Consider the following 114,772-nt stretch of genomic DNA (forward strand, 5'->3'; position numbering starts at 1 on the left):
CAATAAAATCAAACATTTTCGACGAATCGCTACTCGTTACGACAAGCTGGCCAAATCATTCCTAGCGTTTGTATATGTCGCGTCCATCTTTAAACTAACTCAATAATGAGTTTTCAGACACATCCTAGATATGCAGAAAATAGTAGATTGGTGGAGACGATGATATGAAACTTACTTCGAAGCTACTCACCTCCCTCGCCCTCTTCACTCTGCTGCCTACTGCTGCTCACGCCGCCTCTGGAGTGTATGTAGTATCAGCAGGGGACACGTTGAGCAAAATTGCCCGTGAGCACCAGACTACGGTCAGCCAGCTCATGCAAGTGAACCAACTGAAAAGCGATCAACTGTCGATTGGCCAGACTTTGTCCTTGCCTGAAGGCAGCCTGTCGACAGGCGGTGCAGCCGACGTCCCTCTCGATGTCGTAGCCGCCTCGATTGACTCCGCCAACAACGAGCCGGAAGAACTGACGGCTGGCGAAAAAGCGCGCGTGACGGTAGACGTGCTGAATGTGCGCAAAAAAGCGTCGACGGATGCGAGAATTTTAGGCAAGCTGAAGTTCGGTGACGTGGTTGAAGTCGTCGAGACTGGCAGCGAGTGGACCAAAATCGAGTTCGAAGATGATGAAGCCTACGTCTTCTCCGCTTACTTGAGTCCAAAGCTCACCCCTGACGTTGCGTTCGCAGGCGATGTCGATTCCGCAAGCCTGCACCGTCTCGAATCGATCTTTGAACCACTGCTCAAAACTCCGTATGTGCTCGGAGGAACCACACCGGACGGATTTGATTGCAGCGGCTTTACTTCATACGTATTTAGCCGCCTCGGGGTTACACTTCCGCGCACATCCGAGGATCAATTCCGCGGGGGCGTATCCATTCCGCTCGAGCAAGCGCAGCCGGGCGACCTGCTGTTTTACGATTCGCTCGGAAAAGGACGCGTGTCCCACGTAGCGATCTACTTGGGCAATGGCACCATCGTCCATGCAAACGGCGAAGACGTTCGCTACGGCAAGGTGGAGTACATGCACAAGCTGTATCCGTTCTACGGCGTCAAGCGCTACGCCGAATTCCAGTAGCAATCCCCCGAAAAAACGGCCCACACCTGTCACCAGGTTGTGGGCTGTTTTCCTGTGAGTTCGTATCAATGAATTTCCGTGTTGTGTCCGGCCTGGGGAGGTGTCTGGTTGGCCCCAATTTCGATTTTGCCCAAGGCCTGCTTCATCTTGTCGAGCTGAAGCTGGTAATCGCGCACAACTACGGTGAGAACGCTGACCGACTCTTTGAAATCAGGTTCGCTGCTGACTCTGTCTATGGCTCTATGTAGATGCAGCATTTTGTTCTCTGTTTCCCGTAGTAGGTCGAGTAACTGCAATCCGTTTACCACGTAATCACCTCATTTGTTTTTTCTTACTTTCTCCCGGTCGGTTCGTTGCTATGCGCAAAAAAAACGCCCGACATGACGATCGGACGTTTTTTCCTGTGGGCTTTACGCACGCGCAGCGGCCAGCTCCACAAACGTATCAATATCTTTGGCAATCAGCGCAAGCGAGTTGCGCCAGAAGTCAACCGAGCGCACGTCGACGTCCATGATCGCGGCCACATCGGCAATGCTCATTTTGCCTGTGACAGACAAAAGCTCGTCATACTGCTGGACAAACGCTTCGCCGCGCTTCACGTACTCGGCGTACAAGCCTTTTGCGAACAGCAAGCCAAAGGCGTACGGGAAGTTGTAGAAGTTGAAATCGGCACTGTAGTAATGCGGCTTGCACACCCACATGTACGGGTGCAGCACAGCATGGTCAAGCCCCTCTCCGTAGGCGTCCTTTTGCGCTTGCAGCATCAGTTCCTTCAGCTCGTTGACAGACAGGGAGCCTTCTGCGCGGCGGGCAAAGACGGCCGTTTCAAACAGGTAGCGGCTGTAAATATCGACAATGACCTGGCTTGCGCCGGAGATGTCGTTTTCCAGAATGGAAAAGGCTTCCTCTGGGGTCGCCTGGGCCAAAGCGGCCTTGGCAATGATCGTCTCACACAAAATCGACGCGGTTTCCGCGATCGGCATCGGGTAATCGCTGTTGTAGAACGCTTCCTGCACGAGACATTCGCCATGGTAGCCGTGTCCCAGCTCGTGTGCCAACGTGCTGACGTCGTTGTAGCTGCCTGTGTAGTTCGCCATGATCCGGCTCTCCCCGACCATGTGCAGGTTGTAGCAAAACGCTCCGCCGCGCTTGCCTTCGCGAGTCTCGGCGTCAATCCACTGGTTGTCAAAAGCGCGGGCGGCATAATTCGCCAGCTTTTCGCTAAAGCTACCAAAGTGCTTGACAATAAAGTCGCGCGCTTCCTGATACGTAAAGCGCATGTCGGCTTCGCCTACCGGAGCAAACAGGTCGTAGAACGGCAAGCCGTTTTCGTGTCCGAGCAGCTTTGCTTTTGCCCGGAAGTACTTCGTAAAGGCCGGCAAGCTTTCCTTCATCGCGGCAAGCATCGCGTCCAACGTCGCCTTGTCCATGCGCGAGTCGAGCAATGTTTTTTCCAGCGGCGACTCATAGCCGCGAAGCTTGGCTACGGTGATGACTTCTCCCTTGATCCCGTTCAAGCTCGCCGCAGACGATTCCTCGATCTTTTTGTAAGCGGCAAGCTCTGCCTCGTAAGCCGCCTTGCGCAGCTCGGCGTCTTTTTCATGCGCCATGTTGCGCACGACAGGCAGCGGAAGCTGTTTGGCCTCTCCGTCGATGGTGATGTCTACCAAGAGCGTCGAGGTCAGCATTTCCTGCAGCTTCGTCCAGGCGTTGGAGCCTGTGTTTTTCATTTTCGCCAAAATGATTTCTTCTTTTTCGCTGAGCATGTACTTGCTCTTCTCGGACAATTCGGTCAGCATGAAGCGATGCGTTTCCAGCAGCTCGGACTGGCAAATCAGCTCGCTCAAATTGTCCAGTTGGCCGAGCCATTTTTGGAACAGCACGCCCGGCTCTACCAGCTCGACGGACTGCTCCTGCACTTTTTCGATGAATTGCAGCGCTTTTTCGTTTTTCGCGTCCACGCTTGCCGTCAGCTCGCCAAACGCGTACAGGCGGTATTGGGTCTGCAAAATCGAAGTCATCCGGGTAATGTACGCCTCCATTTTCTGGACGGCGTCATCGGTCGTTTGCAGGCTTGAGGCTGCCCAGCTTTTTACCTCGTCCATCTCCCGGCATAGTTTTTCCCAGTCTTGCTTGCACTTTGGCGAGTCGAACGACGTGTACAAAACGTCCAAGTTCCAGCGCATATTCATGGGTCCGGCCTCCCTCTCATCTTGCCTATGTATTCTATGTAACAGACTCTATTGTAAAAAAATTTGGATAGATTAAGCAAGTTTTTATAAAAACAATGCTCTCACAAAATGGTAAGACGCGACTTGCAGGGGAAAAGTTACAGTCTTTGCGCCGTGACTGCAAGTTTTGCCAAGCCAAGAGCCGAGGCAGACAGGCTTGCTCCCGTGCTTCTTTAAGTGCCTGCACGCGAAAAAAGACTTTGCCGCGCGCTTGGGCAAAGTCCGTCTTTTCCGTCACGCCCGGACAGGCTGCGTCAAAAACGTCAGGGCAGACAAGGCAAACAGTTGCGTCGATTCGACCAACTGGTCAATGTCCACGTACTCGTCGGCATGATGGGGAATGTGGCGATCGCCCGCCCCCGTCGTCAAGATCGGAATGCCGGCCTTGTGCAAAAAGGTGCCGTCTGTCGCGCCGGGCACGCCGTTGTAGACAGGCTCTCTTTTCGTAATTTCCCGATACGCGCTGGCTACCGAAGTCACAACTTCCTCCTCCATTCCGGTCAACGTCCACGGCCGCTCCTCGATCACTTCCAGCGTCGCCCTGAACTTGTCGTCCTCGCGGGCCAGCGCTTCGAGGATTGCCTGCATTTCGCCGTGCAACTGCTCGTGGTCCTGACCCGGGACGGTTCGAATATCGAGCGTCGTCATGCACTGGTCCGGCACGACGTTGATCTGGGCATCGCCCTTGACAGGCGCCTGCACAATCGTCGGCGTGATGCTCGGCCAGCCAAGCATCGGGTGTTCGCCAAGCCGCGCCATTTCCCTCCGCTCCAGCTCCTCGAGGGCGACGATCGCCCGGGCCATCCGCGTGTTCGGATTGATTCCGGTCAGCGGCATCGCTCCGTGCGCCATTTTGCCGTACGTGCGCAAGATCGCCCGCATCGCTCCTTTTTGCGTGACGCAAAGCTGGTTTTCCTCCGGCTCGCAGATGATCGCGGCGTCAACCCCTTGCGCCCAGCCTTTGCGGATAAAGTCTTTGATCCCGATCATCATGCCTTCCTCGTCGCACGGGATGCACAGCAAAATTTTTCCGGCGAACGCCTCCTTGGAGCGCTGGATGGCCTTGACCGCGCAAATGGCGGCAGCGAGGTTTCCTTTTGTGTCGCAAGAGCCACGTCCGTAGATGCGGCCGCCGGAAATGGCTGCTCCGAACGGATCGTAGCTCCAGGCATCCCGGTCGCCTTCGGTCACGACATCGGTATGCGCTTCGAACAGCAGCGTTTTCCCCGGTCTCCCGGAGTCGTAAAAAGCGATGACGTTGGGCCTGCCGAGCACGACTTCCTCATAAAAAACTTGCAGCCCCATCTTGCGCAAATAGTCGGCCACAAACAAGGCGACCCGCTCCTCGTTCGCCCCGGCCTGCTCCGGGCGAAACACACTCGGAATCCGCACCAGCTCCTGCGTCAAACGCACAACCTCTTGCTCGTCAACAAAGGATATTACTTGACTCATCTGCCCGTCCTCCCATCCGTTCCTATGTGTGGAAAAGAAAGCTGCCGAAGCGTCAACTGTCGTAACTGCTCCACGCCGGAAGGCCGCCCGCTTCCTTTGCCGCCTTGACAGCCTGAATCACGGCCTCGGCAAGCACATCCGCCGACAGCGCCCCGACGAGATCGACCGCCGCCCCTACTTCATCGGTGGCGACGGCAAAAATCGTGTCGCCATCGTACATCGTATGAATCGGGCGAATGGTGCGGGCAAGCCCGTCGTGCGCCATTTGCGCAACCTTTTGCGCCTGGGCCTTGGTCAGCTTCGCATTGCTGGCGACGACGGCAATCGTCGTGTTCGTGCCCGGAGGAATCGGCGAAAAAGCATGCTGGAGCATCATGTCCATGCTGTCTCGAATCTCCCCCCGCTCATCGCGCGGCCCGGCGAGAATGACCCCTGTCTTCGGCTCCATGACATGACCGACCGCATTGACCGCGACCAGTGCGCCGATGACCAGTCCGCTCGGCAAAGTCAGCGACGCGCTGCCGAGGCCGCTTTTCATCGCATGGGCAAACCCGTTCAGCTTGCCGACGGAAGCGCCCGTACCCGCGCCGACATTCCCTTGGGCGACAGTCTCCGAGCTTGCTGCCAGCGCCGCCTGATAGCCCATCTGCCGATCCGGCCGCACCCGGTAATCGCCGACTGCCAAATCGAACAGGACGGCGGCCGGGACAATCGGGACGACGCCGTAGCCTACGTCCAGCCCGATGCCCTTTTCCTCCAAATACTGCATCACGCCTGAGGCCGCGTCCAGGCCGTAGGCACTGCCACCGGACAGGCAGATGGCGTGGACGACGCTGACCAGATTGAGAGGGTCCAGCAAATCCGTCTCGCGGGTGCCCGGGGCAGAACCCCGGACATCCACGCCGCACACAGACGGCTTTTCCAGCAACACGACACTGCAACCCGTCAGCGCTGCTTCATTTTGCGCATGCCCGACGCGAATGCCGGGCACATCGACAATGGTTCCTGTCATGGCTTACAAGTCTCCTGAAATTTTCGATTTTTGTCTCCCGGAGCTTCCCAGCTTTTTCCATGCCGCGACTACCGCCAACGTCACGATGACCGAGACGACCGCTTCCGGCAGGCCGTTTGTCACGGCAACCGTCGCCGCGACGCCAAACGGCATGTACCCGCGAATGACCGCCATCCCGAGAACGAGAATCGTGTTGGTCAGCGCCCCGATAAAGCCGGCTGCGCCAATCGCCAGGTACTGGTTGACGTTTCGCAGGCCGACGTAGGTCAAGTACGCCGTCACCCCGATAAACAGGCGCGGCAGGATCGCGACCAGCGGATCTTTGAACAGCGGCACAGTGGCGTTCAGGAAGGAAGATACTCCAAAAATGAGACCAATAATCATACCGACGCCCCAGCCCTCCATGATGCCGCCGATGATGGCCGGGATGTGCATGATGGTGGCGTTGCCAGCCGCCGTCGGAACGGGGATGTAGCCGAGCCGCGTGACCCCGAGCAAAATCGCGATCGCTCCGAGCACCCCTGCAATGACGATCTTGCGTACGGTCAATCCTTTTTCCATGCCTACTCCTCCTTTTTGCCAAGCGATATATGGAATCCCCAGAAGGGAGAACTCCCGCCTACTACCACGGTATTCCCAACATGATTGCGGAAATGACCACGCTTGCCAGCAGTGCGGCATAATCGCCGCCTTTCGCCTTGTACTGGGTGTAGCGCGTCCGGGCCGCACCTGGCGTATAGCATCTCGCTTCCATCGCCAAAATCAGGTCTTCGGCTCTGGACAGCGCCACGTTGAACAACGGGATGATGATCGGAAACATGTCTTTCGTCCGCTGCACGATCCGCCACCACTCGCCTGTGCCGAAGTCGGCGCCGCGGGACGCCTGTGCCTTCATCATTTTTTCCATCTCCATCGCAAACGTCGGGACGAAGCGAATGGCGATGGTGATGATGAGCGCAAACGCATGGACCGGAAACTTGACTTTTTCCAACGGACCGAGCAGCCGCTCCATCCCGTGCGTCAGTTCCGTCGTCGAGGTGGAGAGCGTCAGCACGCTGGAGAGAAAAATCACCTCGACAAAGCGCATGGCGGAGACGATGACGAGCCGGATGCTCTCGCTCGATATGGTGATGAAGCCGTACTGGAAGTAGATCGTGCCGCCGTTTGCGATCTCGCCGTAAAACAAAAGCTGCATGATCGCCAAAATAACGATGAACGGAACGGCCGGCTTGATCCCGGAGATGCCGTAGTGCAGCGGGATTTTCGATACGTGGAACAGCCACAGGCAGATCGCCAGCGCAAACAGGTTGCCCACATATGTATTGCAGATAGCGATCGCGACGATCATGATGGCAAAAGCGCCGAGCTTGAACCGCGGATCCAGCCGATGCACGACAGAAGCAGTCGGCAAATACTGTCCGATGGTAATATTGCGCGTCAATTCAAATTCCGCTGACATGTGCTCCCCTCCCTAGCGCTGGATCAGCTTCAAGATTTCATACGCAGTCTCTTCCGGCAAGTAGGCTTTCGGATCAATCGGGTAGCCGCGTTCGCGCAAGCGGTACAATATATCGACCGATTCCGGCGTGCCGATATGGTGCTCGCGCAACAGCTCCTGATTGCCGAAAATATGCCGCGGGGTCCCTTCGCAGACGGCTTGCCCGTTAGCCATGACGTACACGCGGTCAGCGAGCTGCGCGACTTCCTCCATGTTGTGCGAGACGAAGATGACGGTAAGCCCTTCTTCGCGATTCAGCCGTTTGATCCGCTCCAGCAGCTCCAGCCGGGAGCGCGGGTCCAGTCCGGCTGTCGGCTCGTCGAGCACCAGCACCTTCGGCTGCAGCGACAGGACGCCAGCGAGCGCGACCTTGCGCTTTTGCCCGCCGCTCAGGGCGTAGGTGGGACGATCCTTCATCTCCTGAAAGTCCAGGCCGACGAGGTCCATCGCCCATTTCACCCGGTTTTTCACCTCTTCCAGCGGCAGTCCCATCTTGAACGGGCCGTAGGCGACATCGTCTCCGACCAGCTTTTCGAACAACTGGTCCTCGGGGTTTTGGAACACCAGCCCTACTTGCCTGCGCAGCGCCCGGATGTCTATTTTCGGCTGGGATACGTCTATGCCGTTCACGATGACCGTCCCTGACTGCGGGCGGATCAGCCCGTTGAAATGCTGGATCAAGGTCGACTTGCCCGAACCCGTATGCCCGATAATCGCCAGGCATTCGCCCGCGTTCGCCTGCAGGCTGACTTCCTGCAACGCCGCGTGCGCGAGCGGCGTTCCTTGCATGTACACATGCGACAGCTTTTGCACATCGACAATCGGTTGCGTCATGAGCCGCTCGCCTCCGCCTGTCTGACGTACAAACGGTCGACCTCTGCCACCACTTCTGCATTGTGGATCAGGTCCGGGGAAAAAGCGGGCAGCTCGGCATGGACGAGCGCAGCTATTCGGCTTGCGTCCGGCACGTCGAGGTGAAGCTCGCGCAGCCTGTCCTGATGCGCGAACACTTCCCGCGGCGTACCTTCCAGCACGATTTTGCCGCTCTCCATCACGATGACCCGATCCGCCTCCGTCACCTCTGACATGTGGTGCGTAACGGTCACGATCGTCATTCCTTCGCGGTGCAGCTTGCGGACGACGGCGAGAATGTCCTGCCTGCCGTAGCTGTCCAGCATACTCGTCGCTTCATCGAGAACGAGGCATTGCGGCTTCATGGCGAGAATGCCGGCAATCGCGATCCGCTGCTTTTGCCCGCCCGACAGATGGTGCGGCGGCCGATGGCGAAAGGCGCTCATTCCGACTGCCTCCAGCGCAAAATCGACCCGTTCCCGCATTTCCTCCGCATTCGTCCCGATGTTTTCCAGCCCAAAGGCCACGTCGTCCTCGACGATGGTGGCGACAATCTGGTTATCCGGATGCTGAAAGACCATTCCCACGCGGCTTCGCACTTCGTGAATCCGCTCTTTTTCCTTCGTATTGATGCCGTTGACAAAGACGTTGCCTTCCTTTGGCGTCAAAATGCCGTTGAGGTGTTTGGACAACGTCGATTTGCCGGACCCATTGTGCCCGATAATGGCGACATACTCGCCGGGATACACTTCAAGGGAGACGTTTTGCAGCACCGGAATCTGCTGATCCTGGCTCACCTGATAGGCAAACGAAACGTTTTCGACACGGATGATCGGTTGTGTAGACATGTGTTCCCTCCCTTTCCACGGGTGTGCGTCTTATAGCCATATGCAAGCAACTCCCGTGCCAAGTCATTATGTTTTTAATTTTCTGTAAATTTCAGACTTCAAAGATGAATCTTCTGTTGCAATCCGCATCATTTTCGTTGCTGTTGCAACATCAGTCTACTTCGCCATATTTCTTCATTTTTCTCCACAGAGTCGTGCGATCCATCCCCAACAACTTCGCTGCCTCGCCCTTGTTTCCCTTTGTCATTTCCAAAACCTTCCTGATTACCTCTGCTTCGTCTTGCTCCTGCTGCCGGAAGGCGTTGCGCTGGGCGAGCTTTTTCGCCAAAAACAACGTGTCCTCCAGTCCGAGACGGTCGCTTTTGCACAGCAGCACCATGCGTTCGACCACATTGCGCAGCTCGCGGACATTGCCCGGCCAGTCGTATTGCGCAAGAAACCGGTACACAGACTCGTCCACTCCCTGTAGTCGCCTGTCGCCGCGCTGCGCGATTTCCTCCATGATCGCCTCCATCAACAGCGGGATGTCTTCCGTGCGCTCGCGCAACGGCGGCAGCTCCAGCGTCAGCACGTTCAGCCGGTAGTACAGGTCCGAGCGAAACAGCTTTTCCGCCATCAGTTGTTCCAGATTGCGGTTGGTCGCCGCGATAATCCGCACATCGACCGGGACGATCCGCTCGCCGCTGATCCGGCGCACCTTTTTCTCCTGGAGGACGCGCAGCAGCAACGCCTGGATCGTGATCGACATTTCCCCGATCTCGTCGAGAAACAGTGTTCCGCCGTGCGCCAGCTCGAACAGGCCGGGCTTCCCGCCTTTGCGCGCGCCTGTAAACGCCCCTTCCTCGTATCCGAACAGCTCGCTTTCCAGCAGGTTTCCGGGGAGCGCGGCGCAATTGACCGCGATAAACGGGCCTGTCGCCCGCTGGCTGCTCAAATGAATGCCCTGCGCAAACAGCTCCTTGCCCGTCCCGGTCTCGCCCTGGATCAGCACGGTGGCATCCGTTCTGGCAAAAGTTTCTGCCCATTCCTTCGCCTCGCGCATCGCTTTGGACTGGCCGACGATATCCTCCAGCCGAAACTTGGCTTCCAGCCCGCTTTCCATGCTTTGCTTGCGGATGCGCAGCTCCATCTTTTGGATGTCCGTAATTTCCTTGAACGTCGAGACGGCCCCGACGACCTCTCCTTCCACCACAATCGGCAGTCGGTTGATGATGATTTGCCGATTCAGGACGGTGGCGATGTCGCCGATTTCTTTTTTTCCGGTTGCCAAAATGCGCAGCATGTCCGAATTGGGGATGTAGCGGGTAATTTTCTCCCCGACCACGTTTGGCGGCAAGCCGAGTATTTCCGTCGCGTTCTGGTTGACCCAAATGATCGTATAGTCGTGGTCGACCGCGATAATGCCGTCATGCGAGGCGTCGAGGATCGCCTGAATGTGAATGTCGCCGATCATTTTCCTGCCTCCCCTTCCTCCGCCCGGTCCAGCATGACAGCCACTTCGGCTGGCGGCTTTCTCGCCCGGCGTCTCGTCTTGCGCTTCTTTTTGCGCAGCGCAAACAAAGCCGCAAGCATGAGTCCGAGCGTCGCGAGCTGAATCGGCTGGGACAGCTTCGCCTGGACCCAGCCGCTCATGCCGAGCAGATGGAACAGGACGGCCATGTAAAGAAGAATCGATGCGAGATTTTGCACGTTCACTCTTGTCACTCCTGTCTGGCCTTATCGGATGGGAGAAGAAAAACTCCCGTGAAGCCAGGATGAGTAGCTCCACAGGAGTGTCGGTTCGTGCTGTCTGATTCGTTTAGATCGGGAGAAGCTCTACGCTTTCCTTGCTCTCAAGCTCTGCCACCATGTCCAGCCACGCTTGCGGCTTTTGCGGCAGCACGGCGTAATAGCGTTTGAGGAAAGTGACGATCAACTCTGCCTCCAGGCTCGTCTGCTCTTCATTCGTCGGCATGAAGCCAAGGTCCAGCCCCGATACGGCCTCGCCATCGTTTTGCCAGGATGGGTGCACATAGGCGATATTCGTGCGCTTGTAGCCCAGGTGGGAGAGAACTTCGCGGCGCACGAACGGGTCCATCGGCTTGATGCCGCCAAAGCTGTGCTCCTCCACGCGGTACGGATCGTAAATTTCGGCAAACATGCCGTACAGCTCCTTGCCGTTTTCCTTTGCAAGCGCGAGCAGGTCTTTTTGCCGCTCTCTCGCCAGAAAACGGCCTACGCCAAGCCCTTCCCGCCCGATAATCGTAAAGTCGGTCATCGCGACGTTCAGGTCGGGATAGTAACGGTATTCGGTGGCTCCGACTACTTCTCCTTCATGCACCGCGACAAACACGCGAATGCCCGGGTCTTCGAGCGGCTCTTTCCACAGGTCGTAGTCCAAAACCTCTTCTGGCGGGAAAACTTCCTGCATCAAACGGTGCATTTTCGCAAACAGCGGGTTGTCAATATGTTGAATGCGTACAAATTCCATCGGGATCCATCCTCCTGAGCGTGAGAAAATCGGTGTATCGTCTGTCGCCTAGCGTGCCAGAAACGGGTTTTTCCACTCCATCAGCACGGCGTAGTTGCGGGACTCTTCGTCCTCCAAATAGTTCGGCACAATTTGCACGGGCACACGGCCACAGCGCATGAGAAACGTGATCACCGGGTCTTTGACCTCTCCGGCGACCACGCGCTCGACGTATTGCTCTGGCGTCCACTCGCCAGCGTAGCGGCCGTAACCAGGCATTCTGCCGCCGCCCAAGAGCCGCTTCAAGCCTTTTTGCACGACCAGCTCGTACATCGCCTGCATCATGAGCTGTCCGAGTCCGAGCTTGCGGTGGCTCGGCCGGATGCAAATGTCGACGACGTACAGCGTGTCTCCGTCCGGATCGTGGTTGCGAATGTAGCCGTTGTCGGTCACATCCGCCCACTGGTGCTCCGGGTGAGCCGGATCGAACGGCACGAGCAGCCCGGTCATCGAGCCTGCCAGCACGCCGTCCACCTCCACGCAAATCGCGCCCTCGGGAAACAGCGTAATGTGGTTGGTGAGCTGCTCCTGGTTCCACCACAGCTCGGATGGAAACGGCGGCGGGAAGCTTTCCGCCTGAATCTGAATCAGTTCGAAAAAGTCGGAGCGGTTGTAGTTGCGGATGACGGCCTTGCGCGGCTTGTCCCCTTCAAACACATACAGCTCTTTGCGGTACATATCCATCCTCCGTCCGTTCGCGAGATGCTAGCTCCAATCGGGATACAAGTCTGTGCGACGGTCGCGCCAGGTGGTGACCGAGCCTTTTTCCCGCACCTCGTACAAAAGCGACAGGTCGAGATCGGCGGTCACGAGCATGTCCTGGTTGATTTCGCCCTCGGCGAGCACTCCGCGAGGCGGGAACGGCACATCGTTCGGCGTCAAAATCGCGGCCTGCCCGAAGTTGGCACGCATAAAGTCGACGGTCGGCAGCGAGCCTACCGTCCCTGTCAGAACGACGTACACCTGGTTTTCGATCGTGCGCGCATGGCTCGTGTAGCGCACGCGGTGGAAAGCGTGGCGGTCGTCGGTGCAGGACGGACAGAAAATGACGTCCGCTCCGCGCGCCTTGGCGATGCGCACCCATTCGGGGAACTCGATGTCGTAGCAAATAATCAGCGCGACCTTGCCTTTGTCGGTCTCGAAAATTTGCAGCGAGTCGCCCGCGCCCATGTTCCAGCCTTTGACTTCCCATGGCGTGATGTGGATTTTCTTTTGCTGGCCCACCCGTCCGTCCGGATAGAACAAAAAGGCGGTGTTGTACAGCTTGCCGTTTTCCTCGATAATGTGCGTGCCGCCGATGAGGTGCATGTCGTACTTGGCCGCGAGGGAAGAAAACAACTGCACATACCGCTCGGTGAACGACGGCAGTGCCGTGATCGGCAAAGCATTTCCGTGTTCGTCGCCGATGGACATGAGTTGGGTAGTAAACAATTCAGGAAACAGCAAAAACTCGGCGTCGTACTCCTGGGCGTTTCGGACGTAGTGCTCAACCTGATTTGCAAAATCTTCAAAGCTATGTATCGTATGCAGATGGTACTGCACTGCTGAGACGCGCATTTTCATGGCATTCTTCCTTCCTTTTTTCCATATGCCTAAAATATATCAAAAATGATCGAGAAAGTCTCTCTTGCAATATGCCGCACAGCAAACTTGGCCAAAGGCAACAGAAGAGTCACCTGCCCCTTCGGACAGGCGACTCTTTTTCGGTCAACAAACGCGGAAATGCTCTCGCCAAAAAAACGGGGGTGCAGCAATGTACTTCGTGACCGGGCGACTGACCGCCTTCATGCAGCGAAACACCGTCCCGCTGGGAGTTGCGCGCGAGTACCGGCAGAAGCTTTTTACATGCCGCTGTTCGTGCCGCTCATGCGCAAGGCCGTCTTGTACAGCAGCTCCGTCCCGAGCGCGATGTCTTCATAGGTGGAAAATTCCTGCGGATTATGGCTGATCCCGTCCTTGCAGCGGACAAAAATCATGCCGTAGTCGCACACGTACGAAAGAGCCAGCGCATCGTGGAACGGGCCGCTCATCAGTTCGCGGGCGGAAATGCCCAGCGCACGGCTCTCCTCGTGCATGATCGCCTTGATCCAGTCCGCGCAATAGCGCGGGTCGCTGTTCGTGTCCTCCGTAATCGTGTACTGCAAGCCGCCCTCTGCCGCCGCACGGGCAATCGCCTCGCGCAGCGCTTTTTCCCGCTCGTCCCGCCGCACGAGATCAATGTCGCGCAAATCGACGGAAAAGCGCACCCGCTCAGGGATGATGTTGCGGGAATCCGGGAACACCTCTAGGTGGCCTACCGTGCCTACCGTCGGCGCCTCCGGGTCTAGCCGGGCCAGCTCGTTTACCGCGAGAATGACTTTGGCCGCTCCGACCAGCGCGTCTTTGCGCATCGGCATCGGCACCGATCCGGCATGTCCGGCAAAGCCCGTCAGCTCGACCGTCCACCACAGCGGGCCCGAGATCGCCGACACGATGCCGATCGGCTCGTTGGCATCGTCGAGAACTGGCCCTTGCTCGATGTGCAGCTCCAGATACGCGCCGATGCTGCCTGCGGGATAGACCGATTCGGCCAGGCGCTCGGGGTCGCAGCCGAACGCTGCGAGCGCCTCCCTGCGCGTCACGCCGCTTTTGTCGGTGCGCTCCAGGTCTTGCGGGTCGAGCTGCCCGAGGATTCCTTTTGAGCCGAACAAGCCTTTTTGAAAACGGCAGCCTTCCTCGTCGCAAAACGCCACTACCTCAATTGGCTGCTTGGGGACGATGCCTTGCTCGCGCAGCGTCTGGGCGACCTCCAGACCGCCCAATACGCCGATTACGCCGTCATACCTGCCGCCGTACGGCTGGGAATCAATATGCGAGCCGATCATCAGGACGGGCGCATCCGGGTTTTGGCCAGCCAGTCGCCCGATCAGGTTGCCGAAGTGGTCCAGCCGGGCAGACAGCCCCGCTTCCTCCATCCAGGAGCGCACCAGCTCCACGCCAGCGCGATCCTCCGGGGACAGGGCCAGCCGACATACGCCCGTCTCGCCGATTTTCCCGATCTGGGCCAAAGCTTCGATCCGCTTTCGCAGCCGCTCTTCGTTGATCGTAAGCACTCTCGCTTTTACGTTCATCCCTTCAAAACCTCCTCATCCTGACTTTGGTAAACGATCTTGCCGTCAATCATCGTCTGTTCGACCTTCAGTTCTTTGATGCGCTCGTGCGGGTGGGACAAAATGTTGCCGTTCAGCACCACGAGATCGGCCAGCTTGCCCGGCTCAATGCTGCCCTTGATCCCCTCCTCGAAGCTGGCGTACGCGCCGTTCCAGGTGAACATGCGGATCGCTTCCATGACGGTGACGCGCTGGTTGGTCCCGACTGGCTGGCCTGTTTTGCTCCGTCGGTTGACCGCGGCGTGAATGCCGATCAGCGGGTTGAAATCGGTCACCGGGCAGTCCGATGCCCCTGCCGCGATGATGCCAAGATCAGCCTGCCCGCGCGCGGGAAACATGTGCCCGACCCGTTCCCCGATGTTTTTGACGTACGAATCGCCGTGATCGTAAATGAACGCCGGGTTCGGGATCGGCACAACGCCCAGTCGGGCCATTCGCGCAAGTAAGTCCGGCGACGAGACGCCCGCATGCTCGATCCGGTGGCGGTGGTTCTTACGCGGATGCGCGGCCAGCGCGGTTTCAAAGCAGGTCAAGAGCATGTCGATTGCGCGATCCCCCTGGGCATGCGCGGTAATCTGAAAGCCTTTGGCATGTGCCTCTCCCAAAATCGTATTCAACTCGTCCTGTTCGTAGTAGAGAATTCCGCAATCGCCGGGACGGCTGTCAAACGGCTCGCGCATCGCCATCGTCGGCGCAATGCTCGCTCCATCGGTAAACACCTTCGCCGGGCCGATGCGAAAGCGCTCGTCGCCCGTTCCCGTGACCATTCCCGCGTCGATCATCCGCCGCACGAAGTCCTCCGACTGATTCAGGGCGCAAATGATCGCGTAAATGCGCACCTTGACGTCGCCTGCCTGCACCGCCTTTTGCATCGCCCGATAGTTGTCCGGCCCGTACCCGCCTGCGTCGTGAACGCTGGTGATGCCAGCCGCCACAAAATCTTCGGAGGCGAGGCGCAGCCCCTCTTTGTACTCCGCTTCGGAAAAAGCGGCCAGCTCAAACATTTTCATGTGGGCCGTCTCGACCAAAAAGCCTGTCAATTCGCCCTGCCCGTCGCGGTCGATCCGGCCGCCCTGCGGGTCCGGCGTCTGTTTGTCGTAGCCGGCGCGCTCCAATGCCCGGCTGTTTGCGACACTGTGGTGGGCGCACGTCCGCATGACGAAGATCGGATGCTTGCCCGACACCGCATCCAGTTCGGCACGGGTCGGATAGCGCTGCTCGATCATCAAGTTTTCGTCGAACCCGCACGCTCTCACCCATTCGCCCTCCGGCGTTGTTTCCGCCCGCTCCCTGAGCGCCGCGAGCAGTTCCTCGATCGAGCGGATGCCGCGCGCCTTGCAGTCCACGCCGAGCTTGTTCGTGCCGTAGATCGTGATGTGCAAGTGCGCGTCGATAAAGCCGGGCAAAAGGCTTTTGCCTTCCAGGTCGATGATGTTTGTCTCTGGCTCGATCAGCTTTTTGATCTGTTCGGTTGTGCCGACAGCGACAATCCGGTTGCCTTTGATCGCGACCGCTTCTGCGATCCGGTCCTGCGCATCCACGGTCACCACATGTCCATTGAGAAAAACGGTATCTGCCATGTTGCTTCCCCCATTCGTTTTTTCACGTTGCCTTGCGCGCTATTCCAGCGTAGGCGTCCCTTCTGCTTTCGCCGCCTGATGCTCACCGACAGCCATGCTTCTCGTTACCGCTGTCACGGCAAACATGACGACGATGTTGACGAGCAGCGCCACTACCCCGATGTTCAAATCTTTAATCGCGGACGGCCAATGCGGGAACATTGTCGCCAGCGTCACGTTCGCCACCGTGACATAAGCCACCGTCGCCACCCCTGCGAGAATGCCGGCGAACGCCCCGTATTTGTTCACCCAGGGCTGCTTCGGCAAGCTGAACAACAGCGCCGGGAACAACTGGGTCACCAGGCTGTAGCCCATCAACAGCAAGGTTACGAGCGTGTCGCCGCCGCCGAGCGTAAAGTAGAGAGAAACCAGAGAGATAACTGGCACGAGCAGTTTTGCCGTCTTCGCGATCTGGGCATCCGTCGTGGCAGGCGCCATCACCTTGTACACGTTTTTCGCCAAAAGCGTCGCCCCTGTCATCAGCAGCATGGAGCCGGGCACGAGCGCCGTCAGCAGCCCCGCCGCCCCGATGATGCCGACGATCCACGGGTCAAACGTTGTAAGCGACAGCCGTAGCAAAGACAAATCCCCGTCTGCCCCTTGCAAGCCGGGAACTTGCAGGATCGCGGTAAAGCCGACGAAAAACACAAACAAGAGCATCAAGGTGTAGAGCGGCAGCATGATCGTATTTTTGCGGAAAACATTTTCATTCTTGGCCGAAAAGACCGAGCCGAACGTATGCGGCCACATATAAAAGCCGAAAACCGTAATGAGTACGGTGGAAATGTACCAGGAAATGCTGAGCCCTTCTTCCGGAAAGGTCAGAAAGCCCGGATTCGCCGCCTGCACCGCTTCGAACATCGGCTGAATGCCGCCGTAGTAGTGGTACGGCAAGTAAATCCCGAGAAAGACGACGACGAAAAAGATCATGATGTCCTTGATCGCTGCCGTCCAGGCCGAGCCGTGAATGCCGGACAGCATCACGTAGATAGTGACCGCGATCACGCCGAGCCAAACAGCGGCTGCTGGCGAGATCGTCCCGTAAGAAGCTTCCGAGACGATAATGCCAAGCCCTTTAAATTGCAGCACGAGGTACGGGATGATCGCGACGACGCCAACGGCGGCCACGAGAATGCCCAGGATCGGGCTGTTGTATTTGCTCACAAAAAAATCGGATTGGGAGACGAGTCTGTGTTCTTTGGCATAGCGCCAGATCGGAGGCAGTAGCCAGTAGGAAATGACGTAGGCAAGCGAGATGTAGGACAGGACGTAGTAGGAAGGCGCTCCTTTGGAGTAGGCCCAGCCGCTTCCGCCAAGGAACGTAAAGGTCGTATAAATTTCCCCCGCCACCAACAGGAAAATAAAGATAGAGCCAAAGCCTCTGCCGCCAACCGTCCATTGCTCCATGTTCATGTCTTTTCCTTGTCGCGCGCGAATCCCGGAGTAGAACGCCAGCAGCAGAAAGGCAAAAATAATCAAGAGGGCGCTGTTCATGATGAGCTCTCCTCCTCTTTTGTCGCCGGATCGATTTTGTTCAAAATCGCCATGACGACAGAGATCAGCACCACCCACAACACAATCCAGAACAGGACAAATGGCATCCCAAGCACATACGGCTCCACCCGGTTGACAAAAGGTATCCCGCCAAGCATGCCGACAAACGGCACGACCCCAAGCCAATCTCTTGCTTTCATGCAAATCCCCCTGTTTACTCGATTTGTCCCATTGCCTGCGCGCGCTTTGGACATGTACTCTATTATTATCGAAAAATTCAATTTTCTCCTTTGTGCAAATGACCAGAAAACAGAGCAAGCTTTTGTTTGTGCTGATAAAAAATGGAACACCGGGGGGGAAAGTAGCGTGATAACAGTCCGTGAACTGATACAGGTTGGGGGCTTTGCAAAAAACGCCGTGCTGGCGGGGGAAGAGTTTCTCGACAGAGAGCTGCTCGGGGTTACTTCGTTTGACTCTCCCGACGGGCACCGCTGGCTGCGGCCCGGCGAATTTGTGCTGACGACAGGCTTCCCGTTTTTGACGCAAAAAGATTCATGCGAGGAAGGGCTGACCCGACTGATCGACGAACTGGTCGAGACGGGAACGCCGGGACTTGCGATCAAGCTCGGCCGCTACATCGAGAGCCTGCCTCCTGCCGTCCTCGCCCACGCGCAAAACAGGCAAATGCCGATCCTGTCTTTTCCGATGGAAAAAGCATGGTCAGATGTCATCGTGCCCGTCGTGCAATACATCAACGACAAACAGCGCATCGAACTCAACCGCACACACGCCATTTACGAGCGGTTTCATCGCCACCTGACCGCCGGAGATCCGGTTTCCAAGCTGGCTGAACTGCTGCACGACCTGTTGCAAGCCCCCGTCTCCATTCAAGTGCCTGGCTGCAAATGGAAGTGGGAGTCGCCGCCCGAAGCATTCCCCGCCGACTCGGAGATCGGCCAAAAGTTTGGACAAACCGCCTCCCGCCATCTGGGCATGCACCCGCTCGCCAAAAGCGCCAATGGCTATCCCATCCGGTGGCTGCTGCACGAGCAGAAGGTGCAGGGCGGTGCAGGGCGCGATTGTTGTGGGGCAAATGGACCGGGAGCTGCACGCGTGGGAAAAGGTCGCCATCGAGCAAAGCGCGGCCTTGCTGTCGCTGGAAATGGAGCGCATGCGCTCTGTCGCCGAGACGTATCAGCGCTTCCGCAACGATTTTTTGCAGCTTCTTCTCGGCGGCGAGATTCATGCGCAAGACGTGCTTACGCGAAAAGCGGATGAGGTCGGCTGGAAGCTCGCGGACCACTATACCGTCGTCGTCATGGGAGTGTCCCCGCACGAGCGCACAGGCATCGAAAACTGGACCGAAAATCACAGTTTGCTGGAAGCTCTCCGCCCTCTCCTGTCTTCTCTCGACCTGGCGATCCTCTTCGGGCTCGATCAGCACAATCGCGTCGTTTTGCTCGTGCCGACCGCAGCAGAAACCGCAGAGGCTGTAGGCAGCATGCGGCAAGTGCTCGAAGCCGTGCGCTCGTTTGCCTGGCAGCAGCCTGTGTTCGTCGGGCTGGGCCGCTTTCATTCTGGACGGGCAGGCATCGTCCAGAGCTACCGCGAGGCGCAAATCAGCTTTCGGACGGCGCTGCGCGGCAGTTCCGCATCCGCCGCGGCCAACACCGTCGTCGTCGACTTCCACGACCTCGGGCTGGAGCGCATCCTGTTTGCGGAGCAGCCCGGCACGGAAGCATCCTCTTTGGCTAGAGAATACTTGGGCCGGATCAGGGAGTACGACCGGGAGAAAAACGGCCAGCTCTTGCAGACGCTCCAAGTCTTTTTGCAGGCGGACGGCAATCATGCCGAAGCAGCCGCGCAGTTGTTCGTCCACAAAAATACGATCAAGTACCGGCTGGCGCTCATCCGCGAGCTGTCCGGGCTGAACCCGGAAAACGGCCATGACCAACTGCTGCTGCGCATCGCCATGACAGTGCAATCGATCGGGTATCCGCAAGCGGAAGCTGGTATAATGGCAAAAGAGAGACGTAGGGGGAATTTGCATGGATGAGTGGTTGAACAAGCCTGTGAAAACGAGAGAACGCCCGAAAAAACGCGGAATCGTCGAATACATCGACGACCAGTACATCGTCGTCTTTTTTACGGCTCCGCGCAAGGAACGCGTTATCTTTTCGAGCAAAGAGTCGTTTTTGAGCAAAGTGGAGTTGTTGGAGGACGAGCCGCCCGCCCCGTAACAGTCTGCTTTTTCGCACGCCAAAAACCCATGTCCGGCACAACGAATGGTGCATAGGACACGGGTTTTGCGTTTTCCTGTGAACGTAAGAAACCGTCGCTTTTACGCGTAGTGCTCTTCGCGCAGGCGCTTGATCTCTTCGCTGTCGAGGTACTCGTCGTAGGTCATCATCTTGTCGATAACGCCCTTAGGAGTGAACTCGATGATCCGGTTGGCGATGGTTTGCACGAACTGATGGTCGTGGGAGACGAACAGCAGTGTTCCTTCAAAGTCGATCAAGCCGTTGTTCAACGCTGTGATCGATTCCAGATCCAAGTGGTTCGTCGGTTCGTCCATAATCAGCACGTTGGCGCCAGCCAGCATCATTTTGGACAGCATGCAACGTACCTTTTCGCCCCCGGACAGCACGTTCGCTTTTTTCAGCGCTTCGTCGCCGGAGAACAGCATGCGGCCGAGGAATCCGCGAATAAACGTCTCGTCCTGCTCCTTGGAGTATTGACGCAGCCAATCCACGAGGCTCAAATCGGTGTCGAAGTACTCTGCGTTGTCTTTCGGGAAGTACGCGCGGGAAGTGGTGACGCCCCATTCAAAAGAGCCGCTGTCCGGCTGTACTTCGCCCATCAAAATTTGGAAGAAGGTCGTTTTGGCCAGCTCGTTTGGTCCGACAAACGCTACCTTGTCGCCTTTGTTGATGACCAGATGGAGGTTTTCAAACAGCTTTTCGCCTTCTACGGTCTTGCTCAAGCCTTCGATCGCCAGCAAGTTTTTGCCCGCCTCGCGCTCCGGCTTGAAGTTGATGAACGGATATTTGCGGCTGGACGGACGGATGTCTTCCAGCGTAATTTTCTCCAACAGCTTTTTGCGCGAGGTCGCTTGCTTCGACTTGGAAGCATTCGCGGAGAAGCGCGCGATGAACTCCTGGAGCTCCTTCATCTTTTCTTCTTTTTTCTTGTTCTGCTCACGAACCATCTTCAGCGCGAGCTGGCTGGATTCGTACCAGAAGTCGTAGTTCCCTACGTACATTTGAATTTTGCCGAAGTCGATATCCGCAATGTGCGTACACACTTTGTTCAGGAAGTGACGGTCATGGGAAACGACGATGACGGTGTTTTCATAATCGGCCAGGAAGTTTTCCAGCCAGCGAATCGACTCGATATCCAAGTGGTTTGTCGGCTCATCCAAAAGCAGGATGTGCGGGTTGCCAAACAGCGCTTGCGCGAGCAGTACCCGTACTTTTTCCGTACCGGACAGGTCTTTCATCAGCTTGTCGTGCAGGTCGGTCGGGATGCCCAGACCGATCAAAAGGCTCGCCGCATCCGCTTCCGCCATCCAGCCGTTCAGCTCTTCAAACTCGCCTTCCAGTTGAGAGGCGCGGTTGCCGTCCTCTTCGGAGAAGTCTTCTTTCATGTAGAGCGCCGTTTTTTCTTCCATAATCTCGTACAGGCGCTTGTGACCCATAATGACTGTTTTCAGTACATCGTACTCGTCAAACTCGAAGTGGTTCTGCTTCAACACAGCGATACGCTCGCCTGGTGTCACCGAAACGTGTCCGCTCGTCGGTTCGATCTCTCCGGAGAGGATCTTGAGAAACGTAGATTTCCCCGCACCGTTCGCACCGATGAGGCCGTAACAGTTACCAGGGGTAAACTTAATGGATACATCTTCAAACAGTGCGCGTTTGCCGTAGCGCAGCGTCACGTTCTGAGTGCTTATCATCGTCGCAATACCTGCCTTTTTTGAATCGTTCAAACACTTATCTTACCAGAGATAGCCTCATATTGCAAAAGAAAAGCAGATGCCGCGAAGCGCGGCCAAAACGGACTCCCCCACATGGATTGCGGCGGAAGCGGGAAAGCTACCACTGTACGTCCATCCTAACGAAGAAAGAGGTCGTGACGATGTCCAAGCACAACGGAGTCAAAAACGAGATGGGCAAAAAAGAAAATCCTTCCCAGACGCGTTCTTCGACAACAGTGGGCAAAGAAGAGACGCGCTCCAAGCAACGCGGCGAATAACCGTGCCCTTCCCAGCGAAAACCGGCCTGCCTGTTTGGGCAAGCCGGTTTCGCATTCGTTTTGTCGCGCAACTACCGCTCAAATGCTCACTTGCTGCGGGACGTACGCCCGCGTTGGCTTGATCGCTGGCGCGTTGTCCACAAAAATGGACACGTTGTGCAGCGTCACGTACACGGTTCCGCCTTCGACGACGTTCAGTTCCAAAAACCGCTGCCGGCTCATTTCCGCTTCAAACACTTCCTTCGTATCCAGCCGCTTCAATTCCAGACGGACGATCGGCCCGAGCAAGGTAATCCGCTCGGTTTGCGCTTGAACGGCTGTCGCTGCGGACGATTTTGGCGGATGCAGCGACACTTCCACGTCATGCGGACGCATGTAGCCGACGGCTGGCCCCTCGCCGACATCGTGCTCCGCCTCGAACTCCGCTTCCCCCAGCTTGATCCGCCCGTTTTGAATCCGCCCGTGGAACAGATTGACGCGGCCGAGGAAGCTGTAGACAAACGGATTGGCGGGCTTGTGGTAAATTTCTTCGGGGGAGCCTACCTGCTCCACTCTGCCTTCGTTCATGACGACGACGCGGTCTGCCAGCTCCATCGCCTCTTCCTGGTCGTGCGTCACAAACAAAATCGTCAAGCCGAGCTTTCCGTGCAAATGGCGCAGCCAGCGCCGCAGCTCCTGCCTGACTTTCGTGTCCAATGCGCCAAACGGCTCATCCAGCAGCAAAAATTTCGGCTCCACCGCAAGCGCTCTGGCCAGCGCGACACGCTGCCGCTGTCCCCCGGACAACTGCGAAGGATAGCGATGGGCAAGCCCCTCCAATTGAACCAGCCGGAGCAGGGAATGCACTTTTTCGTGAATCTCTGCTTTGCTCGGCCTTGTTTTGCGGGGACGGACGGTAAGACCGAAAGCGATGTTGTCGAAAATGTTCATGTGCCGAAACAGGGCGTAATGCTGGAACACAAAGCCCACCTGGCGCTCGCGCACGTCCCGGTCCGTATTGTCCTCGCCGTTGAACAGGATGCGCCCCTGCTGCGACTGCTCCAGTCCGGCGATCAGCCGGAGCAAGGTCGTCTTGCCGGAGCCGGACGGACCCAAGAGCGCAACCAGCTCGCCCTCGGGTATGTGCAAATTGACATTTTGCAGCGCGGTAAAGTTTTTGTATGTCTTCGTAATGTTGACAACCTCAATGCTCATCCTGCCCTCTCTCCTGACACGTCAAAGTGATGTTCCTCTTCCCCCTCGGACTGTCGCTCCGTTTTCCACTCAATCACGCTTTTCAAAACGAGCGTAACCAGTGCCAACACAGCGAGAAGCGTCGCGACCGCGAAAGCCGCAGCGAACTGGTATTCGTTGTACAAAATCTCCACGTGCAAAGGCAGCGTGTTGGTCATGCCGCGAATATGGCCGGAAACGACCGAGACAGCGCCAAATTCGCCCATCGCCCGGGCATTGCAGAGAATGACGCCGTACAAAATGCCCCACTTCACATTCGGCATCGTGACGCGCCAAAACGTTTTCCAGCCGCTCGCCCCGAGCGACACGGCCGCTTCCTCTTCGTCCTTGCCCTGCGCCTCCATCACGGGAATCAGCTCGCGGGCGACAAACGGAAACGTCACAAAAGTCGTCGCCAGCACGATGCCCGGCACGGCGAAGATGATTTTCAGGTCAAGCGCAGCCAGCCACGGCGCTGCAATTCCCTGGCTGCCGAACAGAAGAACGAAAATCAGCCCGGCGATGACAGGCGACACCGCAAACGGCAAGTCAATCAGGGTCAGCAGCACATTTTTGCCGCGAAACGAAAACTTCGCGATCGCCCACGCGGCAGCGATGCCAAACGTGACGTTCAACGGCACGCTGATCGCGGCGACCAATAGCGTCAGTTTGACCGCCGACAGCGTTTCCGGGTCCGAAATAGCGGCGAAAAACACGTCTGCCCCTTGCTTGAACGCCTCGGTGAACACGGCAATCAGCGGCAGGATGAGAAACAGGCCGAGAAACAGAAAAGCAACTGCGATCAAGCTCCAGCGCACGTAGGCTGGCTCTGTTACATGCTTCATTGGTCACACCCTCTATCGTGCCGCATCGAATTTGTTAATCCTCCATTGCAAGTAGTTAATTATCAGCAACATGACAAACGAGGCGACGAGCATGACCGTCGCGATCGCCGTCGCGCCCGCGTAGTCGAACTGCTCCAGCTTTGTCATGATGAGCAGCGGCACAATTTCTGTCTTGAGCGGCATATTGCCGGAAATAAAGACGACAGAACCGTACTCGCCGAGCGCTCGGGCAAAAGCGAGGGCAAAGCCGGTAATGATCGCCGGGAGCAAATGGGGCAAGATGACGCGGGTAAACGTGCGAAAGCGTGTCGCCCCCAGCGTCGCGGCTGCTTCCTCCATCTGCAAATCCCAGTCCTGCAAAACAGGCTGCACCGTCCGCACGACAAACGGAAGACCGATAAACGTCAACGCCACCCAAATGCCGATCGGCGTGTACGCCACTTTGATCCCCCACTCCGCCAAATACTGCCCGATCCACCCGTTTTCGGCGTAGATCGAGGTGAGTGCAATCCCGCCTACCGCTGTCGGCAAGGCAAACGGAAGATCGACAATGCCGTCAATAATACGTTTTCCGGCAAACTGGTAGCGGGTCAACACCCAAGCGACCAGCACGCCGAATACCGCATTGACACAGGCGGCAAAAAAGGAAGTGAGAATGCTGACGCGTATCGAGGCGAGCACGCGCGTATCGAGAATCGTGCCTACGAACTGCTCCCAGCTCAAGGTGGAAGCTTTTAAAAACAGGACGGACAGGGGGATCAGCACCAAGAGGCTCAAGTAAACAATGGTGTAGCCCATCGTGATCCCGAAGCCCGGCAAAAACCCCCTGCGCGAAAATAGTTTTCTCATGGAGCTAACTCCTCTGATGGCAAGATATGTTTATGGGCGATTACGGTTTGTAAAGCTGATCGAAGACGCCCTGGTCGGAGAAATGGATTTGCTGCGCCTTCGTCCAACCGCCGAACAGTTCGTCTATTGTGAACATTTCGATTTCAGGAAACGCAGGTGTATGTGCCTTGAGCACCTCTTCGGAGCGCGGACGGTAGTAGTGCTTCGCCGCGATTTCCTGGCCTTTTTTCGTGTAGAGGAATTGCAGGTACGCTTCGGCGACTTCCTTAGTCTTGTGCTTTTCCGCGTACTTGTCGACGACGGTGACAGGCGGCTCCGCCAAAATGCTGATAGACGGATTGACGATCTCGAATTTGTCTTTGCCCAGCTCGTTCACCGCGAGATACGCTTCGTTTTCCCAGGCGATCAGCACGTCGCCAATGCCGCGCTCGACAAAAGTAGTCGTCGATCCGCGCGCGCCCGAATCGAGCACCGGGACATTTTTGAACAGCGCTGCCACGAACTCCTGTGCTTTCGCCTCGTCGCCCCCGTTTTTCTTGAGCGCATAGCCCCAGGCAGCGAGGTAGTTCCATCTGGCTCCCCCGGACGTTTTCGGATTCGGCGTGATGACCGAGATGCCCGGTTTGACCAGATCGTCCCAATCCTTGATCTGCTTGGGATTACCTTTGCGCACCAGAAAAACGATGGTCGAGGTGTACGGCGAGCTGTTGTCCGGAAGCTTCTTTTGCCAGTCGGCCGGGATCAGCTCGCGCTCGGCAATGGCGTCGATGTCGTAGGCGAGCGCCAATGTGACGACATCCGCCTCCAGACCGTCGATGACGGAGCGGGACTGCTTGCCGGAACCACCGTGAGACTGCTTGATCGTGACCGATTGTCCGGTTTTTGCCTTCCACTCCTGGGCAAATTCCGCGTTAACCTCCTGGTAAAATTCTCTCGTCGGGTCGTAGGAGACATTGAGCAGCTCTACAGTCTGGGCGCTGCCCCCCGCCTCTGTCCCGCTCGTTCCCGTTCCTGTCGACGCAGCGGAGCATCCGCCCAAAGCGATAGCCAAAGCGACGATGCCGATGCGTTGCAGGCTGGAATGGATCTTGCCCTTTGTGGTGTTCATACTGGTAACCTTCACTCCCTGTTTTTTAATCTATACTATTTTACTCGGAATACTTAGTTATTTACGATTATACCCGCCTTTTTATCGCTGTCAATCATATTCCCATCCACTTTATGCCCCATGGGCGGGCGAGGTGAGCGCGGGCAGCCGTGCAGATGATCTTTATCGCATCAGTTGCGGCGACCGCTCCATTGAATTTTTCCCTTGCGCAAACGTATCGCGCCGCTTCCCAGAGCATTTTTGGTCCAAAACAAAAAAGACAGCAACCGGCGCTGTCCCCCATGAATGCGGATTCGATTTATTCATAAACTTTACTCCCCGGTTCTGTCGTCTGCTGCCGCTTGAATCTGTTGCACGACCTCTTGCGCTTCGAGCGGCGAGTGCGCCGGGAGCTCTAAAAAAGTAGCGGCCCGCTGGTCAAGCCACACGCTCTCCTCGCCTTCGCGATCTGTGGCAACGAAAGCATACCCGCCCGAGTAGCCGAAGTATTGCACGCTTCCTTCTTCGCCCACCGTTTCCTTGATTTTTTCGTAAAGCGCAAACAGTTCCGGGCCACTTTTCTCGCCGCCAGCCAGGATCGGCTCTGTATCGGTCGCGATGACGATTCCTTTGGCCTCCCCACCTTCCATGATGAACGAGAGCTTCTCATCCGTAGGAGATAGCCAATCCTGCATAGAACGGCCGTCATAGGAGCGTATTTCCTCCGCTTCCGGCAGCACAGCTCCCGGAATGGAAAAGCCGGACAAGCTTACGTTGCTTTTTCATTTGCTGAAAAATTTGCTGTCTTTGTTACGGGCATGTTCCATCTTTTTGTAGGCAGCCAGCGCTTCCTTGTCGCCTTGGTTCATGGCATTCGCCCACGTAGCCAACGAAATTCCGGCCACGATGACGACGCCGAGCAATGTCCACGAATATTTATTCATAAACAAACCCCCACGTTCATTTTTTTCAAAACCGTATAAGGAGTCGACCCATTCTTGTCTGGCTTGAAATAGTATACCTAAAATATCCAATCTACCAAAAAAGCATAAAAAAACGGACGCCCTGTTCCTCGCCAAAAGAATGGATGCTGGCGGCAAGCAACTTGTCATTGGCGAACTGCAGCAGCCCTGTGTTGGCACAACTGCTGCCTCCGCCGACGATCCCCACATCACAGCGCAAATCGTCCGAAATGGCAGGATAGCGTGGCGGGTTGGGAAAAGTATGCGACCAATACAGTTTGCCATTCACTAAATCCATGCGGCAATTCCCCTCGGCATTGGTTGGTGTAGCAGCTAACCCATAGCATAACCAACAGAAGCGTTGACATCCGTCTCGCGCATTTTTTCGCTTTCGGTTATGATGAAGGGACAAAGGAGTGAAGGAACGTGATTACCGTCTATGTAAAACGTCCGCATGAACAGGCGGAAAAGCTCGACATTGCCGATACCAGCTCCTTGAGCGACCTGGTGGACGGCGACTTTGAAGTGGTGGCCGACGATCATCTGGAAGGAATTTCCTTGATCGTGAATGAAGATGGGCGCGGCGTGTTGGGGAACAACTTCCCGATCACCTCGGACGGCTATTTGGACTGGGTCTACGGTCCGTGCGTGTTCGTCAAAGCCGACGGCCGTTCGCTCACGGAGGAGGACATCAGCCGGATCGACCGCTTCCTTGCGGCCAAAGTGTAAAAGCAGCTTGCTCGTTGCAGCGAGCGTACAGCGAAAAGACCCCTGATCTGCCCGCGATGTGCCGTTTGTTTCTGCACACGCTGCTTCCCAGGGGTCTTTTCTTTGTTGGGCAGATCGGCCTAGCCGTTGATCCCGCTGCTGCCGAAGCCTCCCGCTCCTCTTTCCGTCTCATCCAACTCGTCGACAACCTCGAAGCGGGCGACAGGCACCAGACCGATCACACCTTGCGCGATCCGGTCGCCTTTTTTAATGAAGTAGCTGTGCGCGTCGACTTCCTCAGCCACCTCCACCTGTTTTTCGCCTGCATCCAGACACACTTTGCCGAGCTTGCCAGAAGGAATGCGGATGTTGTCCATCAACACGCACACCTCTCCGCGATACCCCGCATCGACCGTCCCCGGCGCATTCGACAGGCGCAGCTTTGTCTTCGCGCCTATCCCGGAACGCGGGCGCACTTGCAGCTCGAACCCTTCCGGCAAGGCAAAAGCCAGTCCGGTCGGAATTTTGGCAGACTCCCCCGGAGCGATAATCGTATCTTCTACCGCTACCAGATCGAATCCGGCGTCCATCGCGCGCGCGTATTGCGGAATGACGGCATCCGGGTGCAGTTTTTTTAGTTTCACCTGGGCAACCAGGCGCTCATTTGTCGTATTCATCCAAGTCTCTCCTCGTCTATCGCCTCTACAGCTAATGTCCTTCCATAGTGTACAAGATGAACCTGCATCCAGCAAGTTCGCCGCTTTTTCACTACTATTTCGCACATTTTCATAGAAAGCTCACAAATTCCTTTCTTTTTCTACGCTTTTGCTGGCGAGTTGTGATATAATCACCGTTGCGTCATAAACTACAATTGAACAAGAAAGGTGGAATTGTACCTTGCAAGTACAAAAACCATACCGTATTTTGCTTTACTACAAGTACACTCCAGTGGACAACTATGAGGAGTATGCTGCTGAACACTTGCAATTTTGCAAGGAGATTGGACTGAAGGGACGGATTATCGTCGCTCCCGAGGGCATCAACGGAACCGTATCCGGCACCATCGAGCAGACAGACGCCTACATGGAGTATGTGAGAAAAGACCCGCGTTTTGCCGACATGTGGTTTAAAATAGATGAGGCGGACGGGCACGCGTTCAAAAAAATGTTCGTTCGCGCGAAAAAAGAGCTGGTGACCTGGCGCCTGGAAAAAGATGTCGACCCGAACGTCAAAACAGGAAAATACTTGAGCCCGAAAGAATTTTACGAAATGATGCAGCAAGAGGACGTCGTGATCCTCGACGGCCGCAACTACTATGAATACGACCTCGGTCACTTCCGCGGCGCGATCCGTCCGGAAGTCGATTCCTCCCGCGAGTTTCCTGAGTGGATCGCGAAAAACATGAGCCAGTTCAAGGACAAAAAAGTCCTCACCTACTGCACAGGCGGCATTCGCTGCGAAAAGCTGACCGGCGTGCTGTTGGAACAAGGCTTTAAAGATGTGTACCAGCTCCACGGCGGAATCGTCACCTACGGAAAAGATCCGGAAGTAAAAGGCCGCCTGTGGGACGGAAAATGCTACGTGTTTGACGAGCGCATCTCCGTACCGATCAACCACACCGAAGAAGACGTGGTGATCGGCCGCTGCTACTACTGCGGTACTGTCGAAGACCGCTACGTGAACTGCGCCAATCCTTTCTGCAACAAGCAGCACTTCTGCTGCCCGGAATGCGAGCAAAAATACAAGCGTTCCTGCTCCGACGAATGCCGCGAGCATCCGCGCAACCGCTTCGTCGAAGAAGAAAAAGCGAAGCTGCAAGCTGCCGGAGCGAACGCATAAGCAAACGAAAAACAAAGCAAGCTGACTGTCCCTTGTGGTAGTCAGCTTGTTTTTTTGCGCCTCTCGTCCCGGTGCGGATAAATAAGATGCTGTCGTTTCGAAATGCACCTTGATTCAGCCGATCTTTTCGGTTGTCTCCAAACGCAATCTCCTTCATAATAAACAAAGTGTTCGCAAAAATGGAAATCTCATCCTTTTGCTACATTTCGTTCTTTTTGCTTGGGAGGTGCTATGGAAAAGAAGATAAGTATCGTCATCGGTTTTTTGGTCGGACTTGTTTTCGTCAACTACGAGATCGACTATAATTTCCTGTTCGATCTGGGGATCAAGCCCGAGCCTGTGCGGCTTGCCGTGAAGCTGATCGGCTTGCTCAGCACCCTCATCTGCGGCCTGACGCTGATTTTCGACGCGTGGCGAGCGATGCGCTCAAGCTGATAAGCGGAGGAAACGCCCATGAATGACTATATTTCGACCATGCGCAAGCTCATCGGTCACGAGACGTTGTTGACAGTAAGCTGCGGCGCTATTTTGGAAGATGACCAGGGACGCATTTTGTTGCAGCAAAAATACAACCGGATATGGGGCATTCCCGGCGGCCTGTTGGAAATCGGCGAGACGTTTGCGGAGACGATCCACCGCGAAGTGCTTGAGGAAACGAACCTCATCGTCAAAGCAATGCAACTGTTTGGCATCTACTCCGGGAAAAACGGTTTTGCCCAGTACGCCAATGGGGACAAGGTGTTTAGCGTTCAGCTCATTTTTCATGTCACCGACTACACAGGCACCGGCCATCTCAATGAAGAGAGTACCGGACAGCCTGAATCCTCATCAGGCTCCGTTCATTCTGGACTGGGCAAACGGCGCAACAACGACAATTGTCAAATAAAGTCCAGGTCCCGGCTCGCCTGCCGCCGAAGCTGAACAGCCGGGAGCGCGATTCCGATCACTTCCGCCAGATCGGCAATGACGGCGTCCGCCTCGGCAGCCGCAGCAAACTGATCGCTGCGCTTCCAGACCGCTTTCATCCCGACGGCTCGGCTGGCACGCACGTCGTTTTCCGGATGATCGCCCACGTATATCGCTTGCTCCGGCGGTACGCGCAGCTTGGATAGCGCCCGTTGAAAAATCGCTGGGTCGGGCTTGCGCAATCCTTCCCATTCCGAAATCAGTACCGCCTCGAAAAAATGCGCGATGCCGAGCGCCTGCAAATTGGCGTACTGGAACTGTCCAAACCCGTTTGAGATCAGCCCGAGCTTGATGCCCTGCTGTTGCAGTTGTCCAAGCGTCTCGTGCAGATGAGGAAAAGCAATGCAATGTTGCGGAAACTGGCTGATATAGTCTTGCAGCAAAAACGAAGCGTCCAGATCGGGAATGGCGAACTCCGCGACAAGCTGCTCGTACACTTTGTCTTTCCATACATACCCGTGCTGGTCCAGCTCGATAAAACGCTCGCAAAAGACATCCTTTTGGACAAGCTGCAGCGCGCCAATTCGCTCGTACTGATCGTGTACGAATCGCAGAAGAGACGTGTCGCGGTCCAGCAAAGTGCCGTCCAAATCAAAAAGCACAGCCTGAATCGTCATGCCCAAGCACTCCTGTCTTCTTTTTGGTTTGCGGGCGCTACCCGTTACACCCGCTTCTGTTTCTCTGCCATTTTCCCGCTTCCCTGCTTTTGGTAAAATAAGAATGGTCAAATCCATCAGAAAAAGGTGAAAACTCGTGTCACCAAATTATGAAGCAAGCATTCTCGAATGGCAAGCAGCAATGGAAGAAGGAAAAACCACCTCGAGGGAGCTGACGCTTTCCTTTTTGGAGCGAATCGCGGCCTACGACAAACAGGGGCCTTATATCAACGCGATCAGTCAAATCAATCCGGACGCCCTGTTCATTGCCGAAGCACTCGACCGGGAGCGCGCCGTCTCGGGCAGTCGCGGCCCGCTGCACGGCATCCCCGTTCTCATCAAGGACAACATCGCGACCAAAGACAATATGCACACGACAGCCGGCTCGCTGGCACTGGCCGATTCCTACGCGGCGGCCGACTCCTTTGTCGCGGCGCGGCTGCGGGAAGCGGGAGCCGTCATTTTGGGCAAAACCAACCTGACCGAGTGGGCGAACTTCATGGCCGACCTGATGCCAAACGGCTACAGCTCGCGCGGCGGACAAGTCCGCAATCCGTACGGCCCCGGCACGTTTGATGTGGGCGGCTCCAGTTCAGGCTCGGGGGCAAGCATTGCAGCAGGCTTCGCCGTCGCGGCGGTCGGAACGGAAACATCCGGCTCCATCCTGCACCCTGCGGAAAAAAATTCGCTGGTCGGGATCAAACCAACGGTCGGCCTCATTAGCCGCCGCGGCATTATTCCGATTTCCCACAGCCAGGACACGGCCGGGCCGATGACCAGAAGCGTCACCGACGCAGCGATTTTGCTGGGCGCTCTCGCAGGAGTCGATCCCAAAGACCCGGCGACGGAAAAAAGCGTTGGCATCGCGCAGCGCGATTACCTCCCCTTCCTCGATGCGAACGGTCTGCAAGGCGCGCGAATTGGCGTCGTCCGCTCCCGCTTTCTGGCAAAATGCTCTGAGGAAGAAGTCGCGCTTTACGAAGCGGCTCTTTCGCAACTGCGAGAGGCTGGCGCGACGCTAATTGATCCTGTCCGCATCCCGACAGAAGACGCGGAGTGGAGCTCCCACGTTTTGATGCACGAGTTTAAAGCAGGCATCCAGGCGTATTTGAAAAACTTTGCGCCAACCTATCCGCTTCGCACCTTGAAGGACATTATCGCCTTTAATCGCGAGCACGAAGCAAGAGCGCTTCGCTACGGACAAGACATTCTGGAGCAGTCGGAAGAGACGAGCGGCACGTTGACCGAGCCGGCCTATTTGCGCCAGCGGCTGTACGATCTCGAAATGTCGCAGCGCCAAGGGATTGATGCCGCCGTCAGCGAACACGCGCTGGACGCCCTGCTCTTCCCCGGCAGCACAGGCTACGCCATTCCTGCCAAAGCGGGCTATCCGTCCATTACAGTACCTGCGGGCTACACGTCGGAAGGAAAGCCTTTCGGGATCACGCTGACCGGACTGGCCTTCACCGAGTCGGTGCTGCTTCGTCTGGCTTACGCTTACGAGCAAGCAACGTTGCTGCGCGTGCCACCCGTATTGTCGGACAAGGCCTGAGCCGCCTGCCGCACCTGATTCATCCCACCCATTGGCAAGGCCAACCGCTGATATTCCGGTTGGCCTTTTTCTGTAGCTTGCCAGCATGTCCAGATCGTGACATGATGAAGCAAGCTGGCTTTCCTCTCAACCAAACAGCCGACAAATGAATCGGAGGACTTTTGCCTTGAGCCACATTCGTTTACGTCCGACAACAGCAGACGATTTGCCCACATTTTACACCCAACAGCTTGACCCGGAAGCAAACCGCATGGCCGCCTTCACGGCCAAGAACCCGAGCGACCGCGAAGCGTTTGCAGCGCATTGGAACAAGCTGTTGGTAGATGAATCCATTCACAAAATGACCGTGCTTGCGGATGAAAAGATCGCTGGTTACATCGTGCACTTCGAGCAATTCGGCCATCCTTCCGTCGGCTACTGGCTCGGAACGGAATACTGGGGCAAGGGCATCGCGACGACGGTGCTGCAAACATTTTTGCAGCTCATCCCCGCTCGTCCCGTCTACGCCCGCGTCGCCAAGGACAATGTCGGCTCGATTCGCGTCCTGCAAAAGTGCGGTTTTCAGACCGTTGGGGAGGACAAAGGGTTTTCCGCTGCGCGCGGCAGCGAGGTTGAAGAGTTTATCATGCGGCGAGAAGCTTGAATGGGCCGGGATGCAGCAACAGGCGTGACCGTGTGCTGCGCGCCGATTTTCCCGCTACGCTGAAACTTCTAGTATCTTCCAATCGGATATCCGAGAGAACGAGTCTGCTTGCACAGGAGGGAAAAAATTATGGCTGTAGTCTCCAACGTGTTGGTAGCGGTTTTGCTGTTTGCCTGGGCGGGGGCAGAGGTGCTTTTGGAGCCTGCGATGGGCATGGCGAACTCGCCTTGTCTTTTTTCTTTCCCTCGTTGTCATCAGCGGCGTGATCTACTGGAGCGGCTATTGGTGGAAAAGCTGATCGCATCGAAGATTTCGACGCGAGCGGAGAGCGGCGTACGGACAGCTTTTCCGCTCGTGGCGCAAAAGACGTCTTCTCCTGCTCCAGCAGCCCATAAAAAAACGCATCGAACCGCTACAGGTTCATGCGTTTTTTTACATCGTCGTCGTTTCTTGTTCCGCTTTGCCCAGTCTGTCCTGGAACAACTTGCCGAGCTGGCCGATGTCTACTTCCCATTTTTCGTCCTTGTAGTAGACAGTAGCCTTCGTCTCTCCCTTTTTGCCCACGATGCGAATGCTGGCCGTCTTGACTTCGTAGCTGCCATCCGGCTGAAACGTAATGTCGGCATCCTTTAGTTCGCTGTCCAGCACAGGGGTGATCGTCTTGTCCACCACTTCCTGGGTGGCCACCACCGCTTGCCGCCCCATCTGAATGACTTCCTCCGGGCTGAACTGGAAAAACAGCACCAGCACCACGCCGATGATGGCAGCGAGCGAAATGATCCGGATCAGGCTGCGCACGACCCATTGTGCCGCCAAAATCACCACGATGATACAAACCGCGACGGGCCAGTAATCTTTTACGAGTTGAAGAACTTGCTCCATCCTCACCCCTCCTTCACCATCCCATTCTCGCCAAAAATGGGCGGTCGTTAATCAACAACCGGCGAGAAAATGGCGATTGTTTTGGAAAAGTAGAAAAAACCGCCGCATGATGTGCGGACGGACATGTTTGCCTGGCCTTCCCAAGCCTTAACATCATTCGACAATCCGGGCCAAGAGTCCTGCCCCCGGGCGTAAAAACCGCGAAGCGGCATGCGTCGCAAGCCTTGCCAGCTTTTGCTTCCCGGTGATTTTCTTCTTGATAAAAATGTCTGTCAGCTCAAGGGCGGCCATGCCTTCACCGAGCTGTGCCACGGTACTGTGCCACGGTTATTCCCGCCGCTCGGCAATCGCGATCTGCCTGTGGGCAATATCCGAACATCGTATGCGTCCTGATCCAGGCCGGAGAGCAGCCCCTCCTGCATTAGAGCGACTGCCTCTGTAGCAACTTGTACTCCATGCGGTTCAGAACACTGGGCAGAGCGGCGTGACCAGTTCGTCCGCGCTATTTCCGATCAGCTTCATCGGGTCAGTCTTGCTCCGGCTTTTGGCTTTTGCGCAGCTCATCGAGATAGCTGTACAACGTCACCTTGGAAATTTTCAATTCGGCCGCCACCTTCTCCAGTGCGCCTTTAATTAAAAACACGCCTTTTTGGTCCATGAACTGGACGATTTGCAGCTTTTCGTTTTTGTCGATTTTCTCCACGTCTTTCTCGGAGATCGTCTGGGCAATCAGCTTTTCCACGATCTCCCACACGTTTTGCACAACTTCCGCTCCTTCGCGCTCCAGCGGCTCCCCGCCCATGCGGATGAAGTCCTCGATAAACTCCCGTGTGCTGACAAGCGGCTGGATGTCGATGTTGATGCAAAAAGCGCCGATCGCTTCCCCTTCGGCATTGCGGATCAGGGCAGTCGTCGACTTGATCGTCCGCCCGTCCTCCGTCTCGGTCCGGTAATTGGCTACGACGTCATTTTGCAGCTTTTGGGACAAAAGCACCTGTGTGATGAGCTGATGGAACGACTGGCCGATAGCCCTTCCTGTTACATGGTTGTTGGCTGCGTAAATAACCGAAGATTGCGGCGAGCTTAAATCGTGAATTACAACCTCGCAGTTCTTCCCGAAAGTCTGGGCCATGGCGTCCGCAATCGGAATGTAACGCTTTAATTCCTCCCCGTATTTCCCCATGCTTCCCGCTCCTTCCGTCCATGCTGGCGTTGCGGCTTGTTAGCCCTCATTTTACTTGCATGTATATTTTTTCAAGGTTATAGCATAATTTTTTCTATGAAATTCGAAAAAAGAGATTTTCTTATCGAACTGGGTAGACAGCCGCAAAAAGATGAATCTTCCACACTTCCTGGGCTATTGGTCCTTTGCGGAAAGAAGCGCCGAGAAAAAATTATATACGAGAGCCTCTTCGTTTTTTCTTTCTAAGTTTATACTTTTTTCTACAAACTTGCAGCTAAAAAAACTCAAAAAGAAACGCCGCCGATCCCCCAGACCGACGGCGCTCTGTTGCGCGACTAGATGTTGCGTTGGTCGTACTGCATGCCTTTGGCATAATACGCTTCCTGGATGTGCGCCGGAACCATGCTGCCTCCGGTCGCCCAGACGATATGGGTCGCGTTTGCCAGTTTGTCGGCAAGCCCTTGCTGCTCGATGTAGCGCTGCCCCGCCTCGGTCGAAAGCAGGCGGACTGGCCCCGGCATGCCAGCGAGAGCAGACGGCTCCAGCCGCAACGACTCACTGTCGCGCAGCGCCCGCAGCAGCCGGTACAACTCCTCGTCAGCCACGGTGTAAACGCCGCTGAGCAGCGATTCCATCACCTTGCCGACGAAACGGGAAGGACGCCCCACGGCCAGCCCGTCCGCATCTGTCTTGTTGTCGATGCCAAAGTCTTGCACGGCTACATGGTCATGCAGACCAGTCAGCAAGCCGAGTAGCATGCAAGGGGAGTGGGTCGGCTCCGCAAAAAAGCAGTGGACGTGATCGCCGTAGACGAGCTTCAAGCCGTAGGCGACGCCGCCCGGGCCGCCGCCTACCCCGCACGGCAAGTACACAAAGAGCGGATGCTCGCTGTCGACCACAACCTGCTGTTCCTCCAGTTGCTTTTTCACTCGTTCAGCGGCCACGGCGTAGCCGAGAAACAGCCGCTTGGAGTTTTCATCGTCAATAAAATAGCACTGCGGATCGGCTTCCGCCTGTTTTCTGCCCTCTTCCACCGCTTTGCCGTAGTCGGACTGGTATTCGACCACCTGCACGCCCTTAGCGCGGAGCAGCTCCTTTTTCCACGCTTTCGCATCGGCGGACATATGTACCGTCACCTGAAAGCCGAGCTTCGCGCTCATCACACCGATGCTCAGCCCGAGATTGCCCGTCGACCCTACAGCGATGGAGTAGCGGGAAAACAACTCGCGATACGAATCAGAGGCAAACACGGCGTAGTCCCCGTCAGCAGGCAGCAGACCGTGCTTGTCGGCCAATTCCTCCGCGTGGGCGAGCACCTCGTAGATGCCGCCTCTCGCCTTGATGGAACCTGCGATTGGCAGGTGGCTATCGCACTTCAGCAGGAGCCGTCCCGGTATTTCCTGTGCGAAGCGGGCCGCCAGCTCGCTTTGCATTTTGCCGATGGAGACGAGCGGCGACTCGATCAGCCCGCCTGCCTCGGCCGTTTCCGGAAATGCGCGTTGAATGAACGGCGCGAATCGGCGCAAACGTTCCTCCGCCTCGTGTATCTCATCGGCCGTCACCGACAGAGCCGCACGGGCGATGGGGGCATAGCCCGGATTTGTCCAAAATACTTCCTTCGTCGCCATCATTTCGGACAATAACGGATACTCCCGCTTCCACTGCTCGATTGATTTTCCTGCTACTATCATACGGTTTTCCATCGCAATCGCCTCCATTATTGTTCCTGCTGCCCGTCAGGTTGCTTGTTCGCCCGGTGATGCGACTGGTGTCGTATACTAGCTCGTTCGCATCGTGGCTGTACATATTTTACCAGCTCGCCCGTATCCGTATCGCGATTAGCACATTTTGCAAACTTTTTTCACGATTGTTATAATAGCACAAATACAAAGCTTGCCAATAGCAAGCAACGGCTGGAAGCTGGCAGGTCTGTGCTGCAAAAGCAGACGAAGCCCCAGCCAAAAGGAGAGAACAAAATGGAAATCAGAAAGCTGGCTCCGCACGAGGAGGCCCCCATGCCCCTGCTATTGCTTGCAGATCCTTCGCCAAAATTGGTGGAAGACTACCTGCAAAGGGGGCAGTGCTATCTCGCCGTCCAGGACGCGGCCGTCGTCGGGGTCTACGTCCTGATCCCTACCCGCCCGGACACGATCGAGCTGGTCAATATTGCGGTGGATGAAGCTCATCAAGGAAAAGGCATCGGCAAACAACTCGTTTTGCACGCCATCGAGGTGGCAAAGGCGTCCGGATACAAAACGATCGAGGTCGGCACAGGCAATTCCAGCCTGAATCAGCTCGCCCTTTACCAGAAATGCGGGTTTCGCATGACCTGGATTGACCGCGACTTTTTTCTCAGACATTACGAAGAATCGATCTACGAAAACGGCATTCCGTTGACGGATATGGTACGACTCTCCCGAGATATTTGAAGGCTGTCCATATCGCCATATCAGAAAGGATTCCCATGTATACATACACAATCTGTTTTCTTATGCATCAAAACGAGTTTCTGCTGTTGAATCGGCGCAAACCGCCATTAATGGGCCGCTGGAATGGCGTCGGCGGCAAGCTCGCGCCAAACGAGTCGCCACTTGCCTGCGTTCTCCGCGAGGTATTCGAAGAAACAGGCATTTCGTTGACCTTCGCCCGCTACAAAGGAATCGTCTCGTGGAAGCTCGACGGGAAGGTGATCGGCGGGATGTACGCCTTCGTGGCGGAGCTGCCGCACGCTTGGGAACGTTTTGTCACGCCCCGGCGGGTAGAGGAAGGCATTCTGGACTGGGTGACGCTGGACTGGATCTTGCACCCGGACAACGAAGGAATTGCGGAAAATGTCCCGCGTTTTTTACCGTATATGTTGGAAAACGACCAGCCTGTCGAGCACGCGTTTACGTATGAAGGCGACCGGGTGATTGACTATGAACGCGTTCCGCTTGACATCGGCAATAGCCCCTGCTAAGATAAATACAAGTAAACACATCGGAATATAATAGTTTGTACCGACCAGACAAACTGGAGGTCCACATCCTTGCATTTCTTGCTTGGGATTGGGCCTCCTTATTTTTTCGATGGGAAGTTTCTGGATTTGCGATCATTTGTGAAAGGAGAAAGCGAGGTTGTTTGAACACAAAAAGATCCTCCCTGTCAAGGCAGTATCTGCCGTCACTTTGGTTATGATCCTTCTGTTATGGACGGTTAGTACAAATTTCAAGTGGATCGATCCTCTTTTCTTACCGACTCCCCAATCGGTATGGTTCGCATTGTTGGATCTTTTGCAAGAAGGATATAAAGGGTCCTCCCTACTTGAACACATTGCCAACAGCCTGAATCGGTTATTTTTGGCACTGATTCTTGCTTTGGTTACGGCTGTGCCGTTAGGGATCCTGTGCGGATACTCCAAATACTTTCGTGCCATTTTTGATCCAATCGTTGAATTTTATCGGCCTCTTCCGCCATTGGCGTATTATGCCCTGCTTGTCTTATGGTTGGGGATCGATGACAAATCGAAAGTCGCACTACTATTTCTAACCGGTTTTGCCCCATTGTTCATTACAACCGCATCGAGTGTACAGAAAGTTCCGCGCGACCGAATCAATGCCGCTCTCACATTGGGAGCATCAAAGTGGAAGGTATTTGTTTACATCATCTTTCCATCTTGTCTGCCTGACATCATTACCGGACTGCGAACAGCAATCGGCGTCACTTATGCGACATTGGTTGCCGCAGAAATGGTAGCGGCGACTTCAGGCATAGGCTGGATGGTGTTGGACGCGAGCAAATATTTGCGAAGCGATATTATTTTCGTTGGAATTATACTGATGGGGACCATCGCCATGTTCATGGACTGGATCATCAGATGGTTTCAACGCCGTCATTTTTTATGGGTTGGAACCGAAGATTAATCTTACGTTTGGAGGAACCTTACATGTCTGTTAACCCAAACATCAAATGGTTGTTGATCTCGCTATTGGCGGCAATGCTGACTCTTGCTACCGCCTGCTCGAATCAAGTGACCTCCACAGAATCACATGCTTCGCCAGAGAGATCATCATCTGCAACAGCAGACACACCAAAAGAAATCCGGATCGGTTATCAAGTTTCACCCAATGGGGAACTGCTGGCGAAAGCATTGGGGTTATTAGAAAAGAACTACCCAAGTACAAAAATAAATTGGTTGAAGTTTGATTCAGGACGAGATGTAAATACTGCGATGGCCAGCGGCAGCATAGATTTCGGCCTTGTTGGAACTCCTCCCGGCACCATAGGAATCGCCAAAGGTTTGCCGTACCAGGTGTATTATTTGCATGATGTCATCGGGGAAAGTGAAGCATTGATCGTGAAAAAAAGTTCCGGGATTCAATCGCTACACGATCTGAAAGGGAAAAAGATTGCAACAACCTTTAGTTCGACCTCTCATTTCAGTTTACTTGGAGCCTTGAAGACGGCAGGACTGGACCCGGAAAAAGACAAGATCACCATTCTTGATATGCAGCCACAGGATATCTATGCTGCTTGGAAGCGAAATGACATTGACGGTGCCTATATCTGGCAACCTACCCAAGCCAAACTTGTGAGCGATGGCGGAACGGTCATTGTCACCTCAAAAGAATTGGCCGATAAAGGAGTGGTTACCGCCGAATTCGGGATTGTTCATAAGGACTTCGCCCAAAAATATCCACATATTGTAAAAAAATATATTTCCCTCTTAGATCAAGCTGTTCATTATTATCGTGAAAAACCTGAACAATCCGCTCAATTGCTCTCAAAAGAATTGGAACTGTCTCCAGAGGAAAGCCTGCAAACCATGCAGCAAATCATTTGGCTGGATGCTTCTGAACAGAATACATACTTTGGCCAGTCCGGCCAACCAGGACAATTAGCCAAGGTGTTAAAGGATACGGGGGACTATCTGGTTACTCAGAAAGCAATCCCATCTACTCCGGATGTAACTACCTATCAACAGGCTTTGTTACGGGATCTTTACAAATAAGGAAGTGGCGCTTGTGTTACCCTTATCTTCTCCATCAATCAGACAACCGATGACCCGTGTTCCATTGATCGAAGTAAAGGATCTGTGCCTCCATTACCAAAGCAGGAGTCAGTCGTTACATGTTCTCGATCATATCAATCTTCACATTGACAACCATGATTTCGTTTGTGTGCTGGGACCATCCGGATGCGGGAAATCATCTCTTTTGAATGTGCTGGCCGGGTTTCAGATGCCTACATCGGGTGAAGTAATCATTCAAGGCAAGAAACATCTACGACCAAATGCTGACGTAGGCGTCGTCTTTCAACATCACAACCTGTTTCCATGGTTATCCATTGAAAAAAACGTAGCGTTTGGTTTACAAATGAAATCTGTTTCAAAGACGGAACGGCAGAAAATTGTTTCCTACTATTTGAACATGGTCGGATTAGAATCCTCAGCCAAATTGTGGCCGTTTCAGCTTTCGGGCGGTATGAAACAACGTGCCTCCATTGCTCGAACACTGGCTGCCGATCCAAAAGTGATCTTAATGGATGAACCTTTTGGTGCACTGGATGCCTTGACGCGTGAGAGCATGCAGAACCACCTTCTTCAGATTTGGAAGAAAACAAGAAAATGCATCTTTTTTATCACGCACGATGTAGAAGAGGCCCTGTTGCTAGGAACGCGCATTATCGTCATGCACCCCAATCCCGGAAGAATTGGAAAAGACATCGTAAATCCACTATCCCATCACAATCGGCCCGTTTACGAATTGAAACAGACAAGGGAATTTCACGATCTTCGTGATTCTATCATTTCAACGATAAAAGGTACTTGAAAGGAGCATGTCGTATGTCTCACCTGCGTATTGACCAAACTCGCCCACTCCAATTCGAAAATCGCGAAATCCACGAAGGCCCCCGCATTTTGAGACGCCTGCCTGAAGGCGTAGACGAAGTTCCATACTCGCTATTCGAAGTGAAGCCACTCACCCCGCTCATTGGTGCTGAAATTGTCGGAGTAGACTTGCGAAAGACGATTACGCCTGACCTCCTAGCTGAGTTACATCGAGCCCTTTTAGAGTGGAAGGTCATCTTCTTCCGCAATCAATTAATCACCAGTGAGCAGCAGTTGGCATTTGCCAGGCTTTGGGGTGAATTGGAAGTTCACCCCTTTTATAAAATCGAGAAGGGACAATCAAATGAAATTGTACGATTCGCCAGGGACAAAAAGAAAGCCGGCTCCGAAAACGTCTGGCATGCCGACGTGACGTTTCGAACTAACCCGGCGAAAGCTGCGGTACTGAGAATGATTGAAGCGCCCCCTGTAGGCGGCGACACACTCTGGGCGGATATGGCGGCAGCATACGACAATCTGCCCGAGGACGTAAAGGAGCGAATCCAGGGTCTTACCGCGTTGCACGACTTCACGCCTGCGTTCAGTCATCTCATGACAGTGGAAGAGTTGGCTGTCAGACAGGCGGAATTCCCGGCTGTTGAGCATCCCGTGGTTCGCACCCACCCGGAAACCGGTCGGAAGACGCTCTTCGTGAATCCATCCTTTACAACCCGAATCGTCGGGCTCGACCCAGATGAAAGCGAAAAACTGCTTCAATATCTATTCCGTCAAGCGCATGTCCCCGAGTACCAGGTGCGCTTTCGCTGGGAGCCAAACTCCATTGCCTTCTGGGATAACCGGGCGACGCAACATTACGCTGTTTCCGACTATTATCCGTACCCGCGAAAAGTTGAACGTGTTGCCATTGTCGGTGATCGTCCATATTAGATATTCATCAATCGTGAAGAGGAATGGAACCGTAACAGGTTCCATTGATGTTTGGCCATGTAAAAAATAAGGAGGGAATCGAATGAGTTGGGTACTCCTTTTGTTAGGAATTCTTTCGGAGGTAATCGGTACGACGTCCATGAAATTGTCGGAAGGCTTTACGAAGCTACTCCCCTCTATTACCATCTTTGTTTTTTATGGACTAAGTCTTACGCTCGTAACCTTGTCACTGAAGCATATTGATGTAAGTATGGCGTATGCGATATGGTCGGGAGTAGGAACCGCTATTATCGCAACCATCGGAATTCTATACTTCAAGGAATCTGTTTCCATCATGAAAATTTTGTCTATCGCTGCGATCATTGCTGGTGTGATTGGATTACACATATCGGAAGGAACACATGAAAAAAAGGCGTCTGTCTCCCAAATACAATGAAAGAAGGAGATAATCAGCATCGTCCTTTTCCCGGTCTAGCCAAATGCTTTCATCCTCCCGCCGTAGAATCACCGGCATCCGGTCGTGGATGTCTGCTACAATCTCGTTGGGCCGGGTGGTAAGATCGTGCAGGTGTGAAATTTCTGACCGTTGGGAGCGTTTGAAAAGGCAAACTGCAGCAGCCTCTGCCCCTCTCTGTCCAGGCTGGCATACCGGCGCAACTCCTCTCCGTTCATCGCGCTGTTGAAAGGAGCGGCGGGGGGTGCCGGTAACGCTCGCATTGAATGTCCCTCGCCGCTTCTACTCTGCGGCGGAACTCTTCGGATGATTCCGCCTGCGGCCGCTCCTACATCAGCGTTACCGGCAACCAGGGAACTTCCAGATGCAGGTCGATCCGGTCAAGCAGCGGGCCGGACAATTTTGACCGATACTTTTGGATCTGCTGCGGCGTGCAGATGCATTCGCGCTGGTCGCGGGAGCCGTAAATCTGCAGGGGCAAACGTGTAAATTCATCGGTTTGTTTACGAAAAAATTACCCCATTCTTTTTTAAATTTTCTGCGTAGAATTTTTTATATGCGCTGCATATGATTTTATCTTTAGCTTCAGCTAGCACTCAACAGTTTTGTTCACTTACATCAAAATCGTTGTGCACTATCATTTGCGAAGAGGCGTCGTCCTGTTTTTAGTATGACGGAACAACGAGGGCTACTCGTTCCCTTCTCCTTTGCTGTCCTTGCAATTCTAATGGCATCGTTCCATTGTCTGTCTCACTCGTCGCAAGGACACACTCTCAGTAGCAAAACAGATGTGTACACGATCCGTTCCTATATTATTTATTTACATAATTAATGTTATGTAAATAAATTTCTGTTCCCTTTCCCACTTCATACCCCCACTCACACCCCCTGCACACACGCCAAACAGCCGATGCTTTATCAGCTCGGCTGTTACTACGCTTGCGTCTTTCCTATCGACTTGCCACTTTGCGTTTCAAGAAAGGCTCCCGTCCTTCGCGCCCCTGCGTTTTTGCCAAATAGAGCGCGTACTCCAGCGGCCGCCGGATCGCCTGTCTGTACTGCTCGATCGCGCCCATCTCGCGAAAAATTTCCCGCGCGGGCTTTGGGTTCACTTCGATCAGCCAGGCGCGTCCATCCACGTCAATCCCGATATCCAGCCCAAACTCGACCATGCGGCCAAAATGTTCCTCCAGCGTCAACGCTGTCTGATAGGCCAGCTCCTCGCAGTCGCGGACAATCCGGGCAGCGTGGTCCTCGCCGAAGCGCGGGCGCAAGAAATCAAACACCGGAACCGCCTTGCCTCCCCCGTGCAGGTTCGAGGTCGCGCTGCGCTCCCCGCCCACACGGATGCCATGCCCGGTGATGCTCCACTCGCCTTGCCCGGTTTTCTGGATCAACAGCCGCATGTCCACGGCGCGCGATGGCACCAGTTGCAGATGCAGCCCCTGCTGGACGATAAACTTTTCCTGTCGCGTCCAGCGATCGGCCCAGCGCTGGACGGCGGAAATGTCCGTGATAAAGCTCTGGACCTTCGCCCGCTGCTTGTCGCGTCCCAGCAGCCGATAGCCTCCCCCGCGCTTCTCGATGGAAAAAAGATTGCGCCCGCCCGTCCCGTTCAGCGGCTTGACGTACAGAAACGAATGTTTGCCCAGCATTTGGACGAGGTTTTTTCTGTTATATAACACAGTTTCCGGCAACCAGCGATGCATGCGCGGATCGCGGTGCAGCACTTCGTGGACGCGCCACTTGTTTGCCAACCGATTGTTTGCGTATAAAAAATCGCTGGTGCGGCGAAAAGCGACGTAGTCTTTGAACGCTTGCGTCGGCGTATAGCGGTAGCGGTCGAACACGGCGTCCGGGCGAGGGAACAGGCGTCCTTGCCATTTGCCCTGCGCATCCAGGACGTATCCTCTCACCTGCTTGCCCGAGGCCAGTACATCCTTGGGCGAAAACAAAAAAACGGTGCAGCCCAGTTCTTGTCCTGCCTTGAGCAGTCGCCGGAAATAGGTTGGCTCTGCGAAGCGTTTGCCCTCCCGCCAAGTCAAGATGCCGATTGCGGGTCGTTTCATTCTTCCACCCTCTCTCGTTTCCTCCTTGGCAGTTTATTCAGCAGCGGGGCAAATGGCGCTTATCGCAGCTTCTTTTCCAAGGCGAGCAGATCGAGCGGAAGCGGCGCGCATGCTTCCACGGCTTCGCCTCCAAACGGATGCGCAAGCGTGAGAACGGCCGCGTGCAGCGCCTGTCTTTTGACCAGATCGCGCTTGCCGCCGTACAGCTCGTCGCCGAGCAGCGGATGGCCGAGATGGCTCATGTGGACGCGAATCTGGTGCGTCCGTCCCGTCTCCAGCCTGCACTCCACCTTTGTCGCGGTCTTGTAGCGCTCCTTGACCTCGTAATGGGTGATCGCGGGGTCGCCGTTTGGAGCCACTCGTCTGCGTGTCGCATGATACCTATCCTTGCCGATTGGCTCGTTGATCTTTCCGCTGCCCTTGGCCATTTGCCCCGAGACGAAGGCGATATACGTCCGCTTGATTTTGCGTTCGCGCAGCATTTCGTCCAGCAAGGCAGACGCCCAGGCGTGCTTGGCGTACAGCACCACCCCGGACGTATCCTGATCGAGCCTGTGGACGTGGCGCACCTTCGCTTGCAACCCCGTCCGGAAAAAATGCCCCGACACCAGATGGTCCAGCGTCAGATGATGGTGCGGCTCGGTTGGATGCAACAGCATGCCCGAAGGCTTGTTTACGATTAACAGATGGTCGTCTTCATACAACACTTGCAGCGACTCGCTGGCAGGCGCAAGCCCCAGCGGCTCCGGCGGACACATTCGCAGGCGAATCTCTTGCCCCTCTCTTACCGGCACATGCTGGGCGACAGGTGCGCCGTCTACGAGCACTTCTTTATGCTGAAACAAAAGATGGACCTGCTTGCGCGGCAACTTCCACACCTCGCGCAGCAGGTTCCCGATCGGGATGGCGTCGTCGTCCGCCTGCAAGCGGGCAACGAGCCATTCTCCTTCCTTTTTCATCGATCGCATGGTCAATCTCCTGCCTTATGTTCGTGCTGTCACGCCTCTGTGAGTCCGCTATTCACCTGAACGGCGCGGTCGAGAAAATGCTCGATCTCCTCGCGGCTTTTTCCGAGCTTGCTGACGAAGCGGATCAGCTCTTTGCCCTGGCTGAACGCGATGAAGCTGGGGATTCCGAACACATCGTATTTCTGCGACAGGTCTGGCAGCGTATCGCGATTGACCGCAACCATGTCCAACTGGTCTTTATACTTTTCTTCGACTTCCGGCATGAACGGATCAATCCGGTGGCAATCCGGGCACCAATCGGTGAAAAACTTCACCACAACGGGCTTGCTGGAAGCAATCGCCTGTTCAAATTCTGCTTCTGTCTTGATTTCTCTCATTTCGGGATCTTCCTTCCTACCTAGAATGATTTGGCAATAGTGTAGCACAAAAAATGCGCGTTTGTCGCACGAGGCCGACACTTCTCCTGTAAGCTACAGGGCGCCGCCCTGCTCCACCAAACATCGCACAAACGCTTCTGCCGGGCGAGACAGCGGCTTGTCCTTGCGATAGGCGACGACGAGCGTCCGATACGGCCTTGTCGCAAGCCGCACGTAAACAGGCGGCTCCAGCGTGCCCGGCGCGAGCGTAATCATTTTCGGCGCAAACGACAGCCCCATCCCCGCCGCCACGAGCGACTGGACTGTCTGGATGTTGGTGCTCTCAAACACGATGCGCGGACGGAAGCCAGCCTGCTCGCACAGCCGCAGAGAGATCGTCCTAAAGCCTTGGCCTTCCTTGAGCAAAATAAACGGTTGATCCGCAATCTCCGCCAGGTCTACCTCCTTTTTGCCCGCCAAAGGATGCTGCGGTGGAACCGCGAGAAAAATTTCTTCATTGATGGCCGGGATGATCGCAAGCGAAGGATCGCTGATCGGCATCGTCAGCAGGCTGACATCTATTTTGCCCCGCACGAGCAATTGCTCCAGATGGCTGGACGTTTCCTCCATCAGTTGCAGTTCGACTCCCGGGAACTGCTTGGTAAACGTCGGCAGTACGCGCGGCAGCACATACGCGCCTGTAATCGGCAGGCTGCCTACCAAAAGCCGTCCGCTCTCTCCGACCGCATAAGCGCGCATCTCCCGCTCCAGCCCTTCGGACATGTCCACGAGCGTTTGCGCGACCTGCACGAACCGTTGGCCCGCATCCGTCAGCTCCACATGCTGGGGCAAACGATGGAACAGGCTGACCCCGAGTATTTTTTCCAGTTTGGCAATCTGCTGGCTAAGCGACGGCTGAGCCAGATGCAAACGGTTGGCTGCCCGCGAAAAGCTGCGTTCCTCCGCAACCGCAAGCACATAACGAATCTGTCGTAACTCCATAAAAACCTCCCGATAGGCAAAAGCTATCCTTCTCATAATTATTATATCTTTGAACTATTTCCTTTGCCATGATACAACCTTGTTAAGAGTTTTCGCACGAAGGAGGAAATCATTGATGAAACCCCGCACGATATTTGAAAAGATTTGGGACAATCACGTGATTCACGAGGAAGCCGGCAAGCCGACCTTGTTGTACATCGACCTGCACCTGGTGCACGAGGTCACTTCCCCGCAGGCGTTTGAAGGACTCCGCCTGGCTGGCCGCAAAGTACGCCGTCCTGAGCTGACTTTTGCCACCATGGACCACAACGTGCCGACAGCGGATCGCTTCAATGTCAAAGACCCGATCTCCCGCCAGCAAATGGAGACGCTGACCGAAAACTGCCGCGAATTTGGCATTACGCTCGCTGACCTGAACAGCCCGGACCAAGGGATCGTCCACGTCATCGGCCCGGAGCTTGGCCTGACCCACCCCGGCAAAACGATCGTGTGCGGCGACAGCCACACTTCTACGCACGGTGCTTTCGGCGCTCTCGCCTTCGGAATCGGAACGAGCGAGGTCGAACACGTTCTCGCGACACAATGCTTGCCGCAGCTAAAGCCGAAAACGATGGAAGTCCGCGTGAACGGTGAGCTGCCCTTTGGCGTCAGCGCAAAAGACTTAATTTTGGCGATTATCGCAAAATACGGAACTGATTTTGCTACCGGCTATGTCGTGGAATATACGGGCGAAGCCATCCGCAAGCTGACGATGGAAGAGCGCATGACCGTCTGCAACATGACGATCGAGGGTGGCGCACGCGCCGGGCTGATCGCTCCGGACCAGACGACGTTCGACTACCTGAAAGGCAGACGCTACGTTCCGCAAGGCGAAGATTTCCTCGCAGCCGTAGAAGCGTGGAAGCAACTGTGCACCGATGAAGGCGCAACCTACGACACCTGTGTCGAAATCGACGCGGCTACCATCGCGCCGCAAGTGACTTGGGGAACAAGCCCTGGCATGGGCACCAACATTACCAGCACCGTTCCAGACCCCGAGTCTTTTGAAACAGCGGCACAACGCAAAGCGGCTCAAGACGCGCTCGCCTACATGGATTTGGCTCCAGGCACGCCGATGAGCGAAATCAAGATCGACCGCGTCTTCATCGGCTCCTGTACAAATGGTCGGATCGAAGACTTGCGCAAAGCAGCGGAAGTGGCAAAAGGACGCAAAGTCTCCCCTAACGTGCACGCCATGGTCGTCCCTGGTTCCCAGGCTGTCAAGCAGTTGGCAGAAGAAGAAGGCTTGCACCTCATCTTCCAGGAAGCCGGCTTTGACTGGCGCGAATCCGGCTGTTCCATGTGCCTCGCGATGAACCCGGATGTCCTGTCGGAAGGAGAGCGCTGCGCTTCTACCTCCAACCGCAACTTCGAAGGCCGCCAGGGCCGCGGCGGACGCACGCACCTGGTCAGCCCGGAAATGGCGGCAGCGGCAGCGATTGCAGGCCACTTCGTAGACGTACGTGAATGGAAAAGAGAGAGCGTAAGCAAGGAGGTATTCCAATGAACCCATTTGTCGTCCATACCGGACTGGTCGCACCATTGGACCGTGTCAACGTAGATACAGACGCCATCATCCCGAAACAGTTCCTCAAGCGCATCGAACGCAGCGGCTTTGGCCAGTTTTTGTTCTACGAATGGCGCTTTGCGGCCGATGGCACGCCGATTGACTCGTTTATTTTGAACACGCCAGCGTACAAAGATTCGACCGTGCTGCTCGCTCGCAACAACTTCGGCTGCGGCTCGTCGCGCGAGCACGCTCCCTGGGCCTTGCTGGACTACGGCTTCCGCTGTGTGATCGCTCCGTCGTTTGCGGACATTTTTTACAACAACTGCTTCAAAAACGGCATTCTGCCGATCAAGCTCAGCGAAGAACAGGTAGATGAACTGTTTCAGCGCGCGCAAAGCCGCGAAAATTACGAGCTGACCATTGACCTTGAGGAGCAGGTAGTGCGCGACAGCGAAGGTCTGTCCTACCCGTTCGAGGTCGATCCGTATCGCCGCTACTGCCTGCTGAACGGCCTCGACGATATCGGCATCACGTTGCAGTACGAAGACAAAATCGCCGCTTACGAGGCAAGCCGTCAAGCTCGTTAAGCTGGCCCACGAAAAAAAGTCCGTCTCATAGCGAAGCGAAGGCATGCAAGCTGTTCATGCCTTCGCTTTTTTGCTTGGATCCGCTGTTTTCCCCCGATGGGGCACCAAGGTCGGACGGAGGTTCGCATCCCCCCGCCTCCACCAACCGATGGGGGGAGACTGTCACATGCACGGGGCCATGCGACCCGCGCGGCCGCTTCGGCGTGCCGTCGTCACGTACGGCAACTGTCAATCGTGCAACAGCATGTACATATGCGTCTCGTCGACGTAGCGCTCCCCTGTTTTCAACGCCCGTTTTTCCAAGCCGTACGGCAAAAAGCCCATTTTTTCGTAAAAGCGCACCGCGCCGGGGTTTGTCGTGACAACGGCAAGCTGTACCTGGTCGATGTCGCCCCGCTGTCTCAAATAGGCCAGCTCTTCTTGCATCAGCGCGGCCGCAACACCTGTTCCACGATGCGCTTCGCGGACGTACATGGATACGACGGAAGCTTTGTGTCTCGCTTTCAGTCCGCGGTGCCGGAAATAGCCGATGATGCCCGCCAGCTCGCCCCCGACAAAAGCGCCGAAATAGCCGCTGTCGCCCTCAGGCCCCTGGGAAAGCCGTTCCTGCCATTCGGCCATCGGGCGCTTGATTTCCTCTTCATAGGTGGCGCCGAACGCGTCCGGGTCGGTTTGCAGCCCTTCCAACCTTACTTTGACGAACGCTTCTGTATCCTCTGGTCCCAATCGTCGAACTTCCATCTTTTGCTTCCCCTCTCCTAGCATTTCCACTCATCATAGTAAAGAGTTGCTAGGTTGTAAAGGATTGCCACAACAAAACGCCAGGAAAATATCCTGGCGCTTCGTTTGCTTACGCTAGCTCGGTCTGGGCGGGATCTGTGAGGCCAAACGTCGCCAGCGCCTGTTCACGCAGCTTGAATTTTTGAATTTTGCCGGACGCCGTCATCGGGTATTCGTCCACAAACTGAATGTAGCGCGGCGTCTTGAAGCGGGCGATTTTTCCTTCGCAGTATGCCAGCACTTCCTCCTCGGTCAATGTCTCTCCCGGCTTGACGCGGATGCAGGCCAGCACCTGCTCGCCGTATTTGGCATCCGGCACGCCGACGATCTGGACGTCTAATATTTTCGGATGAGTGTACAAAAACTCCTCGACTTCGCGCGGGTAGATGTTTTCGCCGCCGCGAATAATCATGTCCTTCAGCCTGCCTGTAATCCGGTAATACCCTTCCTCGTCTACGGTCGCCAAGTCTCCGGTATGCAGCCAGCCCTCCTCGTCGATCGCCTTTGCCGTCTGGTCCGGCATGTTGTAGTAGCCTTTCATCACCAAATACCCGCGCGTGCACAGTTCGCCCTGTACACCAGGGGGGACAATCTCTCCCGTGGCAGGGTTGATGATTTTCGCCTCGACCCCTTCGTGCAGCCGGCCGACGGTCGATACCTTGCGCTCGATGGAATCCTCCGGCCGCGTCTGGGTGATGACAGGCGAAGACTCGGTCTGTCCGTAGGCGATCGTAATGTCGCGAATGCCCATTTTGTCCACGACTTTTTTCATCACCTCGATCGGGCACAAGGACCCGGCCATAATGCCCGTGCGCAGCGAGCTGAGGTCGCGCTGTTCAAAAGTCGGATGGTTCAGCTCCGCGATGAACATCGTTGGCACCCCGTACAGCGCCGTGCAGCGCTCGGCTTCGACAATCGACAGCACCAGCCCCGGATCAAAGGCGATGACCGGAACCATCGTCGCTCCCGTCGCAACGCAGGCGAGCGTGCCCATCACGCAGCCGAAGCAGTGGAAAAACGGCACCGGGATGCAGACGCGATCGTCTACCCCGAGTCCCTGACATTCCGCGACCTTGATCGCGTTGTTGACGATGTTGACGTGGGACAGCATGACGCCTTTCGGAAAGCCTGTCGTGCCGGACGTGTACTGCATGTTGATGACGTCATCGAAAGACAGCGACTCCTGGCGCAAACGCTGTTCTTCCTCGCTGACCAGCTCGGCTCGCTCCAGCAAGTCTTTCCATAAAAACATGCCGGGCTGGCGCTCTTCGCCCAAGTAGACGACATTTCGCAAGTTCGGCAACCGCTTGGACACGAGAGCGCCGGGCTCGCACGTCGCAAGCTCCGGACAAATTTCCCGGATCATCTCCAGGTAGTTGGCGTCGCGATAGCCGTCGATCAAAAGCAATGTCGTCGACTCCGACTGGCGCAGCAAATATTCCAGCTCGTGAACGCGATAGCTCGTGTTGACCGTCACCAGCACCCCGCCCATCTTGGCCGTCGCAAATTGCGAAATGACCCACTCCGGTACATTAGTGGCCCAGATGGCGATGTTTTCGCCTTTTTGAATCCCGAGCGACATGAAGCCTCGTGCCGCCCGGTTGCACACCTCCTGAAACTGGGCGAACGAATAGCGGAGCGATCGCTCCTGATAGACCAACGCTTCCTTGTCCCGATACAGTCTGGCTGCCTCATCCAGCAAGTTGCCAATCGTAATCATTCGCAGCATACAAGCACCTCCAAAACATTCAGACTATTCCATCTTTATTAACTAGGATTCGTTCCTTCCCATCATATTCCTTCTCGATAGAAAAAAGAAAAGCGTCCCCCAATCGGAACGCTTCCCGTTTACTTCACGACAATTTTTTGCGTCGCTTCCACCTTGTACGGCAGATGGTTGCTGTAGTTCAGCTCGACGCGAATCTCATGCTCGCCCTTCGGCAACTTTTTCAGCATGAACTCCGGATGGTAGATCATTCCTTTGGACTCGCCATCGAGGTACAGATGGGCGTGGCCTTTTCCATACACCGGCGTTTGCCCAAGCTCGCCGTTTTCCTGCACGAACTCGAAGTTTTGCGTCAAAAGCGATACTTCCGCTGTCGTTCCATCCACCTGTATATCCATGTTCAACGACGGCTTGGCTGCCCCTTCCGGCTGGGTCAACGGAGCACTGGCATTGGTCGTGGCCGGAACACTCGTGTCACCTGGACGATAGGAGTCAGAGACGTGCAACGGATCTTTGACCAATAGCACGATGCCCGCCACCAGAACAACCAGAAAGACGATTCCGCCCAAAATGAGATTGCGCATACTGATAATAAAGACCTTCATGTCTCTACTCTCCCTTTCGCAAGTGCTTGTCACTTATTTGTACATGCATATGCGAGAGGAAAGAGAGGTAGAAGCAAAACTTTGCTATAGCCGTCAGCGGTAGTTGATAAATTGCACCTCGAGCGGCAAATCCGCCTTGCGAATCGCACTGATGACTTGCTGCAGATCATCCTTGCTTTTGCCTGTCACGCGAATTTGATCGTCCTGAATTTGCGTCTTCACCTTCAGGCCGGCATCCTTAATAATGCCGTTGATCTTTTTGGCGTTGTCCTTGTCGATGCCCTGCACCAGCTTCACCCGTTGGCGCACGGTGCCGCCCGCTGCCGGCTCGACTTTTCCGTAGTCCAAATTTTTGATCGGCACGTCGCGCTTGACCAGCTTGCCCAGCAAAATGTCCTTGACCTGGCTAAGCTTGAAGTCGTCGTCGGAAACAAGGACGAGCTCGTCCTTTTCCAGTTTGATGCTGCTCTTGCTCCCCTTGAAATCGAAGCGGTTCTCGATCTCCTTCAAGGCGGTTTGAATGGCGTTGTTCACTTCGGCCAAGTCTACTTTCGAAACGATGTCAAACGAGCTTTCCTTGCTCATGCGTAGTTCCTCCTTCGCTTTTGCCTGTTTGGCGTTTTTTCGCTGCTAGATCGCCCGAACCAGTCCTCCGTCCACGAGGAAAGACTGCCCCGTGACATAGCTGTTGGCTGGCGATGCCAAAAACGTCACCATGCGCGCGAACTCATCCGGCTGGCCGTACCTGCCGACCGGGATTTGTTTTTCCCAGTTTTGCCGGACTTCCTCTGCGCTGATCCCATGCCCCTGCGCACTCAGCCCGTCCAGTTGCTGCACCCGGTCTGTCGCAATTCGTCCCGGGCCGATCGTGTTGATGAGAATGCCATCCGGCCCCAGCTCAGCGGAAAGCGTTTTGGCCAGCCCCAGAACCCCTGTGCGAAACGTGTTCGACAAGATCAAGTTTTCCAGCGGCTGCTTGAACGAGGAAGACGCAAAGTTGACGATTCGCCCGAACTGCTTGGCGCGCATGTGCGGCAAAACAGCGCGGATCGCCCGGACGTAGCTCAACAGGTTCAGCTCGAAGGCCGAAATCCACTGCTCGTCCGTCAACTGGTCGAACTTGCCCGTCGCAGGTCCGCCCGAGTTGTTGACCAGTATATCTACGCTGCCGAAGTGGCGAACCGTTTCCTGCACGACTCGCTCGATGTCTCCCGGCTTGGTGACATCCACCGGAACGGCCAGAGGCGACTGCCCCGCTGCCTGCTCAATTTCGGCGCGCACGGCTTCCATCGCCTGCTCGTCTCTGCCGCAAATGGTGACATTCGCTCCCTCCTGCGCCAGGCAGAGCGCGGTCGCTTTGCCCAAGCCTTTTGACGAGGCGAGCACGAGGGCTGTCCTGCCCTGCAATTGAAGATCCATGTTCAACGCTCCTTTCGAGGTACGGTTTTGGTTTTGTATGTATCATCCTTGCTTTATATTCTACAGAACTTTCAGACGAACGAAAAGCAAAGAGAAGGGGAAAAGCACACTCCCCTTCTCTTTTTCGCCGTTACATCTCTTTGTGAGACGTGTTGCTGTTTTTGTTTTGCTTCGCGGTGCGCTTTGCTTCTCGTTTGGCCTGACGCGCTGCCTTGCGGGCGAGCCGTCTTTCTTTGGCTCCTTCAAACAACGAGTACAGCACAGGCACGAGCACCAGCGTCACCAGCGTGTGGAAGATCAAGCCGGAAATTACGGCTGTCGCGAGCGGTGCCTCCAGGTCGGAGCCTTCCGCCATCGCCAGTCCCATCGGCAGCATCCCCAGAATCGCCGTCAGCTTCGTCATGATAACCGGGCGGACGCGGTCCTTCGTGCCTTGTACAATCGCTTCGGCGGTAGCCATCCCGCGATTGCGCAGCAGGTTGATCCGGTCGATCAGCAAAATCGCGTTGGACACGACGATCCCGACCAGCATGATAATCCCGATCATCGCCATTTCGCCAAACGTTCGTTGTGTAAGCACGAAGCCCATCACCACGCCGACCAAGGCCATCGGAATCGTCAGCAAAATAATGAACGGCTGCGAGAGACGGCCAAACTGCGCGACCATGATGACGTAGATCAACGCGAGCACGCCGACGAAGACGAAAATCCCTTGCGCGAGGTTGGCGCTTTGCTCTTTCAGCTTCCCGGCGATCTCCACCTTGTACCCGGCAGGAACGACCAGGCCCGGCAGCTTCTCATTGATTTCACGGCCAACCGTCCCCAAGTCGCTTCCTTGCATCTCGGCAGATACCGTTACGATCCGCTCGCCTTTTTCATGGATCAACGTAATCGGAGACTTGCTGTAGTACCAGTCCACGAGGTCAGCCAGCGGCACCTGGGCGCCGTCCTTGGCTGTCACCATCATTTGCTTGAGCTGTTCCGGGTGCTTCAGCCAGTCGTCCGGCATTTGGGCGACGACATCCACCTCGATTCCATCCTTCGTGATCGACGTGATCTGCTGGCTGCCAATCCATACGCTCAACTGCTGGAGCAAGGAGCGGTGGTCGACGTTCAGTCTGGCGAGCGCCTCCTGCTTCGGAATGAGCGTTACTTTTTCCTTGCCTTCTTTAAAGTCGTTGCGAATGTTGGTCAAGCCCGGTACGGTGGACAGCATGCCTTCCACATCGGTAGCGATTTTGCGCATTTGCTCCATATCATCCCCGATGATGTCGAGCTGGATCGGCGCCGAAGCCCCTTGCTGCCCGAACGTCATCGAGATGGATTCAATGCCCGGGATCGAGTTGAGGCGATCGTTAATATCGGCCGTCAACAGTTCTTTGTCGCGCGTGCGCTCTGATTTGGGCACGAGCGAAATGAAAATCTCGGACCCTGTGCTGGAGGAGAAGAAGAACACGTCTTTTACTTCCGGGATGCCGCGCAGCGCTTCCTCTCCGGTCAGTGCCGCCTTCTGTGCCCGCTCCAGGGTGGAGCCGGTAGGCATCTCCAGCGTGGCAAAAATGAAGTTTTCATTCGGGTTAATGCCTTGCCCCATCTTCATGAGCGGCATGAGGAAGCCCGCGCCGACAAACATCAGGAGCGCGACGATAATCGTCTTGACCCGGTGGCGCAAGGCCAGTCGCAAGAGGCTGTTAAACAACCGATTAACCACATGCTCTTTTCCTTCGCCTTCCAGCGCGACGTGTTTGTCTTTTTGCAAAAAACGATCGGAAAAGACGGGAACGAAAAAGAAAGCGGCGATGGTCGATGCGATAATGGCGGAAGATACCGTAAAGGCAATCGTCGCCAAAATCGGTTTGAGCCAGTCTTCAAAGTCAGCAAAGACGAGCGGCAAAAAGACGATGATGATCGTGAGCTGCGAGGTGAAGACCGGCGTCAAAACCTCTCGCGTTCCTTTGATAATCGCCTGCTTGAGCTCCTCGCCTCTTTCCCGGAAGTGGTAAATGCTCTCCAGGACGACGATTGCGGCGTCGACAATCAGGCCGACAGACAAGCTAAGCGAGAGCAGACTGACCATGTCGATGTTGTAGCCGCCGATTTTCATGGCGATAAACGTCATGAGCGCGGACAGCGGCAGCGTCGTCGCGATGACGAGCGTCACCCGCCAGTTGCGCAGGAACACGAACAAGATGATGATCGCCAGCGCGCCACCGATCAAAACGTCACGGCTGAGATTGGTCACCGCATGCTCGATGTACGAAACGGCTTCGAACATGACTTTCATCTGGTATTTGCCATTCGCTTCCGCATTGATCCCGCGGACGACTTCCTCGACTTTGCGCTGGGTCGTAATCAGGTCGCTGCCATCCGCGCGCGAAACGCTCAAGTGCACGAATACGTTTCCGTTCGTCAGCGCTACCGAATCTTTCACTTTTCCGCGCAAGTCCTCGACCGTCGCGAGCTGTTCCAACGTAACCGTGCCGTTTGGCGTCACAATCGGCAACGCGTTCAGTTCCTGAACCGAGTTGAACGTGTTGTCAATCATGACGACGGTGTCAAAGCCCGTGTTTTCCAGCGTGCCGATCGCTTGCTTCCAGTTCGTCTCCTGAAGCTGCGAGATCACCTCTGACGGGGTAGTCCGATACGCACTCAGCCTGTCTGGACGCAAAGTGATGGCGATCTTGTTTTCGAAGCTGCGGTCCGATACGGCGACTTCCTTCACCCCGGACACTTCCTCGATCCGGTCCTTGATCGTCGTTTTCGCCAGGCTGAGCATCGCCTGCGGATCGGCTCCGACCAGCGCGTAGTCGATCATTTGTTCATTCCCGAAGTTCATCTGGTTCACGCTGACGCTGTCAACGGCTTTCGGGAACCCGTTGCGCAAGCGGTTCACGGCATTTTGCACGTCCTGCTTGACTTTTTCGCCTTGCCCTTCCGTGGCCGTAATCTGCACGTTGACGTAGCCGGTACCTGTCGTAGACGAATATTCTTTGATATCCGCAATCGATTTCAGTTCCTGCTCTACTTTTTTCGTAATCTTCTCTTCCATCTCTTCCGGAGGCAGCGCCCCACCTGAGATGTTGACGGAGAGCACGGGGAAGTTCGTTTTCGGAACCAGCTCAACGTTGAAGCTGAGCAGGGAGCCAAGACCGGCGATGACGAGCAAAAAGGTAAACAGATAGACGATCAGGCGCCGCTTCAGCAAAAAGAGAATCATCTTGTTCATGCGCTATTCTCCCTTCGCCTCTACTTTTTGCCCCTCGACGTAGAAAGTAATACCGCTGCGCAAAAGCTGGTCGCCTTCTTTGACACCCGAGAGAATCTCGATTTGATCGTCGACAATTTGTCCGGTTTTGACTTCCTTTTTCACGGTCAGGCCGTTTTCCACCGCCATGACGTAATGCTGGGTAGAGCTGACTCCGACGCTTTCCAGCGGTACGAGGAACCCGTTTACTTTGCGCGGCGCCTCAATCGTCGCAGCCATTCCCCCGCGCCAGAAGCCGTCTGGGTTCGGAATCGTCACTTCCACGCGGTACTTGCCCGTCTCCTTGCTCACGACAGGCGAGACGAAGGTAATCGTGCCCTCGCTCTTTTTCCCGTCGTCAGATACTGCCTGCACCTTCGCCTTTTCCTGGAACTGGCTGATGAGATCGTTGGTGACGTCGAGCGTGATCTTCACTTCCGTCAAGTCGACCAGATGGACGATTTTCTCGCCTGGAGAAGCCTGCTCGCCAGTCTGCTTGTAAACGTCTACGACCGTTCCGGCAAAAGGCGCGTGAATTTTCGCATCATCCAGACTCTTTTTCGCCCGCTCCACCTGTCCGGCTGCCGCCTTGATCGAAGCGTTCGCCATCGCGATGTCCTCGGGCTGCGCTCCGCGTTGCAGCTCGGTGAGCGACAACTGGGCGTCGCGGGCGGAAATTTCCGCTTGGGTCAGGGCGCGGCGCAAATCATTTATTTCGGTTTGCGAAATAGCGCCTCCCGCGAACAGCTTCTCGCCTGCTGCGAGGTCTTGTTTCGCCTTTTCCAGACGGCTCTGGGCACTTTGCACTTGCAGGCGCTGCTGCTCGATCGCTTCTGCTGTCGCGCCCTTCAGCGCTTTCGTTTTGCGGGCGGCCGCCTCTTCTACCTGGCTGGCAGCGGCTTCGACTTCTTTTTGGTAGTAGCGCGAATCCAGTGTCGCCAAAAGCTGTCCTTGTGCAATCTTCATCCCTTTGCTCACCTGGATGGCCGAAATCGTTCCCCCAGTGCCAAAGGGCAGTTCCGCGTCGCGCTTTGCTTCCACCATTCCCGTTACCCGCAGGAAAACAGGTTGTGCGGCCTTCTGTACTTTGATGACCTCCACGACTTTCGCTTTGGCTTCCACCTGCGCCGGAGGCTCTGGTGCCGATCCTCCGCAGCCGGCTGTAACCAGCAAGAGAGAGGCCATAATGATCGATGCCCGTTTTTTCACAATGATTCCTCCAAATGTTCACAATCATTCCCTTGCGTAATTGTGCCAGTTTTTACCTTTCCTGCAAAACAGTCAGTGGTTGGAAATTTGCCTCAGCCCCGAGACGGAGAACACAATCCCCACCAGTTCATAAGTATATACGAACAATATGCATGACCGTTACCTTTTTTTGGACTTCTCGCTAATATTTTGTAAAAAAGGAAAAGGCAGCCAAGCCTGATAGCTTGACTGCCTTTTCATGCGGTGACGCTGTTTAGTTTTCTGCGAGAAGCTGTTCCATTTCGTCCAGCAAGCCTTTGAACACGCTCAACGCTTCCGCGATCGGAGCCGGAGAAGCCATGTCCACGCCCGCCTTTTTCAAGAGATTGAGCGGATAGTCGGAGCTGCCGCCCTTGAGGAATTGCAGGTAGCGGTCCACAGCCGGCTGGCCTTCCTCCAAAATCTGTTTGGACAAGGACGTCGCGGCCGAAAACCCGGTGGCGTACTTGTAGACGTAGAAGTTGCGATAGAAGTGCGGGATGCGCGCCCACTCCAGGTCCACCTCGCTGTCCACGACCATCTCCGGTCCGTGGTAAGCGACGTTCAGCTCGCGGTAAATCGCGCTGAGCGAATCGGCTGTCAGCGGCTCTCCCTGCTCCTCCTTCTCGTGCACGATCTTTTCGAACTCGGCAAACATCGTTTGCCGGAAAACGGTGCCGCGGAATTGCTCCAGGTAGTAGTTGATTAAGTACATCCGCTGCTTTTTGTCTGTCGTGGTCTGCAGCAAGTGGTGCATCAGCAACGCTTCGTTGAGCGTCGAAGCCACTTCGGCCACGAAAATTTTGTAGTCCGCATACGTGTACGGCTGCGCCTGGTTGGAGTGGTAGCTGTGCAGCGCATGGCCCATCTCGTGCGCCAGCGTAAACATGTTGTTCACGTTATCCTGGTAGTTCATGAGCACGTACGGATGGGTCGTGTACGCGCCCCACGAATACGCCCCGCTCGTCTTTCCTTCGTTTTCGTGCACGTCGATCCAGCCGTTGGAAAAGCCTTCGGCAAGCACGCGGCCGTACTCTTCGCCGAGCGGATGCAGCGCTTCCTTGATCGTGGCTACCGCCTGGTCGTACGGGATTTTCATGTCGACCTCGGGCACGATCGGCACGTACAGGTCGTACATGTGCAGCTCCTCTACGCCGAGCAGCTTTTTGCGCAGGGCGATGTAGCGGTGCATGAGCGGCAAATGCTCGCGGATCGTCGAGATCAGATTGTCGTACACGGACAAGTCCACATTGTCCGAGAAAAGAGCCGCGTACAGCGCGGACGGATATTTGCGCGTCCGGGCGTAGAAGACGTCGCCTTTGATCGCAGAAGTCAGCGACGCCGCGATCGTATTGCGGAACTTGCCGTACGTGGCGTACAGCGCCTGGAAAGCTTCCTTGCGCACGCGTCTGTCCTTGCTCTCCATGAACTGCGTGTAGCGCCCTTTGGTCAGCTCGACCTCTTCGCCGTTTTCGTCCGTAATCATCGGGAACTTCATGTCGGCGTTGTTCAGCATGCCAAAAATTTTGGTCGGGGCAGAAGCCAGCTCGCTCATGTTCGCCAGAAGCGCCTCTTCTTCCGCGGAAAGCGTATGCGGCTTGAAGCGCGTAATCTCTTCCAGCAAAATCCGGTAATGCGCGAGTCCCTCTGTTTCCTTGATCCACTTCTCCAGCTCTTCTGTCGGGATCGCCAAAATCTCCGGCTGTATGTACGCGATTGCCCCGTACACTTGCGTGCTGAGGCTGGTGGCACGGTCAGTCAGTCCCTGATACGTGCTGTTCGCATTGTCCTCGTCGCGGCGCATGCGCGCGTACACGTACACGGTATCGAGCGTCTTCAGCAGCTCGTCCTGCAAGGTCAGCGCTGCGAGCAACTGCTTCCCGGACTGCGCCAGCGTCCCTTTCAGGGCGGCAATCTGCTCGGTCAGTTGCTTCGCCTTTTGCACATCCTTTTCCCAGTCCGCGTCGGTCGCGTAAATATCCTCCAACCGCCACTTGTATTCAGCGGGGACGTCACTTCGTTTTGGCAATGTTTTGCTTTTGTTCACCGCGATCACTCCCTCGTCATTTGCACAAGAATGGTCAAATCATTCATATGTGACTATCCTACCGTATTATGCCATCTTGTTCAAATCATTAGCACAGTTGGTACCTGCTTTTTCGCGGCAAAAGAAAAAAGCTGAGCTTCTCCTGCGGAAAAGTCAGCTTTTTCCTACGCCCACATAGCGAAATCCGGCTTCCTTGACGATTTTGGCCGGCCACGCATTGCGTCCGTCCAGCAAAACGGGCTGGGCCATCTTTTGGTAGACCTGTTCCCAATCGAGCTGCACGCACTCTTTCCACTCGGTAATTAAAAGCGCGGCATGTGCGCCTTGCACGGCTTCTTCGGCTGTCTTGGTGTACGTAACGTTCGGAAACTTCTGCCGCACGGCGTCGGCTGCGATCGGATCGTAGGCGAAAACCGCAGCTCCCTTTTCCTCCAGCGCTTGCAGGACGGCCAGGGACGGCGCCTCGCGAATGTCGTCCGTATCCGGTTTGAACGCCAATCCGAGTACCGCGATCCGCTTGCCGCGACAGTCCGGAACGAACGGTTGCAACTGCTGCAAAAACCAGACGGGCTGCGTGGCGTTGACTTTGCGCACTTGCTCCAAAATACCGAGCGAGATGCCGTTTTGCGCAGCGAGCTGCAGCAAGGCAATCGTGTCTTTCGGAAAACAGGATCCGCCATAGCCGACGCCCGCCCGCAAAAACTCCGGCCCGATCCGGCTGTCCAGCCCCATGCCGTGCGCGATCGTCACGATATCGGTTCCCAGTGCCGCGCTCAGCCGCGCCAGCTCATTCATGAAAGAAATGCGCGTCGCCAAAAAGGCGTTGGAGGCGTACTTAATCAGTTCGGCGTTCGCGCGGGTCGTGACCACGCGCGGAGCGTCCACCCCCTTGTACAGCTCCTCCATGACCTCTCTCGTTTCCGGCTCGCCCGCTCCAATGACAATCCGCGAAGGCGCCAGCGCGTCGTACAGCGCACTGCCCTCTCGCAGAAACTCCGGATTGGACGCGACCGACAGCTCCCCGCAGCCGCTGAGCAGCTCGGCAACCTTGTCGCCTGTCCCCACTGGCACCGTGCTTTTGACGACTACGACTCGCCTTTTCGGGGAGGCTTGATGCATCTGTTCGATCGCAGCTACGGCACTGTACAAATAGCGCAAATCGGCGGTCCCGTCAGCCGCTTCCGGAGTGCCGACGCAAACAAAGAAAACGTCCGCGTCTGCTGCCTCCTGCAGCTTCGTGGAAAAAGCGAGGGTGCCGTTTTCCAGCACCTGTTTCAGCGCTTCCTCCAACCCGGGCTCGTAGATGGGCGAGATTCCTTGCCTCAGTTTGACAATTTTGGCTTCGACCAGATCGATGCCGATCACCTGATGGCCGTTCATGGCCAGGGAGACAGCGGTTGTCAGCCCTACGTAGCCGGTACCGATAACGGCAACTTTCATCACTTCACCTCATCGTTTTTTCATCACACGCAAATAAAGCTCCTCCAGCTTGAGACGCTGCTGGTGAATATCGTGGTTTTTCTCCACCTTCATCCTCGCCCGCGCCGTCATTTCCGGCCATTCGTGCGCGGATGCGAGCACGTGGTTTATCATCCGTCCGAGCTTCGCCGGAGAGCGCTCCGGGACGAGATAGCCGGACTCCCCGTGCTCCACCAGTTCGGGAATGCCCGCGTGATACGTCGAAATGACGGGCCTGCCGGACGCCATCGCTTCCATCAGCACGTTCGGGATGCCTTCCTGGTCGCCGTTTTTGGCCGTTTTGCAGGCGATGACAAACAGATGGCATCGCGCCAGCTCGCGCTGCACCGCTTGATGCGGCAAAGCGCCCTTGAGGACGACTTGCTTTTCCAGCTTGTATTTTTTAATCATGCTGCGCAGCTTTTTCTTTTTCTCGCCGTCGCCGACGATAATCAGCTTGGCCTTCGGATGCTTTTTGTGCACCTGCACGAACGCCTGGATTAACGTGTCCATGCCTTTTTTCTCCGTCAGGCGGCCAACGCTGAGCAGCCGGTACTCGCCATCGTGGACCGGCTGGGGCGGCAGCATCGGAAATTTGCGCAGATCAATGCCGGAGCGGATCAGCGTGATTTTGTCGCCCGAGCAGCCCAGGCGGATCAGCCGCTTTTTCATATGATTGCTGACGACGGTAAACGCCTTGCCTTTGCGAAACAGTCGCTTCAGCGAGCGGCGATAGCCCGGATTTTCCCGCACGCGCTTGGTCGCATCGAAGCCGTGAAAAGAAGTAATCAACGGCAGGCCCGCCTTTTTGGCGTACGGAAGCAGCTCCAGGCCAGCCGGGCCAAACCGCGCATGCAAGCATTTGATCTTTTTTCGCTTCAGCCACCCGGAGAGGCCCGCCATTGCCTTGCGCACATAGACCGGCGAGTACGGAAACTGTTTGCGGTTGAACGGCCGCTGTCTGGTCAGCACGACAGGTTTGACTCTCTGGTGCCCAAGCAATTGCTCGTAGATGAAGGTTTCGCTTCGGGGCAGGAATTTTCTCCGATAGACGAGGACCCGATGCATGCAACTGGCCTCCTATTTTCGAGTTTTAGCTCCTCGGCTGAAAACGCATATCCGCCAACTGCCGACGAAGCCCCTCTTCCAAGGAAACTTGCGGACGGTAGCCCAGGCGCTGCTCAGCCAGTCGAATGTCCGCGCAGGTGCGCAGCGAGTCGCCTGCCGGACCGGGCTGAAAGCTGATTTTCGGCGAGATGTTCATCAGCGTGCCCATGATGTTCAGCACGTCGATCAACTTGACTTCACGATTTCCACCCACATTGAATATCTCGCCAGGTGCAGCGTGGCGCCCCGCCAATATGTTTGCCTCCACGGCGTCCGTAACGTAGGTAAAGTCTCGCGATTGCTGCCCATCTCCGTAAACGACGACGGGATCTCCCTTCATCATTTGCCGGAAAAAGCGGTGAAAAGCCATGTCCGGCCGCTGTCTCGGGCCGTACACGGTAAAGTAGCGCAGCATCGTGATCGGCAGTCCGTACGCTTTGACGTAGACGGAGCACACCTGCTCCATCGCTTCCTTCGTGACGCCATAAGGCGATACGGGACGCAGCGGAGCGGATTCGTCCGTTAGCGTCCCTTGCATCGTGCCGTACACAGAAGAGGAAGAAGAGACGACGATGACAGGCGGTTTTGGCCTTTGCATGCACGCCTCCAGAAGCAGTTGGGTAGCCAAAATATTGTGACTGACGTACTCCACGAATGCCTTGCCCCAACTGTTCCGCACGCCGGGCAGCGCAGCCAGGTGATAGACCACATCTACTCCGTCCAGCCAGTCTTTCCACCGCTCTGACTGCAGCATGGTTGAATGAAAAGTAAAGGCGGGATGGCTCCCGATCTCTGCGAGATTGCGGAGTTTGGCAGCAACGTCGTAGTTATCGACGAAGCCGTCGATGCCGATCACTGTCACCCCGTCATTTAGCAAGCGCTGGGTCAGATGCGACCCGATAAAACCAGCACAACCGGTGACAAGTGCTTTTGTCATCGCTTCCGCCGCCTCACTTTCTTCAACCGTTTAATGACGAGATAGCCATCCTTGTAGCCGTAGACCGCTTTGTATTTGTTGCCCCAGCGTTTGAGGTAATATTTGAACGTTTTTTTGCGTAAATGATTGCGTCTCCGCTTCATCTTGTTGTCGGTAAGCTGTCCTTTGTGCTTCGTCCGGTTGTACAGCTTGCGATTGATAAACCGGACGCGGTATTTTTCAATCAGCCGCAAAATGATGCGCCGATCCTCCATGATTCGGCCTTCGTATTTGTCGGAGGTATCCCAACCTCCGACCTCCCGAAGCGCTTCGACCCGGTAGCAGCGCGGCGCCACCATCCAGCGGTTGTACTTCAAAAACTGGTATTTGTTGCGAAAATGCTTGTGCTTGACGAGAAACGGGTTGTAGTATTTCCCGCGCCGCACTCGCCATATTTTGACGTTGCCGTAGTAGAGCGCCGTACTTTTTTTACTCTTGCGAATGTACTTTTTAATGACAGCCAGCGTCCGCTTTGGCAGCCAATCGTCCGAATCAAGCTGCAAAAGGTATGGCGTGTCGACCATAGACAAGGCCTGGTTCATCACTTTTCCGATGCCGGAGTTTTGTTCCATCCGGTAGTACATGATGTTCGGATGGTACAAATACTTCTCTACCTTTTTCCTCGTCTTGTCGGTAGAGGCATCGTCAATGATTAACAGCTTCCAGTCTTTTGTCGTCTGCTTCAAGACACTGTTGATCGCTTTGCGGATGAACTTGGCGCGATTGTACGTCGGGATGACCACAGTAAAGGTTGGGTTCATGTGTCCTCCCTCTTCACGGCTGGAATGCGAATCGATGACTTGTCGCTTAAAATGAAGACACCGCTCGAATTGGCTGACTGTCCTGTCAAATGAGACGACCTTCCGAAAACGCTGTCCGTAACGCTCCAGGCGACGTCCATGAGCGAGCTGTTTTCCAACAGGATGCTGTTCTCAATGTGCGCACAATTTTTCAGATGCACCCCGTTTTGAATCGAAACGTACGGACCGAGCCGGCAATTTTCAATGTGACAGTCTTCCCCGATCAGCACAGGTCCGAAAATCTCGCAGTTTGTGACGACGGACCTTTGGCCAATCTGGTGAGTCTGACCCAAATCTTTTGCCAGCATCCAACGGTTTGCCTCCAGCCAACGATCAATGGTTCCCACATCGGAATACTTGCCGCTCGTAAGTGCATGCGCAATATGAAAACCGCGATCAATCATGGACTGGATCGCATCCGTGATTTCATATTCACCACGGGCGGATGGCTGCAGTGTAGCAATCGACTCAAAAATGGGTGGGGTAAACAGGTATGCGCCAATGACAGCCAGATTGCTCTTCGGCTGACGAGGTTTTTCTTCCACGGAGACCAGACGCCCTTCCTGTACTTCGGCAATCCCATAATCCTGTGGTCTCTCCACTTCACTTAGCATCACAACACCGTCTGATTTTTCACTGGTAAACGCACGCATTAGCCCGTGCAGCGAATCCATCAACAAGTTGTCACCAAGTAACAAGATAAACGGTTCGTCTTGCAAGAACGGTTGCGCTAAATGGACAGCATGTGCGATTCCAAGCGGCACCTCCTGCTCGATAAAAGTAATGGTAGCCCCAAATTGACTACCATTGCCCACCAAGGGAGGAATCTGCACTTGGGAAGGGTGGATGACGATGCCGATGTCATGCACACCCACTTCACGCAGTTTGCTGATGCAGTAGTGTAATACCGGATGATTGGCCACAGGGAGGAGGGTTTTTGGTTGCGAATAGGAAAAGGGGTGCAGTCGCGTACCACGTCCAGCACACAAGATTAACCCTTTCACAAGTATCACTCCCCAGTTGTGCTCTGCGATACTTATAAGGTATGCGCCTCGTGATCTCTGGACAGGGCAGACGTCCACCGGGCACAAAAAAAGGGCAATAACCTAGCGGCTGGACAAGTGAATCATCCCGTTTTGAGCAGCGGCTGCTTTTCTTTTGGCTGCTTGCCGACCACGCTTTCAAACACATTCAAATAGCCTTGCGCCGTGGCGTACCAGGAGAATTGCTTTGCGCGAAGCAATGCCTGTTTGCCCATTTCCGTGCGCACGTGCGGCGTGCTCCAGAGCAGCTCCCAGATGGCGGGCAGTTCTTTTTCCCACTCTTTGGGCGGAATCAGGAACCCGCTGCCTTGATGGGTGACAACCTCCTTGATCCCGCCCCGCGTCGTGGAAATGACAGGCTTGCTCGATGCCATCGCCTCGAGGTTGACGCGGCAAAAGGCCTCCTTCCAGATCGAGGGCGTCGCCACGACATCGCCAATCTGGTAATACAGCGGCATCTGCGCGCTGGGGACGAAATTGACGAAGCGTACTTTGTCGCCGAGCGGTTTCGCCAGCCGTTTCAGCTCGCGCACGTACGGATTTAAGCGATTGCTGCCGTAGCCGGTTCCGCCGACGATGACGAGCCGCGCGCGAGGGTCTTGCTTGCTGACCTGGTGAAACGCCTTGATGAGAATGTGGACGCCTTTTCCCCGCATGAGCCTTCCCGCGTAAAACAAAACGCGGTCATCCGCTGCGAGGCCGATCTGTTTGCGCAGCTTTTTGATCGTGTAATGCAGCTTTGCCACCTGGTACGGCGACACGTCTACCCCGAGATGCACGGCGTGAATTTTGTGTGGAGGAATTTTGCACGCCTTGATAAAATGCTGGCGCAAAAACTCGCTGTTCGTAATAAATCCGGACGACAGCCGGACGACCCGCTTCATTTTTTCCTTGCTAATCATGGCGGGAGAGCCGTAGACGTGCGAATGCATGTTGACGAAAACCGGAATTTTGGGAAAATGCTTTTTGAGTTGCAAGACGTAAATCGGCCGATTTTCGACGAGAATGACATCCGGTTTATGCTTGCGAATATGCTTGATGATCTTGCGCAAATAAGGTGTTGGACCATCGTAGGGGAAGCGAATGAACTCCCGGTTGTCCTCCACGGACGACGTTGGGTAGGTCGCACAGCGCCGGGTGTAGATCGTCACTTTGTGCTCGGGATCGATCATCTTCGTCACTTCGTCGATGTCGTGCTCCACCGAGCTGCCTTTGACGGGTGGCACGGAAAAGGGCCCCGGGCTAATTATGGCGATGTTCATTACGCTCGCTCTCCCACTCCTTTTTCAAGGAAAGAACCACCTGATACAAATATTGCCTTTCTTTGGCCTGCTCTTCCTCGGCTTTTTTCCACCGTTTTTCCCAGGCGGCAAGCGACTCCTTCAAGGCGGCAACCTCCTGCTCCAGCTTCTCCAGTTGCTCGGTCGTCACCACGTCGGTTTCTCTCATCATGATCTCGAACTTCGGCTCCAGCACCAGCTCTCGCGCCTCTGCGGGCTGCTCGCAAGCGGTCTGTTCCGTCGCTGTCGCTTTTTCCACGGCGGCCTCCTGTCCTTTTTCACCGGGTTTCACAATCGAGATGCGCTCTACCGCTTCATCGACCACAAAATGGCCAGAAAAGACTCCTGGCGTGACCCAATGCGGCAGATCCCATTTTTTGCGTTTTTCCATAAGTCTTCCCTCCTGCAACGTGCTTCTACGTAATATGCTATGACAAACGCGGAAAATGGGTACGTGTACATAGGAGACAGACAATAGAAAAAACCGCCTTGATAGCTGGCATCAAAGCGGTTGTCGATAGTCTTTGGATTGGTTTTGTCTGCGGAAGTTCAGGCTGTACAGCCGTGCCTGCTCGACCGTGGTAATTTGCTGTTTTTGCCACTCCAGAAGGATTCTGTCGATGTAGCGAATGTGAAGCTTGCCTACGGTTGCGGCTTCACGCAACGCCGTTAAAATCAGCTCTTCCTGATAACCGTCCTGCTCTGTCCACATGTGGATGCTCTCCAATTCAAAAGGAGACAAGGGCCGACCAAAAGCCTGCTCAAACCGGGAGTAAATCGCCACCGGCTCGGAATCTACCGTGGCCGCGGCTTCGTTGAACGGCGCCAGCATCCGCGGATCGGCCTGCTGCTCGCGCCAGGTCTGGTACAGCTTTTTGTACAACGGGGTCAAATTGTACTGCTCGTGGCGCAGCCCCGTATGCGGGTCGATAAACTCGTCGATGCTGATCCAGTCTTCCTTCAGCAGCTTTTGCAGCGATTGGATCAATCTCATGCTGGACATGGACATGCGTTCTTCCAGCTCAGTCAAGGTCGGAAAACGGTTCCCCTCCTGCTGAAAAGAAAGCAGATGAATGAGCAGCATCATTTCGTCGTCTGCCAGGGACATTCGTTTGTACATCTTCAGAAGAAGGTTGGAGACGGATGTTGCACCTTCTTGCAACAGTTGCAATATATGGGAATCCATAACGCATGTTCACCTCTGGGTTGGATTAACAAAGGAAGGGCGTAAAACGCGCTGCCATACAATAGGAACACCCTGCTGCCCTCTCGCAACAGGGTGTATGGAAAAAACGAAAAACCTTACGGGTAGAGACGGTACAGCATGCGCGGGAACGGAATCGTTTCGCGCACGTGATCCAGTCCGCAAATCCAGGCAATCGTCCGCTCAAGGCCCAGACCGAAGCCGGAGTGAGGAACGGTACCGTATTTGCGCAGGTCCATGTACCAGCGATAAGCTTCCTCGGACAGCTCATGCTCGGCGAAGCGCTTCGCCAACAGCTCCGGATCGTCGATGCGCTGGCTGCCGCCGATGATCTCGCCGTAGCCTTCCGGGGCGATCATGTCCGCGCACAGCACCACTTCCGGACGCTCTGGATGAGGCTTCATGTAGAAAGCCTTGATCTCGGTCGGATAGTGCGTGATGAACACCGGCTTGTCGAAGTGGTCAGCGATCAGCGTCTCGTCCGGCGCACCGAAGTCGTCGCCCCACTTGATCTCGCTGCCTTTTTCCTGCAACAGCTTGATCGCATCATCGTACGTGATGCGCGGGAAGGAGCCCGTCACGTTTTGCAGTTTGGTTGTATCGCGCTCCAGCGTTTTCAGCTCCTGCTGGCAGTTTTTCAGGACGGATTGCACCACGTGGGACACAAAAGCTTCCTGAATGCGCAAGTTTTCCTCGTGGTCGACGAACGCCATCTCCGGCTCGATCATCCAAAATTCGATCAGGTGACGACGGGTTTTCGATTTTTCCGCACGGAAGGTCGGTCCAAACGAGTACACGCGGCCCAGTGCCATTGCCGCCGCTTCCATGTACAGTTGGCCGGACTGGGACAAATACGCATCTTCATCAAAATATTTGGTGTGGAACAGGTTCGTTGTTCCTTCTGCCGAAGTCGGTGTCAGGATTGGCGGGTCTACTTTGACAAATCCATTTTCATGGAAAAACTCGTAAACAGCGCGAATCACTTCAGAGCGAACCGCCATGACCGCACGTTGACGAGGAGTGCGCAGCCACAGATGGCGGTGATCCATCAGGAAGTCTACCCCGTGCTCCTTGAGCGAAATCGGGTATTCCTGGGCAATCTGAATGATCTCCACGCCTGTTACCGTCAGCTCGAAGCCGCTTGGAGCACGGTCATCTGCGCGAACAACACCGGTTATGTATAAAGAGCTTTCCTGGGTCAGTTGGGATGCTTTTTCCCATACGTCTTCCGCTACTTCTGCTTTTACTACTACGCCCTGGATGAAGCCGGAGCCGTCGCGAAGCTGCAGAAACTGAATCTTGCCGCTGCTGCGCTTGTTGTACAGCCAACATCCAATGCGCACTTCTTGTCCAACATGCTGCCCTACCCGGGCAATCGTCGTCAACATCGAATAATTCCCTCCATTTACCATGCCACACTACAGACTAAGTGTACCCAACAATTATACTATTGGGGAACGGCAAATTCAATGAAAGTCTCCCCGTCCGGTGATTACCATAATTTTATTATGTAAACAAACGCAAGGGAGATCGTCTGGCTTGCTCGCCAATGACCTCCCCTGCCCTCCGGTTTTGCAAGCTAGCCGTTCACGTCGTCTGTATCCTCTGTGTCGCCAGCCGCTTCGCCGTCGAGTTCGCCCCCTTCTTCTTCGCTGTGATCTTCATCGGCTTCGTCGTCGCTCTCGTCCCACTCATCCTCCAGGACGTTTTCCTCGTGTCGGTGCAGATGCAGGGCAGAAACCTCATCGTGCACAGGCTCTCCCTTTTCCCCGACTGCAATCCATTGCAGCACTCCGCTGTCTTCCTGCTCTGTCTCACGGCGAAAAACCGTCAGTACGGCCGACGTGCGCTTTGTGTACTTCAGCGAAACCGACACTCCTGCCTGATTCGTCATCGCCACCAGGCAATAGTGCGTATCGGCATACGGTAGCGGCAGGCGCACGGTGACATCTGCCGTCTGGCGCTGCGCCGGGATGCGGAACGGGACAAAGCCGAATTGCTGCAACGTCGTCCCGATGCGGCCTAGAGTCTCTACGGCTTGAAAAGCGAGCTTTTCCTGCGTGATCGACTTGTCGGCAAGGTGCTCTTCGGCAATCGCCCGCGGCGCAATTTTCGCTTTCGTGACCGCATGATCGGCCAGCTTTTCCTCGCTGACAGCGTGCTTTTGCAGATGCTGCCCCTCGATGGATTGCGCGGCGAGATGTTCGCCAGACAGCGTTCCTTTCGCGAGATGCTCGCCGTTCAGGCTGCCCTTTTCTACATGCTTGCCTGTGATCGCATGCAAATCCAGCTTGCTTCCGTCGACAGCGTGATCGGCCAGCTTGTCGCGGGTGACGCTGCCCTCCTGCAATTTTTCCTTCGAGATCGCTTTCGGCTGGATGTGCTCGTTCTGCACGGATTGATTGGCGAGATGCTGGGACGACACCGCTTTTTCCGCGATCTTCTCGCCCGTGACGGCTCCCTTGCCCAGATGCCTCGCCTTGATCGCGTCTTTCGCCAGTTTGGGGGCAGTCACAGCAGCATCGGCGAGCTTGTTGGCGGTGATGCTCAGATCGGTCACCTTGTCTGTCGAGACGGACTCCGGCGCAAGCTTCGAGGTAGTGACGACGTGCTCGTGCAAATGCTGGGTTTGAATCGCGTAATCCCGCAGATGGTTGCTGCCGATGACGCGATCGGTCAAATGCTGTTCTTCAATCGAGCGCCGCGCTATTTTTTCCGCGCAGATGGCCCCGTCTGCCAAATGCCTCGTGTTGACGCTCTCTTCGATCAACTGCTGGTCGCCCACGCTTCTGTTCGCCAATTTATCGACCGTGACGGCCCTGTCAGCGATTTTTCCTGTCGTGACCTGCTGCTCCCCGATTTTTCGCGCGGTCACCTGCCCATCCTGCAAGTGGCTCGTCTGGATGCTGCCAGCCTGAATGTGTACGCTGCCAATCGATTCTTTGGCGACTTTTTCCGACGTGACGCTCGCATGGTCGAGATGCTCAGTCAGGACGGCATACGGGCTGATTTTGTCGCTGGTGACCGCCTCCGACTGCAGATGCTGGCTGTAGATGGCGTGAAAGGCGATATGCTGGTCCGTTACGCAGCCGAGCGCGATATTGTCGCCATCCACGCTGTTCTCCGCCAGATGATGACGCAAAATAGCCCTTTCGCGAATATGCTGGGACTCGACTGCATCTTCCTCCAACTTGGTCGAGGTCACCGCCCCGTCGCGAATTTTGTCCGTCGTGACTGCGCCGTCCTCCAGCTTGACGGAGTTAATCACGTAATTGGCGAGGTTCCGTGTCTGAATGCTGCCCATCTTGATTTTATCCGAGGTGACAGACTGGTCCTGGAGCAGCTCTGTCGTAATCGCCTGCTCCTGGATATGCTTGGTCTGGATCGCTGCTTCGGCAAACTTCATCGAGTCAATCGTCTTGTCAGCGAGCTTCTCGGAAGTAATGCTGTTGTTGACCAGCTTTTGACCGCTAATCGAATGGTCCTGCACATTGTCGCTCGTGATGACATGGCGCCCCAGATGTTCGCCCAAAACGGCGCCGGGCGCAATTTTGTTCGAGGTCACGCTCTTGTCCGCAAGCTTGGTACTGTCCACGGCGTAATCTTTCAGCAGCGCGGTATCAATCGTCCCCGGTTTGATTTTGGAGGAATCGACAGCTCGATTGGCGATTTTCTCCGTGGTGACAGACTGATCCGTCAAGTCGTCGGTGTAGACAAACGATTGTACCCTGTCGTCGTTGCGCTCCTTGATAATTTTCGAAAAGGTCGTCTGATTCGAGGACGCCCCCTGCTTGGGCATTTTCTGCAGCGGCTGTTGCAGTGGACTTTTGGCTGCGTGGGCGCTTGGCTTCGCGCTGTTGACAGGTTCGCTCTCCGAAAGCTCCAGCTCCAGTTCCAGATCAGCCACCCAGTCGCGCTCCACCGTAGAAGAAGTTTGCATCAGCGGAATTTCATGCAGCGTCTGCCGAAATGTTTTTCCCAGACCTTTGCTCGTTTTTTTTCGGTTCACATTCGCCATAGAGTCTCCTTGCCTCCTGATGTCATTCCCGTATCATTGTGTAACATATTCAACCCATAGGCTTTTGGCACCGCTCCGCGAAATTTGTTTCCCCACGCGCGCTCGCCACGCATGCCAAAAAACCTGCCAAACCAACGGCAATCGTTGGCTGGCAGGTTTTTGGTAACGCATCACGCTCTGATTACGACACAGCCGCTTCCTGTCTCGTCTGGGACAAAAGGGCTCTAAACTCATCGCCTTGCAGGACTTCCGTTTCCATCAGCGTGCCCAGACCTGTCTGGAAAACAGCGTCATACTGTCTGAGCAGGCTGCGCGTATCCTCCAGCAGACGGGAGAGCAGCCGCTCCACTTCGTCGTGAATCCGGTTTTTGTCGACGTACTGCAAATGCACGATCCCGAGGTCGGACATCCCGCTCGAAACGATTTCCTGCGCCATGCCCAGCGCTTGTTCGAAGTCGTTTTTGGAGCCGGTACTGCGTCCGCCGTAGTAGATTTCTTCTGCAACCGCTCCGGCCAGACTGACCATGATCTGGTTTTCCAACGCTTCTCTGGTGTACAGATAGCGGTCTTCCATCGGATTTTGCCGGACGTAGCCGAGCGCCTTGCCGCGCGGGCTCAGCGTGACTTGCGAGACTGAGCCTGGGCGCACCACTTCGCTCACGATCGCGTGGCCCAGCTCGTGCAGCGCTACCCGCTTTTTCTCTTCCTCGGAAGCCTGGCGGTCGACTTTTTCGCCGAGCATGACCTTGTCTACGGCGTAGGCAAAATGCTTCGCCATGATCTTGTCGCTTTTGTCGCGCATAGCGTAAATCGCTGCCTCGTTCGCGACGCTTTCCAGTTGCGCACCGGAGAAGCCGAACGTCTCTTGCGCCACTTTTTCTAAAACGACATCTGGTCCAAGCGGCTTGTTCGCCGTATGAATGGTCAAAATCTGCTCGCGTGCAGGCTTGTCAGGCAAATCTACGGTAATGTGACGGTCAAAACGGCCTGGTCGAAGCAGCGCTGCATCGAGCATGTCTTTGCGGTTCGTCGCAGCCATGACCAGAATGCGCGGCTTGTCACTCGTCGCCACCCCGTCCATCTCGGTCAAAAGCTGGTTCAAGGTCTGGTCGTACTCCCGCTGCTGCTGACCATCCCGTTTTCCCCCGACGACATCAATCTCGTCGATAAAAATAATCGCGCTGTCCTGTCCATTTTTCTCCGCCATCGTCTTCGCTTCTTTAAACAGCTCGCGCACGCGCTGCGCCCCGACCCCTACGTACATCTCCACGAACTGGGAGCCGGAAGCCGCCACGAACGCCGAGTTGGTGTAGTTCGCTGCGGCTTTTGCCATCAATGTTTTCCCTGTACCGGGAGGCCCGGTCAACAGCACGCCTTTGATCGGGCGAATGCCGTACTGCTCGATCTTGTCTTTGTACACGAGAAAGTCAAGCGATTCCTTCAGCTCTTTTTTGGCCCGCTCCTGTCCGCCGATGTCGGCAAACTGCACGTCCGACTTCGGAATTTCGTGCTTGTTCTGCTTTCGTTTGCCGCCGAGCGCGACATTGCCTCCCTGTCCGCTTTGCTGGCGAACGACGAGGAAGTAAATCGCGCCCAGCACAGCGGCGAACAGCACAAAGGGCGTAATGTTCACTCCTAGAAACACGAGAAAAACCAACACCGCAGGAACGACGCCGATCAGCAGCTCTTTACCCACGTGCCGTCACCTCTTTTGCCTCGGAACGGGGAATGATCGTGTAGAAATCTTCCGTTCCTTTTTTCAAGTAAACGTAAATGTTTGCATCATCCATCAAAGCAGACGCTTCATCCAGCTTGTTCGCCTGTTTCCACTCCTCGATCAGAGAAGGGATGCGGCTGTATTGGTGCAAGTCCATCGCTTCCGTGAACACAAACTGGCCGCTTTTCCAAATGTCTGTCATCGCTTCGGACTGGTTCGCGACTACGATCGCGACCTGCTTGTTGCCTGCAATCTTTTCCGTTTTGGCAACGAGGTTGCGGTACTCCGCCGGAAACGTCTCTGGATTGGTTACTTTCAAATCTATTTGAATTTTGTCTTTGCTCACATGGAAATGGCCCAAGGTGGCGGATTGCATCTGACCGATTTCTGCGCGGATAGGCTCCTCAATCTCTATCTTCTGATACAAGAACCAGCCTCCGAACAGGAGAGCAAGTGTCGCCAGCAAGGACAATCCGATCGCACTTTTTTTCAACTGCACTGCTACTCCCCCCATATCGCGTTCTCGTTGTTCTCTCTTGTCAACAAAACCAGTATATCACATGGGTATATCAATTTTTTATACAGATGTTGGGTCGCATGCCAAACAGGCCTTTTCCTCAGCGGAAAAGACCTGTCCTCCGTTCTTTTTATGAAGCGATCATGTAGGCGACAATACGTAAGAAGCGAGCAAAGCCCCACTGAACAAATCGTAGTGCAAGTAGTGGTAGCGGCCGTTTGCGTCTTTTACCGTGACTTCCCAAAATTTCTTGTCCTTTTCAAGTCCGGGGACGATATGGGTAATCTCTGATTGCGGAAACGCCTTGCTTACTGCTTCCTCGACATTTTTGCGCGGCACAGCGAGATCCATTCGATCAAACGCTACTTTTTCCGCAGTCATCCAGGCGACGACAGGCGTACCGGCGTTGTTTTTGCCGATGACGACCGCGTAACTCTCCGTCCCGCGGTATTCGTCGATCGACTCGATTTCGGCGATCGTCGTCCGCGCCTGTACCCACTCGCGGACAGTCGCCTCGAACTGGTTGCGCTCTCCTGCTACGGAAGCAGTCAGATGATAGGCGAATCCCGCTCCTGTCACCAAAAGCGCGATGATCGCTCCCACAATGATTCTCACTAGCACGTTCCCGTTAACTCCTTTATGCGGTTGACATTACAAACGGAAGCGAAGCTGGTCCTGTTTGACGCCAGCCGCCGTCCTGATTTGCATTTCCAGCTCCAACTGGCGAAGCGTGCCTGTATCCGGCTCATACCATAGCTGGTACTCGATGCTGATCCCGCGCGCCAGCTCAGGCGTGATGTCAGCGATCGGAAAAGACGGCCCGAGCCACATCGAAAGCAGCGACGTCACCTTTTCCGGCGGCACCGCCAGGCGATAGCCGCTCCAGTCGCTGCCCGACGTATCCGCAATCGGCTGGGGCGAGACGGATGGCAGCACACTTTTCAACAGCGTCGCATGTTCATACGGCGTAAACAAAGCGTAGGGCAAGGCAGCGTGATCCTGCACCTGTCCGTCTATTCTTACGGAAACCGGCTGCTCGTGGTTACGGCTGATGGCCAGCTTGTGCCCCCCGATTTCCCCGTCGAGACTGAACGTCTCGCGTACATAGCGCCCGTTCAATGCCTGGTCGTGCATGTAAACGAGAAACGCCCGCTCTTCGTCCTGTGTCAATTGCGCAAGCAACTGCGGCACCGAATACGGCTCCTGTTTGGCTGCCGACACCTGATCGCCCCCTGTCCCGGCAGCCGAATGAATCCATTCACCTGCAGAACCGAGCGCCATCCCCAGACCAAACAGACCGAGAAAGATCGGGAAAAGCCACCACAGCTTTTTGGGCCGGATGTACATCTCCGTCCCCCCTGTCCCATTTTTGTCTCTAGCCTATGCTATACGGGAAGGTTTTAGAACGACACGGAAAAGTTGCTAATCATAGCTCGGGGCCGGGCGGTCATACTACTTATACACCCGCAAGGAGGTGAGCGCGTGAAGTCACCGCAACAAAACGCATCTCCTGACATACTTGGGTTTTTGCTACAGGAATACCGCGTCTCCTGGGCTGGATTGTCTTCTCCATTGCGTCAACTGTCGCACACACCCACACTGCATTTTCGCCATCATCCCCTGACAGAGCTGTGGCGAAAATGAGCACGGCATGTAGTACCCATATTCCCCTACCTACACCTACACTCCCTTACTCCTGTCCCACACCAGACAGGAGCCTTTTACCGTTTCAACTGCTGGAACACGCGGTTCGCTTCGTAAATCGCCCGCTCCTCGTCAATCGTGAGCAGCTTGTGGTTGCGCATCAAAAATTTGCCCGCAACAATCGTATCTTTGACGTCGCGGCCATTTGCGGCATAGACGACATGGGAAATCGGCTCATGCGCCGGGTGGAAATGGGCTTGATGGCTGTCGAGAACGATCAGGTCAGCCTGCTTGCCTACCTCGATGCTGCCGAGCGTGTCCGCCTGGAATACGCCGTCTGCGCCGTAGCGTGTCGCCATGCGCAGCGCTTCCTCGGCTGGCACCGCAACCGGGTCGTTGTTTACACCTTTGTGCAAAATCGCCGCGAGCTTCAGTTCTTCAAACAGGTTGAGGTTGTTGTTGCTCGCCGAGCTGTCTGTGCCAAGCGAGACGCTCACGCCTTTTGCCAGCATTTTTGGCACAGGCGCAACCCCGCTCGCCAGTTTCAGGTTGCTCACGACGTTATGGGAAACTTTCACTTGATAGTTTGCCAAAATGTCAATCTCTTCATCCGTCAAATGTACGGCGTGCGCAACCAGCGTAGGACGGTTGAACATGCCAAGCTTCTCCAGGTGAGCGACTGGACGCAGGCCGTAGTCTTTCTCGTTTTGCCCGACTTCCCAGGCAGTTTCGGACATATGAATGTGTAGCGGCAAGGACAGCTCGTCCGCTTTTTCGATAATTTGCGTAATGAACGCAGGCGAGCACGTGTACGGCGCATGCGGCGCCATCATGACGGTGATGCGGCCGTCTGCCTGGTTGTGCCATTCTTTGGCAAACGCAGTCGCGTCGCGCAGCTTGGTTTGTCGCTCTTCCTCGGAGCACAGGCCGATCATGCCGCGGCACAGGCGAGCGCGCATGCCGGACGCCTCGACAGCCTTGGCTACCTCATCCATGTGATCGTACATATCCACGAACGTAGTGGTCCCTGTGCGGATCATTTCGATCAGCGACAGTTGCGTGCCCCATTTGACGGAATCGGCGGTAAATTGCGCTTCCAGCGGCCACATTTTTTCTTCCAGCCACTGCTGCAGCGGCAAATCGTCGGCATAGCCGCGCAGAAGCGACATGCCCGCGTGTCCGTGCGTATTAATCAGACCTGGCAGGATGAAGTCGCCTTTTTGGTCGATGACTTCATCGTAGCCGGCGTCGGAAAGATCCTCAGGCGTCGGTCCTACATACGTGATCTTGTCGCCCTCGAAAGCGACCGCTCCGTCGTGGATCACTTCATTTTGCTCGTTTACCGTAATCACTGTTGCGTGGATGAGGATAGTTTTTTTCATGGTTACACTCCATTCTTACGTTAAGTAATAGGCCAGGCTCTGCAAATTGGATGTCACATCCGCATAGTGAATGCGCACATCTTTTTTCGCGCGAATTGTCGTAGGAGCAAAATTCAAGATTCCCTTGATACCCGCTTGAATCAACAGATCACATACGGATTGCGCTGCCGGCGCAGGGACGGTAATGATCGCCAACTTGATCTCTTTTGCTGCGATCGTGTCCGCCAGCTCGTGCAAGGGCTGGATCGGGATACCCGCCACTACTTTTCCCAGCTTGCCGGGATCGTTGTCAAAAATGGCCGCAATCCGCATGTTATCTTTTAAATAAGCGTTGTAGTTGCTGATCGCATGCCCCAAATGGCCTGCTCCTACCAGAGCGACGCGAACTTCCTCTGTCAGCTTCAAAATCTGCCGTATTTTTTCCACCAGGTAATTGACGTCGTAGCCAATCCCTTTTTTCCCGAAATCGCCGAAGGTAGCCAGGTCTTTTCGGATTTGGGCTGGATTCACATCCAAATTTTTGCCCATTTGCTGGGAGGAAACAGTGGTCACCTCGTTTTGCTGCAAATAGCTGAGGTAACGCAGATAAATCGGCAAACGGCGGACGACCGCTTCCGAAATCTTTTCGTGTTTAGCCACGTTCGGTCTTCCCCCTATTTCTTTTGCTTGAATACCCTGTAATCTTTCCCATTGGACAAAATGACGATCGAGCCGTCCCTGCCTGTTACATACGTCTCCGCCCACGATTCGCCCAACCGCTCCAGCACCTCGGACTGGCCGACCTCGCTGCGCTCCTTGCCTGTCTGGATGACCGCAATCTGGGGGTCGACCCGCGTCAGAAACGGCTGAGAGGTGCCTTGATTGCTCCCCTGGTCGCCGACCTTGAGCACTTCCGCCTTGAGCTGGTCCGGATGGCGCTCAATCAGGCGTTCCTCGGCTTTTTCGTTGATCCCGCTCGCAAACAAAAACCGCAATTGGCCGTGCTTGAGCAAAAAGACGAGCGAATTGTTTTGCGGAGACAAAAACAGCGGTTCGCTCGGCAACAAAGCCTCCAGCGTGACGTCGGTATCGAGAATGAGCTCCTGATTTTCCTCCAGCTCTTTCTGCTTCGGAACCTTGTGGAGCGGGACGAACTGGCGGATCGAGGGCGAAATCAGCTTGGGCAAAATGACCGAGTCGATGATGATTTGCTGGCTTAAAAAAGGGTATCCTCCTGCATACTCGGGCTGATCGTTCGTCAAAACGAGATAGTCGAGGCGCGTCACCTTCGCGGCAGACAGATGCGCGGACAACGTGCTCCAATCCTCCGCGCTGCCTGTATCAATCAGCATCGTTTTTCCGCCCGGCATCCGCACCAGCGTGCTTTCGCCATGAGGAAGCGCCCAATACGTAATGACAAGACCCGTAAACTCCTCCACGCGCTCGGTAGCAAACGGGTCGTCTACCTTCACGGCTTCCTGCAAATGGTTGTTGATCGAGCACGAGCACAGCAAAGCCACACACGTGACGAGCAGCAGCCAGGCCCGCTTTTTTTTCCATAACATTTATTTTATCACCTAAATCCCTGCTAGACTATTGCTTCATTTTATGAATCTGACAAGGATTGCATACTAAGGAACGGCGCAATCCGCTCACGCAGCGTCGCCCAGGAGCCGGTTTCGACCTGGAACGGCGGGAGCGATTGCAAAAACGAACGGCCGTAGCGCGATTCGACGACACGCGTATCGAACACGACCACGACGCCGCGGTCCAAATGGTGACGGATCAACCTTCCGACCCCTTGCTTGAACAAAATGACAGCCTGCGGCAGCGACAGCGACATAAACGCGTTTTTCCCCTCGGCCTTGAGCGATTCGGCGCGTCCCTGGTAGACAGGGTGATTCGGCGGCGTAAACGGCAGCCGTACGATGACCAGACTGCTCAGCCACTCGCCCTGGATGTCCACGCCTTCCCAAAAACTGCTCGTTCCAAGGAGCACGCTTCTCTCCATCGTCCGAAACAGGCGCACCAGCTTGCTGCGGTTGTTGCTGTCGATGCCGTGTCCGAACAGCGTGTACGGCTCTGCCTCCTCGGCCAGCCGCTCCTTCATGGCCTGGTACACCAGCCGCAGCATCGAGTGCGACGTGAACAGGATCAACGTTCTGCCCTTCGACGCCACGACGATATCGACACAGCCCTGGACAATCGCATCGAGATACGCCTGATCGTTTTCTTTGCCGGGCGCCGGAAAATCGGACGGGATCAAGAGCAGCCCCTGTTCTTCGTAACGGAACGGAGAAGGCAGCGACAGCGTGCGCACCCGTTCGGCCGGCAATTTGTCCAGACCGAAGCGGCTCATGACGTAAGAAAAGCTGTTTTTGACAGTCAAGGTGGCCGAAGTCATAATCAGGCTGCGCTTTTGCGAAAACAGCGGTTCCTGCAGCGAATCGGCCACGTTCAGCAAGGCCGCAGACAGATGCACCTGCTTGCGCGCCGCGCGCGACTCGACTTCCATCCAGTAGACGTATTCTTCGTCTTGCACGAGTAAAAAGAAATGCAAAAGCTCCATCATCTGCTGCCATTCCTTCACCAGCCCGAGCAGATCGGTCTGCAGGCTGCGGATAGAAAACGGCGGCTTCTCTTCCTGGGGAATGCTTTGTACCATTTGCTCCAGATGGAGAGCAAATGCCGTCATGCCATCGAGCAGCTTTTTCGTCACCTTGCGGATTTTCTCATGCTTTCCGGTGAAGGAAGCTACGCGGTAGCGCACTGTCTCTCGGCCGGCATCCGTCGTCTCTTCCGCGCGCTGCGAGGCCCATGCGAACAAAAACTGGGTCCACTGCTGGGCCTTCTCCCGCAAGGAAGCGGACAGCTTCTTGCATTCGGAGAGGTGCGCGGACAGCTCCTGTGCGACTGCAGGCTGCCAGCTTTCCAGCTCCGCTGCGAAGCGTGCGATCGCGCCGCCGTCCTCCACGGAAGCCCGGTCGAGCAAAAACAGCAGTTGGGTCGTCGTCAACTGCTTGCCCAAATGCTGGGTCGCCGCATCTTCCAAATGATGCGCCTCGTCGATAATCGCAACTTCATAGGGCGGCAAAATCCGGTTCTCTGCTTGCAGGTCGCTGATGAGCAGGGCGTGGTTGACGATGAGGACATCCGCTTCCTTTGCCCGTTCTTTCGCCTGGAAGTAGTAGCAGCGGCTAAACCACGGACAGGCGCGGTTCAGGCACGAGCTGGTGTCGCTTTTGACTTGCTGCCACAAAAGCTGTCCGCTCGGCGGCATGCTCAGCTCCTCCACGTCGCCCGTCTCGGTCTGCGTCAGCCAGGTGAGCAGTTGCCCTTTTGCCAGCCGCATTTCCTGGCTGCTGCCTTCCACCGGCTCCTCCAGCGCCTGCTCGAACTTGCGCAGACACAAATAGTTGCCCCTGCCCTTCAGCGTGGAAGCCGTAAACGAAAACGGCAGCGATTGCTGCAAGGTCGCAATCTCTTTATGGAACAACTGTTCCTGCAACTGGATCGTGTTCGTGCTGACCACCAACTGCTCCCGATTCTGGTGCGCCCAGATGATGCCTGGCAACAAGTAGGCCAACGACTTGCCCGTACCTGTCCCTGCCTCCACCAACAGGTGCACACCGTCTTGCATCGCGTCAAAAACGGCGTGCATCATCGCTTCCTGGGCTTCCCGCCGCTGAAAGCCGCTCATGCTCACCTGTATCTGTCCCTGCTCGTCCATGAGCTTTTCCAGTTGCTCGCCGAATGCTTTTGCCCGGACCAGATCGCCCTCGGGCCGCTGGAAGCTCGCTTTCAGCTTTTCCTTGCGCTTTTTTATGGCGAGCTGGCGATAAATGTCCCACAACTGCGTGTTTTCTTCTGCCGACTCAGCCCCCAGCTCGGGCAGCTCCGTGAGCTTTTCCATCTCCATTTGCCGCAAAAGGACGTGGATGTCCGAGCGAAACGACGAAACAAGCATTTGCAGCCGTTGAATGGTCACGAGCGGCAATTGCTGCAAAATATCGAGCAAGTGCAAAAAAAGTTGGGCCGTTGCCAGCGCGTCACTGTCGGCCTGGTGAGGATTGTCGTGCTCGATGGCCAGCTCTGACGCCAGCTCCCCGAGCCTGTAGCTGTTTTGCATCGGCAACAGCAGGCGGGACAGTTCCACCGTGTCGAGCACGTATCCGTCAAACGCATAATAGCCCTGACTCAGCAGGGCTTCTTGTAAAAATTGGAGATCAAAGCTTGCATTATGGGCCACAAAGACCCGTCCATCCAATAGTCGCAAGAATTGAGGAAATACCTCTTCCAACGTCGGGGCATCGGCCACCATCTCGTTAGTAATTCCCGTTAGCTGGGTAATAAAAGGGGGGATGTCCTGTCCGGGATGAATCAGAGTCGAGAAGCATTCTGTGATCTGGCCGTCGTCGATGGCCACAGCGCCGATCTGAATGATGCTGTCTCCCTGCCGCGGATGGCTCCCCGTCGTTTCAAAATCTACTACAAGTAATCGATTCAAGCGTTGTCACCTCGTAACCTGAGCGGGAGCCTGTCATCCGCACTCATTCACATTCGGCAACGATGCGAATGATTCCTGCTTCCAGGCTGCAATTACGGCTGCACAAGCTCGCTTTCTGCCGCTTGCCCGCCGAGCTTGCTCGCGCACAATTGCAAGTAAATAGGGATTTCGCGGAACTGGTCGGCATGCGGAAGCGTCCGTTGGAAATACTGCTCGGCCAGCCGCCAGTTTTCCTCGATCATCGCCAGTCTGCCTAAATGAAAATAGCCAAGGGAACGGATATACGGGTCTGAATCGTCCAGAAACTGCTTGGCCAGCCGCTTTGCTTCCCGCGTCTCTCCCACTTTTTCAAAAGCGGAGATCATCCCCGACTGGCCGAGGCGATTTTCGCTGTCTTTTTCCAGCATGTGGCGAAACGCTGCGATGGCGCCGGGGATGTTCCCGTCAAACAACTGCATCCAGCCGTAGCTGAAGACGAAGTCGTCCTGCCCCGGCGCCAGGCTGATCGCTTTTTTCATCAAGGTCAGCCCCCGTTCGCTGCCTGCGATCAGCCAGGTGTTCCACGCCAGTCCGTGCCACACCCAGCCTTCTTTTGGCAGGCGCTCGGTCAAAAAATGATAGCAAATCTGCGCCCGGTGATAATTGCCCACCGCTTCGTACAGATGCGCCATTTCCTGCAGCGTCTCGCTGTCCAGCTCGCGATTCGGCAACGTCAGGCTGGCAGGCGGGGCAAGCTCAGCCGTCTCGTCCATCTGAAACAGCAAATGGGCGGCGCGCAGCCAGAGCAACTGCGCTTCCCAATCGTGCTCGTGCTTTTGCAAATAGCCTTCGATTTCATCGAGCGCTTCCTGGGCATCTCCGTCCATCAAGTAGCAGAGCGCGAGATTGTACCTGGCTTCTTCCTGGTCGGGCTTTGCCTCCAGCGAGGTTTTGAAGGCTTGCGCCGCCTCCAGCCACTGCTTTTCCTCGGCGAGTATGCAGCCGATCGCATTGTAGCTGATGGCGACGACGGTCGGAGAACTTGCCGACTTGGCGAGCAGGCGAAACTCGCGAAAAGCCGTTTCCATCTCGTCGCAAAACAGCAGGCTGTAAGCGTAGTACAGCCGCCCGCTCTCCCAGTCCGGCGACTCCTGCACGAGCTGGGCGAAGCATTTTTTGGCGTCCTGAAACATGCGCAAATGGTAAAAGCCTTCTCCCCGGCGAAAGACAGGCTCATACGCGTGCATTTCTTGCGGAAGCTTGCCGTGTTTGACCTCACTGCCCGCTTCTTTTGCAGCCGTTTTGCCCGCCTCTTTCTGAACGAGTGCTTCCCCTTCTTTTGCCATGGCCGTTTCGGCCTGTTCCTCTTGCGTTGCGGCCGGAAGCTGCCCTTCCATTTGCTTGATATGGCGGATGGCGTTGGACAGCTTTTCCTCAAACTGCAGCCACAGATCTACGACCGTATCGCTGACCTGGCGCAAGTAAAACAGTTGGTCGGCGAGTTGAAGCCGCTCCTGTTCCGAGGCTTCCTTCCACCGCTCTTCGATGCTCTGCGCTTTGGTACGCAGCGTCTGAAACCAGTCTTCGATTTTCACGCGAAAAGCCACCCCCTTGTGAGGCATGAGTAGTTTCATTGTCTCACAAGGCAGGTGGCTCTATGCGTACAAGCGGCCCTCGCCTAGACGATGGTCCCGTGCACTTCCTCGCCGAGCATTTCCTTGATCCGGTTGTGCTCGTCCATAATCGCCACGCGCGGCTTGTACGTGCGCGCCTGCTCGTCTGTCATCATGGCGTAGGCGATAATGATGACGATGTCGCCTTCCTGCACGAGACGGGCGGCTGCGCCGTTCAGGCAAATCACGCCACTGCCTGGCGCCCCTTCAATGACGTACGTTTCCAGGCGGGCACCGTTGTTGTTGTTGACGATTTGCACTTTTTCGTTCGGCAAAATATCCAGTGCATCCAAAATATTTTTGTCGATCGTAATGCTGCCCACGTAGTTGAGGTTGGCTTCCGTCACGGTAGCGCGATGAATTTTCGCCTTCATCATAGTGCGAAACACAGGCATTTCCTCCTTTGGCGTTCTCGAAAATAAGTATCCGCTAATCGCCTGTCCCTATCGGTCAACGGATCGCGGCAATCAGATTGTCAATCAGGCGCGTCTTGCCAAAGCGAACGGCCAGCGCCACGATAATCGCTTGTCCCGGCAGTTCGGTTTCTACAGGCTGCAAATCGGGATAGCGCAAAATCTCTACGTAGTCGATCTCGGCGAGCGGTTTGTCTGCGATCATCTGTCTGATGCGCGCTTTGATCTGTTCCAGCGGCAGCCCTTCTTCCAGCCATGCCGCCGCCTGCCGCAAGCTTTGCGAGAGGACGAGAGCCTGTTCGCGCTCTTCCGCCGACAAGTAGACGTTGCGCGAGCTCATCGCCAGCCCGTCCGCTTCCCGGACGATCGGGCACGGGATTACTTCGACTGGAACGGACAAATCGTTGACCATTTGCGTGACGACAGCCACCTGCTGGGCGTCTTTTTGCCCGAAAAAGGCGTAGTCAGGCTGGACGATGGAAAACAGCTTCAGTACGACCGTCGATACCCCGTCAAAATGGCCCGGACGGGAAGCGCCGCACAGTGGTGTCGTGACATTTGCGACCGATACCGTCGTCAAAATCGGCCTTGGGTACATTTCTTCCACGGACGGGGTGAACAAGAGATCGACTCCCGCCCCCGCCGCCATTTGGCTGTCGCGCTCGATATCGCGCGGATAGCGCTCAAAATCTTCGTTTGGGCCAAATTGCAGCGGATTGACAAAAATACTCATGACCACCAGGTCGCATTTTTCCCGGGCCGCTTTGACCAGGCTGAGGTGCCCCTCATGCAAAAAGCCCATGGTCGGCACGAAGCCGATCGTTTTTCCTTGCAGTCGTGCTGCCTTTATTTGAACGCGCAATTCCTCGATGGTGGATATTTGCTGCATCGTTTGAATCATGCCTGGGTCACTCCTTCCCCGTACAGCTCCTTGATCGTTTCTTCGGACGCGTGGAAAACGTGATCGGGTCCAGGGAAACGCCGAAGCTCGACTTCTTTAATATACGCGGCGACCGCTTCGCGGATGGACGTGCCGATGTCCGCGTAGCGCTTGACGAATTTCGGGGTCAATTGGGAAGCGTAGCCAACCAGGTCGTGGAACACCAGCACCTGACCGTCGCAGCCTGCCCCGGCACCGATGCCGATGACCGCGATCTCCAGTTTTTCGGCGATCATTTTCGCTACTTCTTCCGGCACGCATTCCAGCACGATGGCAAAAGCCCCTGCCTGTTGAATCGCCAAGGCGTCGTCCAGCAATTTTTTCGCCGCCTCCAAATCTCGTCCCTGCACCTTGTAGCCGCCAAGCTGATGCACGGACTGCGGCGTGAGGCCGATGTGCCCGACAACGGGAATGCCTGCCTGCACCAGACGGGTAATGAGTGGCGCAAGCTCGCTTCCGCCTTCCAGCTTCACCGCTTTCGCCAGTCCCTCCTGCATTAGTCTGCCCGCGTTTTTCACCGCTTCCTCAATCGTTCCGTGGTAGCTGAGAAACGGCATGTCCGTGACGACAAAAGCGCGCTTGGCCGCTCGCGTGACCGCCTTCGTATGATGGAGCATGTCGTCCATCGTCACCGGCACGGTCGAGTCGTAGCCCAGAACGACCATCCCCAGCGAGTCGCCAACCAGGATCATGTCCGCGCCTGCTTCTTCCACCAGCTTCGCAGATGGAAAATCGTAGGCTGTCACCATCGAAATCGGGATGCCCGCTTCTTTCTTTTTGCGGATGTCGGAAGTCGTGACTTGTTTTGCCATTTGCGTCTTCTCCTCTTTCGCGCCAAGGCTTCGTGGATGGAGAGGAACAAAAAAACCTTCTCGCTCAAATGCGGAGAAGGTTGTCCATGCCAAAGAGACATACTTGTCTTGTCATAAACGGATTCCTTCTGTCTCGGTCCACAAAGGCTCTGAGCAGATTTTTGTCCTTGCACTATTGCCTTATTGATACACCAATCATGCCAAAAATACTCCGGGAGTACCGTTCTGCCACAGATACAGCCTCCCATTTGGAGTATAGCAAATCATCTACACATTTGCACGATAATTGACGTCGGCCGAATACACTTTATGAATTTGTCCGGCGCGATCCTCGACCATCAGCACGCCTTCTTCATCGAGGCCGATTGCCTGGCCCTCCAGCTTTTGCGAGATCGTCTGCACCGTCACCCAGCGGCCGATCGAGTAGGAGTTGGCTTCCCATTCGTCTTTCACCCGCTGGAAGCCCTCCTGCAAGTAATGGTCGTACTCTTCCTCGAAGTTTTGGCAAAAGCGCTGGATGAACGCGACGCGCTTGACCGGGGTGCCCGACTCGATTCGCAACGACGTGGCGATCGAAAGCAGCTCTTCCGGGAAGTCAGCCTGTACACTGTTGGCGTTCAGCCCGATGCCGATAACCAAATAGTTGACCCGGTCTGCTTCCGCATTCAGCTCGGTCAAAATTCCGCACACTTTTTTATCGCCAATGAAAATGTCGTTCGGCCATTTGATTTTGACCGTTAGTCCGGTTTCTTCCCGAATCGTCCTCGCGACGGTCACCGCCGTCAGCAAGGTCATCTGCGGCGCTTTCGGCAACGGAATCGCAGGACGGACGATCAGACTCATCCAGATGCCTGTCCCTTTCGGAGAGTGCCACGGACGTCCCAGCCGCCCTTTGCCGCCTGTCTGCTGTTCCGCCAAAACAAGCGTGCCTTCCTGCGCCCCTTTTGCCGCCGCCTCATGCGCGAGCGGCTGCGTCGAGACGACCTCGTCGTGGGCGATGACGTGCTGTCCGATCCTTGTCGTGGCAAGCCCTGCCATAATTTCCGCGGCAGACAGCCGATCCGGCGCGGCCAGCAGACGATAGCCCGACTTGCGCACCGCCTCGACCTCGTAGCCGTCCCGCCGCAGCTCTTCTATATGCTTCCAGACAGCCGTTCGCGAGCAGCCGCACGTCTGGCTCAGTTCTTCGCCAGAGATAAAGCGCCCTGGCTGGTCGCGAAATGCTTGAAGAATGACCTGTTTAATGTTCATCTTGCGCTACCTCTTTCTTTGCAGCTTCGATTAGAGCCTCCGGCGTGTTCGGCAAGCCGTGGAGAGCTGTCTGCGCAAGCAGCGCCCGAAGCACGTGGACAATCCACTCGCCCGCTTTCTTTTGCAGCGCGACTTGCAGGTCAAGCCCTGTCACCGCCAGCTCCTTCATCGTTTTCACAGGCATGGCCCGATACTGTTCGACCAATGTCTGCATCAGGCTGTGCGTCTGCGCTGGCTGCTTCCACCAGCAGCTTTGCAATATCCCGGCAAGCTGTTCGCACGTGTCCCAGCCGGCATCAAGCAGCAACTGTCCCCACTCGACAGTCTCGGGCGCGTCCCATTTTGGCTGGATGCGCTCCAACAGCTCCACAAAGCCGACGATCGTCTCCGTCTCCCGTTTGGACATCCGCAGCGACTGGCAAAACGCTTTGGACTCCGCCGCAGTAAAACGCGCCGCATAGAGCAAAAGCGACCATTTTTGCGCCAGACTCTCCACATGGACAGCCCGCCAAAACTCGGAAGCCGCATCGCGAAACAGCCGCTGCAAGCCAGGAGCGTACCCGAACAGCCCTGTTTCGTTAATCAACGCGCAGCCGATTTGCGGCGAATCGCTGGCGAGCATTTTGTTCAGCTCTTCGCGGACGCGCTCCACCGCGATATGCGACAGGAGCGGAGCCGTCTGTTGCATAGCGGCAAGCGTCTGCGCCTCGATGGAAAAGCCAAGCTGGGCGGCGAACCGTACCGCCCGCAACAACCGCAGCGCATCCTCGCGAAAACGCTCCAGCGGCTCGCCTACGGCCCGCACCAGCTTTTGCGCGATATCCGCCCGCCCGCCAAACGGGTCCTGCAGCTCTTTTGCGCGGTTCATCGCCATCGCATTCATCGTAAAGTCTCTGCGTTCAAGGTCCAGTCTCAGCTCGGAAACGAACTGGACATCAGCAGGACGGCGGTAGTCTTCATACTTGCCTTCCGTCCGGTACGTCGTCACTTCAAAAAACTGCCCTTCGATTCTCACGGACACCGTTCCATGCTTGAGTCCGGTCGGGACGTGATCGGGAAACAAGCGGATGACGTCGCTAGGATGGGCATTCGTACATATATCTATATCGTGCACCGGCCGAGACAACAGCCAATCGCGGACGCAGCCGCCGACATAATACGCTTCAAAGCCGTGCTTCTCCAACGTTTCCAGAATCCGGTTAGCCAGATGGAGCGTCATGCCACTTCCCCCCTTTCTCGCATGGTTCACCTGATTACATAAGGAGGCGATACGCATGAGATTTTTGTATGGGCTCTTTATTTTCGTATCCAAACTGCATCAACTGGCGAAAAGCAATCTGTCCCGCCAGTGAGCGTGACCGTTTGCGGCAAAAAAGCTTACCCGAGCAACTTTGTATAGAGAGCCTCGTACTGGGAGGCAATCGTCTCGTGACAAAACGTTTTGCAGGAGCGCTCGATGCTGTTTGCGGAAAACTCGCGGTACAACGCTTCGTCTTGCAACAGGCGAATCGCTGCCTGCGCCATGCCTTCGACATCCCCAATCGGGCGCAAAAAGCCATTGACGCCGTCGACCACGACTTCGGGTATCCCGCCGGCAACCGTCGCCACAACAGGCACGCCGCAAGCCATCGCTTCTAACGCAACGAGCCCGAAGCTTTCTTTTTCCGACGGCAACAGCATCAGGTCGGCCATGGACAACACTTCCGCGACGTCTTCCTGCTTGCCGAGAAAACAGACATCGTCCGTCAAATTTTGCTCGGCAATCTGCTTGCGGACCGCGCCCATTTCCGGCCCTTCGCCAATCAGGATTAACCGGGCAGGCATTGCTTCCTTGACCCGCGCGAAAATCTCAATGACGTCCGGGACACGCTTGACCGGGCGGAAGTTGGAGATGTGCATGAGAATTTTTTCACCATTCGGCGCGAACACTTTTTTCAGCTTCTCTACTTCTTTTGGATAGTAGCGGCGCTTGTCGACGAAGTTGTACACGGGAACGATTTCTTTTTCGACGTGCAGCAGCTCTTTTGTCTGCCTGATTAAGTCTTTGGACACAGCCGTCACCAGATCGCTGCGCTCGATGCCAAAGCGGATCATGTCACTCAGGTTCGAGTCATAGCCCAAAACGGTAATGTCCGTCCCGTGCAAGGTCGTCACGATTTTCAAATGATCCCCGACCATCTGCTTCGCTAAAAACGCGCACAGCGCATGCGGCACGGCATAATGTACGTGCAATAAGTCCAGGTTTTCCGTTTTGGCCACCTGCGCCATCCGGTTTGCCAGCGTCAAGTCGTAGGGAGGGTATTTGAATACATCGTAATGGTTCACTTCTACTTCATGGTAAAAAATGTTCGGGTGGAAGGCACCGAGGCGAAAAGGCATCCCGCCCGTAATGAAGTGCACCTGATGCCCCCGCTCCGCCAGCAGCTTGCCTAGTTCCGTCGCAACGACCCCGGACCCTCCCAGCGATGGATAACACGTAATCCCGATCTTCATTTCTTAGGTGTCACTCCTTCTCACAAGCTGGTCAATACATACGGCGCAGCGCTGACAAACCCTTCGGCATAACGGACGCCTGCCTGCTGCCCAAACAACCGCTCGCGGTACTCGACGGATTCGAGATACCCGTTCGTGAGCGGTGTTTGCACGCTGCCTTCTTCCAGCTCGAACTGGCTGCGGTAGCAACGGAGGACTTCCATTTTTTGCGGAAAAACCGTAGTAATATCGACCACGACCTGCGGCGTTACCGTCGAATTAATAAAATAGTACAGAAATTGAGCGGGACGATACGCCGACAGCTCCGGATCGGGCATGTACTTGCGGATGCCCGCGTTGAAGATGGCTTCGCGCACGATGCGGCTTACGCTCTCATGGTCGGGATGGCGATCGGAAAAATACGGGGCGAGTACGGTGCGCGGACGCGTCTTCCGAATCAGCTTCACCACACGCTCGATCGCTTGCTCCCTGACAGCTTCCAGCCCGCGGTCAGGCAATCCGAAATTGTAGCGCGCACACACTCCGAGCAGCTTGTCGGCCGCAGCCGCTTCCTGCTGTCTACGCTCCACCGTACCGTTTGACGACAGTTCAGCGTAAGTCAGGTCGAGAATCGCTGTCCGTTTGCCGGAAGCTGCCGCCAATAGCAGGCTGCCTGCCGCCCCGATCTCCACGTCATCGGGATGGGCGCCAATCGCCAAAATGTCGAGTTCGCGTGTACTCATGCTTCGTTCTCCTTGTGCAGCACGTCACGCCAAGCCAGCTCTCCCCGTTCCAGCGCCTTGAGCATAATCTCCGCAGAGCCAAGGTTGGTGGCAAACGGAATTTTGTGCACATCACACAGTCTCAAAAGCGCGATAATATCCGGTTCGTGCGGCTGGGAGGTAAGCGGATCGCGCAAGAAAATAATCAGGTCCATCTCGTTTTTGGCAATCATCGCGCCAATCTGCTGATCGCCGCCTAATGGGCCGGACAAAAACCTGGTGAGTTTCAGCGAAGTGGCATCCATGATTCTTCCGCCCGTCGTTCCTGTGGCGTACAGCTCATGCTCCGCCAGGATGGATTCGTAGGCCATGGCCAGTTGGACAATCTCTTCTTTCATTCGATCATGGGCAATCAATGCTATTTTCACGAGAAACTCTCCCTTATGTCTCGATAGAGATCGCTTTTTTAATCAAACGTTTAATCAATCAGATGTTCCAAACCGTAGATCAAGCCATACATACTCATGACGGCCTTAATCGCCAAATTAACGCCTGGCATAAACGACTCGCGGTTGATCGAATCGTGGCGAATGGACAACGTTTGCCCGGTCGAGCCGAACAGCACTTCCTGGTGAGCGACCATTCCCGGCAAGCGCACACTGTGGATGCGGAAACCTTCGTACTCCGCTCCCCGTGCGCCGGGAATCGTCTCTGCTTCTTCCGGGTGCCCCTGCTTCAGCTCCTGGCGTACCGCGGCGATCATCTCCGCTGTCTTCAACGCTGTACCGCTCGGCGCATCCAGCTTGCGATCATGGTGCAGCTCGATGATTTCCACATGCGGCATATATTTGGCTGCCATCGCGGCAAATTTCATGCACAAAATAGCGCCAATCGCAAAGTTCGGAGCGATGATGGCACCAAGCCCCGCCTCTTTGTAGCGATCTGTCATTTCCTGCAACTGCTCTGGAGTCAAGCCCGTAGTCCCGACCACTGGCCGCACCCCATGGGCCAAACACAGCTCCATGTTTTTGTAGACGCTGTGCGGCGTGGTAAAATCGACGAGCACATCCGGCTTCATTTCTTCCATCTGTTTGTTGATTTCTTCGCTGCCAAGGCGAGTATCCAAATTTCCGGTGTAGATCAACTGCGCGTCCTGCGCCAGCATTTTCACTACTTCCTGGCCCATGCGGCCATTTGCGCCTGCAACCGCTACGCGAATCTGTTTATCCATGTTGGTTGTTCTCCTCAATTCTTGTCCAGCGATCTTTATCGCGTGTGTTGAATTTGTGCATAATACGATCAAACGCTTCCTGCAGGTCGATGCCAAGCGAGTTCGCGAAGCAGATCACGATAAAGAGCACGTCTCCCAGCTCTTCCTCGACGGTTTTCTCGCCTTCGTCTTTCTTCTTTGGCTTTTCGCCGTAAAAGTGATTGATCTCCCGGGCCAGCTCCCCGACTTCTTCGGTCATGCGCGCCAGCATGGAAAGCGGCGAGAAATACCCTTCCTTGAATTGCGATATGTATTGGTCCACTTCCTGCTGCATTTCCTGCATGGTTTTTTGCCGTTCCATCTGCCCACTCCTTTTGTTTTTCATCCTTCTCTCTTTCACCTATCGTACACAAAAAGGCTGCGTTTGCCAAATCTCAATACTTCGTCTTCCAACATATGGACAATCAAATAATCGTTCATTTATAATGGCTTTCGGATGGCCCTCAGGTATTGAGTATTTCGCCCGCACTACTGCACAACATGTCGGACGATCAACAGCGTCATTTTTCGCTCCGGCAAAACAGGAGGACACTATGAACATACGTTGGAAGAGCATCATCGCTATCATTATCGGTTCTGCCATTATGGGATTCGGCATTAACGCCTTCAATATCCCCAACCACCTTGCCGAGGGCGGGATCACGGGGATCAGCATTTTACTCAAGCTGTTGTTTCCCGCTATCGACCAAGGGATCGTCTTCTTCGCCCTGAACGTGCCGCTGTTCATTTTAGGATGGAAAATTCTCGGCCGCACTGCTTTTTTCTATACTATTTTAGGGACCGTTTCGCTCTCTGTCTTCCTCTCGGTGTTTGATGGCGTGCTGCCGCTCGTGATGCACGATCGTCTGCTCGCATCCTTGTACGCCGGCGTGGCTGTCGGTGTCGGTTTGGGCATTATTTTCCGCTACGGCGGAACGACTGGCGGCGTTGACATCATCGCCCGATTGCTGCAAAAGTACATGGGCGTGAGCATGGGAAGAACGCTGTTTTTCGGCGACATCCTCGTCATCGGCGCTTCGCTCGTATACTTGAACCTGGAGAGCGCGATGTACACGCTCGTCGTCGTGTTTATTGCCGCCCGCGTCATCGACTTTTTACAGGACGGTGCCTATGCCGGAAAAGCGCTGACGATCATTTCCAACCACGCAGAAGAAATCTCCCGGCAAATTCTCGATTTGGGCCGAGGCGTAACGCTCCTGGCTGGTAAAGGCGCATACTCCGGCGAAGAAAAGAAAGTGATCTACGTCGTCGTCGGCCGCAACGAGGTCATGCGCTTCAAAACGATCGTGCAGGAGATCGACCCGCACGCATTCGTCATCGTCAACGATGTTCACGAAGTGCTCGGCGAAGGCTTTACGCTTGATGAAAACAAGAAGCCTTTGCATGACTAAGCGTGACGCGAGTAAGGAAGGCCGACATTGCACCAAAAATAAAACCTTGCCTGTTTTTCGGCAAGGTTTTTTTGTATGCGCTTCGCTTCATTAGGCAGAACGGATTTCCCCGTTGTATTTTTTCCAGGCCACGTACGCCAAGGCAGCGACCAACGCAATTGAGATCGAAAACAGGATCGCCAGTGGCGAGTCAGGCCGCATCATCAGGCGGGCAAACGTACTTTTCTCCTCGCCGACAAACGCTGTCTGGATCGAGCCGTTCAAATCGCGCAAAGCTTCCCTGACGAGCTGCCAATCCATTTGCGCGTTTCGCATCTCTTTGGAGATGACGTCATACGCCGCAGAGATGGAAGCGAGCTGATCCTCGGGGAGTTGGATGCTCATTCCCGGTTTGATCGCCAAAAACAGGCGGTAGTTTTCATCAAACTGCTCGCGGAACTGGTTGTAATTGCGTTCCACGGCGGATTGCTGCAAATTTTGCACCTGTGTCACAAGGGATGGATAATAGCTGCGCCACATCGGCTGATGCTCGTGCGTCAGGGCGTCAATCGCTACACGAACCTGCGTGGCGTGCCACAACAACTGCTGCTCGCTTACGTTCGTGGAGGCAAAGCTTTTTTTAGCCGCCAAAATCGATTGGGTAACCGCGTTCAGACTTTCAATCCGAATCGGATAGGTCAAATGCTGGTTGGGAAACTTCTCAGCCAGTTGGATAATCCGCTGCTGCGCTCCTTCGAGATCCCCTTTTTTGGCGTAGGTCAAAAATTCATTCGCGATCTGATCCAGTGCCACTAGCTGCTGCTCCTCGATCGGCTGGTTCAGCTTCGAGTACAGGCTGTGGATCGGCCACGACAAAAACAGCCCGATCGCGAGAAAAAACATTAAAAAGCGGATGTTTTTCTTCAACGCAAAAAACCTCCTTCCCCTAGTACAGCCTATGGAAAGGAGGACAAGATTAGACCTTGTTTATCGTGTGCTTTGTGTTTACGAGCCAGATGACGGATATGGAAATCAGGCTGAGAAGCACGGTAAACAGTCCCACAAAACCTTCGTACGGGTCAAGCACACTCGGCAACCACGGATGGATGTCCATGACGTAATCCAAAAAGTCGTTGTTCAGTGTCCACAAGGCAGCGATCCCTACTGGCAGGATGCTTAATTTGTAAAAGCGTGCATACAAAACTGATTCAACCGCCATGCCTGCATGGGAAAAGATTAACATCACATCTGTCCAACGCACTTCATTCCCCATCATCCAACCCGCTAAGATGATGCAGACGGCCCATACACCGTACTTGAAATTGGTGATTCCTGCCAACGCTTCTAGTACCGGGATATGGCGACCCAACAAATAAGTAAGGAGTACCAGCGTGAATAGTCCACTACCTGTCGGGCTGTCTGGAACAAAAGGAGTCAAGTACGCTGGCGTTTCTGCCAGTTGGTTTTTATACCAGATGAATCCGTATATAGTTCCCAGCAGGTTTACGATAAACAGCGTCCATAGAAACCATCTTTTCCCCAAAGAATGTATAAACCACTCCCATATCCAGATCATGTTTATCGTCTCCCGCTGTGTACGCCGCTAAAGAAAAAGCTGACCGCATCGTCAGCCAGCTTTTTCCTTATTAGCTTATTTCAAGGTTGCCATGTATTCAGCCAGCTTAGCGATTTCCGCATCATCCTTGATTAAGCCGCCTGGCATTCCAGGTTTCCCGTTTTTGATGATGTCGGCAATCTGGGTTGCATCGTATTTTTCACCGATCTTCTGGAGATTTGGCCCCATGCCACCCTCCATGTTTTTGCCGTGGCAACCCATGCAGCTTGTTTGCGCTTTCCAAACTGCATCTGCTGTAAAGCTGGTATCAGCAGGTGCAGGCGCAGCCGCGCTGGAGCCGCCGTGACCAGCACCGCCACCATCTTTGCTGGACGGATGGTTGAGGGAGTGCTCATGATCGGCTGCCCAAGTGAGGTAGAAAATCCCTACGAGAGCTGTCAGCATCAAGCCTGTAGCAACCGGACGCTTGGATGGACGACGCTCTTTGCTGGTGTCCAGCCAAGGCACGAGCAGCAAAGCACCAAATGCGATACCTGGTACAACGATGGTCCCGAAGACTACCCAGTCACCCGCAGCCCAAGGGTATTTCAACATTTGGTACAGGAACAGGAAGTACCAGTCTGGCAATGGAACGAATGACGTATCATTCGGGTTTGCCTTGTCTGTCAGCGGCGACGGATGGGAAACCGTCAGCACGAGGAAGCCAACCAAGCAAACTGCTGCCACCATCCACTCTTTCAGCAGGAAGTTAGGCCAGAACGGCTCATTTTTTCCCGGAAAATCGGAGTAGGATGGAGAAATGTTAGGGATACGCTTCGCCGATACTCGGGAATCTCCGACGAAGGTAGCATCTTTGTCTTGTTTTGCCATGCTATTTCCTCCTTTTTATCGAAGACCGATTATAGTGGACCCGAGATACCTTGCGAACGAATCATGACAAAGTGTGCTCCCAAAAGGCCGAGCAATGCGCCAGGCAGGAAGAACACGTGAATCGCGAAGAAGCGGGAAAGAGTTTGTGCCCCTACGATGTCTCCGCCTGTCAGCAACATTTTCGCATATGGACCGATGATCGGAACGGAGTTTGCAATCTCCAGACCTACTTTTGTCGCAAAGTATGCGGTGTTGTCCCATGGCAGGAGGTAACCTGTGAAGCCAAGTCCCAGCATGACGAAGAAGATCAGCATGCCCACAACCCAGTTCAGCTCGCGAGGCTTTTTGTATGCACCTGTAAAGAAAACACGCAACGTATGTAGGAACATCATCACGATGACCAAGCTCGCGCCCCAGTGATGCATACCGCGTACGATTACCCCGAACGCTACTTCGTTCTGCAGGTATTTGACAGATTCGTATGCGTTAATAATGTCTGGCACGTAATACATCGTCAAAAACATACCAGACAAGATTTGAATAACGGTAATAAAGAACGTTAGGCCCCCAAAGCAGTAAACGAACGCAGAGAAGTGGTGTGCCGGGTTCACGTGCTCAGGTACTTCGTGGTCGGCCAAGTCACGCCACATTGGAGTGATATTCAGGCGCTCATCGACCCAATCATACATTTTTTGCAACATCTTAGCCGTTCACCCCCGGACGAGGATTTGCCTTTACTTTACCCAAATACAACTTGCCGTCTTTCACTTCTGTTTCATACTCATCAAGAGATGCCGTTGGTGGTGTCCCCAGAATGTGTTCGCCGTTAATGGTATAACGGCCCAAGTGGCATGGACAGAAGTACTGGTTCGGATGATCGGCACTTTCGTTCCAGTTTACTGTACAGCCCAAGTGCTTACAGATCGGGGACAGAGCGAGGATTTCACCCTTGTCATTCTTCGTAATCCATGCAGATAAAGTAGATTCAGATTCATACCAACCGTCCTTGGTATGTACTTTAAACTCAACGCGCTTTGGTTCCGGACCAAACTCATCTGGTGAACCAACAGCCACTTTATCTCCACCTGCATGTCCTTGCAGTAAAGGATCAACCGCAAAACGAATCATAGGGGTAATCATACCCGCAGCAAGGAACCCGCCAGTTCCCATGAGTGCGTAGTTCAAAAATGTACGTCTGGAAATTTCGCGTTTGTCTCCCATCTCTTTTTTCCCTCCTTATCCTGTAAAATAGCGCTACGATGGCGTTTTCATACATATACACTAGGTCAATCCCAATCATAGCTAACGCCTATAAAGATGTCAAGAATGTCCAGTGGACATGTCTGAACCCAACCACCGCCTGCGGAGAGATTGTTGCCATTTTGTCAAAATTTGCTCCTTGTCCCTCCCGTTTTCCTGTAGTATTACCGGAAAACGCTTTCTCTATTGCGCACTCTTTTGCTGCCACAAACGAATAATTTCTTTGGTCAGCACATCGACCGTCACTTCAAAGCGCAACGACGAATCCAAGTCTTCCTCGCCTACCGGAAGCATGAGCGTACTTGCCTCTCCCTGATCGCCAAGCCGGATTTTGTCCCCGGAAAAATGCAGTCCAACGGAAAAAGCGAAGCCCGGCGGCGTCTTTTGCTCCTGCTCCTCCCAGGCGAAGCGATAGCTGAGCGGAAACAACAGAATCCTTCCCTTCAGGCGCTGCTCGATGCCAGCCGCCACATTCAGCAAGTAGTTCATGCGCAGCACGTGCTCTTTTACCTCGATCCCGTCCCGGTACAAATAAAGAGGGAGCAGCGCGGTGTCCACATAAGGCCGCAGCTCCTCCCAATTTTCAAACTCGTTTACATTCCATTGCATAGGGTCGTCTCCTCTTCTTCGCGTAGATTTCCGGAAACTAGCGTACCATGAATCAGCGGAGACTCGCAATATCGCTTCCTGCTAAGGTTCAGGCCTTTTCGTAGGCCATGATTTCTTTCAGTTCGTCTGTCAAGCGGATAAACAGCTCTTTGTTTTTCGTAGCCAACGCCTCATCGATTTCCTGGTAAAGCGTCCGCTTGCGGTATTGACGCATTTGCTCGTCGATTACCATCTCAGAAAGCAACCCGGATACCATTTGATTGTTCGTTCCGTACGCGTTGGAATAGAAATTTGGCCACTCCATACCCATCCCTCACTTCAATAAAATAGTCGTTTCCGTAAAGCCGTTGTATTTTCGAAGCCAAGTCTGGCTCGCATAGGTGGCAGTGTACAACCACTGTTCATGCTCGTCTTGGCCGACTCGAAGCAATCCGAGGTGCACCATCATTTTGCAGACGCGATTGACCAAAATATCTGCGGGTGCATCGTAGTAAAACTCCTTGATCCACGCAAGCAGCGTGTTCATCAGCGATTCCTGCCTTACCCAGCCACCGGCTGCAAGCAGCGGAATCAACTGGACAAGCATCGGCAAATTCGGGATCGCCCGCTTGTACAACCTCATCCAAAAACGGATCACATCGTGGTAGAGCTGATCGGTGTACGGCTGCTCCAGCCGCTCGCGGCCCGCCTCCGTAATCGCCACTTTTCCTTCCGCTTCCTCAATCCACTTGTGGTAGTAGCAGAAATCGTAGAGCAACGAAAACCGGTCCGGGTACACATCGAAGTGAAGTCCGTAGCCAAAGCGCCATTTTTGCGGCAAAAGCGGTTCTTCCTTCACGTACAAAAATTGAAACAACTGCTGCTGATGCCTTTTGTACATGCCTCCTTCGGCCGTAAGCGGTACAGGCTCTTGCTGAAGGAATTGTAAAAATTGCATGATATCGTCGCAGAGAGCCGTTCCTTCATCCCTGTACGCTTCCGGTCCCGGAACGACCAGCGTGTTTTGTTCGCGCCACTGATCGAGCCAGGCTTGTATGTACGGCTCACGGATGTCGAGCGGAATTTGATACTGCCCGATCGTCTTGCTTTTCGCCGGGAAGATCCATCCTCTTTTCATGGCCGCGGCCACGAACTTTCTTGCTTCTTCCTGCTTTTTTTCTTTGGCACTCTCCAGAGCTACTCCCGCTTTGGCCAGCAAATCTTCCAGCGACATGACGGTTCGCTTGTCGAGTAGCAGTTGCAGCAAAAAATGCGTTTCTGCCGAGGATAGCTGGGCTACTTCTTGCGCGATTGTCAACCGATGGCGCAGGCTGGACAAGAGCGAGGTGATTAGCTCGTTTTTGGAATGAGGGTTGCATTCGCATCCGTAGTGATTGGCAATCTGATGGAGCTGCCGGATATCGGTGTACACCAAGATCTCAGCCAAGTTCATCTGTGCATCCCTTCTTTGCGATGGCTTTCTTGTATCCCTCATTCTTGCCAATAAGCGGAAAAATAAACAGGAAGCCACCTGAGTGACTTCCTGTTCGTCGATTTTTTTATGCGCGAGCGTTTTTTTCGCTCTATTCTTCGTCTGTTTCGTGATCCCATTGGTCGTGCAACTGCTGGTATTCTTTCGCCTCGTCGTACCGTCCTGCCTGCGTCAAAAGCGCAATCAGGCGGCGAATCTGGTCGAGGTCGAAGCCGGACAGCGTCACGTATTGCTTCAAGGCGTCGATGGCCTGCTCGGTTTTGCCGAGCGACAAGTAAATGTCTGCCGCCAAAGGGTACGCGGCGACGTATTCCTCGTCAATCGCCTGCAGGGTGGTCACCAGCTCCACGGCTTCCTCCAGACGTCCCACATGGAAGCCCATCAAGGCTGCTCCGTACAGCACTTCCGGCGAGCGATCGAGCACCAACGCCTGGCGGAACACCTGGTACGCCTGCTCAAACTGGCCGCTTTGCGCCAGCGAGCGCCCTTTTGTCAACAGCAGATCGAGGCTCTCGTGGCCTGCCTCCTCCAACAGCTTCATCGCTACGTCGTCTTCGCCGATGCGGAAGTACAGATTGCCGAGTGCCGCCAAAATGTCCTGGTTGTCCGGCTCTTTTTGCCTTGCCTGCTCCAGATACTTCACCGCCACCTCATCCAAATCTTGCAGCGCGTACAAATCGGCGAGCAACAGGTCAAGCTGAATGCTTTCGTAGCCCGATTCCTTGCATTCGTAGAGCAAATGCTGCGCGGTTTCAAAATCGCTGGAATCAAGGGCAATTTCTGCGAGCAACAGTTGGCACTCTCTGCGCAAGGAAGGCTCCATGCCCGGATTTTTCTCCAGCACCTCCGACAACAGCTTGCCCGCTACTTCCAAATGTCCCAGCCGGTACCACACCTCGGCCAAATACATCATCACATCCGGAAGATCAGATCCGTGCTCCTGCACTTTTTGCAGGGCGGTCAAGCCCAGCTCCACCTCGTCGTTTTCAATCCGCTTGATTGCCTCGTCTATGACATACAGCCATTTTTTTGGCATCGTGTTCACCTCATATGTATTTTGCTTCGGCCGTATTCTCGATGAATAGCCACAAAAGACCGTCCGAGGACGGTCTTTTCTTTCCTTAATGATCTTATACCATTATGCACGAGTAAGCCAGCTCATTGTCAACACGGTTATCAAAATCCCGAAAACACTGAGCACGATCGAATAGTTAGGCTTGACTGCATCCGCTGTCGCAGGCTTGCCATCCAGCGGAACGATGGAAGCCGTCGCACTCGCAAGCGCATCTCCCTGGGAAGAGAGCGGCTGTGCCTCTACAACGTATGTACCATCATCTGTTTGCATGGAAGAAGAGATGACTTGTGCCTTTGGCGTGTTCATCGCCATCACTTCCCCGTTAATGACGAGGGCGTTAGCCTGTTCCGTGGAGCTTGTATTCACATATAGCGTAAACGTAAACAACAGCAGCAAAAGTACGGCTACACTTGCCCCCATACGTCGCATTCTGGCTGTTACGCTGAAAATTTTTCTGCCAATCGGGATCGCCCACTGCTCCTCAGACAAAATCCGGGCCATGACCGCATCTACAATGGAACGGGAAGGCGTAACCGAATGGTACTCTTCCTTGTCCATCGCCATCCACTCCCCGCTGTCCGACCAAATTTCATAGTCGGAACGGCAGGCATAACAAGAAGCCATATGATGGTCGACGCGGCGTTGCGTCACCTCGGGCAACAGATTTTCGGCGTAGTCAGGCAGAATTTCCTGCACTTCTTCACATTTCATCATCGATTCATCCCTTCAGCTTCATCCAATTGAGGGTCCAGGATGTAGGTTTCCAACTGGCCTTTTATACTTTGGCGTGCCCGAAACAGCAAGGATTTCACGGAGCTGACGGTCAAATTGAGGATCGTGGCGATCTCTGTGTAATCCATTTGTTCGTACTCCCGCAAAATCAGGGCGGAACGCTGCTTTTCCGGCAGGTTGTTGATCGCCAGTCTGACCATGCTCTCCCGCTCGTTGCGCAACAACACCTGCTCGGGCAAGGTTTTGGGAGAAGCCATCGGCACTTGCAGCGTATCGTCCAGATACACGTCGGAGTTGCGGCTTTTGCGCAATTCGCTGAGTACGGAGTTGCGGGCTATCGTATAGAGCCAGGTGGAGAAGGTTGCTTCTACATCACGGAAAGAATGAATGCTCTTATACGCCTTGTAAAACGTCTCCTGACAGATGTCCTCAGCGATATGCTCCAAATGAGCCTGGCGCAAAAGGTGAGTGACAAATGAGAGGATCTTTTTTTCATAACGACGAATCAGTTCAGCATAGCATTCCAGATTACCTTCTTTAATCTCTCGGATAAGCTGGGAATCGGTCATGATCAGGATTACCTCCTTGCGATTCCGATCCCTCAGCGGCCTTTGTCATATTAGACTGCTGGGGATGTAAAAAGTTGCGCGACCTTACGATTCTTTTCTCGTCTCACTGCGGGAATCCTTCACGAAAAAACCCCCAATTTTGGGGTTAAATGACATAAGCGTTGGGCTTTGTGTCGAAAATCCGCCTGCCCATCCCGATTGAAGAGCTAAACTGCGCATTTCGATACATCCATTTACCGTTCGACATAACAGATGCTGGAAGATGCATTTCGCTAAAATTGAGAATAGTGGAAAGATCATACTTTGTCAACCAGTTTTCCTTTTTCAGGAAGACAATATCAGCGTCCGCCCCTGGTGTCAAGCTTCCTTTTTGCGGATAAAGCCCAATCGCCTTGGCAACGTTTGTCGAAGCGAGCCTGACGAGCAGACAAAGCAGCATTTCCGGCGGGCACCATCTCCTGCGATAGTCAATGCGAACCTCCTGCAGAGGCGAAGCGACCTGGCAGCTATCGTAAAACCTCTGATATATATATCGGACAGCCCGGTCAGTTGTTTCAGCGTTCAAACGGAAAATGTGCAAAAACGGATCGGATTGTTTTGGTTCAAAGGCCGCTGACGGATCAGCAATGACAGTACGCACCTTCCAGTATCTCGTGGCGTCCAGCCAAAGCTGCCGAATGAGATCACGCTGTTCTTTTTTTACGGAAGCATCATTTTGAATATGCAAATGCAGAATCGTTTGTTTTGACGTATGAAGTGGCAAAAGCGTTTCCCAATTTATTGTGGAAATTTCTTCTGGGCTTCGGACCGTCACATGAAAGGAAGAAAAGCCGAGCTCTGAGTACTGCGCCACCGTTCTCGGCTGTAGCTGGGCAGGCTCGATCGCCACGTGCCAGGCGTAGTCGAGTGGGCTGTTGAAGTGCCTCGTCTGCTGGTATTCCACCTGCGGCCTGCTCATCCACGGCTCCGGGCGCAACACGTCCACGAAGCTCGTACAACCGCTCCTGACGAGCTCTCGCATCACTTCTATGTACGTCTTCCCATCTTTTATTTTATACAACGATTGTGTCGGCAGTGCGACGAAACCGGGCAAAAGATACATACCGGACGCGTCCACCTCTTCAAAGACGGTCGTCGCGGTCGTTTTGGGCAAGGTATCCTTGGCGATGCGAACGATTTTTCCGCCTGCAATCCAAATATCTGCTTCTTTGACTCCGTGCGCTGTGACTACCGCTCCTCCTCGAATGACCATTCCTTGCTCCGGCACGCTCGTCCCCTCCCGCCTCGCATCGAGCTGCAATTTGTACGAGCATATGCGCGGGCAAGGAAAAAAATACAAAAAAAGACCGCCGTTGATTGTAAGCGCATTCAAACGGCGGTAGCACACGTGTGCTTTTATAATATTGGATAGGAGTGGAGAGAAACCATACTGTAGTTTTATAATAAACGGAATGTAAGCGCTTGTCAAATCATTTTTGCTAAAAACCGCCAGACCTGTCCCGACGTTTTCCCGGCGGTTGGTAGACAGGCAAAAGAGCCTGGCTCGGTTGCGAGCGGCAGGCTCCTTTCCCTCTTTTTACTGTTGGCTGATGCGCGTAAGCAGCTCGTGGAATCCCGGGAACGATACGTCGATCGCTTCCTCGTTTTCGATTCCCGTCTCCCCTGTTGCCGCCAATCCGGCAATCGCCATCGCCATTCCGATGCGGTGATCGCCCATGCTGTCGATGACCGCGCCTGTCAGCGGAGTCTCGCCTTCGATAATCATGCCGTCCTCTGTCGGCGTGACACGACCGCCGAACTTGGAGAGCTGGCTTACGACCGTAGCGATGCGGTCGGTTTCTTTTACCTTCAGCTCCTCCGCATCGCGAATCACGGTCTTGCCCTTTGCCTGCGTCGCCATGACCGCGATCACCGGAATCTCGTCGATCAGCCGCGGAATGATGTCGCCCGCGATTTCAATGCCGTGCAACTCGGAATGGGTCACGAGCAAATCGGCAACCGGCTCTTCGTTTACGACGCGCTCGTTGAGCAGCTCCAGGCTTCCGCCCATCGCTTTGACCACGTCGATGATCCCTGTGCGGCTCGGATTGATGCCGACATTTTCGATCAACAGCGAGCTGCCGGGAACAACCATAACCGCTGCGATCAAAAACGCCGCAGAGGAAATGTCCCCTGGCACGGAGATAGCCCGTCCTGTCAGCTTTTGTCCGCCTTCTACAGATACGGTCAGGCCGTCGCGCACGACAGAGACGCCAAACGCTTGCAGCATGCGCTCCGTATGGTCGCGGGACAAATGCGGCTCCGTGACGCTGGTCACGCCGTTCGCCTGCAAGCCTGCGAGCAAAATCGCCGACTTGACCTGTGCGCTCGCTACCGGAGACTGGTAAGCGATCGCCTCCAGCTTGCCGCCGCGAATCGAGAGTGGCGTAAACTCGCCGTCTTTTCTGCCGTCGATCTTCGCGCCCATCTGGCGAAGCGGTCCGATCACGCGCCGCATCGGGCGTTTGGCGATCGACTCATCGCCTTCCATCACTACGTGAAACGGCTGTGTCGCCATAATTCCGGACATCAGGCGAATCGTCGTCCCGGAGTTGCCGACGTCGAGATGCTGCAAAGGCTCCCGCAGGCCGTACCAGCCTTTTCCGTGAACAGTCACCTTGTCGCCTTGCTGTTCGATCTCGATGCCCAGGCGGCGGAAGCAACTGATGGTGCTCAGGCAATCTGCCCCAGGCAAAAAGCCTTCAATCGTGGTGACGCCCTCTGCCAGCGCACCGAACATGACAGCGCGGTGCGAGATGGATTTATCTCCCGGAACACGCACGGTCCCTGTTATTTTTTTGGCTTGACGAACTCGAAGCACAGTTCCACTCCCCTTTGTCTCTTCAGCAATTAGTCATGCTGTGAAGCGTCTTCGTTGTAAAGTGTGTTTGTACAAAATGGCTTAGGAACGCCTGTACACATTGTAATCGAAAAAGCGCAGAAGTTCCTCCCCTTTTTCCATCTCCTCCTGGGAATGGAAGGTGATGCGCAGCGCTCCGTATATGTCTTCACGCGTCTCTCTGATTTGCAGGTTGGTAATGTTGATCTGCTTCGCTCCCAAAAGCGTCGTGATGCGGCCAATCTCCCCCGGATGGTCGGGAATGTCGATATACAGGTCGTTCAGAGGCGGCAAAGCCCCGGCTTTGCGCTCCGGCAGGCCGTCGCGAAAATCGCGCGCTGTCTGGAAAAACCGCTCAATGCCTTCTGGATCGCCCTCTTCCACAAGCTCGATAACATCCTCCAGAGCTTTTGTCCAATCTTTGGCGATTTTTAACAGCGGCTCGCGGTTTTGCAGGAGCACATCGCGCCACATCCGCGGGTTGCTGGACGCAATGCGCGTAATGTCGCGGAAGCCGCCTGCGGCCAGGCGTGCGTGCCAGCCGTTTTCCTCGTCGTAGCCCGCAACCAGATTGACCAGCGCGGATGCCAGCACGTGCGGGAAGTGGCTGACCGCGCCCACTACCTGATCGTGGGTGTCAGCGTCCATTTGCACGACTTTTGCCCGCGTCAGCGAGAGCAATTCGGTCAGGCGCTCGACTTTTTCAGGCGGGGTGCCCGGTGCGGGCGTCAATACGTAATAGGCATTCTCCAACAGCCTGTCCGAAGCCGCTTCGACCCCTGACTTGTGCGAGCCTGCCATCGGGTGTCCACCAATGAACGTCACGCGCTCCGGGATGACTTCTACGGCTTGTCTGACGATGCCGGCCTTGGTGCTGCCCACGTCTGTTACAATGACGTCTGGCTGCAGCTCCATGTCTTGCAAATGCTGCAAGGTAGCGACGATCTGCTCGACAGGCGCAGCGAGAAAAATGACATTCGCTTCCCGGACGGCCGTTTGCAAATCGGTCGTGCCTGCGTGGATGACGCCGAGCGTCAACGCTTTATCTAACGGTTCTTGACGTACGTCGTAACCGACGACCCGGATGTTGGGGTCCCGTCGCATCGACAAAGCGATCGAACCGCCGATCAATCCGACTCCGATTACGGCGATAGTAATTTTTTTCATCTCCACTTCCTGTCCTTCCTTGTTCGCGTAGACAAAGATGCCGGGGCACGCCCGGCATCTTTTGTCCGTTATTTCAATGCGCCAGTCACAATTTCTTTCAACACAGACAAAATCTTTTCATTCTGTTCTTTCGTTCCCACCGTAATCCGCTGGTATCCCGGGAAGCCGAGTGCATTCCCCGAGCGCACGATGATGCCGTGCGTCAACAGCTTTTTGAACACTTCATCGGAATCTCTTTTCAGGTCAACCAAAATGAAGTTGGTCTGCGACGGGAAGTAAGAAAGTCCCCACTCGTCAAAAGCGTCCGTCAATTGCTTCAGCCCTTCGCGGTTGCGCTCGCGGCATGCGGCCACGAACTCCTGGTCGCGCAAGGCCGCACGAGCTGCTACTTGACCGAGCGCTCCGGTGTTGAACGGTTCGCGCACGTGCTCCAGTGCAGACACCAGCTCTTCGGAGGCGATGCCGTAGCCGATCCGCAGCGTTGCCAGACCGTAAATTTTGGAGAACGTCCGCAAAATAATCAGATTCGGATACTGATCGAGCAAAGGAACGGTTTGTGGATATTTTGGATCAACAACATACTCGTAATAAGCTTCATCCAAAACAACGAGAACGCTGCTCGGCACTTTTTTCAGGAACGCTTCCAGCTCTGTCGCAGTCACGATGGTACCGGACGGGTTGTTCGGGTTACATACCCATACGACTTTCGTCTGTTCGTTGATGGCTGCTGCCATCGCTTCCAGATCGTGAACGCCGTCCTTGAGCGGAACCTCGATCAGCTCTGCCCCTTCGATAATCGCATTGGAGCGATACTGGGAAAAGGTAGGAGTCGCCATGACCGTGTTCGTGCCTTCACTCAAAAAAGCGCGGGAGATCATCAACAAATTTTCGTCGGAACCATTGCCGAAAATGAGTTGACTAGGCTTCACGCCGAGGAAATCGGCCAAATCCCAGCGCAGGCTGAGGCTTGCGCCGTCCGGGTAAAGAGCGAGATTATCCAGTTGCTCCGCAATGGCCGCCTTCGCCTTAGGCGAGCAGCCGTAAGGGTTCTCGTTGGACGCCAGCTTGATTACTTCTGTCAAACCAAACTCCCGTTTGACGTCTTCAATGGGCTTCCCTGGCTGATATACCGGGGCATTGAGTATGCGTTGCTTCGGTTGCATCCACGTTCACTCCAGTCACATTTTTCCCATTATTGTAGCGCACTCGCCAACTGTTGTACAAACGTTTTTATTTTTTCAACAGCAACTGGCATTTGTGCCGGATCTTTCAGTTGGTCCTCGTGCTGTTCAATCTGCTGCACGATCGCGCTGCCCACGATCACGCCGTCTGCATGCGGCGCTACGGCCCGCACCTGCTCTGGCGTGGAGATGCCGAATCCGACGGCAGTCGGCGCAGTCGTGCTTGCTTTTACCCGCGCCAAAAAGTCCGCCAAGTCTTCGCGCAAGTCTGTCCGCGCTCCCGTCACGCCGAGCGACGAAACGCAGTACAAAAAGCCTGTCGCCTGCTCGCCGATCGTCTGGATGCGCGTATCGGACGTCGGTGCCACGAGCGAAATGACGTGCAAGCCGTTTTGCTTCGCGGCAGCCACGGCAGGGCCGTTTTCTTCAATCGGCAAATCCGGAATGACGACGCCGTCTGCTCCATGCGCGGCCAGGTCGGCGAAAAAGCGTTCGATTCCGTATTGCAGCACGGGATTGAAGTAAGAAAACAGGACGATGCCCGCTTCTACGCCCGACTCTCGCAGGCGGGAGACGAGCTGCAAGGCGTCTGCGATCGACACGCCGTGTTGCAGCGCACGCTGCGAGGCGCGCTGGATCGTAGGGCCATCTGCCAGCGGATCGGAATACGGAACGCCAAGCTCGATCACGTCCGCTCCGGCCTCCACCATCGCAGTCACGAGTTGAAACGTCGCTTCCAAGGTCGGATCTCCTACCGTAATAAACGGGATAAAACGCTTGCGGCTGCGATCCGCAAACAAACGGTCAATTCGATTCGTTGCTGCCGTCATCATGCCACTCCCCCTTCTGTGCGTTCCGCCAGCGCTTCCTGGATGGTCAGCACGTCTTTGTCCCCGCGTCCCGACAGGCAAATGACGATGATCTTCTCCGGCGACATTTGCGGAGCGCGCTTGATGACCTCAGCAATCGCGTGGGCGCTCTCCAGTGCGGGAATAATCCCTTCCGTGCGGCACAAAAGCTCGACGGCCGCGAGCGCCTCCGCATCGGTTACGGACGTGTACGTCACTCTCCCGGTATCTTTTAAATACGCATGCTCAGGGCCGACGCCCGGGTAGTCCAGCCCCGCCGAGATCGAGTGCGCCTCTTGCACCTGTCCGTGCGCATCCTGCAGCAAGTAGGTGAGCGAGCCGTGAATCACGCCTGGCCGCCCAAGGGTCAATGTCGCGGCATGCTTGTCTGTCTCGATTCCTTTTCCTGCCGCTTCCACGCCGCGAAGCGCGACAGACTCATCCTGAATAAACGGGTAAAACATCCCGATCGCGTTGCTGCCGCCGCCTACGCAGGCGACTACCTCGTCGGGCAGCTTGCCGAGTTGCTGCAAAATTTGCTTACGCGTCTCCTCCCCGATAATTTTCTGGAACTCGCGCACCATGTACGGATACGGATGCGGGCCGACGACCGAGCCGATCACGTAAAACGTCTCCTCTACGTGCGAAACCCAGTGGCGAATCGCCTCGTTCGTCGCGTCCTTCAGCGTCCGCGAGCCGGACACGGCCGGAATGACTTCCGCTCCCAACAAGTTCATGCGAAAGACGTTCAACGATTGGCGGCGAATGTCTTCCTCGCCCATGAACACTTTGCAGGAAAGCCCGAGCTTCGCTGCGACCGTCGCGCTGGCAACGCCGTGCTGCCCCGCTCCCGTCTCTGCGATAATCGCCTTTTTGCCCATACGCTTTGCCAAAAGCGCCTGCCCGAGCGCATTGTTCAGCTTGTGCGCCCCGGTATGGTTGAGGTCTTCGCGCTTGAGGTAGATTTGCGCCCCGCCAAGCGCCTCCGTCAGCCGCTCCGCATGTGTCAGCGGCGTAGGGCGACCTGCGTATTTGCTGAGCAGCTCATTCAACTCGGCTACGAACTGTGGATCACGTCGCGCTTCCTCAAAAGCAGCCTCCAGCTCGTACAAAGCATTCATCAACGTCTCTGGCACGAATTTTCCGCCGAACGCTCCAAACCGTCCGTTCTCGTCAGGCACGACCCGCGTGGTTGTCTGTGTATTGCTTGGCATGCGCCTTCACCCTCTCCACCAGTTTTTTTATCTTTTCTCCGTCTTTCTCTCCATCCGTCTCTACTCCGCTGGACACGTCGATCACCGCAGCCTGGTACGTGCCAATCAGCTCGGCTACGTTTTCGGCATGAATCCCGCCTGCGATGATGCAATCCGCTTCCTTGCACTTCGCTTGCAGCAGCGGAATTTGCTCCCACGAAAACTTTTTCCCTGTTCCGCCTGCTTGCGCCGGATCGTACGTATCGAACAAAAAGGCGCTTACAATCCCCTGATACGCTTCCAGCGACGCGGAGGCATCCGCTTCGCCTCCAACAGCCAGTGCCTTCCATACCGGCACCGAAAACCGCTCTCGCACTTGGCGGCAAAATTCCGGCGTCTCCTGGCCGTGCAGTTGAATGACAGAAAGCGGCGCTTCCGCGAGCACTGCAGCCAGCTCATCCATCGTCGGATTGACAAACACGCCGACAGCCGGCGGGTGGCCGAAAACGGCAGCGAGCAGCCTCCCTGCCGTTTTCGCGTCTACCTTGCGCTTGCTTGGCGCAAACACCAGACCGACATAGTCGACGTCCAGCTCTTTTAGCAGCGCAAGCGTCTCCGGGCGTTTGATCCCGCAAATTTTCAACCGGGTCACAAGCTCACCCCCGCCTTGCTGCCTTTCGCTGGTCCGACCAGATCGAAAACCGCCTGTTTCACGTCTTGCTGGCGCATGAAGTGCTCGCCGACCAAAACCGCTCTCGCTCCCGCCCGTCTGACGTTTTCCACATCGGCCGCAGAAGAAATGCCGCTTTCGCTAACGACAGTCAGGGAAGCAGGCAGCTCCGCGAGCAGTTCGTGCGTCACCGCGAGATCGGTCTGAAACGTATGCAGGTTGCGGTTGTTGATCCCGAGCAGCTTCGGTTCGATCGCGCGGAAAACGAGCTCGCACTCCCGCTTGTCGTGGACTTCGACGAGGACGTCCATCCCGAGTTGTTCCGCCGTCTGCGACAAATGCCGCAGTTGCTCGTGCGTAAGGATCGCGGCGATGAGCAAAATGCAATCCGCTCCGGCTGCCCGCGCTTCCACTACCTGAATGTCTTCGATGAGAAAATCTTTTCGCAGCAAAGGACGGTCTACCGCTTCGCGAATGCCCTGCAAATAAGCGAGACTGCCCTGGAAAAACGACTCGTCGGTCAAGACGGACAGGCACTCGGCCTCAGCCGCCTGATACGCCCGCGCAATCGCGAGCGGGTCAAAATCCGGGCGAATCAGCCCTTTGGACGGCGAAGCCTTTTTCACTTCGGCAATTACGCTGACCGGGCGGCTGCTCTGTTCCAGCGCCTGGCGAAAGCCGCGCGGACGCTCCTGCGCTTTGGCTTGCTGCAGCAAGGCCGCTACGGTCGTCTCTTTTTGCAGGCGAGCGATTTCCTCGCGTTTTTTTTCCACGATTTTATGAAGCATGAATCATCCCTCCTGCAATTTGCCGAATGTGCTCCAGCTTGCGCATGACGAGTCCGTCGTCAATCAGCTCCGCTGCCCGGATCACGCCTGCTTCGATCGAGCGAACGCGATTCGCCAGGTAGAGGATCGCCCCTGCGTTTAACAGCACGATGTCGCGCGCCGCCCCGCGCTTGCCAGCGAACACCTCGCGAATGATCGTCGCGTTTTCGCATGCGTCTCCGCCGCGCAGCGCTTCTTTTTCATGGCGGCGCAATCCGAACTGTTCTGGGTCGATCTCATACGTGCGAATCTCGCCGTCACGCAGCTCCGCGATCTGGCTTGTTCCCGTCACGGTCAGCTCATCCAGCCCGTCAGAGCCAGCCACGACCAGCGCCCGCTCTACATGCAGCTCGCGCAGGACAGCCGCGACAGTCGGCAGCAGCTTCGCATCGTAGACGCCCATGAGCTGATGGCTGGCGTTTGCCGGATTCGTCAGCGGGCCAAGCAGGTTGAAAACGGTGCGCACGGCCAGCTCCTTGCGCGGACCTGCCGCATGCTTCATCGCCTGGTGGTAGAGCGGCGCGAACAAAAAGCACAGGTTGGTCGCACGCAGACAATCAGCGGCGGACTTGGGCGACAGGTTGACCGGAACGCCCAGCTCTTCGAGGACGTCTGCACTGCCGCTTTTGCTCGACACAGCCCGGTTGCCGTGCTTGGCGATCCGCACGCCGTCGCTCGCCGCCACAATCGCACTGGCTGTCGAGATATTGAACGTGTTGCTGCCGTCTCCGCCTGTGCCGCACGTATCGACCAGACCCGGCAGCTCGATCGGAAAACGCATCGCCCGGGCGCGCATCGCCTGCGCAAACCCGATGATTTCCTCTACTTGCTCGCCCTTGAGCCGCATACTCGCCAAAAAGGCTCCGATCTGGGCTGGCGTCGCTTTGCCGTCCATGATTTCTCCCATCGCTTCCTCTGCGATTGCCCGCGACAAATCGTTTCCTTGCAAAATTTGCTCCAATGCATGGGTCAGCATGGCAATACCTCCTTGCGCACAAATAGCTGTTCTGCCTTTTCCAAAGCTGAAATCATCGCGGCTGCCTTGTTTACCGTCTCCTGGTATTCGCTTGCGGGAACCGAGTCGGCGACGATGCCTGCTCCTGCCTGCACGTGCGCGTACCCATCCTGGAAAAACAACGTCCGGATCGTGATGCAACTGTCGAGCGAGCCGTCGAAGGAAATGTAGCCGATCGCTCCGGCGTACAGATGGCGGGCATCCGGTTCCAGCTCGGCGATAATCTCCATCGCCCGCAGCTTGGGCGAGCCGGAGACGGTCCCGGCCGGGAAGGCGCTGAGCAGGGCGTCAAAGGCGTGTAGCCCCTCGCGCAGCTTGCCCGTCACGTGCGACACCATGTGCATCACATGCGAGTAATTTTCGATGACGAGCGCCTCTTCCACGCTGACGCTGCCGTAAGCCGACACCTTGCCGACATCGTTGCGGCCCAGGTCCAGAAGCATGTAATGCTCCGCCCGTTCCTTTTTGTCGGCCAAAAGGTCTGCCGCCAGCTCCTCGTCCTCCTGCGGCGTCGCGCCTCTTTTTCTCGTTCCGGCGATCGGGCGCATCTCGACTTTTTCATCCTCGACCCGCACGAGCAGCTCGGGAGACGTACCGACGACCGTCTCGCCCTCGTATTCGAGGTAGTACATGTACGGCGAAGGATTCAGCGTGCGAAGCAGTCTGTACACGGCAAACGGATCAACGTCGGTCTTGACGGAAAAACGTTGCGAGAGCACTACCTGGAAAATATCGCCCGCTGCGATGTACTCTTTTGCCTGCTCGACCATCCGCTCGTACTGCTCGCGGCTCATGTTCGGCTCGACGTTGAGCGGGGCTGGTGACTGGGTTTCTACCTGGATGCGGCTGTCCACCTCCAGCGGAGCGGTTACCTTTGTAGCGAGCTGCTCCAGCCTTTCGCAGACTAGCTTGTATTTTTCGTCAATAACCTCGGCGGAATCTCCCGGCTCTACGTGCAAGTTGACGATCAACTGAATTTCCTGCTTCAAGTGATCGAAAGCGATCATTTCGTCGACGAAGAGGAAGCGCATGTCTGGCACGCGCACTGCCTCTTGGCGGTGCGCCGGCAAATTTTCAAAATAGCGCAGGGTGTTGTAGCCAAAAAAGCCTACGGCCCCGCCGCTCAAGCGGGGAAAGCCGGGCAGCTTCGGGCTCTTGAAGCGATCCGTCTCCTGGCGCAAAAAGTGGACGGGATTGCCTGTCAAAGCTTTTCGCTCTCCGCTGCGCGTCACTACGGAGATGTCTTCCCCTTTTGCTTCCACGATTTGAAAAGGGTTCATCCCGATGAACGAGAAACGGGCCCAACGCGCTCCGCCTTCCACGCTCTCCAGCAAAAACGAATCACTCGTACGAATCTTCTGATACAATCGGATGGGTGTCTCCTGGTCTGCCAAAAGCTTCAGGCTCACAGGAATCAGGGAATAGGTCGCCGAAAGGTTCTTGACCTCAGCAAGGGAGGGAAAATACATGAACTCTCATCTCCTTTTTAGTGGGAGCGAAAAGGGAGAACAACCGCCTTTTCACTGCCCGCTGCCTAGAGCGAGAGGTAGGGGGGAGAAAAAATATACAAAAAAACCCAGCGACAGAACTGGATTGGGTAGACAAATATGTACCCAGCCTGCTCTTCTCTCCTCAACCTAACTCATCTCAACTCTGCTCTACTCATTCTCAACTCAGCCGGTATTGGCTCTTCTTCTGCAAAAACGAGGCGCTCTCGTTTCACTTATGGTAAAAGAGAGCGCCCTGATTGTCAACTGCGATTTGTCAAATCCGGGCGAAGCTTGACTGCATCCCGCAAAAAGACGTGCTGAATCTCTTTTGCCGACTTCTCTGTGTTGACGTGCATCATGACGCGAATACAGAGGGGCAAGCTGCCCGGCACAGGAATTTCCCGCGCGCACATCAGCGGGACATACTGCCAGGCCTCCCCTTCCAACAGACGCGCCGCCTGGGCGGGAAACGTCGCACATAAATCCTCTGTCGTCGTGATGATGATGCTGCCGATCTCTTCCGGATTTACTTCATTGCGCGTGACCATTTCTTCCAGGAGCCACTTGGTGGAAGAGACAATCTCTTCCCGCGTATCGGCTTCTACCGTAACCGCGCCTCTGATTCCTCGCATTCCCATTACAAAGCCTCCGCTTCTTCACTCATTACTGTCAGGATGAGCTGTTCGTCTACGTGTTTCCCAATCTCCGCCTGCCCGATTGCGCTAGGCAATACGAGGGCAAGCTGGCCGCCGACCGTCTTTTTATCCCGCTTCATCGCCTCGAGGACGTCTTGCGGCTGCAGACCTTTTGGCCAAGCCGTTGGCAAATGGTACAGGCTGAGCAAATGCTTCGTGCGATCGTACACGCCTCTTTGCGCCAAGCCGATTCGCTCCGCTACTTTGGCGGCGATGCACATCCCGATGGAAATGGCTTCGCCGTGATTCAACGTCGCGTACGCCGACAGCGCCTCAAACGCATGGCCGAATGTGTGCCCCAAATTCAAAAGCGCACGCTGGCCCTGCTCGGTTTCGTCGGCAGAGACAACCGCAGCCTTGACGGCGCAGCCTCTTTCGATCGCTTTCCCTAACAATTCTGAATCAAGCTCCCACAGGCGTGCGGCGTTCTCCTCCAGCCAATCCACAAAGGAGGCGTCCGAAATAAGAGCGTGCTTGATGACTTCGGCAAAGCCTGCGGCCACTTCGCGCTTGGGCAAGGTGTGTAGCACCTTTGTGTCGTAGATCACGACGCGAGGCTGATGAAAAGCACCGATCAAGTTTTTCCCCAACGGGTGATTGATCGCCACTTTTCCTCCGACTGAGCTGTCGTGAGCGAGCAACGTCGTCGGCAACTGGACAAAGTCAATGCCGCGCATGAACGTAGCCGCCACAAAGCCAGCCAAATCCCCCACGACGCCGCCGCCCAGCGCGAGAATTGCGGATTTGCGGTCCAGTCCGCCCTGAATCGCTTCGGTCATCAACCGTTCGTAGACAGCGAGACTTTTCGATTGCTCGCCCGCTTCCACGACGCTCGCTATCGCATTGTATCCGGCAGCGCGCAGAGCATCGCGCAGCGGCTCTAAGTAACGAACCGCCACATGCTCATCTGTAATAATCATCAGTTTGCTTGTGGAGACAACTCCTGCCTCCGCAAGCAAATCAGGAACCTGCTGCAATAGAGAATCGCCGATCACAATCTCGTAAGAACGCTCTCCCAGCTCTACTGTCAGTCTGTTGGTCTTCATTAGAATTTCTCCGTGTACGCGCGGTATTCACGCACGTTTTCGATCATGTCGTCCATCGAATCGCTCGGGAACTTCTCGCACATCGCCTGCGCGATCTCCCACGCGACTACCGCTTCCGCTACGACGCTCGCAGCCGGAACCGCGCAACTGTCGGAGCGCTCGATGCTCGCGGAAAACGGCTCGCGGGAGTCGATATCCACGCTCATGAGCGGCTTGTACAGCGTCGGGATCGGCTTCATCACGCCGCGCACGACCACAGGCATCCCCGTCGTCATGCCGCCCTCCAAACCGCCTGCGCGATTCGTTTTGCGGCTGTAGCCGGTCTCTTCGTTCCAGATGATTTCGTCGTGGACTTGCGAGCCTTTCAAGCCTGCCGCCTCAAACCCGATGCCGATTTCCACGCCTTTGAACGCCTGAATGCTCATGATCGCCTGCGCCAGTCGTCCGTCGAGCTTGCGATCCCATTGCACGTGGCTGCCAAGGCCGATCGGCACGCCTTCCACGATTACTTCGACCACGCCGCCGAGGGAATCGCCGTCTTCTTTTGCCTTGTCGATCGCCGCCATCATGAGCGGCTCCGCTTCTTTATCCAGGCAACGAACCGGCGATTCTTCCGTCCGGGCAATCAGCTCTTCCAGGCTGACCTCCTGACGCTTCGCCACCACATCATTGATCTGCAAAACTTGTCCGCCGATCCGGATGCCGAAAGCCGCCAGCAATTGGCGAGCGACAGCCCCTACGGCCACGCGGATTGTCGTTTCGCGGGCGCTGGAACGTTCCAGAATATTTCGCATATCGCGCTGATGGTATTTAATCGCACCATTCAGGTCAGCGTGGCCTGGACGCGGGCGAGAGACGCGGCGCTTTTCCTCTGCGCCCTCTTCTACCGGCTCGGCACTCA

At 55.3% G+C, this 114,772-nt stretch carries 117 protein-coding genes and 1 pseudogene (1 of these 118 cut by a window edge); 20 read left to right on the forward strand and 98 right to left on the reverse strand.

The features are described from left to right. Positions 1-164 precede the first annotated feature (164 nt). Positions 165-1,073, forward strand: a complete 909-nt coding sequence (locus AC27IT_RS05345; protein WP_283859192.1) for a C40 family peptidase — start codon at positions 165-167, stop codon at positions 1,071-1,073. Between the two features lie 65 nt (positions 1,074-1,138). Here the strand turns inward: AC27IT_RS05345 and AC27IT_RS05350 are convergent, their stop codons facing one another. The 17 genes from AC27IT_RS05350 to AC27IT_RS05430 form a co-directional block, all read right to left on the reverse strand. Further along, positions 1,139-1,381 (reverse strand): hypothetical protein, encoded by a 243-nt coding sequence (locus AC27IT_RS05350; RefSeq protein ID WP_005833491.1) that lies wholly within the window; start codon positions 1,379-1,381, stop codon positions 1,139-1,141. A 102-nt stretch (positions 1,382-1,483) separates the two neighbouring features. Then, positions 1,484-3,265, reverse strand: coding sequence for a M3 family oligoendopeptidase (locus AC27IT_RS05355; RefSeq protein WP_005833492.1), 1,782 nt, complete (start codon positions 3,263-3,265; stop codon positions 1,484-1,486). Between the two features lie 273 nt (positions 3,266-3,538). After that, on the reverse strand, positions 3,539-4,756 hold the full coding sequence (locus AC27IT_RS05360) for a M20 family metallopeptidase (RefSeq protein ID WP_283859191.1): 1,218 nt from the start codon (positions 4,754-4,756) through the stop codon (positions 3,539-3,541). Between the two features lie 52 nt (positions 4,757-4,808). Beyond that, positions 4,809-5,768, reverse strand: coding sequence for a P1 family peptidase (locus AC27IT_RS05365; protein WP_007779604.1), 960 nt, complete (start codon positions 5,766-5,768; stop codon positions 4,809-4,811). Positions 5,769-5,771: 3 nt separating this feature from the next. Next, a complete protein-coding gene (locus AC27IT_RS05370; RefSeq protein WP_005833497.1) occupies positions 5,772-6,329 on the reverse strand; it encodes an ECF transporter S component in 558 nt (185 codons plus the stop codon). A gap of 61 nt (positions 6,330-6,390) precedes the next feature. Beyond that, a complete protein-coding gene (locus AC27IT_RS05375; protein WP_007779607.1) occupies positions 6,391-7,227 on the reverse strand; it encodes an energy-coupling factor transporter transmembrane component T family protein in 837 nt (278 codons plus the stop codon). 12 nt (positions 7,228-7,239) lie between these two features. Continuing rightward, the gene (locus AC27IT_RS05380; protein WP_007779611.1) at positions 7,240-8,100 is read right to left on the reverse strand and encodes an energy-coupling factor transporter ATPase; all 861 of its coding nucleotides are present in this window, start codon (positions 8,098-8,100) and stop codon (positions 7,240-7,242) included. Beyond that, positions 8,097-8,966 (reverse strand): energy-coupling factor transporter ATPase, encoded by an 870-nt coding sequence (locus AC27IT_RS05385; protein WP_283859189.1) that lies wholly within the window; start codon positions 8,964-8,966, stop codon positions 8,097-8,099. Before AC27IT_RS05385 ends, AC27IT_RS05380 begins: the two co-directional genes overlap by 4 nt. Positions 8,967-9,117: 151 nt before the next feature. Continuing rightward, on the reverse strand, positions 9,118-10,419 hold the full coding sequence (locus tag AC27IT_RS05390; protein ID WP_005833500.1) for a sigma-54 interaction domain-containing protein: 1,302 nt from the start codon (positions 10,417-10,419) through the stop codon (positions 9,118-9,120). Then, the gene (locus AC27IT_RS05395; RefSeq protein WP_007779625.1) at positions 10,416-10,661 is read right to left on the reverse strand and encodes a hypothetical protein; all 246 of its coding nucleotides are present in this window, start codon (positions 10,659-10,661) and stop codon (positions 10,416-10,418) included. Before AC27IT_RS05395 ends, AC27IT_RS05390 begins: the two co-directional genes overlap by 4 nt. 103 nt (positions 10,662-10,764) lie before the next feature. Then, on the reverse strand, positions 10,765-11,436 hold the full coding sequence (locus AC27IT_RS05400) for a GNAT family N-acetyltransferase (RefSeq protein WP_005833503.1): 672 nt from the start codon (positions 11,434-11,436) through the stop codon (positions 10,765-10,767). A 48-nt stretch (positions 11,437-11,484) separates the two neighbouring features. Then, positions 11,485-12,153, reverse strand: a complete 669-nt coding sequence (locus AC27IT_RS05405) for a GNAT family N-acetyltransferase (RefSeq protein WP_283859188.1) — start codon at positions 12,151-12,153, stop codon at positions 11,485-11,487. A 27-nt stretch (positions 12,154-12,180) separates the two neighbouring features. Next, positions 12,181-13,038, reverse strand: a complete 858-nt coding sequence (locus AC27IT_RS05410; RefSeq protein ID WP_005833506.1) for a carbon-nitrogen hydrolase family protein — start codon at positions 13,036-13,038, stop codon at positions 12,181-12,183. A gap of 278 nt (positions 13,039-13,316) precedes the next feature. Further along, positions 13,317-14,585, reverse strand: a complete 1,269-nt coding sequence (locus AC27IT_RS05415) for a M20 family metallo-hydrolase (RefSeq protein WP_122953441.1) — start codon at positions 14,583-14,585, stop codon at positions 13,317-13,319. Continuing rightward, positions 14,582-16,204, reverse strand: a complete 1,623-nt coding sequence (locus tag AC27IT_RS05420) for an amidohydrolase (protein WP_487091657.1) — start codon at positions 16,202-16,204, stop codon at positions 14,582-14,584. Before AC27IT_RS05420 ends, AC27IT_RS05415 begins: the two co-directional genes overlap by 4 nt. Before the next feature lie 39 nt (positions 16,205-16,243). Continuing rightward, on the reverse strand, positions 16,244-17,737 hold the full coding sequence (locus tag AC27IT_RS05425; protein ID WP_005833509.1) for a sodium:solute symporter family protein: 1,494 nt from the start codon (positions 17,735-17,737) through the stop codon (positions 16,244-16,246). After that, on the reverse strand, positions 17,734-17,937 hold the full coding sequence (locus AC27IT_RS05430) for a DUF3311 domain-containing protein (protein ID WP_005833510.1): 204 nt from the start codon (positions 17,935-17,937) through the stop codon (positions 17,734-17,736). Before AC27IT_RS05430 ends, AC27IT_RS05425 begins: the two co-directional genes overlap by 4 nt. A 166-nt stretch (positions 17,938-18,103) precedes the next feature. On the opposite strand from AC27IT_RS05430, the gene AC27IT_RS05435 reads away from it, so the two are divergent. The 3 genes from AC27IT_RS05435 to AC27IT_RS05445 are packed head-to-tail and all read left to right on the forward strand — an operon-like array spanning position 18,104 to position 19,977. After that, the gene (locus AC27IT_RS05435) at positions 18,104-19,015 is read left to right on the forward strand and encodes a PucR family transcriptional regulator ligand-binding domain-containing protein (protein ID WP_487091658.1); all 912 of its coding nucleotides are present in this window, start codon (positions 18,104-18,106) and stop codon (positions 19,013-19,015) included. Beyond that, positions 18,909-19,793 carry a PucR family transcriptional regulator gene (locus AC27IT_RS05440; protein ID WP_487091715.1) on the forward strand — a complete coding sequence of 295 codons (885 nt, stop codon included), beginning with the start codon at positions 18,909-18,911 and terminating at the stop codon, positions 19,791-19,793. The genes AC27IT_RS05435 and AC27IT_RS05440 overlap by 107 nt, the downstream gene beginning before the upstream one ends. Continuing rightward, the gene (locus AC27IT_RS05445) at positions 19,786-19,977 is read left to right on the forward strand and encodes a hypothetical protein (RefSeq protein ID WP_005833513.1); all 192 of its coding nucleotides are present in this window, start codon (positions 19,786-19,788) and stop codon (positions 19,975-19,977) included. Before AC27IT_RS05440 ends, AC27IT_RS05445 begins: the two co-directional genes overlap by 8 nt. 101 nt (positions 19,978-20,078) lie before the next feature. On the opposite strand, the gene AC27IT_RS05450 is transcribed toward AC27IT_RS05445, so the two are convergent. From AC27IT_RS05450 to AC27IT_RS05485, 8 genes are all read right to left on the reverse strand, one after another. After that, entirely contained in the window at positions 20,079-21,692 is a 1,614-nt protein-coding gene (locus AC27IT_RS05450) for an ABC-F family ATP-binding cassette domain-containing protein (protein ID WP_005833515.1), read from the reverse strand. A gap of 377 nt (positions 21,693-22,069) precedes the next feature. Further along, a complete protein-coding gene (locus AC27IT_RS05455; RefSeq protein WP_025847578.1) occupies positions 22,070-23,185 on the reverse strand; it encodes a sulfate/molybdate ABC transporter ATP-binding protein in 1,116 nt (371 codons plus the stop codon). Continuing rightward, positions 23,182-24,048 (reverse strand): sulfate ABC transporter permease subunit CysW, encoded by an 867-nt coding sequence (gene cysW / locus AC27IT_RS05460; RefSeq protein WP_005833522.1) that lies wholly within the window; start codon positions 24,046-24,048, stop codon positions 23,182-23,184. The genes AC27IT_RS05455 and cysW overlap by 4 nt, the downstream gene beginning before the upstream one ends. A 12-nt stretch (positions 24,049-24,060) precedes the next feature. Next, on the reverse strand, positions 24,061-24,897 hold the full coding sequence (cysT, locus tag AC27IT_RS05465) for a sulfate ABC transporter permease subunit CysT (protein WP_007779650.1): 837 nt from the start codon (positions 24,895-24,897) through the stop codon (positions 24,061-24,063). 40 nt (positions 24,898-24,937) lie between these two features. Continuing rightward, complete coding sequence (locus tag AC27IT_RS05470) at positions 24,938-26,005, reverse strand: sulfate ABC transporter substrate-binding protein (RefSeq protein WP_007779654.1); 1,068 nt, start codon at positions 26,003-26,005, stop codon at positions 24,938-24,940. Between the two features lie 311 nt (positions 26,006-26,316). Further along, entirely contained in the window at positions 26,317-26,751 is a 435-nt protein-coding gene (locus AC27IT_RS05475) for a hypothetical protein (protein ID WP_487091659.1), read from the reverse strand. A gap of 15 nt (positions 26,752-26,766) precedes the next feature. Further along, the gene (locus tag AC27IT_RS05480; RefSeq protein WP_487091660.1) at positions 26,767-26,928 is read right to left on the reverse strand and encodes a hypothetical protein; all 162 of its coding nucleotides are present in this window, start codon (positions 26,926-26,928) and stop codon (positions 26,767-26,769) included. A gap of 91 nt (positions 26,929-27,019) precedes the next feature. After that, positions 27,020-27,244 (reverse strand): oxidoreductase, encoded by a 225-nt coding sequence (locus tag AC27IT_RS05485; protein WP_487091661.1) that lies wholly within the window; start codon positions 27,242-27,244, stop codon positions 27,020-27,022. 128 nt (positions 27,245-27,372) lie between these two features. Here AC27IT_RS05485 and AC27IT_RS05490 point away from each other — a divergent pair, with 128 nt between their 5' ends. Continuing rightward, positions 27,373-27,675, forward strand: coding sequence for a DUF3846 domain-containing protein (locus AC27IT_RS05490; RefSeq protein WP_005833530.1), 303 nt, complete (start codon positions 27,373-27,375; stop codon positions 27,673-27,675). 119 nt (positions 27,676-27,794) lie between these two features. On the opposite strand, the gene dut is transcribed toward AC27IT_RS05490, so the two are convergent. After that, positions 27,795-28,331, reverse strand: a complete 537-nt coding sequence (gene dut / locus AC27IT_RS05495) for a dUTP diphosphatase (protein WP_005833531.1) — start codon at positions 28,329-28,331, stop codon at positions 27,795-27,797. 220 nt (positions 28,332-28,551) lie between these two features. On the opposite strand from dut, the gene trhO reads away from it, so the two are divergent. The 3 genes from trhO to AC27IT_RS05510 all read left to right on the forward strand — a co-directional run bounded on the left by trhO (position 28,552) and on the right by AC27IT_RS05510 (position 30,414). Beyond that, positions 28,552-29,493, forward strand: a complete 942-nt coding sequence (trhO, locus tag AC27IT_RS05500; protein WP_005833533.1) for an oxygen-dependent tRNA uridine(34) hydroxylase TrhO — start codon at positions 28,552-28,554, stop codon at positions 29,491-29,493. 231 nt (positions 29,494-29,724) lie between these two features. Next, positions 29,725-29,928, forward strand: coding sequence for a hypothetical protein (locus AC27IT_RS05505; protein WP_005833535.1), 204 nt, complete (start codon positions 29,725-29,727; stop codon positions 29,926-29,928). Between the two features lie 18 nt (positions 29,929-29,946). Further along, a complete protein-coding gene (locus AC27IT_RS05510) occupies positions 29,947-30,414 on the forward strand; it encodes an NUDIX domain-containing protein (RefSeq protein WP_487091662.1) in 468 nt (155 codons plus the stop codon). On the opposite strand, the gene AC27IT_RS05515 is transcribed toward AC27IT_RS05510, so the two are convergent. After that, entirely contained in the window at positions 30,372-31,076 is a 705-nt protein-coding gene (locus tag AC27IT_RS05515) for an HAD family hydrolase (RefSeq protein ID WP_005833539.1), read from the reverse strand. The two genes, AC27IT_RS05510 and AC27IT_RS05515, sit on opposite strands and share 43 nt — an antisense overlap. A gap of 136 nt (positions 31,077-31,212) precedes the next feature. On the opposite strand from AC27IT_RS05515, the gene AC27IT_RS05520 reads away from it, so the two are divergent. After that, positions 31,213-32,667, forward strand: a complete 1,455-nt coding sequence (locus tag AC27IT_RS05520) for an amidase family protein (RefSeq protein WP_487091663.1) — start codon at positions 31,213-31,215, stop codon at positions 32,665-32,667. Between the two features lie 166 nt (positions 32,668-32,833). Then, positions 32,834-33,310: a GNAT family N-acetyltransferase gene (locus tag AC27IT_RS05525; RefSeq protein ID WP_487091664.1), complete on the forward strand. Its 477-nt coding sequence runs from the start codon at positions 32,834-32,836 to the stop codon at positions 33,308-33,310. A gap of 432 nt (positions 33,311-33,742) precedes the next feature. Here AC27IT_RS05525 and AC27IT_RS05530 read toward each other — a convergent pair whose 3' ends face one another. The 4 genes from AC27IT_RS05530 to dsdA all read right to left on the reverse strand — a co-directional run bounded on the left by AC27IT_RS05530 (position 33,743) and on the right by dsdA (position 37,078). After that, positions 33,743-34,192 carry a hypothetical protein gene (locus AC27IT_RS05530; protein ID WP_005833542.1) on the reverse strand — a complete coding sequence of 150 codons (450 nt, stop codon included), beginning with the start codon at positions 34,190-34,192 and terminating at the stop codon, positions 33,743-33,745. 153 nt (positions 34,193-34,345) lie between these two features. Then, positions 34,346-34,504 carry a hypothetical protein gene (locus tag AC27IT_RS05535; protein WP_283859179.1) on the reverse strand — a complete coding sequence of 53 codons (159 nt, stop codon included), beginning with the start codon at positions 34,502-34,504 and terminating at the stop codon, positions 34,346-34,348. 214 nt (positions 34,505-34,718) lie between these two features. Beyond that, positions 34,719-35,375, reverse strand: a complete 657-nt coding sequence (locus AC27IT_RS05540; RefSeq protein WP_005833544.1) for a helix-turn-helix transcriptional regulator — start codon at positions 35,373-35,375, stop codon at positions 34,719-34,721. A gap of 335 nt (positions 35,376-35,710) precedes the next feature. After that, positions 35,711-37,078, reverse strand: coding sequence for a D-serine ammonia-lyase (gene dsdA, locus AC27IT_RS05545; RefSeq protein WP_327944606.1), 1,368 nt, complete (start codon positions 37,076-37,078; stop codon positions 35,711-35,713). A gap of 273 nt (positions 37,079-37,351) precedes the next feature. On the opposite strand from dsdA, the gene AC27IT_RS05550 reads away from it, so the two are divergent. The 7 genes from AC27IT_RS05550 (at position 37,352) to AC27IT_RS05580 (ending at position 42,568) form a co-directional block, all read left to right on the forward strand. Then, positions 37,352-37,804 (forward strand): GNAT family N-acetyltransferase, encoded by a 453-nt coding sequence (locus AC27IT_RS05550; protein WP_327944607.1) that lies wholly within the window; start codon positions 37,352-37,354, stop codon positions 37,802-37,804. Positions 37,805-37,866: 62 nt separating this feature from the next. Further along, positions 37,867-38,334, forward strand: a complete 468-nt coding sequence (locus AC27IT_RS05555; protein WP_268871444.1) for an NUDIX hydrolase — start codon at positions 37,867-37,869, stop codon at positions 38,332-38,334. A gap of 214 nt (positions 38,335-38,548) precedes the next feature. Beyond that, positions 38,549-39,277 (forward strand): ABC transporter permease, encoded by a 729-nt coding sequence (locus AC27IT_RS05560; RefSeq protein ID WP_290426031.1) that lies wholly within the window; start codon positions 38,549-38,551, stop codon positions 39,275-39,277. Between the two features lie 23 nt (positions 39,278-39,300). Beyond that, positions 39,301-40,365: a taurine ABC transporter substrate-binding protein gene (locus AC27IT_RS05565; protein ID WP_025845599.1), complete on the forward strand. Its 1,065-nt coding sequence runs from the start codon at positions 39,301-39,303 to the stop codon at positions 40,363-40,365. 13 nt (positions 40,366-40,378) lie between these two features. Then, complete coding sequence (locus AC27IT_RS05570; RefSeq protein ID WP_025845601.1) at positions 40,379-41,185, forward strand: ABC transporter ATP-binding protein; 807 nt, start codon at positions 40,379-40,381, stop codon at positions 41,183-41,185. 14 nt (positions 41,186-41,199) lie between these two features. Further along, the gene (locus tag AC27IT_RS05575; RefSeq protein WP_221842097.1) at positions 41,200-42,132 is read left to right on the forward strand and encodes a TauD/TfdA dioxygenase family protein; all 933 of its coding nucleotides are present in this window, start codon (positions 41,200-41,202) and stop codon (positions 42,130-42,132) included. Between the two features lie 82 nt (positions 42,133-42,214). Continuing rightward, positions 42,215-42,568, forward strand: coding sequence for a DMT family transporter (locus tag AC27IT_RS05580; RefSeq protein ID WP_025845605.1), 354 nt, complete (start codon positions 42,215-42,217; stop codon positions 42,566-42,568). Between the two features lie 6 nt (positions 42,569-42,574). On the opposite strand, the pseudogene AC27IT_RS05585 reads toward AC27IT_RS05580, so the two are convergent. The 6 genes and pseudogenes from AC27IT_RS05585 to AC27IT_RS05610 all read right to left on the reverse strand — a co-directional run. Further along, positions 42,575-42,717: pseudogene (locus AC27IT_RS05585) on the reverse strand (SOS response-associated peptidase family protein); the annotation flags it as partial. A 197-nt stretch (positions 42,718-42,914) separates the two neighbouring features. Continuing rightward, positions 42,915-43,067, reverse strand: coding sequence for an ATP-binding protein (locus AC27IT_RS05590; RefSeq protein WP_283859176.1), 153 nt, complete (start codon positions 43,065-43,067; stop codon positions 42,915-42,917). 469 nt (positions 43,068-43,536) lie between these two features. Continuing rightward, positions 43,537-44,655, reverse strand: coding sequence for a YheC/YheD family endospore coat-associated protein (locus tag AC27IT_RS05595; RefSeq protein WP_327944608.1), 1,119 nt, complete (start codon positions 44,653-44,655; stop codon positions 43,537-43,539). A 59-nt stretch (positions 44,656-44,714) separates the two neighbouring features. Next, positions 44,715-45,623: an RluA family pseudouridine synthase gene (locus AC27IT_RS05600; RefSeq protein ID WP_327944609.1), complete on the reverse strand. Its 909-nt coding sequence runs from the start codon at positions 45,621-45,623 to the stop codon at positions 44,715-44,717. Between the two features lie 29 nt (positions 45,624-45,652). Continuing rightward, positions 45,653-46,000, reverse strand: a complete 348-nt coding sequence (locus AC27IT_RS05605) for a thioredoxin family protein (RefSeq protein ID WP_005834571.1) — start codon at positions 45,998-46,000, stop codon at positions 45,653-45,655. A 93-nt stretch (positions 46,001-46,093) separates the two neighbouring features. After that, positions 46,094-46,981 (reverse strand): LysR family transcriptional regulator, encoded by an 888-nt coding sequence (locus AC27IT_RS05610; RefSeq protein ID WP_007785346.1) that lies wholly within the window; start codon positions 46,979-46,981, stop codon positions 46,094-46,096. Positions 46,982-47,096: 115 nt separating this feature from the next. Here AC27IT_RS05610 and leuC point away from each other — a divergent pair, with 115 nt between their 5' ends. After that, positions 47,097-48,527, forward strand: a complete 1,431-nt coding sequence (gene leuC / locus AC27IT_RS05615) for a 3-isopropylmalate dehydratase large subunit (RefSeq protein ID WP_487091665.1) — start codon at positions 47,097-47,099, stop codon at positions 48,525-48,527. Further along, a complete protein-coding gene (leuD, locus tag AC27IT_RS05620; protein WP_005834576.1) occupies positions 48,524-49,117 on the forward strand; it encodes a 3-isopropylmalate dehydratase small subunit in 594 nt (197 codons plus the stop codon). Before leuC ends, leuD begins: the two co-directional genes overlap by 4 nt. Before the next feature lie 228 nt (positions 49,118-49,345). Here leuD and AC27IT_RS05625 read toward each other — a convergent pair whose 3' ends face one another. The 37 genes from AC27IT_RS05625 to AC27IT_RS05805 form a co-directional block, all read right to left on the reverse strand. Then, positions 49,346-49,858 (reverse strand): GNAT family N-acetyltransferase, encoded by a 513-nt coding sequence (locus tag AC27IT_RS05625; protein ID WP_025845614.1) that lies wholly within the window; start codon positions 49,856-49,858, stop codon positions 49,346-49,348. Positions 49,859-49,967: 109 nt separating this feature from the next. Continuing rightward, positions 49,968-51,626, reverse strand: a complete 1,659-nt coding sequence (locus AC27IT_RS05630) for an AMP-binding protein (protein WP_005834580.1) — start codon at positions 51,624-51,626, stop codon at positions 49,968-49,970. Positions 51,627-51,745: 119 nt separating this feature from the next. Then, the gene (locus AC27IT_RS05635; protein WP_005834582.1) at positions 51,746-52,228 is read right to left on the reverse strand and encodes a hypothetical protein; all 483 of its coding nucleotides are present in this window, start codon (positions 52,226-52,228) and stop codon (positions 51,746-51,748) included. A 93-nt stretch (positions 52,229-52,321) separates the two neighbouring features. Further along, positions 52,322-52,813 (reverse strand): YajQ family cyclic di-GMP-binding protein, encoded by a 492-nt coding sequence (locus AC27IT_RS05640; RefSeq protein ID WP_005834584.1) that lies wholly within the window; start codon positions 52,811-52,813, stop codon positions 52,322-52,324. Positions 52,814-52,858: 45 nt separating this feature from the next. Continuing rightward, positions 52,859-53,647 (reverse strand): SDR family oxidoreductase, encoded by a 789-nt coding sequence (locus AC27IT_RS05645; RefSeq protein ID WP_327944610.1) that lies wholly within the window; start codon positions 53,645-53,647, stop codon positions 52,859-52,861. A gap of 130 nt (positions 53,648-53,777) precedes the next feature. Further along, the gene (locus tag AC27IT_RS05650; protein WP_238500602.1) at positions 53,778-56,873 is read right to left on the reverse strand and encodes an efflux RND transporter permease subunit; all 3,096 of its coding nucleotides are present in this window, start codon (positions 56,871-56,873) and stop codon (positions 53,778-53,780) included. Positions 56,874-56,876: 3 nt separating this feature from the next. Continuing rightward, a complete protein-coding gene (locus AC27IT_RS05655; RefSeq protein WP_431809133.1) occupies positions 56,877-58,100 on the reverse strand; it encodes an efflux RND transporter periplasmic adaptor subunit in 1,224 nt (407 codons plus the stop codon). Between the two features lie 253 nt (positions 58,101-58,353). Next, positions 58,354-60,165 carry an oligoendopeptidase F gene (pepF, locus tag AC27IT_RS05660; protein WP_007785361.1) on the reverse strand — a complete coding sequence of 604 codons (1,812 nt, stop codon included), beginning with the start codon at positions 60,163-60,165 and terminating at the stop codon, positions 58,354-58,356. Positions 60,166-60,318: 153 nt separating this feature from the next. Then, entirely contained in the window at positions 60,319-61,605 is a 1,287-nt protein-coding gene (locus tag AC27IT_RS05665) for a UDP-glucose dehydrogenase family protein (RefSeq protein ID WP_221842110.1), read from the reverse strand. Positions 61,606-61,614: 9 nt separating this feature from the next. Beyond that, positions 61,615-62,691, reverse strand: coding sequence for a glycosyltransferase (locus AC27IT_RS05670; RefSeq protein ID WP_005834594.1), 1,077 nt, complete (start codon positions 62,689-62,691; stop codon positions 61,615-61,617). A gap of 25 nt (positions 62,692-62,716) precedes the next feature. Further along, entirely contained in the window at positions 62,717-63,667 is a 951-nt protein-coding gene (locus AC27IT_RS05675) for an NAD-dependent epimerase/dehydratase family protein (protein ID WP_487091666.1), read from the reverse strand. Next, positions 63,664-64,467, reverse strand: coding sequence for a glycosyltransferase family 2 protein (locus AC27IT_RS05680; protein ID WP_327944612.1), 804 nt, complete (start codon positions 64,465-64,467; stop codon positions 63,664-63,666). The genes AC27IT_RS05675 and AC27IT_RS05680 overlap by 4 nt, the downstream gene beginning before the upstream one ends. Further along, entirely contained in the window at positions 64,464-65,510 is a 1,047-nt protein-coding gene (locus tag AC27IT_RS05685) for a glucose-1-phosphate thymidylyltransferase (RefSeq protein ID WP_487091667.1), read from the reverse strand. Before AC27IT_RS05685 ends, AC27IT_RS05680 begins: the two co-directional genes overlap by 4 nt. Before the next feature lie 122 nt (positions 65,511-65,632). Beyond that, complete coding sequence (locus tag AC27IT_RS05690) at positions 65,633-66,811, reverse strand: glycosyltransferase family 4 protein (protein ID WP_005834603.1); 1,179 nt, start codon at positions 66,809-66,811, stop codon at positions 65,633-65,635. Further along, positions 66,792-67,220, reverse strand: coding sequence for a hypothetical protein (locus tag AC27IT_RS05695; RefSeq protein ID WP_005834604.1), 429 nt, complete (start codon positions 67,218-67,220; stop codon positions 66,792-66,794). Before AC27IT_RS05695 ends, AC27IT_RS05690 begins: the two co-directional genes overlap by 20 nt. Before the next feature lie 111 nt (positions 67,221-67,331). Continuing rightward, on the reverse strand, positions 67,332-68,015 hold the full coding sequence (locus tag AC27IT_RS05700) for a DnaD domain-containing protein (RefSeq protein ID WP_005834606.1): 684 nt from the start codon (positions 68,013-68,015) through the stop codon (positions 67,332-67,334). A 116-nt stretch (positions 68,016-68,131) separates the two neighbouring features. Further along, positions 68,132-69,421 carry an asparagine--tRNA ligase gene (gene asnS, locus AC27IT_RS05705; RefSeq protein WP_005834608.1) on the reverse strand — a complete coding sequence of 430 codons (1,290 nt, stop codon included), beginning with the start codon at positions 69,419-69,421 and terminating at the stop codon, positions 68,132-68,134. A gap of 191 nt (positions 69,422-69,612) precedes the next feature. After that, entirely contained in the window at positions 69,613-72,051 is a 2,439-nt protein-coding gene (locus tag AC27IT_RS05710) for a WIAG-tail domain (protein ID WP_327944613.1), read from the reverse strand. Between the two features lie 181 nt (positions 72,052-72,232). Further along, positions 72,233-73,747 (reverse strand): AAA family ATPase, encoded by a 1,515-nt coding sequence (locus tag AC27IT_RS05715; RefSeq protein ID WP_327944614.1) that lies wholly within the window; start codon positions 73,745-73,747, stop codon positions 72,233-72,235. After that, the gene (locus AC27IT_RS05720; protein WP_007785387.1) at positions 73,740-74,267 is read right to left on the reverse strand and encodes a hypothetical protein; all 528 of its coding nucleotides are present in this window, start codon (positions 74,265-74,267) and stop codon (positions 73,740-73,742) included. Before AC27IT_RS05720 ends, AC27IT_RS05715 begins: the two co-directional genes overlap by 8 nt. 159 nt (positions 74,268-74,426) lie before the next feature. After that, the gene (locus AC27IT_RS05725) at positions 74,427-74,906 is read right to left on the reverse strand and encodes a cell wall elongation regulator TseB-like domain-containing protein (protein ID WP_025843806.1); all 480 of its coding nucleotides are present in this window, start codon (positions 74,904-74,906) and stop codon (positions 74,427-74,429) included. Between the two features lie 30 nt (positions 74,907-74,936). Then, positions 74,937-75,632: a hypothetical protein gene (locus tag AC27IT_RS05730; protein WP_005834620.1), complete on the reverse strand. Its 696-nt coding sequence runs from the start codon at positions 75,630-75,632 to the stop codon at positions 74,937-74,939. Positions 75,633-76,006: 374 nt separating this feature from the next. After that, positions 76,007-77,311, reverse strand: coding sequence for an amidohydrolase (locus AC27IT_RS05735; RefSeq protein WP_005834622.1), 1,305 nt, complete (start codon positions 77,309-77,311; stop codon positions 76,007-76,009). Between the two features lie 15 nt (positions 77,312-77,326). After that, complete coding sequence (locus AC27IT_RS05740) at positions 77,327-77,950, reverse strand: redox-sensing transcriptional repressor Rex (RefSeq protein ID WP_005836584.1); 624 nt, start codon at positions 77,948-77,950, stop codon at positions 77,327-77,329. Positions 77,951-77,964: 14 nt separating this feature from the next. Beyond that, the gene (locus AC27IT_RS05745) at positions 77,965-78,855 is read right to left on the reverse strand and encodes a ComEC/Rec2 family competence protein (protein ID WP_005836581.1); all 891 of its coding nucleotides are present in this window, start codon (positions 78,853-78,855) and stop codon (positions 77,965-77,967) included. Positions 78,856-78,896: 41 nt separating this feature from the next. Beyond that, on the reverse strand, positions 78,897-81,797 hold the full coding sequence (gene dinG / locus AC27IT_RS05750; protein ID WP_340673828.1) for an ATP-dependent DNA helicase DinG: 2,901 nt from the start codon (positions 81,795-81,797) through the stop codon (positions 78,897-78,899). Positions 81,798-81,889: 92 nt separating this feature from the next. After that, complete coding sequence (locus AC27IT_RS05755; RefSeq protein ID WP_487091668.1) at positions 81,890-83,371, reverse strand: tetratricopeptide repeat protein; 1,482 nt, start codon at positions 83,369-83,371, stop codon at positions 81,890-81,892. Between the two features lie 83 nt (positions 83,372-83,454). Next, positions 83,455-83,838 carry an aspartate 1-decarboxylase gene (gene panD / locus AC27IT_RS05760; protein WP_007785399.1) on the reverse strand — a complete coding sequence of 128 codons (384 nt, stop codon included), beginning with the start codon at positions 83,836-83,838 and terminating at the stop codon, positions 83,455-83,457. Between the two features lie 61 nt (positions 83,839-83,899). Further along, positions 83,900-84,763: a pantoate--beta-alanine ligase gene (gene panC, locus AC27IT_RS05765; RefSeq protein WP_005831229.1), complete on the reverse strand. Its 864-nt coding sequence runs from the start codon at positions 84,761-84,763 to the stop codon at positions 83,900-83,902. After that, a complete protein-coding gene (gene panB / locus AC27IT_RS05770; RefSeq protein ID WP_005831230.1) occupies positions 84,760-85,614 on the reverse strand; it encodes a 3-methyl-2-oxobutanoate hydroxymethyltransferase in 855 nt (284 codons plus the stop codon). The genes panC and panB overlap by 4 nt, the downstream gene beginning before the upstream one ends. A gap of 267 nt (positions 85,615-85,881) precedes the next feature. After that, the gene (locus tag AC27IT_RS05775) at positions 85,882-86,865 is read right to left on the reverse strand and encodes a biotin--[acetyl-CoA-carboxylase] ligase (RefSeq protein WP_005831232.1); all 984 of its coding nucleotides are present in this window, start codon (positions 86,863-86,865) and stop codon (positions 85,882-85,884) included. Then, positions 86,855-88,084, reverse strand: coding sequence for a CCA tRNA nucleotidyltransferase (locus tag AC27IT_RS05780; RefSeq protein ID WP_238500597.1), 1,230 nt, complete (start codon positions 88,082-88,084; stop codon positions 86,855-86,857). Before AC27IT_RS05780 ends, AC27IT_RS05775 begins: the two co-directional genes overlap by 11 nt. 158 nt (positions 88,085-88,242) lie before the next feature. Then, positions 88,243-89,358 (reverse strand): N-acetyl-alpha-D-glucosaminyl L-malate synthase BshA, encoded by a 1,116-nt coding sequence (gene bshA, locus AC27IT_RS05785; protein ID WP_025843801.1) that lies wholly within the window; start codon positions 89,356-89,358, stop codon positions 88,243-88,245. Between the two features lie 20 nt (positions 89,359-89,378). Beyond that, positions 89,379-90,080, reverse strand: coding sequence for a bacillithiol biosynthesis deacetylase BshB1 (gene bshB1 / locus AC27IT_RS05790; RefSeq protein WP_487091669.1), 702 nt, complete (start codon positions 90,078-90,080; stop codon positions 89,379-89,381). Beyond that, positions 90,077-90,487 carry a methylglyoxal synthase gene (locus AC27IT_RS05795; protein ID WP_005831238.1) on the reverse strand — a complete coding sequence of 137 codons (411 nt, stop codon included), beginning with the start codon at positions 90,485-90,487 and terminating at the stop codon, positions 90,077-90,079. The genes bshB1 and AC27IT_RS05795 overlap by 4 nt, the downstream gene beginning before the upstream one ends. Positions 90,488-90,537: 50 nt before the next feature. Then, entirely contained in the window at positions 90,538-91,290 is a 753-nt protein-coding gene (gene dapB / locus AC27IT_RS05800; RefSeq protein WP_005831240.1) for a 4-hydroxy-tetrahydrodipicolinate reductase, read from the reverse strand. Further along, positions 91,283-91,630 (reverse strand): nucleotide pyrophosphohydrolase, encoded by a 348-nt coding sequence (locus tag AC27IT_RS05805; protein WP_025843800.1) that lies wholly within the window; start codon positions 91,628-91,630, stop codon positions 91,283-91,285. The genes dapB and AC27IT_RS05805 overlap by 8 nt, the downstream gene beginning before the upstream one ends. Before the next feature lie 232 nt (positions 91,631-91,862). Between AC27IT_RS05805 and AC27IT_RS05810 the strand changes: the two genes are divergently transcribed. After that, a complete protein-coding gene (locus AC27IT_RS05810; protein WP_197187673.1) occupies positions 91,863-92,720 on the forward strand; it encodes a YitT family protein in 858 nt (285 codons plus the stop codon). A 90-nt stretch (positions 92,721-92,810) separates the two neighbouring features. Here the strand turns inward: AC27IT_RS05810 and AC27IT_RS05815 are convergent, their stop codons facing one another. The 24 genes from AC27IT_RS05815 to aroC all read right to left on the reverse strand — a co-directional run. Then, positions 92,811-93,626, reverse strand: a complete 816-nt coding sequence (locus AC27IT_RS05815; RefSeq protein WP_025843799.1) for a sporulation protein YpjB — start codon at positions 93,624-93,626, stop codon at positions 92,811-92,813. Positions 93,627-93,675: 49 nt separating this feature from the next. Continuing rightward, entirely contained in the window at positions 93,676-94,275 is a 600-nt protein-coding gene (locus tag AC27IT_RS05820) for a DUF1405 domain-containing protein (protein ID WP_005831247.1), read from the reverse strand. A gap of 75 nt (positions 94,276-94,350) precedes the next feature. Further along, on the reverse strand, positions 94,351-95,145 hold the full coding sequence (locus tag AC27IT_RS05825) for a c-type cytochrome (protein ID WP_487091670.1): 795 nt from the start codon (positions 95,143-95,145) through the stop codon (positions 94,351-94,353). A gap of 29 nt (positions 95,146-95,174) precedes the next feature. Continuing rightward, the gene (gene qcrB / locus AC27IT_RS05830) at positions 95,175-95,846 is read right to left on the reverse strand and encodes a menaquinol-cytochrome c reductase cytochrome b subunit (protein WP_005831250.1); all 672 of its coding nucleotides are present in this window, start codon (positions 95,844-95,846) and stop codon (positions 95,175-95,177) included. A 1-nt stretch (position 95,847) separates the two neighbouring features. Next, positions 95,848-96,366, reverse strand: coding sequence for a Rieske (2Fe-2S) protein (locus tag AC27IT_RS05835; RefSeq protein WP_005831251.1), 519 nt, complete (start codon positions 96,364-96,366; stop codon positions 95,848-95,850). Between the two features lie 222 nt (positions 96,367-96,588). After that, positions 96,589-97,014, reverse strand: coding sequence for a DUF2487 family protein (locus AC27IT_RS05840; RefSeq protein ID WP_005831253.1), 426 nt, complete (start codon positions 97,012-97,014; stop codon positions 96,589-96,591). An 88-nt stretch (positions 97,015-97,102) separates the two neighbouring features. Beyond that, positions 97,103-97,318, reverse strand: coding sequence for an IDEAL domain-containing protein (locus tag AC27IT_RS05845; protein ID WP_025843796.1), 216 nt, complete (start codon positions 97,316-97,318; stop codon positions 97,103-97,105). Between the two features lie 9 nt (positions 97,319-97,327). Continuing rightward, positions 97,328-98,446 carry a hypothetical protein gene (locus AC27IT_RS05850; RefSeq protein WP_005831257.1) on the reverse strand — a complete coding sequence of 373 codons (1,119 nt, stop codon included), beginning with the start codon at positions 98,444-98,446 and terminating at the stop codon, positions 97,328-97,330. Between the two features lie 130 nt (positions 98,447-98,576). Next, positions 98,577-99,521: a tetratricopeptide repeat protein gene (locus AC27IT_RS05855; protein ID WP_005831260.1), complete on the reverse strand. Its 945-nt coding sequence runs from the start codon at positions 99,519-99,521 to the stop codon at positions 98,577-98,579. A 102-nt stretch (positions 99,522-99,623) separates the two neighbouring features. Next, the gene (locus AC27IT_RS05860) at positions 99,624-100,274 is read right to left on the reverse strand and encodes a zf-HC2 domain-containing protein (protein WP_238500589.1); all 651 of its coding nucleotides are present in this window, start codon (positions 100,272-100,274) and stop codon (positions 99,624-99,626) included. Continuing rightward, positions 100,271-100,861 (reverse strand): RNA polymerase sigma factor, encoded by a 591-nt coding sequence (locus AC27IT_RS05865; RefSeq protein WP_007785416.1) that lies wholly within the window; start codon positions 100,859-100,861, stop codon positions 100,271-100,273. The genes AC27IT_RS05860 and AC27IT_RS05865 overlap by 4 nt, the downstream gene beginning before the upstream one ends. Positions 100,862-101,006: 145 nt before the next feature. Further along, entirely contained in the window at positions 101,007-101,963 is a 957-nt protein-coding gene (locus AC27IT_RS05870; protein WP_238500585.1) for an amidohydrolase family protein, read from the reverse strand. A 474-nt stretch (positions 101,964-102,437) separates the two neighbouring features. After that, positions 102,438-103,721, reverse strand: coding sequence for a 3-phosphoshikimate 1-carboxyvinyltransferase (gene aroA, locus AC27IT_RS05875; protein WP_007785420.1), 1,284 nt, complete (start codon positions 103,719-103,721; stop codon positions 102,438-102,440). Between the two features lie 81 nt (positions 103,722-103,802). Continuing rightward, positions 103,803-104,906: a prephenate dehydrogenase gene (locus AC27IT_RS05880; protein WP_007785422.1), complete on the reverse strand. Its 1,104-nt coding sequence runs from the start codon at positions 104,904-104,906 to the stop codon at positions 103,803-103,805. A 68-nt stretch (positions 104,907-104,974) separates the two neighbouring features. Beyond that, on the reverse strand, positions 104,975-106,069 hold the full coding sequence (gene hisC / locus AC27IT_RS05885) for a histidinol-phosphate transaminase (protein WP_005831272.1): 1,095 nt from the start codon (positions 106,067-106,069) through the stop codon (positions 104,975-104,977). Positions 106,070-106,098: 29 nt separating this feature from the next. Beyond that, positions 106,099-106,917: a tryptophan synthase subunit alpha gene (gene trpA, locus AC27IT_RS05890; protein WP_005831274.1), complete on the reverse strand. Its 819-nt coding sequence runs from the start codon at positions 106,915-106,917 to the stop codon at positions 106,099-106,101. Then, positions 106,917-108,149: a tryptophan synthase subunit beta gene (gene trpB / locus AC27IT_RS05895; RefSeq protein WP_005831276.1), complete on the reverse strand. Its 1,233-nt coding sequence runs from the start codon at positions 108,147-108,149 to the stop codon at positions 106,917-106,919. Before trpB ends, trpA begins: the two co-directional genes overlap by 1 nt. After that, positions 108,109-108,780, reverse strand: coding sequence for a phosphoribosylanthranilate isomerase (locus AC27IT_RS05900; protein ID WP_340673826.1), 672 nt, complete (start codon positions 108,778-108,780; stop codon positions 108,109-108,111). The genes trpB and AC27IT_RS05900 overlap by 41 nt, the downstream gene beginning before the upstream one ends. Next, complete coding sequence (trpC, locus tag AC27IT_RS05905; protein WP_429776908.1) at positions 108,777-109,586, reverse strand: indole-3-glycerol phosphate synthase TrpC; 810 nt, start codon at positions 109,584-109,586, stop codon at positions 108,777-108,779. The genes AC27IT_RS05900 and trpC overlap by 4 nt, the downstream gene beginning before the upstream one ends. Next, entirely contained in the window at positions 109,576-110,601 is a 1,026-nt protein-coding gene (gene trpD / locus AC27IT_RS05910; protein ID WP_005831282.1) for an anthranilate phosphoribosyltransferase, read from the reverse strand. Before trpD ends, trpC begins: the two co-directional genes overlap by 11 nt. Continuing rightward, positions 110,595-112,109 carry an anthranilate synthase component I gene (gene trpE / locus AC27IT_RS05915; RefSeq protein ID WP_327944620.1) on the reverse strand — a complete coding sequence of 505 codons (1,515 nt, stop codon included), beginning with the start codon at positions 112,107-112,109 and terminating at the stop codon, positions 110,595-110,597. The genes trpD and trpE overlap by 7 nt, the downstream gene beginning before the upstream one ends. A gap of 281 nt (positions 112,110-112,390) precedes the next feature. Continuing rightward, positions 112,391-112,768 carry a chorismate mutase gene (gene aroH, locus AC27IT_RS05920; RefSeq protein ID WP_005831286.1) on the reverse strand — a complete coding sequence of 126 codons (378 nt, stop codon included), beginning with the start codon at positions 112,766-112,768 and terminating at the stop codon, positions 112,391-112,393. Next, positions 112,768-113,871 (reverse strand): 3-dehydroquinate synthase, encoded by a 1,104-nt coding sequence (aroB, locus tag AC27IT_RS05925; protein ID WP_327944621.1) that lies wholly within the window; start codon positions 113,869-113,871, stop codon positions 112,768-112,770. Before aroB ends, aroH begins: the two co-directional genes overlap by 1 nt. Beyond that, on the reverse strand, positions 113,871-114,772 hold the 3' portion of the coding sequence (gene aroC / locus AC27IT_RS05930) for a chorismate synthase (protein ID WP_005831290.1). The gene runs 262 nt beyond the window's last position; 902 of the gene's 1,164 nt are visible here — the last part of the coding sequence; its start codon lies off the right edge, out of view; it ends in the stop codon at positions 113,871-113,873. Before aroC ends, aroB begins: the two co-directional genes overlap by 1 nt.

The sequence above is a fragment of the Brevibacillus sp. YAE8 genome, from assembly GCF_057543335.1.

Coding starts and splice junctions, on each gene's coding strand:
- AC27IT_RS05345 (WP_283859192.1), top strand. CDS start 165: ATGAAACTTACTTCGAAGCTACTCACCTCCCTCGCCCTCTTCACTCTG.
- AC27IT_RS05355 (WP_005833492.1), bottom strand. CDS start 3,265: ATGAATATGCGCTGGAACTTGGACGTTTTGTACACGTCGTTCGACTCG.
- AC27IT_RS05360 (WP_283859191.1), bottom strand. CDS start 4,756: ATGAGTCAAGTAATATCCTTTGTTGACGAGCAAGAGGTTGTGCGTTTG.
- AC27IT_RS05365 (WP_007779604.1), bottom strand. CDS start 5,768: ATGACAGGAACCATTGTCGATGTGCCCGGCATTCGCGTCGGGCATGCG.
- AC27IT_RS05370 (WP_005833497.1), bottom strand. CDS start 6,329: ATGGAAAAAGGATTGACCGTACGCAAGATCGTCATTGCAGGGGTGCTC.
- AC27IT_RS05375 (WP_007779607.1), bottom strand. CDS start 7,227: ATGTCAGCGGAATTTGAATTGACGCGCAATATTACCATCGGACAGTAT.
- AC27IT_RS05380 (WP_007779611.1), bottom strand. CDS start 8,100: ATGACGCAACCGATTGTCGATGTGCAAAAGCTGTCGCATGTGTACATG.
- AC27IT_RS05385 (WP_283859189.1), bottom strand. CDS start 8,966: ATGTCTACACAACCGATCATCCGTGTCGAAAACGTTTCGTTTGCCTAT.
- AC27IT_RS05390 (WP_005833500.1), bottom strand. CDS start 10,419: ATGATCGGCGACATTCACATTCAGGCGATCCTCGACGCCTCGCATGAC.
- AC27IT_RS05400 (WP_005833503.1), bottom strand. CDS start 11,436: ATGGAATTTGTACGCATTCAACATATTGACAACCCGCTGTTTGCGAAA.
- AC27IT_RS05405 (WP_283859188.1), bottom strand. CDS start 12,153: ATGTACCGCAAAGAGCTGTATGTGTTTGAAGGGGACAAGCCGCGCAAG.
- AC27IT_RS05410 (WP_005833506.1), bottom strand. CDS start 13,038: ATGAAAATGCGCGTCTCAGCAGTGCAGTACCATCTGCATACGATACAT.
- AC27IT_RS05415 (WP_122953441.1), bottom strand. CDS start 14,585: ATGAACGTAAAAGCGAGAGTGCTTACGATCAACGAAGAGCGGCTGCGA.
- AC27IT_RS05420 (WP_487091657.1), bottom strand. CDS start 16,204: ATGGCAGATACCGTTTTTCTCAATGGACATGTGGTGACCGTGGATGCG.
- AC27IT_RS05425 (WP_005833509.1), bottom strand. CDS start 17,737: ATGAACAGCGCCCTCTTGATTATTTTTGCCTTTCTGCTGCTGGCGTTC.
- AC27IT_RS05430 (WP_005833510.1), bottom strand. CDS start 17,937: ATGAAAGCAAGAGATTGGCTTGGGGTCGTGCCGTTTGTCGGCATGCTT.
- AC27IT_RS05440 (WP_487091715.1), top strand. CDS start 18,909: ATGCGCTCTGTCGCCGAGACGTATCAGCGCTTCCGCAACGATTTTTTG.
- AC27IT_RS05445 (WP_005833513.1), top strand. CDS start 19,786: ATGGATGAGTGGTTGAACAAGCCTGTGAAAACGAGAGAACGCCCGAAA.
- AC27IT_RS05450 (WP_005833515.1), bottom strand. CDS start 21,692: ATGATAAGCACTCAGAACGTGACGCTGCGCTACGGCAAACGCGCACTG.
- AC27IT_RS05455 (WP_025847578.1), bottom strand. CDS start 23,185: ATGAGCATTGAGGTTGTCAACATTACGAAGACATACAAAAACTTTACC.
- cysW (WP_005833522.1), bottom strand. CDS start 24,048: ATGAAGCATGTAACAGAGCCAGCCTACGTGCGCTGGAGCTTGATCGCA.
- cysT (WP_007779650.1), bottom strand. CDS start 24,897: ATGAGAAAACTATTTTCGCGCAGGGGGTTTTTGCCGGGCTTCGGGATC.
- AC27IT_RS05470 (WP_007779654.1), bottom strand. CDS start 26,005: ATGAACACCACAAAGGGCAAGATCCATTCCAGCCTGCAACGCATCGGC.
- AC27IT_RS05480 (WP_487091660.1), bottom strand. CDS start 26,928: ATGAATAAATATTCGTGGACATTGCTCGGCGTCGTCATCGTGGCCGGA.
- AC27IT_RS05485 (WP_487091661.1), bottom strand. CDS start 27,244: ATGGATTTAGTGAATGGCAAACTGTATTGGTCGCATACTTTTCCCAAC.
- dut (WP_005833531.1), bottom strand. CDS start 28,331: ATGAATACGACAAATGAGCGCCTGGTTGCCCAGGTGAAACTAAAAAAA.
- AC27IT_RS05505 (WP_005833535.1), top strand. CDS start 29,725: ATGGAAAAGAAGATAAGTATCGTCATCGGTTTTTTGGTCGGACTTGTT.
- AC27IT_RS05510 (WP_487091662.1), top strand. CDS start 29,947: ATGAATGACTATATTTCGACCATGCGCAAGCTCATCGGTCACGAGACG.
- AC27IT_RS05515 (WP_005833539.1), bottom strand. CDS start 31,076: ATGACGATTCAGGCTGTGCTTTTTGATTTGGACGGCACTTTGCTGGAC.
- AC27IT_RS05530 (WP_005833542.1), bottom strand. CDS start 34,192: ATGGAGCAAGTTCTTCAACTCGTAAAAGATTACTGGCCCGTCGCGGTT.
- AC27IT_RS05540 (WP_005833544.1), bottom strand. CDS start 35,375: ATGGGGAAATACGGGGAGGAATTAAAGCGTTACATTCCGATTGCGGAC.
- dsdA (WP_327944606.1), bottom strand. CDS start 37,078: ATGGAAAACCGTATGATAGTAGCAGGAAAATCAATCGAGCAGTGGAAG.
- AC27IT_RS05550 (WP_327944607.1), top strand. CDS start 37,352: ATGGAAATCAGAAAGCTGGCTCCGCACGAGGAGGCCCCCATGCCCCTG.
- AC27IT_RS05555 (WP_268871444.1), top strand. CDS start 37,867: ATGCATCAAAACGAGTTTCTGCTGTTGAATCGGCGCAAACCGCCATTA.
- AC27IT_RS05560 (WP_290426031.1), top strand. CDS start 38,549: ATGATCCTTCTGTTATGGACGGTTAGTACAAATTTCAAGTGGATCGAT.
- AC27IT_RS05565 (WP_025845599.1), top strand. CDS start 39,301: ATGTCTGTTAACCCAAACATCAAATGGTTGTTGATCTCGCTATTGGCG.
- AC27IT_RS05575 (WP_221842097.1), top strand. CDS start 41,200: ATGTCTCACCTGCGTATTGACCAAACTCGCCCACTCCAATTCGAAAAT.
- AC27IT_RS05580 (WP_025845605.1), top strand. CDS start 42,215: ATGAGTTGGGTACTCCTTTTGTTAGGAATTCTTTCGGAGGTAATCGGT.
- AC27IT_RS05595 (WP_327944608.1), bottom strand. CDS start 44,655: ATGAAACGACCCGCAATCGGCATCTTGACTTGGCGGGAGGGCAAACGC.
- AC27IT_RS05600 (WP_327944609.1), bottom strand. CDS start 45,623: ATGCGATCGATGAAAAAGGAAGGAGAATGGCTCGTTGCCCGCTTGCAG.
- AC27IT_RS05605 (WP_005834571.1), bottom strand. CDS start 46,000: ATGAGAGAAATCAAGACAGAAGCAGAATTTGAACAGGCGATTGCTTCC.
- AC27IT_RS05610 (WP_007785346.1), bottom strand. CDS start 46,981: ATGGAGTTACGACAGATTCGTTATGTGCTTGCGGTTGCGGAGGAACGC.
- leuC (WP_487091665.1), top strand. CDS start 47,097: ATGAAACCCCGCACGATATTTGAAAAGATTTGGGACAATCACGTGATT.
- leuD (WP_005834576.1), top strand. CDS start 48,524: ATGAACCCATTTGTCGTCCATACCGGACTGGTCGCACCATTGGACCGT.
- AC27IT_RS05625 (WP_025845614.1), bottom strand. CDS start 49,858: ATGGAAGTTCGACGATTGGGACCAGAGGATACAGAAGCGTTCGTCAAA.
- AC27IT_RS05630 (WP_005834580.1), bottom strand. CDS start 51,626: ATGCTGCGAATGATTACGATTGGCAACTTGCTGGATGAGGCAGCCAGA.
- AC27IT_RS05635 (WP_005834582.1), bottom strand. CDS start 52,228: ATGAAGGTCTTTATTATCAGTATGCGCAATCTCATTTTGGGCGGAATC.
- AC27IT_RS05640 (WP_005834584.1), bottom strand. CDS start 52,813: ATGAGCAAGGAAAGCTCGTTTGACATCGTTTCGAAAGTAGACTTGGCC.
- AC27IT_RS05645 (WP_327944610.1), bottom strand. CDS start 53,647: ATGGATCTTCAATTGCAGGGCAGGACAGCCCTCGTGCTCGCCTCGTCA.
- AC27IT_RS05650 (WP_238500602.1), bottom strand. CDS start 56,873: ATGAACAAGATGATTCTCTTTTTGCTGAAGCGGCGCCTGATCGTCTAT.
- AC27IT_RS05665 (WP_221842110.1), bottom strand. CDS start 61,605: ATGAAAGTTGCCGTTATCGGTACCGGCTACGTAGGGCTGACAACCGCT.
- AC27IT_RS05670 (WP_005834594.1), bottom strand. CDS start 62,691: ATGCATCGGGTCCTCGTCTATCGGAGAAAATTCCTGCCCCGAAGCGAA.
- AC27IT_RS05675 (WP_487091666.1), bottom strand. CDS start 63,667: ATGACAAAAGCACTTGTCACCGGTTGTGCTGGTTTTATCGGGTCGCAT.
- AC27IT_RS05680 (WP_327944612.1), bottom strand. CDS start 64,467: ATGAACCCAACCTTTACTGTGGTCATCCCGACGTACAATCGCGCCAAG.
- AC27IT_RS05690 (WP_005834603.1), bottom strand. CDS start 66,811: ATGAACATCGCCATAATTAGCCCGGGGCCCTTTTCCGTGCCACCCGTC.
- AC27IT_RS05695 (WP_005834604.1), bottom strand. CDS start 67,220: ATGGAAAAACGCAAAAAATGGGATCTGCCGCATTGGGTCACGCCAGGA.
- AC27IT_RS05700 (WP_005834606.1), bottom strand. CDS start 68,015: ATGGATTCCCATATATTGCAACTGTTGCAAGAAGGTGCAACATCCGTC.
- asnS (WP_005834608.1), bottom strand. CDS start 69,421: ATGTTGACGACGATTGCCCGGGTAGGGCAGCATGTTGGACAAGAAGTG.
- AC27IT_RS05710 (WP_327944613.1), bottom strand. CDS start 72,051: ATGGCGAATGTGAACCGAAAAAAAACGAGCAAAGGTCTGGGAAAAACA.
- AC27IT_RS05730 (WP_005834620.1), bottom strand. CDS start 75,632: ATGTACATCCGGCCCAAAAAGCTGTGGTGGCTTTTCCCGATCTTTCTC.
- AC27IT_RS05735 (WP_005834622.1), bottom strand. CDS start 77,311: ATGAAAAAAACTATCCTCATCCACGCAACAGTGATTACGGTAAACGAG.
- AC27IT_RS05745 (WP_005836581.1), bottom strand. CDS start 78,855: ATGTTATGGAAAAAAAAGCGGGCCTGGCTGCTGCTCGTCACGTGTGTG.
- panC (WP_005831229.1), bottom strand. CDS start 84,763: ATGATTCAAACGATGCAGCAAATATCCACCATCGAGGAATTGCGCGTT.
- panB (WP_005831230.1), bottom strand. CDS start 85,614: ATGGCAAAACAAGTCACGACTTCCGACATCCGCAAAAAGAAAGAAGCG.
- AC27IT_RS05775 (WP_005831232.1), bottom strand. CDS start 86,865: ATGAACATTAAACAGGTCATTCTTCAAGCATTTCGCGACCAGCCAGGG.
- AC27IT_RS05780 (WP_238500597.1), bottom strand. CDS start 88,084: ATGACGCTCCATCTGGCTAACCGGATTCTGGAAACGTTGGAGAAGCAC.
- bshA (WP_025843801.1), bottom strand. CDS start 89,358: ATGAAGATCGGGATTACGTGTTATCCATCGCTGGGAGGGTCCGGGGTC.
- bshB1 (WP_487091669.1), bottom strand. CDS start 90,080: ATGAGTACACGCGAACTCGACATTTTGGCGATTGGCGCCCATCCCGAT.
- dapB (WP_005831240.1), bottom strand. CDS start 91,290: ATGGATAAACAGATTCGCGTAGCGGTTGCAGGCGCAAATGGCCGCATG.
- AC27IT_RS05805 (WP_025843800.1), bottom strand. CDS start 91,630: ATGGAACGGCAAAAAACCATGCAGGAAATGCAGCAGGAAGTGGACCAA.
- AC27IT_RS05810 (WP_197187673.1), top strand. CDS start 91,863: ATGAACATACGTTGGAAGAGCATCATCGCTATCATTATCGGTTCTGCC.
- AC27IT_RS05820 (WP_005831247.1), bottom strand. CDS start 94,275: ATGATCTGGATATGGGAGTGGTTTATACATTCTTTGGGGAAAAGATGG.
- AC27IT_RS05825 (WP_487091670.1), bottom strand. CDS start 95,145: ATGGCAAAACAAGACAAAGATGCTACCTTCGTCGGAGATTCCCGAGTA.
- qcrB (WP_005831250.1), bottom strand. CDS start 95,846: ATGTTGCAAAAAATGTATGATTGGGTCGATGAGCGCCTGAATATCACT.
- AC27IT_RS05835 (WP_005831251.1), bottom strand. CDS start 96,366: ATGGGAGACAAACGCGAAATTTCCAGACGTACATTTTTGAACTACGCA.
- AC27IT_RS05840 (WP_005831253.1), bottom strand. CDS start 97,014: ATGCAATGGAATGTAAACGAGTTTGAAAATTGGGAGGAGCTGCGGCCT.
- AC27IT_RS05845 (WP_025843796.1), bottom strand. CDS start 97,318: ATGGAGTGGCCAAATTTCTATTCCAACGCGTACGGAACGAACAATCAA.
- AC27IT_RS05850 (WP_005831257.1), bottom strand. CDS start 98,446: ATGAACTTGGCTGAGATCTTGGTGTACACCGATATCCGGCAGCTCCAT.
- AC27IT_RS05855 (WP_005831260.1), bottom strand. CDS start 99,521: ATGCCAAAAAAATGGCTGTATGTCATAGACGAGGCAATCAAGCGGATT.
- AC27IT_RS05860 (WP_238500589.1), bottom strand. CDS start 100,274: ATGATGAAATGTGAAGAAGTGCAGGAAATTCTGCCTGACTACGCCGAA.
- AC27IT_RS05865 (WP_007785416.1), bottom strand. CDS start 100,861: ATGACCGATTCCCAGCTTATCCGAGAGATTAAAGAAGGTAATCTGGAA.
- AC27IT_RS05870 (WP_238500585.1), bottom strand. CDS start 101,963: ATGTATCTTTTGCCCGGTTTCGTCGCACTGCCGACACAATCGTTGTAT.
- AC27IT_RS05880 (WP_007785422.1), bottom strand. CDS start 104,906: ATGAAAAAAATTACTATCGCCGTAATCGGAGTCGGATTGATCGGCGGT.
- hisC (WP_005831272.1), bottom strand. CDS start 106,069: ATGCAACCGAAGCAACGCATACTCAATGCCCCGGTATATCAGCCAGGG.
- trpA (WP_005831274.1), bottom strand. CDS start 106,917: ATGACGGCAGCAACGAATCGAATTGACCGTTTGTTTGCGGATCGCAGC.
- trpB (WP_005831276.1), bottom strand. CDS start 108,149: ATGCCAAGCAATACACAGACAACCACGCGGGTCGTGCCTGACGAGAAC.
- trpC (WP_429776908.1), bottom strand. CDS start 109,586: ATGCTTCATAAAATCGTGGAAAAAAAACGCGAGGAAATCGCTCGCCTG.
- trpD (WP_005831282.1), bottom strand. CDS start 110,601: ATGCTGACCCATGCATTGGAGCAAATTTTGCAAGGAAACGATTTGTCG.
- trpE (WP_327944620.1), bottom strand. CDS start 112,109: ATGTATTTTCCCTCCCTTGCTGAGGTCAAGAACCTTTCGGCGACCTAT.
- aroH (WP_005831286.1), bottom strand. CDS start 112,768: ATGGGAATGCGAGGAATCAGAGGCGCGGTTACGGTAGAAGCCGATACG.
- aroB (WP_327944621.1), bottom strand. CDS start 113,871: ATGAAGACCAACAGACTGACAGTAGAGCTGGGAGAGCGTTCTTACGAG.